Below are 112354 nucleotides of genomic sequence, written 5' to 3'. Positions count from 1 at the left end.
CAGGAGCTGAAGGACGCCGGCGTGGCCCGCATCAACGTCAGCCTCGACTCGCTCAAACCCGAGGTCTTCAAGGAGATCACCGGCGGCAAGCTGGAGAAGGTGCTGGACGGCCTGATGGCCTCCAAGGCCGCCGGGCTCGACCCAATCAAGATCAACATGGTGGTGATGGGCGGGATCAACGAGCCGGAGGTCGAGGACATGGTCGACTTCTGCATCGAACACGGCTTCACTCTGCGCTTCATCGAGACCATGCCGATGGGCGACACTGGCCGCGAGGCAAAAGAGGGTCACTACGTGAACCTGCAGGACGTGCGCGCCCGTCTGGAGCAGCGCTACAACCTCGTCCCCGGCGTGATGCCCGGCGGCGGCCCGGCGCGCTACATGCAGATCCCGGATACCGACGTGCGCATCGGCTTCATCACCCCGATCTCGCAGCACTTCTGCGACACCTGCAATCGCGTGCGCCTGTCGGTGGATGGCACCATCTACACCTGCCTGGGCAACGAACACAGCCTGAACCTGCGCCCCTACCTGCGCGAAGGCTGCAGCGACTCGGAGCTGGAAGACCTGGTAATCCAGGCGATCAACCTGAAACCCGAGCGTCACGAGTTCTCGGAACGCCCGGAGAAGGTCATGCGCTTCATGTCCATGACCGGCGGATGACACCACCGCAAGGCTTGCTAACAAGAAAGGCCCGTCCAGCGAGACGGGCCTTTCTTGTTAGGGGGGCCGCTTTATTAGGGCCAGGGCTTGCCGCCTCTGCAGCTAACCGAGCAACCCGCGCAGAATGAAGAAGAACACGATGGCCAGGATCGCCCCGGCCGGCAGGGTCACGATCCAGGACATGAAGATCATGCGCACCAGGCGCAGGTCGATCGCGGCGATCCCGCGCGCCATGCCGACACCCAGGATCGCCCCCACCAGCGTATGGGTGGTGGAGATTGGCAGCCCGGTACCGGAGGCCAGTACGACGGTCGCAGCCGCCGCCGCGGTGGCCGCGTAACCGCGGCTGGGCGTCAGCTGGGTGATGCCGGTGCCGACCGTGGCGATCACCTTGTGGCCATAGGTAAACAGCCCGAACACGATCCCGAAGCCGCCCAGCAGCAGGACCCACATCGGCACCACGGTCTCCGGGTCCACCTCGCCAGTCTGGATCACGTCCACCACCGCGGCCAGCGGCCCGACCGCGTTCGCGACATCGTTGGAGCCCAGCGCGAAGGCCATCGCACAACCGGTGACGACCATCATCACGCCGAAGACCTTCTCGACATCGCTGAAGTGCGAGCCGTGGGCTTGCAAGGAGGCCTCCTCGAAACGCAGGCGCCGGATCGCGAAGAGTCCGACCACCACCACCGCCACGCTGATCAGTACGGCGAAGCTGTAGGCCTGGGCGGTAGTGAGGTCCAGCCCGACGTGCGTCAGCCCCTTGAACATCGTGACCAGCGCAGTCACGAAGGCCGTCAGAAAGATATACAGCGGCGCCCAGCGCTTGGCGTTTTTCAACGGGTCGACGGTGTCGAGGATCAGCAACTGGATGCTGCGGAACAGCGCGAAGGCGATCATCCCGCCGATCATCGGGGACAGCACCCAGGAGATCGCGATGGTCCCGACGCGCTCCCAGCGCACCACTTCAAATCCGAGGCCCACCACCGCAAAGCCGATGATCGCGCCGATGATGGAGTGCGTGGTGGAGACCGGCCAGCCGAAATAGGAAGCGGTCAATAGCCAGGTGCCCGCCGCCGCCAGCGCCGCGAGCATGCCGTAGACCAGCAGCGAAGGACTGTCCGCGAGCAGTGCCGAGTCCACCATCCCGCTGCGGATGGTCTGCGTCACCTCGCCGCCCGCCAGCCACGCCCCGGCAAACACGAACACCGCGGCCACAAAGACCGCCTGGCGAATGTTGAGGGCCCGCGAGCCGACCGAGGTACCCATTGCGTTGGCGACATCGTTGGCGCCAATACCCCAGGCCATGAAGAGCCCGAAGATGACTGCAAGGCCGAGCAACAGGGTGCCGTATTCCATGCGGTCCTCGGTACGTGGTGCGAGTGGTTACTTGGCCAGCATCAGCTGCAGGCGGCTGCCCACGCGCTGGGCCAGATCGGCCAGCTCGCCTATGGAATCAATCACGCGATACATGAAGATCACATTCACCGGGGGCAGCTCCGCCTCCTGGGCAAACAGGATCTCGCGTACCTCGCGCTGGGCCTCGTCGGATTCGTGCTCGATCTGGTCCAGCTCGGTCAGGATGTCGTTGACCACCTCGACCTCGTGTCCGCGAAAGCCCGCCTCGACCAGCTCGTCCAGCTCGTTGACCGCGCGCCCGGCCTGATTGACCGCATCCACACTGCGATCCAGAAAGCGCTGCAATGGACCCTGCATATTGGCCGGAAACTGCATCTGGCGTCCGAGCATCAGCCCCGCGATGTCCTTGGCCATGTTTGCGATGCGGTCCTGGATCAGCAGGGTGTCGAGCACGTCGCGGCGCGACATCGCCAGCATCATCCCCTTGGGCAGGTGCAGCCGCAGGTCCTTCTTCAGGCGGTCGGCCTCGTGCTCGAGCTTGACGATCTTCTTCTGCTGAACGCGCGCAGTGTCCCAGTCATCCCGGGCCATGGCCTCGATGAACGGCGGGAGCTCGGCGATGCAGGCGCGCACCTTCTCCATGTGCGCCTGCAGGGGGCGCACCGGCGAACGGCCAAACAGTTCGAAGACGAAGTTCTTGGGGCTCATGGCGGCGCGAAGAATGTCACAAAGGCGCAATGTACCGCAAAACAACCCTCGATACCCTGTCGCCTGCAGGCGAATGTGTGCCGCGTGCGCTACAATCGTGGCCCAGAGCTGGGGGTGCCCGTACCACATGTCGGGCTGAGAGAGTCCCCTTGAACCTGAACCGGTTAACACCGGCGGAGGGAAGCTCGGTCAACGGTCTGCTGTACTTGGGGTTCCTGCCCCCGCGATCGCCCTGCCCGCGCTCCCTTCGCCCCACGCGTCAGCAGAGGTCCGATCATGAGCGCCATCCCCGAGTCGTTTGCCCGCAAGACCGCCGAGGTCTCCGCGGAGGTCACCCGCCCGTTCCCGAACTCCGAGAAGCGTTACGTCGAGGGTTCGCGCGCGGACATCCGCGTGCCGTATCGCGAGGTCGCGCAGACGCCGACGATGACCTCCGGCACCCCCGAAGAGAACCCGCCGATCCCGGTCTACGACACCTCCGGCCCCTACACCGACCCCGACGCAAGCATCGACCTACACCGGGGGCTGGCGGACCTGCGCGGCCCCTGGATCGACGAACGCGCGGACACCGAGTGGCTGGACGGCCCGAGCTCCGAGTACGGCCGCGCCCGCGCCGCCGATCCGGAACTGGCCCGCCTGCGCTTCGAGCACATCCGCCCGCCGCGCCGCGCGAAGGCCGGCGCGAACGTCTCGCAGATGCACTACGCTCGCCAGGGCATCATCACCCCGGAGATGGAGTACGTCGCGATCCGCGAGAACAACCGCCTGCAGGAGCTGCGCGCCGACCCGCGCTACCGGAAGCTGCTGCGGCAACACGCCGGCGAGTCGTTCGGCGCCGCGATCCCGGACGAGATCACGCCCGAGTTCGTGCGCGAGGAGATCGCCCGCGGCCGCGCGATCATCCCCGCCAACATCAACCACCCGGAACTCGAGCCGATGATCATCGGCCGCAACTTCCGGGTGAAGGTGAACACCAACATCGGCAACTCCGCGGTCACCTCCTCGATCGAGGAGGAGGTGGAGAAGCTCGTGTGGTCCGCGCGCTGGGGCGGCGACACCCTGATGGACCTGTCCACCGGCAAAAACATCCACGAGACCCGCGAGTGGATCCTGCGCAACTCGCCGGTGCCGATCGGCACCGTGCCGATCTACCAGGCGCTGGAGAAGGTCGACGGCAAACCCGAGGATCTGACCTGGGAGCTGTTCCGCGACACCCTGATCGAGCAGGCCGAGCAGGGCGTGGACTACTTCACCATCCACGCCGGCGTGCGCCTGCAGTACGTGCCGCTGACCGCCGACCGCGTGACCGGCATCGTCTCCCGCGGCGGCTCGATCATGGCCAAGTGGTGCCTGGCGCATCACCAGGAGAACTTCCTCTATACGCACTTCGACGAGATCTGCGAGATCATGCAGGCCTTCGACGTCTCGTTCTCGCTGGGCGACGGCCTGCGCCCCGGCTGCCTGGCCGACGCCAACGACGCCGCCCAGTTCGGCGAGCTGGAGACCCTGGGCGAGCTGACGCAGAAGGCCTGGAAACACGACGTGCAAGTGATGATCGAGGGCCCCGGCCATGTCCCGCTGCAGAAGGTGAAGGAGAACGTCGACAAGGAGCTGGAGGACTGCTTCGAGGCGCCGTTCTACACCCTTGGCCCGCTGGTGACCGACATTGCCCCGGCCTACGACCACATCACCTCCGGCATCGGCGCGGCCAACATCGGCTGGTACGGCACCGCGATGCTCTGCTACGTGACACCGAAAGAGCATTTGGGCCTGCCCAACAAGCAGGACGTGCGCGACGGCATCATCACCTACAAGATCGCCGCCCACGCCGCCGACCTGGCCAAGGGCTTCCCCGGCGCGCAGCTGCAGGACAATGCCCTGTCCAAGGCGCGCTTCGAGTTCCGCTGGGAGGACCAGTTCAACCTGGCACTGGACCCGGAGCGCGCGCGCGAATTCCACGACGAGACCCTGCCGAAGGAGGCGCACAAGGTCGCCCACTTCTGCTCCATGTGCGGCCCGAACTTCTGCTCCATGAAGATCACCCAGGACGTGCGCGACTATGCCGCGGCCCAGGGCATCAGCGCTGACGAGGCCCTGCAGAAGGGCATGCAGGAGAAGGCGGTGGAATTCGTCGAGAAGGGCGCGGAGATCTACCGGAAGACCTGAGGCCCCAACAACGAAACCCGGGTGGCAGCCCGGGACACGCTGATTCAATCGCAAGAGGCGATCATGGCGGCGTTATCGGCTGACGGGGAGGCGGGTTCTGTGACGAGCCACTAACCGATCGCTCGCCCCGCGCAGAATGGGCGTCTACGCTTGTTGTACTGCGCCCGGCACAAGTACCGCCAGGAGGACCACGGCATCGCGACCGCCAGCCGCTATCGCAGCGCCAGCGCCCTCGCCGCGTTGCTGGCCGCCTGTCAGATTGGGGCGGCCACAGCCCGAGACGACGGAGCGGCCGTGCAACAGCGGCCAGACATCTCGGTCTTCGCCTATGGCGCTCGCTGGACCGACACCCGCTTCGTCGAGATCCTCCAGTTCCAGACCGCGATGCAGGACTCGCACCTGGCGGCCGTGGGCATCTCTCGCCGCCTCCACCGCTTCAGTGACCATCTGCATCTCGAAGGCGAGATCAATGTCGCCCGGCACTGGGGTCAGCAGGATCACTTCGAACTAAACGCGGCCGCCAACCTGCGCTGGACCCGCTTCCCCTGGGACCACCTGGTGGACACCTCGGCCGCTTGGGGCATCGGCCCCTCGCGTGCCTTCGGCGATCCGGTCATCGAGGATCGCCGCCCCAGCCGCACCCAGGCGTTCATGATGGCCGAAGTCACCTTCGCGCCGTCCGCGTCACGAGACAGTTCCTGGGAGGCCTTCCTGCGTATCCATCACCGCTCCGGCGTCTTTGGTGTGGTCAGCGATGCCAGCGGTTCCAATTTCATCGGCACCGGTGTCCGCTTTCACTTCGGCCCTCGATAACACGCTAACCGGCCACACCAGCGGCCGTCGGAAATCCACTACTGTGCCCTTGTCCGGGCTCAACGCACCTCGATGCGGTTGCGTCCGTTCTTCTTGGCCGCGTACAGGGCCTGGTCGGCCCGGTCGAAGGTATCGACCCGGCGCTCGCCCGGGCGGTATTCGGTCACACCGAAGCTCGCGGTGCGCCGCCCGACGGCGTCAAAGTCAAAGGCGTTGATCCGGGCCTGCAGGTCGCGGGCCGCCGCCTGCGCCTGCTCGGCGTCGGTCTGTGGCAGCAGCACGAAGAATTCCTCGCCGCCAATACGCCCAATGGCATCCACCTTGCGCAGGTTCTGGCGCAGAAGCTCGGCGAACTGTTTGAGGACCGTGTCACCGGTCCTGTGGCCCCAGGTATCGTTCACGGCCTTGAAGTAGTCGATGTCGATCAGGATCACAGAAAATGGCTGGCCATAGCGCTCGGTGCGCGCACACTCCTCCTCGAACAACTGCTCGATATGCGCACGATTCGACAATGAGGTCAGCTCGTCGACCTGCGCCGAATGCGCCAGCTCCCGTTGCTGCAGGAAGGTAAGTTTCAGGGCCCGTTCCAGCACGAAGGCACTCAGGCAACCAAACGAAAACGCCGCCAGCACCCACAGCAGGTGCAGCTGTAGCAAGCCGGTCTCCAGGGTCTGGAGGAGACTGGCCGCCACGACCAGCACCACGATCCCGGTAGCGGCCAGTGCGGCCTGACGCAGGGCCAGGCCCGAGATCGCAAAGGTCCACATGATGCTCAGATAGATCTCGGGGGCGAACACCAGAAACTGTGGCGAACCGGCATTCAGGTAGAGGTTGGCGGCATTCGCGACCACTGGCGCGATAATCAGCAAGGCCCACATCGGACGCTGGAGCGACGCGCGGAAAGTCATCGCCGCCACGGCCAGCAACATGCCGGGCACCAGCAAGCCATGGGCCAGCAGCCGCTGGCCCGACGCATCGACGGCTACCGTCTGCTCGATGGCGGCATACAACAGATATAGCGCAGCGGTCAGAAACGCGATGTAGCGCACCTGCGGAATGCGCGTGGCACGCAGCCAGGCCGCAAACCCTCGCCGTGTGTCCTCGCCCTCCGCGTATAGCGGATCCATCCGTCCCCGCAGTCGCCTTGCTATATCCAAGATCCTGTTCCTTGCTTGCCAGGGTCGGCCGTTATGACCCCGGCTTGCGGAAGCCGTTCCGGGCGGGAGATGGCCCTGCGGTTACTGCATGTGTTCGCCCATGGCGCCGAGGCCCATCATGCCAGCGCCAATGCCGAACAGCATGCCGACGATCATCAGGGCCAGGTAGATCAGCAGCAGCACGCCGAAGATGGTGAAGTAGATGCGCAGTCGGCTCAGCGCGTATTAAATCTCTAACGGGTCCTTGCTGTCGAATGCGCAATGCCAGACACCCGCCGCCCGCATGAGCATCACACCGGCCCAGATCGGGGTCCAGGCGATGATGATGCCGACAATGGACAGGGCGGTGAGCACGTCCGAGCGGATCAGCCTTTCGCACCGTGCTACGGCTCGCCCACGCGTACGGGGGGTACCCCAACGAGCGGTCGCTGCGAAACCTAACGCCGGACTCACGCGTCACCTTTCACTCGAATACCTATTTATGGGACTTGTAGGCTCGAGAACCCGCCTCAAGCGGGCCGGGCCGACTGTCACAAATAGGGGGACCAGCATGCGCGTCATTTCCGAACAAGGGTTCGCATGTTGTCGGACATCATTTCAGCGAGTCCTTGGCGCTTACCCGCAGCCCCGGACGCTCGTGCTTGCGGTTGCTGCCGCGCTTGGTGCCAGTATCGCAGCCCCACTGCATGCCGATGACGAGACGATCGAGATGGTCCTCCAGATTAACGATGACCGGATGGAAGCCCGGATCGTCGAACAGTCGGAGGGGTGGCTGACCCGCCGCAACAGCCTGCCTCTCACCCGTGAAGCCACAGGCATCGAGCTCGTGCACGACTGGATCGAGTCGCAGGAGGACCACGAGCCCCAGCAAGAGAACGCGGCCTTCATGGTGGGGATGGCATCCACCGTGTCCGAGGTGGATGCGACGGCGCTGGTCATTCAGGACGTGGATCAGGAAAACCACATTGAACGCGACCTGATGGTCGTGCAAAGCCAAGCCGGCTGGACGTCCCTGGAAAACACCGGGCATGCCGTAGCGGGTGACGACGGCCTGCGGCTGATCTCCCGCGCACGGACCCTGCAGACGCAGGGCGCCGGTCAGGTCAACGTTGCGGAACTCGAAGCGCAGGCCGAGGCGGGCGAGAACAGCCTCTCTGCAGGCATTCAGTCCAGCCTGCAGCGAAATACCCTGAGGCAGCACCGGGTGGTGTCGGAAAGCACGGTCGGGCGCTCCCGCCTGGTGAATAAGGGCCGTATAACGGCCGGAGGTGCCGGACTGCGCGCCGACCATTCGGCGTCTCGGGTCCAGGTCTTCGACACGGACCAGGTCAATACTTCGGGGCAGGACTTCGTGGGAACGGGCACCGAAATCACCGGGGACGGCTCGGGAGTGATCCTGGGTGATGTCTCAGTCGAGCAGGCCAACGAGCTGGGCCAGACCCATGTGGCCGCGGATTCTCGGTTGGGCGAACTTGCGATCGAGAACCACGGCGATATAACCAGCGGCGATCACGGAGTCGCAGCAATCCTGACCACCCCCGACACTCAGATCATGGATGCCATCCAGGAAAATACCTGGCAGGGCACGGCCGAACTGAGCGCGCCCTCGGGCGAGGTGGATGATTCGGGCAGCACGGGCACGCCTGGCGGTCTTGCCCTTTCCACTCGGTATGTTGAGCAATCGAGCGAGGCCAGCCAGACCGACATCGCGACCGCGACCAGCGTGGGCCATGGAAGGATCCACAATACCGGAAGCGTATCCGCAGAAGGATACGGGCTGGCCCTAGAGGTCGATGCGAGCCGGGTCCAGGTGCAACAGGTCGAACAGATCAACGACGTGACAGGCGACGCCAGCTCGGTGGCCGGGTCGGGCGGTGACGGTGGTGCCGGCGATCCAGACACGGGTGCAGACGGTGGCGCCGGGGGCAATGCGCTGGCAGAGCTGCGCCTGAATCAGTCCAACGAGCTGGCTCAAACCCTTGTACTGACTGATTCGCGTATCGGCCAGGCCGAGGTACGCAACGCGGGATCGGTCCAGGCGGGAGGGGGCGGCATCGTCGCACGCGTCTCTACCGACATCGTACAGGTGCAGGAAGGGGAGCAGGCCAATCAGGCAATGGATGCGTTTGACGCGACCGCGGGCGATGCTGGTGCCGGAGGCGCCGGGGATGTCGACGGTGGCGCCGGTGCGGATGGTGGGGATGGTGGGGACACTCTGGCAGAGCTCATCTGGTCGCAATCCAACGAGGCAGGCCAGATCGTGTTGTTGTCGCATAGCCGTCTTGCCGAAGTCGAAGTGGAGAACTCCGGTCGCGTGTTTGCCGGCGGCCGCGGCATCACCGCCGAAAGTGGGGTGTCACTGGTACAGGTACAGATTCTCGATCAGACCAACTCGGCAGAAGTCGAAACCAGACTTGTGGGCGGAGACGGAGGCGAAGGAGGCATCGGGTCGGACGGCAACGATGGTGACGGAGGAGCCGGAGGCTCCGCCGAATACCACCATCGGTTGGGTCAAGAAAACGAAAGCGAGCAGATCCTCCTGATATCCGGGGGATCGCTGGCCAGCACGAAAGTTTCGAATCACGGGGACATCCGTGCCGGGGGTGACGGCATCGTGGCGCGTGCGAACGCCGAGGTCGCCCAGAAGGAGCATGTCAATCAGGCCAATACCGATGAGATGCAGGAAGCAGGAGACGGCGCAGGCGGCGAGCCCGATGGGGAGGCCATAAACGACATATCGGTCGATCAATCCAATCACCGGGCCGGGATCATGGTGATCGATGCAGTGGAGGTCGCGCGGGTCCGGGTGGAACACCACGGCGAGATTGACGCGGACGGCCGAGGTATCGTCGCCCATTCCTCGATCAGCGGGGTGTCGGATTCCGCGACTGCCGTGTCTGTCCTGAGCTCCGGCCACATCCGGGCCGGGCAACAGGCGATCCATGCCATCAGCGACGGCGGGTCGGCGCGCGATATCGAGGTACGGATCACGGATGGGTCGGTGATCGGGGGGCCGGGATACTATGGGCTACAACTCGAGGGGTCGGGCAGCAACACGGTCTGGAACGACGGGGTGCTGACCTCGATGTCGCGGCGCGCCGTACTCGGTGGTGATGGCGACGACACGATTTACAACACGGGGTTGCTGGCAGGGGACGTGGACCTCGGAACTGGCAGTAACGCCCTGTTCAATCAGGAGGCCGGCCGGTTCGAGAGCGAGGCCATCGTCGACCTAAACGGCGGCACGCTGGAGAACCGCGGTTGGCTCAACCCGGGTGGCACAAATCGGATCGTGACCACCCAGGTCGCCGGTGACTGGACCAACACCGCTACTGGGCGCTATCAGGTTTCCCTGGACATGGTTTCCGGCGATTCCGATTTCCTGGATATCTCCGGAACCGCCTCCCTGAATGGCGAGGTCGTCCCCCGAATCCTGGTTCCGGACGATTCCGGAAGCTTCACCATCGCCGCGGCAACGGGCGGGGTCACGGACGAGGGGATGAATGTTCAAGATACGCTCTTCGTGGACTACAAACTGGACTTCTCCTCGGCCAGCGAGCTGGGCCTGAGCGCGGAAATCGACATCCCCGAAACGGTAACCGGACTGAACTCCAACCAGCAGTCCGTGCACGGGGTTATCGAAGGGCTGTGGGCGACGGGGTCAACAGGAGACCTCGACACCGTGTTCGGCGCCCTGCTCTCTGTCTCGGATGTTGCCGAATTGGCACAGGCCTACGAACAGCTCAGCCCCGAGCCCCATATGAACAGCGCCGCCAGCGCGACCCACGCGGCCGGCGTGTTCGCCAGTGACCTGCTTAGCTGCAGCGTGGACTCCGGCGCACATGTCCATGTGCGCCAGGGCGAGTGCGCCTGGGTACGGCTCGGACGGCGGAATCTGGACCAGGATTCCACCTCGCGCCAGGCTGGATTCGAGGAAAACAGCATCTCGGTATCCACCGGCGTGCAACGCGCACTTGCCAACGACTGGCATCTCGGAGGCGGAGTGGGATTCGAACGCGGCGATGTACAGTCGGATTCCGGCGCGCAGACAGAAGTGGACCGCATGCATGCCGGCGCTGTACTCAAATATGCTCCAGGGCCGTGGATGGTTTCTGGGTCAGTGTCGGGCGGTTACGGCTGGCATGACAGCACGCGCGTCGTCGACTTCACCGGCGAACCATCCGAACTCACTGCCGACTATCGCGTACGCCACCTGGGGATCGACCTCCATGCGCAGTACGAGATCGATCTAGGTGGGTCCTACCTCAAGCCCTATGCCGGGCTTGGCTACCGGCAGGTCCGCCTGGGTGGATTCTCCGAAAGCGGTGGGCCCGAGGCACTGGACGTGGACAGCGAGCGCGACCGCGCCGGCAGTATCGCGCTGGGTACACGCTGGGGTACCGAATTCGAGACCGGAAATGACACACTTGTACGCCCCTATCTCTCGGCGGGCGCCACTCGGTATACCTCGGACGAGACCCAACTTACAGCCTCGTTCCAGGGGGGCGGCGATTCGTTTCGAATCAGCCGAAGCCGTGACCGCACAGTGGCGGACATGGGCGCTGGTCTGGAAATTCTCGCTGGGGACTCCGGTTCGGTTCGTGTGGACTACCGTGGCCGCTTCTCCAACAACATGACGGATCACGCCATCGGGATGCGGGTGCAGATCCCGTTCTAGCCGCCGACCAAATGACCGGGGGCCTGCTGCGCACCTACATGTGTTCGCCCATGGCGCCGAGGCCCATCATGCCAGCGCCAATGCCGAACAGCATGCCGACGATCATCAGGGCCAGGTAGATCAGCAGCAGCACGCCGAAGATGGTGAAGTAGATGCGCAGTCGGCTTAGTGCGTACTTGATCTCCAGCGGGTCGGCGCTGTCGAAGGCGCGCTGCGAGGCGCCCGCCGCCTGCATCAGCACCACCCCGGCCCAGATCGGGATCCAGGCAATCAGGATGCCGACAATGGACAGGGCAGTGAGCACGCCCGAGATGATCAGCATGATACCGATCAGCTGCATCCAGAACTTGCCGCGCACCAGTGGTTCGATCAGTTCGCGAAGCTGCGGGTTGCCTGTCGATTCTGCTTCCATGCGAATACTCCTGTCCGTTGGGTTGGGAACGGTTCCGAGCATAGCAGCCTGACCGGGGCACCGTGCATTGTTCGCCATTGGGGCGAAAGGCATACTCGGGCGGTACACCGCAGCTGCGCAATGGAGGCCGCATGAGCGATCAGGGACGAGACAGTGAACGCGAGCGTAGTGGGCCGCAAGGGACCATGCTGTTCCAGGGCGCGACTTTGCCCGAGACGGAAGCCACCGCAGAGCAGTCGCGAACGCCCCCCGGTGGACACCCCGTCCTGGTGGGCGTCGCCGAACCCTTCCGCCAGCAACGCCTGACCCTCAAACCCGGCAAGCAGTCCGTCGGCCGACAGGGCGACAATGACATCGTGCTGCAGGAAGGCAGTGTCTCGTCGCAACACGCCTGGCTGGTCAACGACGGCGGGGCCTGCCGCGTGGTCAACCTTCTCTCGACGAACGGCACCTGGGTGAACCAGCGCAAGGTGCACGAGGCCACGCTGAATGACGGCGACCATGTCCGTTTCGGGCGCGCGGAGTTCATCTTCCGGCGCCGGGATGACGGCTCCGAGGCCGTGCCCGTCGGTGGCGTCCGGCGGTCCTCCTGGCGCTGGATCGGCGTGGCAGTGGCGATTCTGGTGCTCGCCGCGGTCGCGCGCATCCTGCTCGAAAACACCTGAACGAGCCGTCCGGCGTGCAGCGCATCGGTCGCTATGGCGTAGGCGAGGAGATCGGTCGCGGGGCGATGGCCGTAATCTATCGCGGCTTCGACCCGGAGATTCGCCGCGAACTTGCGATCAAGTGCCTGCAGGATGACTACGCACGCCGGCCCGAGTATCGCCGCCGGTTTCTGGTGGAGGCGCGCGCAGCCGGCACACTGACCCACCCGGGGATCGTGACGATCTTCGACGTCGGCGAATCCGGGGACCGCCCGTTTATCGCGATGGAACTGCTGGACGGGATTACGCTCGCCGCCTTCGCCGAGCAGTTCCGCCCGCTGCTATTGCGCAACGTACTCAAGATCGCGATCCAGCTGACCGAGGCGCTCGATTACGCCCACCGCAATGGTGTGGTGCATCGCGATATCAAGCCGGAGAACATCATCGTCACCAGCGCCACGGTGAACATCAAGGTGATGGACTTCGGCATCGCCCAGACCCTGAATGATCCTGCCTGGCGGGCCGATTCGGATGGCTACGTCGCCGGCTCGCCCCACTACATGGCTCCGGAACAGATTCGTGGCCTGTCCACCGACGCCCGAGCGGACCTCTACTCGGTGGGGGTCGTCCTGTATGAACTGCTCACCGGCTCGACACCCTTTCGCGGGCACGAGGTCGAAGGGCTGCTGACCCGAGTGGTGCGCGACCCGCCACCGCCCTTGCGCCCGATCGTCCGGGATTGGCCCCCGGAGCTGATCGAGCTGGTCGAACGGCTGCTGGAGAAACAACCGGACCAGCGCTACCAGTCAGCCGGAGAGCTGCTAGTAGAGCTGCAACGGATCGACGAAGAGCGCATGGAACGCGAACGCGCCGGCGCCGGACGGCGGATCATCCCGCTGCGGTGGCGCTGGCCGGCAATCCTCGGAGCGACCGTGGCCATCACGCTGGCAGCCGCCGGCGCCCTGGTGCAGAAAAAACAGAACGAGGTGATCACGGACCTGGCCTTCGACTACGGGTCCACGCTGGCGCAGATCATCTCGGTGGAGAGCGCGGAGGACCTGCTGCTGGAGGACACCATCGCCGTACAGGGGCGGCTGCAGGACATGCAGGACAATCGCGAGATCGCGCTATTGAGCGTGGCGGACCACCAGGGGCGCGTGGTGGCGAGCAGCGATCGCGCATCGCTTGGCAGCCCATTTGAATCGCCCCCGGAGGAGCACCTGCTGACCCGTCGCGGGGGCCAGGCGATCTGGTCTCTGGAGGACCCGGACGGGCGCGAGATGTTCCTGTTCGAGGCACCCGTGCGCTTTCAGGAGATCGAGATCGGGCGGCTGCAGGTGGGCCTCTCGACCCGCTCGCTGCGTGCCGCCAATCAGACCACACTGCTGGCCCTGACGCTGCTCGCGTTGGTGACGTTGCTCGCCGTTTCGCTGGGTGCTTACGTACTCGCACGACGGCTGCAGGCGCCACTGGACACTCTGCGCGGGGCCCTCGATCAGATCGGACAAGGCCGGCTGGACACGCGCATCCGCGCCCGGCGACGCGATGATTTCGAACGGGTATATGCCGCCTACAACGCGATGGCGGACTCGCTGGAGGCGCGCATGAAGCAGCGCCCGGCACCCCAACAGCAAGCCCCGCAAGCGGAATCCGACAGCGAGCGGACGCTGATACTGGAGGAGGATACGGAGGCGGACCGCCCGGAACGGACGCCCCCCGCCTGAGCAAGCCGAGCCCCGGCTACAAGAGCTCGGTGTCGCCGTGCGAATAGGGTGGCGCGCAACTGCACAGGATATGCAGCGGCTCGGTCCCGGTATTGCGGATGTTATGCGGGGTACCGGGGTGGATGCAGACGGTATCCCCGACCGTCACCTCGAAGGTCTCCCCCCCGAGCCGCATCTCTCCGCGCCCGCGGGTGATGTGGTAGAGCTCCTCGGTCTGCGCATGGCGATGCAGGTGCGTGGTCGCGCCCGGGGCGACCACTGCCTCGGCGAGGCTCTGGGCCGCATTACCATGGGAATCCGGGTGCATCAGCTCGCGGATTTCGGAGCCGTCCTTGGTGTCATAGGCCGGGATGTCGTCGTAGCGCGTATACATGATCGGCCTCATGCCGGCTCGGGGACTTCCTCGAGCAACAGGCTGCAGCCACCCATTGCGGCGGGCTTGGGTACCCCCATCAATTCCAGCACCGTCGGGGCCACATCGGCCAGACCGCCGCCGGTACGCAGACGCCAGCGCTGCGAGTCGGTAATCATGCACATCACCGGGTAGATCGTGTGCTGGGTGTGCGGGTCGCCGGTCACCGGGTCGATGTACTCGTCGCAGTTGCCATGGTCAGCGGTCACGATCACGGAATAACCCGCATCCTTCGCGGCATCCAGCACGCGTCCGACCTCGCGATCCAGCACCTCGACCGCCTGGAGCAGGGCCTCGCGCTTGGCCGTGTGGCCCACCATGTCGCCATTGGCAAAGTTCACCAGGATGAACCCGTAGCGCCCGCCTTCCATGGCTTTGATGGTCTCGTCGGCCACCTCAACCGCGCTCATCTCCGGCTGTTCGTCGTAGGTATCCACTGGCGGCGAGGGCACCATCACGCGCTGTTCTCCGGCGTAGGGCTCTTCCTTCCCGCCATTGAAGAAAAAGGTGACGTGGGCGTACTTTTCGGTCTCCGCGCAGTGGAACTGCGGGATACCGGCAGAGGCGATCGTGCTCCCCAGGGTGGTCGAGGGGCGCTCGGGCGGGAAGGCGATCGGCGACAGGAAGCGCGGGTCGTACTCGGTCAGACAGGTCTCGGCCACCGGGCGGAATTCACCACGGTCAAAGCCGTCGAAGTCGTCCAGCCCCAGCGCGGCCGTCAGTTGACGCGGCCGGTCGTTGCGGAAGTTGAACAGCACGCAGACCGCGTCCTGCCCGAGCGGGGCACCGCCGTTGATGATGCGGGGATTGATGAACTCGTCGTCCTCGCCGGCGGCGTAGGCGGCCTCGATGGCCTCGCGCGCCGACCCTGCGGGCTCGCCCTCGGCGTAGGCAATCGCGCGGAAGGCCTTTTCGGTGCGGCTCCAGCGCTTGTCGCGATCCATGGCGTAATAACGACCGCATACCGTGGCAATGGCGCCGCCGGCGCTGGCCAGCTCCTCTTCCAGCGGGTCGAGGTAGTTGAGCGCGGAACGCGGGGCCGTGTCGCGACCGTCGGTGATCATGTGCACCATCGGCCGGGCGCCTTCGCGCTGGCAGATCTCGACCAGCGCGCGCAGGTGGCGGATATGCGAATGAACGCCACCATCGGACACCAGACCAATCAGGTGCAGCGGCAGGTCATTATTCGCGGCCGCGCGGGCGGCACTGACCAGGGCGTCGTTCTCGTAAAAACTGCCATCGGCGATGGAGTCGTCGATGCGCACCAGATCCTGGTTGATCACGGTCCCGGCACCCAGGGTCAAATGGCCCACCTCGGAGTTGCCCATCTGGCCATCCGGCAGGCCGACGGCGCGGCCACAGGCATCCAGCGTGGTATGCGCATGGGTAGACAGGTACTCGTCGAGGCGCGGCGTGTTGGCCTCGGCGTAGGCGTTGTTCACCTTGGAGGGGTTTACTCCGACCCCGTCCATAACGATCAGCAGGACGGGGCGGCGGGGGGTCGGACGCGGGTCGGCCATCGCGGGTTCATTACCTGGGTCAATGGGTTATCCGGGCATTTTAGCAAGTTCCAATGCGCAGATGGACACCGCGGGGATCCAGTAGACGCTGGCGTGTGAAACAGTCAGCGTCTACCGGGAAACACCGATCAATGTTTCCTAGCGGAAACGCCCCTCGTCATAGTCTTCCTGCGAGGGCCCCTCGTCGGCCCGGGCATCGTCACGGGCAGGTTCCTGAGGCGTGTCATCTTGCGACAGATCGGTGCCTGGAGTTTCGTCCGTCTGCGATTCCGAGGACTTGCGCGCCTCTTTCTGGCGCTGGAGCTCGGCCTGTTCCGCCTCGATGCGGTCGAGTTCGGCATCCATCTCCTCGTCGGTCATCGGGGTGTAGCCCGCGCGCGCGGAGGCCGGGGTCTCCCGAGCCCCGGCGCTGGAGCTGGAGCTGGCCGCTCCAGCCGTGGCCGTGGCGGCTGCGGCCTTGCGGCTAGAGGTGCCAGACGCACCCTTGCCGCCACCACCAGGCCCACCGTCCGGGTCGTCGGGCCCATCGCCGGAGTCATCGCTCAGGTCATCGGGCTCATCGCCCCCTTGCGCGCGACGCTTCTCGGCCTTCTTGCGCTCCATGATGCGCGAGAGGATCAGGCCAATCTCGAACAGCAGCCACATCGGCAAGGCCAGCAGCGTCTGCGAGATGATATCCGGCGGCGTGAGCACCATGCCGATCAGGAACACCCCCACGATTACGTAGGGGCGCTTCTTGGCCAGCTTGTCGGGTGTGGTCGCCCCCAGCGAGACCAGAAGAATCGTCGCCACCGGCACCTCGAATGCGATGCCGAACGCGATGAACAGCATGATCACGAACGAGAGATAGCGCGAGATGTCGGTCATCACCGAGACCCCCTCGGGGGCGGTCGCGGTGAAGAAGGCGAAGATCAGCGGAAAAACAACGAAATACGCGAAGGCCATCCCGAGGTAGAACAGGATGGTGGACGAGGCCACCAGCGGAAGGGCCATGTTCTTTTCGTGGCTGTACAGCCCCGGCGCAACAAACGACCAGACCTGATAGAGCAGGTACGGGATGCTGATCACCACCGCCAACAGCAGGACCAGCTTGAACGGGATCAGGAACGGCGCGGCGACGTCGATCGCGATCATGCTGGTGCCTTCCGGCAGGTGTTGCATCAGCGGATCCGCCAGCCACGTGTATATCGGGTTGGCGAACGGGAACAGCACCAGGAACACCACCAGAATGGCGATGAACATCCTGAGGACACGATCACGCAGCTCGATCAGGTGCGTGAGCAGGGTTTCGGTGGCCTCCGGACTCGGTTCGACCTCCGGCTTGGTCTTGCTCATGAGTGCTTGTCGGGGGCCTGGTCGTCGTGAGTGGAGTCGCTTGACTGGTCCGAGGCGGCATCCTGGCGGCCCCCGGACTCGGGGGTATCCGACTTCGCGGTGCGACGCGGGCGCACAGCCGGCTTCTTGCGCTTGGGTCGATCCGCCTCTTCAACGCGTGCCTTGCGTTCGGCTTCCAGCGCCGGGTCGTCGGTCATCAGGTTGCCGTCTATACCCGAGCGGGTCGGCACCCGACGCACTTCAGCCTGCTCGGGATCGGCCTCGTCCTGGGCGTCGTCCGCATCCGCCGGGCGGCGCTCACGCACGGCCGGCTTCTTCGTCTGTTTATCCGTTGCAGCGCGCTTGTCGTCCAGGGCCTTCAGGTGGTCCTGCGTCAGGCCCTTGCGGGCGGCGGGCTTCCCCTCGAGGTCCTCGCGCAGATCCTTTTCGGTTTCCTCGAGGTCCTCGCGGAGATCCTTCTCGGTCTCCTCCATGGTGCCCTTGAGCTGACGGATCTCGCGCTCCTGGCTCTGGAGCATCTTGCGCAGCTCGTCGGTCTGTAGTTCCTGCTCGAAATCCGAACGCACGCTGTGCACGAAACGCCGGGTCTTGCCCACCCAGCGGCCGATCTCGCGCGCAAGGCCGGGCAGCCGCTCCGGTCCGACGACCAGGAGCGCGACCAGCACGATGATGATGATCTCCCAGAAACCGATGTCGAACATGCGCTAGCGCCGCCCGAGTCCGGCCGTTCCGCGCGGGGCGCGGATCAGGATTTCTTGTCCGACTGCGAGGTCTCGGTTTCCTGCTCCGAGCTGTTCTTCACCTCGCCGTCGACCACACGCCCCTTGTCGCCGGTCTGGTCCTCGACCTCAGGGGTCTCGCCATCCTGGCCTTCCGCGTTGTCATCCTGCTTGTTCTGGCCGTCCGGGTCCTTGACCGCCTGACGGAAGTTCTTCAGCGCGGAGCCGACGTCACCGCCCATGTTGCGCAGTTTCTTCGTGCCGAACAGCAGCACGACGATGAGCAGGATAATAAGAAGTTGCCAGATGCTGATGCCACCAATACCCATGGACTCTCTCCAAGATCATTCAACTTTGGGATAAGCCTGAACGGCGCCAGGCCCATAATCAATACGCAGCGTTTTATTTATCGTTTTTATCAGAGCGCTGCCCACTGGCCCGGCGCGCGGCCTTTTCCGCGATACCGGACAACCCGAAGCGCCGAGCCAGCTCGTCGAGGACGTCGTCGGGGTGGCGGCCCCGGGCCGCGAGCACAATCAGGCTATGAAACCACAGGTCCGCCATCTCCGACACCAGCGCGTCGCTGTCGTCGTTCTTGCCGGCGATGATGGTCTCCGCCGACTCCTCGCCGAGCTTCTTCAGCATTTCGTCGAGCCCCCGGGCGTGCAGCTTCGCCACGTAGGACTGCTCCGGGTCGGCCTGGCGCCGCTGTTCGATCACCTCGGCCAGCGCGCTCAGGAGTTCGGCACCCGCCAGGGCATCTGACGCACGCCCGGCCATCAGGCGGCCACCCCGGCGTCGTTCGGCCGTACGGGCACACCTGCCGCGGCCATCGCGTCCTTGGCCTCGCCCACCGTGTGCTGACCGAAATGGAAGATGCTGGCCGCCAGCACTGCGTCGGCATGGCCTTCGGTCACGCCCTCGACCAGGTGCTGCAACTCGCCCACGCCGCCGGAGGCAATGACCGGGATACCCACCGCATCGCTGACCGCCCGGGTCAGTTCCAGATCGAACCCGATCCGGGTGCCATCACGGTCCATGCTGGTCAGCAGGATCTCGCCGGCCCCGAGGGACTCCATCCGCTGCGCCCACTCGACGACTTCCAGATCGGTCTCGCGGCGCCCACCGTGGGTGAACACCTCCCAGCGAGGGGACTCGCCTTCCGCGCTGACGCGCTTGGCGTCGATCGCCACCACGATGCACTGGCTGCCGACCCAGTCGGCCGCCTCGCGCACCAGCTCCGGGCGGTGCACGGCGGCGGTATTGATCGAGACCTTGTCGGCCCCGGCATTCAGCAGGCGGCGGATGTCCTCCACCGCACGCACGCCGCCACCCACGGTCAGCGGGATAAAGACCTCGCGCGCCACCTCCTCGACCACATGCAGGATGGTGTCGCGGTCGTCACTGGAGGCCGTGATATCGAGGAAGGTGATCTCGTCCGCGCCCTGCGCGTTGTAGCGCCGCGCGATCTCCACCGGGTCGCCGGCATCGCGGATGCCGACAAAGTTCACGCCCTTGACGACGCGGCCGGCATCGACATCCAGGCAGGGGATGATGCGCTTGGCCAGCATCTCAGCCCCCGGACGCCGCCTTGCGCGCCTCTTCGAGCGTGAACGCGCCCTCGTACAGCGCGCGTCCGACGATGGCCCCCGTGATGCCCTCTTCCTCGTTCTCGGCGAGCTGGCGCAGGTCATCCAGCGAGCTGATCCCGCCAGAGGCGATCACCGGCACGCGCACGTTGCTGGCCAGGCGGGCGGTGGCCTCGACATTGGGGCCCTTCATCATCCCGTCGCGGGCGATATCGGTATAGACGAAGGCCACCACACCATCGGCCTCGAAATGCTGGGCCAGATCAATCACATCGTGGTGCGACAGCTTCGACCAGCCATCCACCGCCAGCTTGCCGTCCTTCGCGTCCAGCCCGACGATGATGCGCCCGGGAAACTCCAGGCACAGGTCATTGACGAAGTGCGGCGCGCTCACCGCCCGGGTGCCAATGATCACGAACTCCACCCCGGCATCCAGATAGGCCTGCACGGTGTCCTCGTCGCGAATCCCGCCGCCGATCTGGATCGGCAGGTCGGGGAAGGCCTCGGCGATCGCATGTACGGCCTCGGCATTACGCGGATGGCCCGCGAAGGCGCCATCCAGGTCGACGATGTGCAGGCGCTCCGCCCCGGCATCTACCCAGCGCTTCGCCATCTCCACCGGGTCTTCGCCGAACACGGTGGAATCCTCCATCTTGCCCTGGCGCAGGCGCACGCATTTGCCTTCCTTCAGATCAATTGCAGGAATGACCAGCATCTTGGACTCCTCACGCAGCCCCGGGACCCTCACCGTCCCAGCGCAGAAAGTTATGCAACAGGCGCAGCCCGCAGGCGGCGCTCTTCTCCGGGTGGCACTGCATGGTGAACAGCGAGCCGCGCGCCAGTGCCGAGGCAAAGGTCTCGCCATAATCGGTGCGCCCGGCGATATCCGCCTCGTTCTCCGGCAACACGCGATAGCTGTGTACAAAATAGAACCACGGCGTCTCGGGCAGGCCGTGCCACAGGGGGTGCTCGCCCGTCGGCAGGACCCGGTTCCACCCCATGTGCGGGATCTTCAGGCGCCGGCCGTCCGGGCCATCGCATTCCGGGAAACGTGCGACCCGCCCCGGCAGTATGCCCAGAAGATCGACCCCGCCGCTCTCTTCGCTGTGCTGCATCAGGATCTGCTGCCCCAGGCACAGGCCAAGGAAGGGCCGATCCGCAGTCAGCTCGGGCAACAGGCGATCGAGCCCCCGCGAGGCCAGCGCGCGCATCGCATCACCGGCCGCCCCCTGCCCCGGAAAGACCAGGCGATCGGCCTCACGCAGGGTGTCGGGATCGTCCGTCAGCAGGATGCGCTGATCGGCACCGGACTCGTGTTCGAGCGCGCGAACCACCGAGTGCAGGTTACCCATGCCGTAGTCAATGACGGCAACTGTTTCCATGGCCGGGAAATCCCTTTAAAGACTGCCCTTGGTCGACGGGGTAATCCCCTGCGCGCGCGGGTCGGCCTCGGCCGCCATGCGCAGCGCGCGCCCAAAGGCCTTGAAGATGGTCTCGGCCACGTGGTGCGCGTTGTCTCCGCGAAGGCTGTCGATGTGCAGGGTCATCCAGGCATGGTTGACCAGCCCCTGGAAGAACTCGTGAAAGAGATCCACATCGAACTCGCCGATGTGCGAACGCCGAAAGTCCGCGTGCATCTCCAGCCCCGGGCGCCCTGAAAAATCGATCACTACCCGCGCCAGGGCCTCGTCCAGCGGGACGTAGGCATGGCCGTAGCGGCGGATGCCCTTCTTGTCCCCCAAGGCCTTGGCCAGCGCCTGCCCGAGCGTGATGCCGACATCCTCGACCGTGTGATGCGCGTCGATATGCAGGTCGCCCTGCGCACGCACCGAGAGATCGACCATGCCGTGGCGGGCCACCTGGTCGAGCATGTGATCGAGGAACGGGACACCGGTCTCCAGCTGGCTTGTGCCCTTGCCATCAAGGTTGAGCTCGACGGTGATCTGGGTCTCGAGGGTGTCGCGGCGGATGCTAGCAGTACGTTCAGTCATGATTCCGATTCAAGACGACAAAGGCTCAGTGTAGCAAGGCTGGCCACGGCCCGGTACGCACACCGGATCGGGGCACTCGCCTGCCATGCAATTGGCAAAAAAAAGCCGGGACCCGAGGGCCCCGGCTGGACGTCAGGAAGCGAGGCTTCCTTAGCCGACTTCGACTTCGGTCGAATCGGATTCGCCCTTGTTGTCCGTCCAGGAGACGGACACGGTGTCGCCGGCGGAACCGTCGAACTCGACCTGCAGGAACGGGTTACGAGAGACAGTGAAGTTCCAGTAGGCGGTAATGGCGTCTTCGCCGTTACGCTTGATTTCCACGGTTTCGATGAAGTGCGGACCACCATCATCATCCGGGACCAGCATGTCGTGGCTCATCAGAGCGCGGACGTTAACAACGCCGTTGCTTTCTTGGGCGCGAACTCGAATAGACATATCTTATTCCTCCAATAGGGTTCGATCAGCGATTGGGGCGCGCGGCTTAACCGCCGCAGCCACCGACCGTGACCTTCACTTCGCGGACCGTCTTGTACCAGCTGTCGCCAGACTTCACGGCGGCCACGACGTTCGAGGACTCACCCAGACGGATGCGGCTGGACACTTTCGGCTTGGTGCCGGAGGCCAGGATGTAGTGGGCGGTCGCGGCGAAGTCGTTTTCCTCGGCGAACAGGGCGATCTCGGTGACGTCGTCCAGGCTGGTTTCGATCGAAACCGGGACCACGGCGCCGTTCTCGGCGATTTCCGGGGCGCTCAGATCGATGTCGTCGCTATCCGGGATGTCGGTGGAGCCGAGCGCAGCTTCCATCGCGGCGTCCAGGCCCTCGGCCTCGAACGTGGAGGACGGCCAGGCGGCCAGCAGCTTGCTCGGAGCCAGCAGGCCAGCCCCAACGGCCACGCCGACGGTGCCGGCGGCGAGAGTGCCTTTCAGGAAGACACGACGCTTGGTGCTAATCATGGAGATCTCCTCTCATCTTTTTGGGTCAGTTCCGGGTTATCCGGCGGCGTTTTAGCGGTTGCCCGCGTTTACGCCTGTTGCTTTGGACGGCGACCCCCGGGGATCTATTCCTTGGGGTCGGGCTCCATCGCTGACCAGCTTCAGTGGTCTTCTGCTGGTCTGGCAGGTTCATCCTCCCAAAGTTCGCTGAATCGATGATGAACAGATCACCAAGGGTTCAAAATCGGGTGAATGACAACGGATGGACCTGAAGCCAGCGCCGTATCAATGGCACACTATTGCCCTTCATTGCAACGACACCCCGGAACGAACATGCGTTCATGCAAGGCCCAGTGGCTCCTGATTGCGGTCGTGGTCGTGCTCGGCACGATGCAGATGCTCGCCTCCTGCGGACAGAAGGGTGATCTCTACCTGCCCGATGACGACGAAACCGAGGAGCGCCGCTGAATGGACTACTTCGACTACCACGGCAACACGCTGTATGCCGAAGGCGTGGCGCTGGACCACCTCGCCCAGCTGGTGGGTACGCCCGCCTACGTGTATTCGCGCGCCACCCTTGAGCGCCACTACCGCGCGTTCAGCGAGGCCCTGATCGGCACGCCGCACCAGGTCTGCTTCGCGGTGAAGGCGAACTCCGCGCTGGGGGTGCTGAACGTGCTCGCGCGCCTGGGCGCCGGCTTCGACATCGTCTCCGGCGGCGAACTGGAACGTGTACTGCGCGCCGGCGGCGACCCGGCGAAGGTCGTGTTCTCGGGCGTCGGCAAGACTGCGGCCGAGATGCGCCGGGCACTCCAGGTCGGCATCCATTGCTTCAACGTCGAGTCCGCCCCGGAGCTGGAGCGGCTGGAGTCCGTTGCGGCCGAGATAGGCGTGACCGCACCGGTCTCGATCCGCGTGAATCCGGACGTCGATGCCGAGACCCATCCCTATATCGCCACCGGCCTGCGTGAGAACAAGTTCGGCGTCGCCATCGAGGAGGCGCCGGCGCTGTATGCCCGGGTACGCGACAGCCAGCACCTGGAGGCCACCGGCGTCGATTTCCACATCGGCTCGCAGCTGACCCGGATCGACCCATTCACCGATGCCCTGAAACGCGTGCTGACGCTGGTCGACCAGCTGGCGGCAGACGGCATCGAACTCGAACATATCGATGTCGGCGGCGGGCTCGGCGTGCGCTACCGCGACGAGACTCCGCCGGAGCCGGACGCCTGGGCCAGCGCCCTGCGCGAGGTGATGGGCGAGCGCACACTAAAGGTTCTGCTCGAACCGGGGCGCGCGATCGCGGCCAACGCCGGCGTGTTCCTGACCCGGGTGGAATACCTCAAGCACACCGAGGCCCACGACTTCGCGATCGTCGACGGGGCGATGAACGACCTGCTGCGCCCGGCCCTGTACGGCGCCTGGCAGGAGATCATCCCGGTCGTGCGGCGCAAGGACACCGAGCCCCGCACCTACGACATCGTCGGCCCGGTCTGCGAGACCGGCGACTTCCTCGGCCGCGAGCGCGAACTGGCGCTGGCCGCGGGCGACGTGCTCGCCGTGCGCTCGGCCGGGGCCTACGGCTATGTGATGGCGGGCAACTACAACTCGCGCCCGCGCCCTCCGGAAATCATGGTCGACGGCGACCATTTCCAGATCATCAACCGACGCGAGCAGGTCGATCACCTGATGATGCGCGAGAGCATGCTGCCCCAAGACCCAGAAGACACGGACCCGGACGATGACGATCCGCCCGGAAGCGTGGACCCATGATCCCGCGCCGCCCCGAACCGGAGCTTATGCTGGAGCCTGCGCAGGCCCGCGCCTATGCCGAGGCCGACTTCGCCGCGCCGCACGAGGGCTTCGTGGACGCCTTCGCCGAGGCCTTCCCCGGCCCGGTCAGCGGACCCGTGCTCGACCTCGGCTGCGGGCCGGGCGATGTCTCGCTGCGCTTCGCCGCACGCTACCCGGCCTGCGAGGTCGACGGGCTCGACGGCGCGCCCGCGATGCTGGCCGCCGGTGACGCGCTGATGGCCGGCCACCCGGCCGCGCCGCGCGTACACCTGGCCGAGGGCTGCCTGCCCGAAGCGCGCGGCCCGCGCGCCCCGTACGCCGCGATCATCAGCAATTCCCTGCTGCATCACCTGCATGAGCCCGCGGTGCTTTGGCAGGCCATCGTGCGCGATGGCGCGCCCGGCGCGGCCGTGTTCGTGATGGACCTGCGGCGCCCGGACTCGGAGCAAACGCTCAAGGCCCTGGTCGCGCAGTACGCGGCCAACGACCCGGACGTGCTGCGCCGCGACTTCGAACACTCCCTGCATGCCGCCTTCACACCCGACGAGGTGCGCGCGCAGCTGGCCGATGCCGGACTCGACGGCTTCACCGTCCGCGCCACCTCGGACCGGCACATGGTCATCTTCGGGCAGCTGCCGGAGGCCACCTGATGCGCCTGGAATTCACCAAGATGCACGGGCTGGGCAACGACTTCGTGGTCATCGACGGCACGCGCCAGACCGTCCGGCTCGACGAGGCGACGCTGCGCCATCTGGCGGATCGCCACTTCGGCATCGGCTGCGACCAGATCCTGCTGGTGGAGCCCCCGGGCGACCCGACGCAGGCCCTGTTCCGCTACCGCATCTTCAACGCCGATGGCTCCGAGGTGGAGCAGTGCGGCAACGGTGCGCGCTGCTTCGCCCGCTTCGTGCGGGAGCAGGGCCTGACCGAGGCCCGCGAGATCCCGGTCGAGACCCTGGGCGGACGCATCGTGCTGCATGTCGAGGACGACGAGCGCGTGCGGGTCAACATGGGGCGGCCGGTGTTCACGCCCGAACAGATCCCGCTGGTCGCCGAACACGAGGCCGACGCCTACACCCTGGACGTGCAGGGCCATGCGCTCACGCTGGGCGCGGTGTCCATGGGCAACCCGCATGCCGTGCTGCTGGTCGACGACGTCGCGAGTGCGCCCGTGGCCGAGGTCGGGCCGCTGATCGAGCGGCACGAGTGCTTCCCACGCCGCGTGAATGTCGGCTTTGCCGCGCTGCGCAACCGCGGCCATGTGAACCTGCGGGTCTTCGAGCGCGGGGTCGGCGAGACGCTGGCCTGTGGCAGCGGCGCGGCCGCCGCGATGGCCATTCTGCGCCGCCGCAACCTGGTCGACGACGAGGTTGAAGTCTCGCTGCCGGGCGGTACCCTTGTGCTAAGCTGGAACGCACAGGCCGAGGCCCCGGTTTGGCTAACCGGACCGGCCACCACGGTTTTCAACGGCTGGATCGATCTATGACTGGGCAATCCTCCAACGCCTCTGCTGCAAACACCCCCAAGCCGCAGGCGACGGACGACAAGAACAACAAAACGCTTACTGCGGCCGACGTCGAGGCCTATCTGCGCGATCACCCGGATTTCTTCCAGGACCACCTGCCGCTGCTGGACATCCTGCGCCTGCCACACCCGGCCGGCGGGGCGGTGTCGCTGCTGGAGCGCCAGGTCGCCCTGCTGCGCGAGAAACACCGCGCGATGGAGCAGCACATGGGCGAGCTGGTCGAACGCGCCCGCGACAACGAGCGCATGGGCCAGCACCTGCACGAACTGGCCAAAACCCTGATGCGCGCCGAAAACCTGGATGCCGTACTGGCGCTGACCCAGGACGCCCTGCGCAACGAGCTGGGTGCCGAGCGCGTCAGCATCCGCCTGGCCGACCGCGAGGTGGACGACCTGCACGCCCTGGAGTCCGGCGAGCTGAGCACGTTCGATCCGCTGTTCGCGCGCGGCAAGGCCCAGTGCGGCCGTGTGCCGGGCGAGATGCTGGACGTACTGTTCGATTCGGCCGACGACATCGGTTCCGCGATCCTGATGCCACTGGGTGACGAGTCCGACCGCATCGGGGTGCTGGGCCTGGCCAGCGACTCTCCGGACCGTTTCCAGCCCGACATGGGCATCTATTTCGTCACCCATATCGGCGACCTGCTGGCCGAATCGATCCGCTGCCATGTCGAGCGGACCCACGCCGCCGCCTGAGGCGGCGACTGATTCCAGCCCGCCGCAGGATGCGGATATCGCGGCCTTTCTCGGGCATTTAAGCGATGTTCGCGGCCATTCACCGCATACCGTCAACGCCTACCGGCGCGACCTGAACCGCCTGCGCGGCCTGCACACGGGCCCGTGGGCCGATCTCCGGGCCGCGGACATGCGCCGCATCGCCGGGCAGCTCGCCCGCCAGGGCCGCCACCCGCGCTCCATCCAGCGCTTTCTGTCCGCCGCGCGCGGCTTCTTCGCCTTTCAGGTCGAACACCGCCGCATGCCAGCCAACCCTGCCGCCGGCCTGCGCGGACCGCGCGCGGGGCGCGCCCTGCCACGCAATCTCGACGTCGACCAGACCCAGCAGGCCCTGACCCCGGCCGAGGACCTCGATCCGACCCTGGCCGCCCGCGACCAGGCCATGCTGGAGCTGCTGTACTCCTCCGGGCTGCGCCTGTCCGAGCTGACCGGGCTGGACCTGACGGATCTCGACCTCGATACCGGGCTGGTGCGGGTACTCGGCAAGGGCCGGCGCGAGCGCAGCGTCCCGGTGGGGCGGGTGGCGCGTGATGCGATCCGCAGCTGGCTCAAGCGCCGTGGCGACTGGGCCGTACCCGGCGAACGCGCCCTGTTCGTGACCCGCCGCGGCGCCCGCATCGGCAACCGCGCAGTCCAGCGCCGCGTGGCCGAGGCCGGCCGGCGCGCCGGGCTGGACGTGCGCCTGCATCCGCACCGGCTGCGCCATGCCTTCGCCAGTCACCTGCTGGAATCGAGTGGCGATTTGCGAGCCATTCAGGAACTTCTTGGTCACGCCAACCTTGAAACCACCCAGATCTATACCCATCTCGACTATCAGCACCTGGCACAGGTGTATGATGCCGCCCACCCGCGTGCCCGGAGAGACCGTTCGCCAGGCAAACGCTGAATCCAGCTTTCTCCGGGCGGGGAACCAACAGCAACGACCGGGACCCAACCGCTTCCGGACCGCAAAAACCTCGGACGTCGGCACAACCTGACCCCCTCGTGCCTGCGAGCAGCCCCTGGCGGTCTCGCAATGCAGCAAGGCGGGCGGCCGACCCCGACCGCAGCACAAAGGAGAGCGCCCGTGGAACAGTTTCGCGGCACCACCATCGTCTGCGTCCGCAAGGACGGCGCCGTCACCCTCGGAGGCGACGGCCAGGTATCGCTTGGCAACACCGTGATGAAGGGCAACGCGCGCAAGGTGCGCCGCGTCTACCACGACCGCATCCTGGCCGGCTTTGCCGGCGGGACGGCCGATGCCTTCACCCTGTTCGAGCGCTTCGAGGGCATGCTGGAGAAACACTCCGGCAACCTCACCCGCTCCGCGGTCGAGCTGGCCAAGGACTGGCGAACCGACCGCGCCCTGCGCCGGCTGGAGGCCCTGCTGGCCGTGTCCGACCGCGAGAACTCCTTCGTGATCTCCGGCAACGGCGACGTAATCGAACCGGAAAACGCGCTGATCGCGATCGGCTCCGGCGGCCCCTATGCCCAGGCCTCCGCCCAGGCCCTGCTGCAGAATACCGACCTGTCGGCCCGCGACATCGTGGAGAAGTCGCTGAACATCGCCGCCGACATCTGCGTGTACACCAATCACAACCTCACGCTGGAGAGCCTGGACGCGGAATAACGCGCCCGGCCCCGCACGAACGATTCGACCAAGGCCCCTTTTGCCATGACCGACATGACCCCCCGCGAGATCGTCCAGGAACTGGACCGTTACATCATCGGCCAGGACGAGGCCAAGCGCTCCGTCGCCATTGCCCTGCGCAACCGCTGGCGCCGCCGCCAGCTGCCACCGGAGCTGCAGCCGGAGGTCACCCCCAAGAACATCCTGATGATCGGCCCGACCGGCGTCGGCAAGACCGAGATCGCCCGACGCCTGGCCAAGCTCGCCCGCGCGCCGTTCATCAAGATCGAGGCGACCAAGTTCACCGAGGTCGGTTATGTCGGCCGCGATGTCGAATCGATCATCCGTGACCTCGCCGAGGCCGCGGTCAAGCAGCTGCGCGACGAGGCCATCAAGGAAAACCGCGTCAAGGCCGAAGACGCGGCGGAGGAGCGCATCCTCGATGCCCTGCTGCCGCGCCCGCGCAACGCCGGCTTCACCGAATCCGCGCAGGACGACTCCAACAGCGACACCCGCCAGAAACTGCGCAAGCGCCTGCGCGAGGGCGACCTGGACGAGCGCGAGATCGACATCGAGGTGCAGCAGAACCCGCACGGCGTAGAGATCATGACCCCGCCGGGCATGGAGGAGATGGCCAGCCAGCTGCAGTCGATGTTCCAGAACATTGGCGGCCAGAAGACCCGATCGCGCCGGCTGCAGATCGCCGAGGCACGCAAGCTGCTGATCGAGGAAGAGGCCGCGCGCCTGATCAACGAAGAAGAGCTGAAGCTCCAGGCGATCGACCGCGTCGAACAAAGCGGCATCGTCTTTCTCGACGAGATCGACAAGGTCGCCAAGGGCAGCGACAAGGGCAGCAGCGGCGAGGTCTCGCGCGAGGGCGTGCAGCGCGACCTGCTGCCTCTGATCGAGGGCACCACCGTCTCCACCAAGCTGGGCATGGTGCGCACCGACCACATCCTGTTCATCGCCTCCGGCGCCTTCCACCTGTCCAAGCCGTCCGACCTCGTGCCGGAGCTGCAGGGCCGACTCCCGATCCGCGTCGAACTGGGCCCGCTGTCGGTGGACGCCTTCGTGCGCATCCTGACCGAACCCACCGCCTCGCTGACCGAGCAGTACACCGAGTTGATGAAGACCGAAGGCGTGGAACTGCGCTTCGAGGAAGACGGCGTCCGCCGCCTCGCCGAGATCGCCCATGACGTGAACGCGCGCACCGAGAACATCGGCGCCCGCCGCCTGCACACCGTGCTGGAACGCCTGCTGCAGGACGTCGCCTACCGCGCCCCGGACGTCGACGGCGCCGTCGTAGTCGACCGCAGCTTCGTCGACGAACGCCTCGGCGACCTGGTCGAAAACGAAGACCTCTCCCGCTACATCCTCTAAAGCCGGCCCTGCCGCCTGCCACCCCGCGTACCGGTTGCAGAAGGCCCTCTTCAAGGAGCACGCGGGTGAACCGTGCGGCCGTTTGTCGGGGAATCCGGGTGCTTCAAGTGAGGCGACTGTTGGGAAATACCGTCCAGGTAACCAGATAGTCCAGGGCGAGGACGAAATACCGCGAGCCGAGCACCTCGGCAAAACGCACCTTCATCGCCTCGTAGTGATCGCGGATGGAGCGAGCCACGTGCATGCTGCTTTGGGCCTGTTCGCTTACGGCATCCAGGAAGAAACAGGACCATCCGTCCCAAGTGCCGTTGGCGTCAACAAATCGCCCCAAATGGTGGCACTTGTGTTCAAAAAATCCCCGCAAATTAACACCAAGGTTCCTTGCATTTGTTCCGTTAACATCAACCCAGCTTGTTTCCCATTCACCCGGAACTACGGGTAACAAGCAGCGCTGGCCTCAGTGTTCGTTCAGGCTTTCGCGCGCGACCGGCCGTTCCGTCAGGCCCGCGCTGCGCGTGGGAGATGCCACGCTAGCGTGCTGGGCTGGTATCCTCGCAGTCCTTTGACGATGGCCGCCTTGGGCGGTTGCGCAAGATCTTTCCGGGCTCGCCCCGACCGAGGATTCTGGAGGCCGCATGAGCAGTAAGCACCGACCCACCGATATCCAGTTGCATCAGAAGTCGCGCATCCTGGAGCTGACCTACTCCGATGGCTCGCATTTCGAGCTGCCCTGCGAGTTTCTGCGCGTGTACTCGCCCTCCGCCGAGGTGCGCGGGCACGGGCCGGGCCAGGAGGTGCTGCAGGTGGACAAGGAGGATGTGAACATCACCGGCATCGAGCCGGTCGGTAACTATGCAGTGAAGCTGGAGTTCTCCGACGGCCACGACACCGGCATCTACGACTGGGATTACCTGCACAAGCTCGGCACGGAGCAGGAAAGTCTGTGGCAGGATTACCTGGATCGGCTGAAAGAGGCCGGCCACGAGCGCAAGACGCACTGACAATGAAAGAAGAACCCGGCAAGACCCACTTCGGCTACCAGAGCGTCCCCGAGTCCGAAAAGGCCTCACGGGTCGGCGAGGTCTTCCACTCGGTCGCCTCGCGCTACGACGTGATGAACGACCTGATGTCGATGGGCGTCCATCGCATCTGGAAGCGCTACACGCTGGAGCGCACCGGCGTGCGCCCGGGCATGAAGATCCTGGACCTGGCCGGGGGTACCGGGGACCTGGCCGGGGCCTTTGCCCCACGCGTCGGGCCGAAGGGGCAGATCGTGGTCTGCGACATCAACGCCTCGATGCTGGAGGCCGGGCGCGACCGCATGCTGGACGAGGGCCACGTGGGCAACCTCGACTTCGTGCAGGCGGACGCGGAACAGCTCCCCTATCCGGATGACTACTTCGACCGCGTGACCATCGCCTTCGGCCTGCGCAACGTGACCCGCAAGGAACGCGCGCTGGCCGAGATGCGCCGGGTGATCAAGCCCGGCGGGCGCGTGCTGGTGCTGGAGTTCTCGCAGCCGATGGCACCGCTGCGCCCGATCTACGATATCTATTCGTTCAAGATGCTGCCGCTGATGGGCAAGCTGGTCGCCAACGATGCCGACAGCTACCGCTACCTGGCGGAGTCCATCCGCATGCACCCGGATCAGGAGACCCTGGCCGGCATGATGCGCGACGCCGGTCTGGAGCGCGTCGAGTACGACAACCTGACCGGCGGAATCGTCGCCCTGCATCGCGGCACAAAACTCTAGGGAGATGCGGGCCTCACCATGACCGAACCCCTCGCCCTGCCCAGCCCGCTCACGGCCTTGATCGAGGCCACGCTCAACGAGCACCTGGCGAGCGCGCCGGAGAAGGACCGCGCACGCCTGGCCGGGCGTGCAATCGCCATCGTGATCGAGCCCCCGGGGCTGGCCTTTTCGCTGGTCGGGGCCGCCGACCGGCTGCAGGTCATCGGCGGTGTCGAGGAACCGGTGGATGTGCAGCTGGCGGGATCGCCGCTGTCGCTCGCCGCGGCCATGGGCCGGGACGACCGCTCCGGGCTGACCATCACCGGTGAGGCCACCGTGCTCTCCGATCTGCAGCATGCGCTGCGCGACTCCGGGGTCGACTGGGAGGGGCTGTTCGAGCGCTTTGCCGGCGTCGGGGCCGCTGGGCCGCTGCGCCACCTGCTCGATCAGGCTCGTGGCAGTCTGCGTCACCTCGGCCGCCGCTCCGCCGAGGACACGGCCGACTATCTGCGTGACGAGCTCGAGTGGCTGCCAGCAGGCGGGGCCTTCGAGGCCTTTGCCGAGGACGTCTCCGACCTGCGCGACGGCGTCGCGCGACTGGATGCACGCCTGCACCGGCTGGAGGCCGGGGCCGCCTCCGATACCGACGACCGGCAGGCCTGATGCGCCGCGCGCTGTACCGGGGGCTGCGGCTGTGGACCATCGCGCGGGTCCTGGTGCGCTATCGCCTCGATGTCATCCTGTTTACGCTGAAGCCGCTGCGCCCGCTTAGCTTCCTGCTCTATCTCGCACCCTGGAATTGGTTTCGCCGCACCGAAGGCACACGCGGCGAGCGCATCCGCCGCGCGCTGGAAGACCTGGGGCCGATCTTCATCAAATTCGGGCAGATGCTCTCCACCCGGCGCGACCTGCTGCCGGACGACATCGCCATCGAACTGTCACGGCTGCAGGACCGGGTCCCGCCGTTCCCGAGCGACCAGGCGCGCGCACTGATCGAGTCCGAACTTGAGCGTCCGATCGAGATTGCCTTTGCCACGTTCGAGGACACCCCGATCGCCTCGGCCTCCATCGCCCAGGTGCACGCGGCCACGCTCCAGGACGGGCGCGAGGTGGTGGTCAAGGTCGTGCGCCCCGGCATCTTCAAGACCATCCGCGCGGATCTCGAGGTGATGCACCTGATCGCGGACCTGGCCGATCGCTACTGGTCCGAGGCCAAGCGCCTGCGCCCGCGCGAGGTGGTGGACGAATACGAAAAGACCGTCACCGACGAGTTGGACCTGATCCGCGAGGGCGCCAACGCCGCCGCGATCCACCGCAACTTTGAGGACAGCCACCTGCTGTACATCCCGGAGATCATCTGGGACTACACGCGCCGCAGCGTGCTGGTGATGGAGCGCATCGGCGGCATCCCGGTGGCGGATATCGCGGCACTGCGTGAACGCAACGTGGACCTGAGGCTGCTGGCCGAACGCGGAGTGGAGATCTTCTTCACCCAGGTGTTCCAGCACAACTTCTTCCACGCCGACATGCACCCGGGCAACATCTTTGTGGACGCCACCCACCCGGACAACCCGACTTATCTGGCGGTGGACTTCGGCATCGTCGGCTCGCTGCTCGACTCCGACCAGCGCTACCTGGCAGAGAATTTCCACGCCTTCTTCAACCGCGACTACCGCCGCGTGGCCGAGTTGCACGTGGAATCCGGCTGGGTGCCGAAGGACACCCGCGTGGACGAGTTCGAGGCGGCGATCCGCACTGTCTGCGAGCCGATCTTCCAGCGCCCGCTGGAGGAGATCTCCTTCGGCCAGGTGCTGCTGCGCCTGTTCCAGACCGCGCGACGCTTCAACATGGAGGTGCAGCCGCAGCTGGTGCTGCTGCAGAAGACCCTGCTGAACATCGAGGGTCTGGGCCGCCAGCTCTATCCGCAGCTGGACCTGTGGACAACCGCCAAGCCGTTCATCGAGGACTGGATGCACGAGCGCATGGGCGTGCGCGCATTCATCCGCAATGCGCAGCAGCACCTGCCGCGCCTGCTCGCCCAGCTGCCCGAAATGCCCATGCACCTGGAAAAGGCCCTCACGGTGGAGGAACAGCGCGCCGAGCGCGACGCCGCCCTGCGCCAGCAGATCCGCGATCTTGAAGAGGGGCTGCGCCGCCAGAACCGCAGGCGGCACGAGGCCTGGGGAGGCGCGGGTCTGCTCGCCCTGGCGGGGCTGGCCACCCAGCTCGACGTGTCCACCTGGCTCGGACTGGCCTGGCCGTCCTGGCCGCTCGGCCTGGTCGGCGCCGCCATGCTGCTATTCGGGCTGCGCCCGGGCCCGTACCGCCGCCCCGTCGATCGCACCTGAACACCACAGGCAGCGTCGCCCGTTCATTCATGGGCCGTGTCGCTGCAGACAGCAGGAGGCGGGGTTCGGGGCCGACGCGGGGTCAGACGTCGAGGAGCAGGCGTGCCGGGTCCTCGATTGCGTCCTTGATCGCGACGAGGAAGCGTACGGCATCGGCGCCGTCGACCAGGCGGTGGTCGTAGGAGAGGGCGATATACATCATCGGCCGGATCACCACCTCACCGTCCACCGCAACGGGGCGCTCCTTGATCGCGTGCATGCCGAGGATGGCGCTTTGTGGCGGGTTCACGATCGGGGTGGAAAACAGCGAGCCGAATACACCGCCGTTGGTGATCGTGAAGGTGCCGCCGCGCAGCTCGTCGATGTCCAGCTTGCCGTCGCTGGCGCGTTCCGCGAAGTCGCGGATGCGTCGCTCGATGTCGGCGACGCTGGCGTTGCCGGTATCACGGAGCACCGGCACCACCAGCCCGCGCGGCGAGGACACGGCGATGCCGATGTCGCTGAAATGGTGATAGACGATCTCCTCGCCATCCAGCGCGGCATTGATGATCGGGAAGCGCTCCAGCGCACGACTGGCAGCGGCCACGAACAAGCCCATGAAGCCCAACTTGATCGAGTGGCGCTTCTCGAAGGTCTCCTTGTAGCGCGCGCGCAGGTCCATCGCCGCGGACATGTCGATCTCGTTGAAGGTCGTCAGCATCGCGGTGGACTGCTTGGCCTCCAGCAGCCGCTCGGCGATGCGCGCACGCAGGCGCGTCATCGGGACGCGTTCGATACTGCCGGCGGACGGCGCCCGCTCGCGCTCCGGGGCACGCCCCTGAGGCGACGCCGAAGAAGGCGCCTCGCTGCGGCGCGATCGCTCCGTCTGCACTCGCTCAACGTCCTCGCGCAGGATACGGCCGTCCTCGCCCGTGCCCTCGACGTCCTCGGCCTTGAGCCCGGCCTCCTGCAACAAGCGCCGCACGGACGGGCTGGGGGGCGGGGCGGCGCCACCGGAGCCGCCTTCGGGCACAACGTTCGCGGTGTCCCGGGCCTTGCCCCTGTCCTCGGCACGGGGTGACGAGGTCTTGTCATCGGACGATTCCCGAGCAGCCGGCTGTGAAGGTATCGAGGCCTCCTCCCCTTCCGACTCGGAGTCTTCCTCGGCCGCTTCATCGGCCGCGCCCAGGTAGGCGATCACCGCGTCGGTCTTCACGGTATCGCCCTCGCTGACCTCCAGCGCTGTCAGGGCCCCCGCAGACGGGGCGGAGACCTCGAGCACGACCTTGTCGGTCTCGAGCTCGGCGATCAGTTCATCGCGCTTGACCGTGTCGCCTGCCTTTTTGTGCAGGGCGACCACGGTCGCATCGGCAACGGACTCCGGGAGTTCGGGGACCTTGATCGGGGTGGGGTCGGGTGCCATCTCGCTTCCTTGTGCTGTGCGTCAGTGTTCAGGGCGTGGGGTGCGGGGTGTCGCGCGAGCTGATCGGGCCGAATGCCCGCTCGAGCAGATCCTTCAACTGCGCCTTGTGGACCTCCGGGTAGCCGACCGCCGGCGCGGCGGCCGGGGGTCGTGCGACCGCGTGCAGCGTCTGACCACGCACCGTCAGCAGTGGATTGATGCGCGGCGCCAGGAATCCCAGATAGCCCTGATTCTCCGGCTCGTCCTGCACCCAGACGAACTCCTCCGCGTGTGGGTAGCGCCCCAGCAGTTCGGTCAGGCGCTCCTCGGGGAACGGGTAGCTCTGCTCCAGGCGCAGGATCGCGACACCCCAGTGCTGGCCCTCGGACTGGCTTGCAGCCAGGTCATAGTAGATGCGGCCACTGGTCAGCAGCACCCGCTTGACGGCCTTGGGATCCTCAATGCGCGCATCGTCGATCACCGTCTGGTACTGCCCGTGCGCCAGCGCCTCGAGATCGGAGACCGCATCCTGGTGCCGCAACAGGCTCTTCGGCGTCATCACGACGAGCGGCTTGCGATAGGGGCGCACCATCTGCCGACGCAGCAGATGGAAGATCTGCGCGGGCGTGGTCGGCACACAGACCTGCATGTTCTCCTGCGCCGCCAGTTGCAGGAAGCGCTCGGGCCGGGCCGAGGAATGCTCCGGGCCCTGACCCTCGTAACCATGCGGCAGCAGCAGCGTCAGCCCGCACAAACGGCCCCATTTCTGTTCGCCGGAGGAGATGAACTGGTCGATCACCACCTGCGCGCCGTTCACGAAGTCACCGAACTGCGCCTCCCAGACCACCAGGGCCTCCGGCGCGGCCGTTGCATAGCCGTACTCGAATGCGAGCACGCCTTCCTCGGACAGCAGCGAATCGATGACCAGGAAGCGCGGATGATCCGGGTCCAGCCGACGCAGCGGCACCAGCGCCTTCCCTGTCTCCTGGTCGTGCAACACCGCGTGGCGGTGGAAGAATGTGCCGCGCCCGGAGTCCTGGCCGGACAGGCGAATACGGTAGCCATCCTGGATCAGCGTGCCGTAGGCCAGCGTCTCGGCCGCGCCCCAGTCCAGCAGCTGATCGCCCGCGGCCATCGCCCGGCGGGCGTCGAGGATCTTCTGCACGCGCGGGTGGACCTGAAAGCCCTCCGGCGGTGTCGAGAGCTGGTCGAGCATACGCGACAGGCGCGCGCTCTCCACGCCCGTCTCCACGTCCTGATCCCAGGTCTGGTTCACATAGGGCGCCCAGTTGGTTGTGGTGCCATGCCCGTCGTCGTGCAGCGACAGGGCCACGGGCTCGCCGGCATCCAGGCGGGCGCGATAGGCCTCGACCGCCTCGTCCTGGGCCTTCTCTTCGGTCAGCCCGGCCTCGATCAGTGAGCGCGCGTATAGCTCGCGGGTGGTCGGCAGGTCGCGGATACGGCGGTACATGTGCGGCTGCGTGGCGGCCGGCTCGTCGGCCTCGTTGTGTCCTTGGCGGCGGTAGCAGACCAGGTCGATCACCACGTCCTTGCCGAAGCGCATGCGGTAATCCAGCGCGACCTGGGTGACAAACACCACAGCCTCGGGATCGTCGCCGTTCACGTGCAGGATCGGCGCGTTCACCATTTTGGCGACATCGGTCGCGTAATGCGTCGAGCGGGCGTCTTTCAGGGTCGATGTGGTAAACCCGACCTGGTTGTTCACCACCACGTGCACCGTGCCCTTGGTGGAAAACCCCCGGGTCTGGGACATGTTCAGGGTTTCCATGACCACGCCCTGGCCGGCGAACGCGGCATCGCCATGGATCACCACGGGCATCACCCGGTTGCCCTTCCGATCGGCTATGCGGACCTGGCGGGCGCGCACCGAGCCCTCGACGACGGGCGTCACGATCTCCAGATGCGAGGGGTTGAACGCCAGCGCCAGATGGACCGGACCGCCGGGCGTCTCGACATTCGAGGAGAAGCCCATGTGGTACTTGACGTCCCCGGTGCCACGATCGTCGCGCGGGCGGCCCTCGAACTCGCCGGCCAGATCCGCGGGGGCCTTGCCGAACAGGTTGACCAGCACGTTCAGGCGCCCGCGATGCGCCATGCCCAGCACGACCTCCTGCAGCCCGCGCGCACCGCCGCGCTGGACCAGGGCATTCAATAGCGGAATCAGGCTCTCCGCGCCTTCCAGGGAGAAGCGCTTCTGTCCGACATAGCGCCGGTGCAGATAGCGCTCCAGCCCCTCGGCCGCCGTCAGGCGCTCGAGGATGGCCAGCCGCGTCTCGTCGCCAAAGCCGAAGTGGCCATGGGCCGACTCCAGCCGCTCCTGCAGCCAGCGTTTTTCCTCGGTCGCCGCGATGTGCATGTATTCGGCACCGATGCTCGCGCAGTAGGTCTCGCGCAGCACCCGCTCGATCGTGTCCAGCGACACCGGGCCCTCGATGAACAGGGAACCGGGATCGAACAGGATCTCCGGGCCGACCCGGTCCAGCCCGTGATACCCCCGACTCAGCTCCACCGGCGGCTCGGGGGCCTCCCGCTCCAGCGGATCCAGACGCGCCCCGAAGTGGCCCAGGTAGCGATAGGAGTTGATGAACTGAAGCACCCGGATCTGCAACTGCTCATGGGCCAGATCCGGGCGATCGGTCGAACGACGCCGTTCCAGCCGCGGCGCACCCTCCAGCGAGCGGAAGTAGTCGGCCCAGGCCGGCGGCACCGACTCCGGGTCCTCGCGGTAGCGTTCCAGCAGGGTCTCGGCGAAAAGCAGGTTGTCCGGGTGCAGCTCCTGTCCGGAGACCGGCGTATCCAGCCGGTGCAGCGAGGGCATGTCATTCATTCGCGATGTTCCGATTGCGCGTGCGCGGTGTTGTTACTTGGGACCGTTCTCGGCTGCGAGGTTCCCCGCGCGGGGCCGATGAGGACTTTGCCCGAGAGTAGCGCGTTTGCGCGGCGGAAGGCACACGCCCCGCGTGCACAACGTGCGATTCCGGCCGGGTTTCCCTACCATTCGCGCATGGATGTCTCCCCCCTGCTCGATTCCCTGAACCCGGCCCAGCGCGAGGCCGTGGCGGCCCCGCCACAACCGCTGCTGGTGCTGGCCGGCGCCGGCTCCGGCAAGACCCGCGTGCTGGTGCACCGTATCGCCTGGCTGATCGGTGTGGAGGGCGTGGCCCCGCACAGCCTGCTGGCGGTTACCTTCACCAACAAGGCGGCGGCCGAGATGCGCGGGCGCATCGAGGCGCTGCTGGGGCACCCGGCGACCGGGCTGTGGGTCGGCACCTTCCACGGGCTGGCCCACCGTCTGCTGCGCCAGCACTGGCAGGACGCGCGGCTGCCGCAGGGCTTCCAGATCCTCGACTCCGACGACCAGCTGCGCATGGTCAAGCGTGTGCTGCGCGGCCTGGAGCTGGACGAGGCGCGCTGGCCGCCGAAACAGGCGCAGTGGTACATCAATGCGCGAAAGGACGAGGGCTCGCGCCCGGAACACCTGCCGGATACCGGCGACCCGGTCGCCCGCCAGTGGGTGCGCGTCTACACCACCTACCAGCAGGCCTGCGAGCGTGCCGGGGTGGTGGATTTCGCCGAACTGATGCTGCGCTCGCTGGAGTTGCTGCGCGACAACAAGGCGCTGCTGGAGCACTACCGCACGCGCTTTCGCCATGTGCTGGTCGACGAGTTCCAGGACACCAACGACATCCAGTACGCCTGGCTGCGCCTGCTGGCCGGCGACAGCCCCGTGTTTGCGGTCGGCGACGACGACCAGTCCATCTACGGCTGGCGCGGCGCGAAGATCGAGAACATCCAGCACTTCCAGCAGGACTACCCGGGCACCCAGGTCGTGCGCCTGGAGCAGAACTACCGCTCCAGCGCCAACATCCTGAACGCCGCCAACGCACTGATCCGCCACAACTCCGGGCGTCTCGGCAAGGAGCTTTGGACCGAGGACACCGAAGGCGCCCCGGTGCGCCTGTACACCGCGCTGAACGAGCAGGAAGAGGCGCGCTTCATCGCCGAGACCATCGCCCGCCATGTGGACCAGGGCGGGCTGCATCGCGAGTGCGCGGTGCTGTATCGCTCCAACGCCCAGTCGCGTGTGCTGGAGGAGACCTTCATCGGTCGGCGTATGCCCTACCGGGTCTACGGCGGCCTGCGCTTCTTCGAGCGCCAGGAGATCCGCGACGCCCTGGCCTACCTGCGCCTGGCCGGCAACGGCGATGACGACGCCGCCTTCCTGCGCGTGGTCAATCAGCCGCCGCGCGGGATCGGCGAAAAGACTCTGGAGGGCCTGCGCGGGGCGGCCCAGGCGGCGGACACCAGCCTGCTGAAGGCGGCTGTCCATGCGGTCGACGCCGACGCGCTACCCGGCCGCGCGCGCAACGCGGTCGCCGGCTTCATCCAGCTGATCCACAGCCTGCAGCAGGAGCTGCCGCGCCAGCCGCTGGCCGATCAGGTGGAACAGGCGATCGAGCGCGCGCAGCTGCGCGAGCACTACAAGAAGGAGAAGGGCGAGCGCGGCGAGGCCCGCCTGGAGAACCTGGACGAACTGGTAGGCGCGGCGCGCGCCTTCGACATGGAGCCCACCGCCGAGAGCGAGGAAGGCGAAGGCAACCGCCTGACCGAGTTCCTCGCCCACGCCGCGCTGGAGGCCGGCGAGGGCGCAGCCGACCCGCACGAGGACGCGGTGCAGATGATGACCTTGCACTCCGCCAAGGGCCTCGAGTTCCCGCTGGTCTTCCTGACCGGCCTGGAAGAGGGCCTGTTCCCCAACTCGCGCTCGCTGGAGGAGCCGGGGCGACTGGAGGAGGAGCGCCGCCTGGCCTACGTCGGCATGACCCGCGCGGAGCAGGAGCTGTACCTGATCCACGCCGAGACCCGGCGCCTGTACGGGCGCGAGTCCTACAACGTTGCCTCGCGCTTTATCAACGAGATCCCGGAAGAGGCCCTGGAGGTGCTGCGCCCGCAGGCCTCGCCGTTTGGTGCGGGGCGCTTTGCCGCCAGCCGCCAGCGCACCGCGGGCTTTGGGTCGCTGGATACCTCAGATGCCGCGGCCCGCGACAATGGTCTGTCGATCGGAGCCCGCGTGCACCATGCGAAATTCGGCGAGGGCCTGATCACCCAGTTCGAGGGCTCGGGCAACTCGGCACGGGTGCAGGTGAACTTCGCCCACGCGGGTTCCAAATGGCTGGTACTCGGATTCGCCAAGCTCGAGGTCCTGGGCCAGCACTAAAAAGCCCCGCCGAGGCGGGGCTTGAGACTGCCTTCAGCGGCGCCGGTTACTCGATCTTGATGTAGGCGAATCCCTTCTCGTTCTGCAGCTCGGCGATACGCACCACGCCCGAGGGCACCATCTCGACGTTGTCGTACACCAGGTCTTCGTCGAGATTGATCTGACTACGGGTGATCTCGCACAGCTCCAGTTTCACTCCGTGAGAACTGACCAGGCTGGACAGGCGACCACGCAGCTCATCGCGCTGCTCATGGAGCTCCTCATCAGCCTCGAAGGGCGAGCCGTCGAGGTCGTCATCGGTCAGGAAACGGATGCCGTGTGCGACGAACACGATGCGCACATCCACGTCCATGAACTCGTCCTGGTAGTGCGTCATCATATTGTTGATGCTGGTCAGCATCGCGGAGAAACGCCGGGGATCGGCGAAATCGGCGTGATATACCACCTTGGCCTCGGGCTCCATGGCCTCGGCACGGGGCGTGAACGCCAACGCGGCGAACAGCAGACCCGTCAGCATCAGGGCCATCGCAAAACCGGGCAGGCGTGCCATTCGAGCGGCGCGGGGGAGCGGAAACATCGTGGTTCTCCTTGTGGGGTTGTCGTGTCTTATACAGTAGACGCCACGACCCCGCGACGCCATCCAGAACCCCAGCGGCACAAGGTTGACGCGAACCGGGGCCAGCGGTATGCTCTGCCGCCTTTTCCAGAACCTAGCGCATCAACGCGAGGGAAGTACTTTGGCGAATATTGCTTCTGCCCGTAAACGGGCCCGTCAGGCGGTCAAAAATCGCGCTCACAACGTGGCGCTTCGCTCCCGTTTCCGTACGGCCATGAAGGCCGTACTGAAGCCGCTGCAGCAGGGCGATGCCCAGGCAGCCAGCGAGGCCTACAAGAAGGCCGTGCCGGTCATCGACGCGACCGTGAGCAAGGGGCTGATCCACCGGAACAAGGCGGCGCGCCACAAGAGCCGCCTGAACGCCCGCATCCGCGACCTGGCCCAGGGCTAAATGCCCCGGCCGTTCGGGGCCCAGCCCCGAACGGGATTGCCTGCCAAGCCGCGCCCGGACATGATCCGGGCGCGGCTTTTTGCGTGGCTCGCTTCAGGAAAACATGGCAGCTGGGCGCGAACCGCGAACTTGGTTACTCGGAGAGCACGCGGGCGCCGCCCTCGCCACGCGGGTCGGAGGCTGCCTCCAGCCGCCCTTCCCCGCGCTCCCACAGGATCGCCTGCATGTCGCCGAAGGGGCGCACCTGAGGCACCAGGCGGTGGCCGCGCGACACCAGTTGCCCGCGCGTTTCCATATCGAATGCACTGGTCTCGTGTTCCACGCGATCCGGCAGGTACTGGTGGTGATAGCGCGGCTGCTCCACGATCGCCTCCGCATCCAGGCCCTCCACCACACCCAGGATGCCGTGCAGCACCATGGTGATGATACGGCTGCCGCCCGGGGTGCCCAGGATCGCCACGCGATCATCGGTCTCGACAAAGGTCGGGCTCATGCTCGACAAGGGCCGCCGATACGGGGCAATCGCATTCGCATCAAAACCGATCAGCCCGTAGGCATTGGGCTCGCCCGGCTTGGCCGAGAAGTCGTCCATCTCGTTGTTCAGCAGGACCCCGGTGCCGGGCACCACATAGCCGGAGCCGAACGGGTAGTTCAACGTCAGCGTGGCGGCCACACGGTTACCGTCGGCGTCGATCACGGAGAAATGGGTCGTCTCCGGGCTCTCGGTGGCCTGCGCCGGGTCCGGGACATCCGCCTGCGGGTCCACCGATAGCGGCAGGTAGCGGCTGGGCGTGGCCTCGTCCGGGTGGATGGTCGCGCGCAACCCTGCCGCGTAGTCGCGCGACAACAACCGCTCCAGCGGCATGTCGACATGGTCCGGATCGCCCAGGTACTCGGCACGATCACGGTAGGCGCGGCGCATCGCCTCGATGGTCAGATGCGCGCGCAGGTCCGGGGCCAGCTCTTCGAGGTCGTAGAACGAGAGGATGTTCAGGATTTGCCCCAGGGCGACGCCGCCCGAGGACGGCGGCGAGGCCGTGGTAATCCGTGCACCCCGATATTCGATGTGGATCGGGTCGCGCTCGACGGCCTCGTAGCCCTCAAGGTCTTCCAGCGTCCAGATGCCGCCGGCCTCGCGCACCCCTTCGACCAGGCGCCCGGCCAGGGCGCCGGTATAGAAACCGTCGCGACCCTCTTCGGCCAAGAGACGCAGGGTGTCGGCCAGATCCGGCTGCACCAGGCGCATGCCCGCGTCGGGCACGCCGCCGTTGTCGAGGAAAATCTGCGCCGCATCGGCGCCGTCCCGCAGCGCCTGGTGGCGGAAGCTGGCCATCTGGTTGTAACGGCTGCCCACCTCGACCCCGTCCTCGGCCAGGCGGATGGCCGGCTCCAGCGCATCGCCAAGCGGGAGGCTGCCGTAGTGGCGGGACAGGTGGTCGATCCCGGCGGGCATGCCGGGGATCCCGGCGGCGAGGACCCCGTCGAGCGAAAGACCCTCGACCACCTCGCCATCGTCGTCCAGGTACATGTCGCGATGCGCCTCGCCCGGAGCGGTCTCGCGGGCGTCCAGCATCACGCTGCGATCATTCGCCGCGTCGTAGAGCAGAAAGAACCCACCGCCGCCGAGGCCGGAACCATAGGGCTCGGCCACACCCAGGGCCGCTGTTACAGCGACGGCGGCATCGAACGCGTTGCCCCCGGCGGCGAGGATACGCTCGCCCGCCGCAGTGGCCTCCGGGTGGGCGGAGGCCACTGCCCCCTGGCCGGGCCCCTCGGCCTGAACGGGTGCCGCCAGCAGGGTGGCAGCCAGGGCGGCGGGGAGCAGGCGCGCGAGCATCGTTACGCGCCCATCAGCTTCTCGTACTTCGCCTGTAGCTGCTCGCGTGTTTCCTTGCGGTCAGGGTCCAGCGGGATGCAATCGACCGGGCAGACATCCTGGCACTGCGGTTCGTCGTAATGCCCGACGCACTCGGTGCAGCGCTCCGGGTCGATCTCGTAGATCTCGTCACCGGGATAGATGGCCTCGTTCGGGCACTCGGGCTCGCAGACATCGCAGTTGATGCATTCGTCGGTGATCATCAGAGCCATGGGGTTGTCCTCGTATCCAGTCGCAGGGCCCGGCTAGCGGGTCTCGCCGTTTTGTTCGGCCAGCATGCGCGCCACGCCGGGGCTTACGAATTTTGAGACGTCACCGCCCAAACGGGCGATTTCCCGTACCAGACTGGAGGAGACAAAGCTGTATTCCTCCGCCGGCGTCAGGAACAGCGTTTCGACCTCGGGGGCCAGCTGACGGTTCATGGCCGCCAGCTGAAATTCGTGCTCGAAATCGGATACCGCGCGCAGGCCGCGCAGGATCACGTTGGCCCCCTGGGCATGAACGAACTTGGCCAGCAGCACGTTGAAGCCCTGAACCTCGACCCCGTCGATCCCCTTCACTGCCTCTTCGGCCAGCGCGACGCGCGTCTCCAGCGGAAAGGCTGGCCCCTTGTTCGGGTTGGCGGCCACCGCGATCACCACACGATCGAACAGACGCGCGGCTCGGCGCACGATATCCGTGTGCCCGTGGGTGATTGGGTCGAAGGTGCCGGGGTAGATCGCAGTGACTTGGGACATGCCAACAGCCAGCAGGGAACAAGGCCCGTATTAGACCGCAAGGGGTGGGGGCAAACCAAACACCCCCACCCGGGCATGTTCGGAAATCGCCGGGCCAGGCTTTACACTGCCCCGTCTCGTCCACCGCCGCCAAGGGCTACCGATGACCGATGACTACCGTCCGCCGCTCGCCGATTACTGGGACCAGCTCGAGGCCCGCTACGGGGGCGGGTTCAACTTCCACCAGATCTCGCGCGAGGAACTGGCGCAACTGGTCGAACACCTGCGCCACGCCGTGAAGGAAGACCCGCAAGTCACGGACGTCGAGAAACAGAACCTCGGGCTGGTCCTCAAGCACGCCGAACAGACCCTGGAGAAGCGCAAGGCCTGACGGGCCGCCCGCTACTCCTGCGGCGCGCGTGCTTCCAGCGCCGCGGGGCAGGGCGGAAGGGCGCGACACTGATCGCCGTCGTCAGGCGCCCCGGCCGCCGCCCCCAGGGTAGGCGCATAGCTCCCGGGACCGGCCAGTTCACCCGCGCAACTGGCAGCCTCGCGGGCCTGCTCGCCGCACTGGCGGGCAATCAGCACATGGGCCAGGTTGTTCCAGCCCTCGTGCCGTTGCGGGTCCCGTTCGATCAACTGGCGCAGCGTGTCCTCCGCCGTTAGCAGGTCGCCCTGGGCGAAGGCCACATTCGCCCGCCCGACATAGCCGATCGGGTGTTCCGGCCAGCGCTCCATCGCGGTCTGATATCCCGTGGCGGCCGGGCCCAGACGCCCCACCTGCTCCAGTTCGTTCACGGCACGCAGCCAGCGCAGCGGCTCGGCCGTGGCCGGCAGCTGATCCGGCTCGGTCACCAGGAAGGCCCAGCGATCGCCGCGCGCCCAGGTGCGCTCGAAGCGGGCGAACGAATTCACGTGGCGCTCGATAGGCCCGCTGCGCAGATACACCTCGCGCTCCTCCAGGTCGTAACCCATCACCACGGCAAAGTGCCATTCGGGGAACATCGCGACCCCGAGGTTCTGGAACACCACCACCGGGTTACCCTCGGCCACCTCGCGCAGGATGGACTCCAGCTGTGGCTCGACGCGGTAGGCGACCAGGTCACGGGCACGCGCGGCGGCACGCATCTCGGCCTGCAGACTGCCCTCGCGAGCCGGGATGTAGACCTCGTCGATCAGTTCTTCCAGCGAGGCGTCGATCCCGCGCGCACCCAGCACCGTGGCCAGCGCCGCCGGACCACACTGGTAATCCTCCTGCGGGAAGAACGGGGTGTCTTCCAGCTCCACGCGGGTCGGGATGTCTTCCGGGACCTGACTGGAGAGCTGCGCGCTCTGTGGCGCCGTGGCGCAGCCACTGAGCCAGAGCACGGCCAACAGGCCGCAAACGAGCGCGGCGAGCCCGGAGGCTCGCCGCCAGTACGCAGGTGTCATGAGAGACCTAGCGTTCGCGGGCGGGGCCAACGAACGAGAAGATGTCGGTCACGCCGACCGCGTCCAGAATCACGAGCACGACGAACACGATGGCAACCACGCCGACCACGCCGGCGGCACCGGCCGGATCGGTTTCCATGCGGGCCTCGAGGTGGGCCAGCTCTTCAGGGGTCAGGCGGGCGACGCGCTCTTGGGCCCGGTCGGGGTCCACGCCCATCTCGACCAGCTTCTCGCGAACGGCCTGATCATCCAGCTGTTTGAGCAGCTGAGCGCGGGTGTCATCCGCGCTGGCCTGCTGGATCATGGAGCCGGTGTCCAGCATTCCCGCACCGGCAAAGGCCGGGGTCGCGGGCAGCAGGGCCAGCGCCATTGCGATCAGGAAAGCGGCCGGGGCGGACAACCAACGACGATGCGGTGCGTGGGACATGGTCGAACTCCTTTTTCGATTGAACAGGGCCGGCAATCCGCCGGGGTGACACCACTTAAGTGTACCCGCCGGCACCTGCTCGCCAAGCCCCGGGCCGCTCATTTTTTCGCGCCCGGTCACGCTATCAAGCCCCGGTCAGGGAAACGCGGACCACGAAACGCGAGCTGGCTCAACTCTCTTCGGGCGGATCGACCTTTTCGATCTCGTACTCGAGCACTTCGACCGAACGCGCCCAGGCCCCGCCGCAGACGCTGTCGTCACGCGTGCGCTCACGCATGTCGCCCGGCGCAATCGTGCCGAAGCGACGCACCGTGGTGCGTACGTCATCGTCGAGCTCGCCGGGGCAGGTGTAGGCCGTCTTGGTCACGGTTACATCGACGTAGTCATCGCTCTCGTTCACGACGCGCCACTCACCGCGGACGTTGTCGCAGCCATGATCGCGCAGCCGGTATTCGACCTTGATATCGTCGGGCGAACCGTCGGCCGCCAGCCAGTAAGCACCTTGGGCCGACACCGTGCCCGGGGCGGCGAAAGCCCCCATCAAGGCGACGGCCGCAAAGCCCGCCAGCGTCCGGTTCAGGGTTTGGCTCTTCATGATCTCCTCCACAGTCTCTGGACTTCGGCTGGCCCTCTTGCGTGGCCTTTATCACAGATTAGACGCCCGGCTTGCACTGGCTACTCCGTTTCCGGGTAGCACACGGGGTTTTTCCGCCCACAGGCGCCTTGTACATTGCCCATCATGCCGCCTTCGCCTGAAACGCAGATGAATGAAGTCGTCCTGGAGTCGACCCTGACCTGCCCCGAATGCGGGCACGAGAAAGGGGAAATCATGCCTACCGATGCCTGCCAGTGGTTCTACGAGTGCACCGGCTGCGGTGCCCTGCTGAGGCCGTTGCCGGGCGATTGCTGCGTCTTCTGTTCCTACGGAACCGTGCCCTGCCCACCCATCCAGCAAGAAGGCCCCGGCGGCTGCTGCGGGCCGAACAAAGCACCCGAGCAGCAGGCAGGCGACACTAGTCGGTGTTGACCTCGTACGGCGGGCAGCGCTTGGGCAAGAGCTCACCGCGGATGCGCGGGTAGCAGGGCAGGCCGCGCTCGAACGGCGGAGCGTCCTCGCCCTGGATCAGCGGGCGCAGGTAGTCGCGTGCGTCCTGAGTAATGCCGTAGCCATCCGGGGTGATGTAGTTGCGCGGCATGCCCTGCTCGATATCGGCGACGGTCTCCAGCGGGGTAAAGCCGATGCTCCAGCGATAGGGCTTGCTGGAGTCACGCCGGATGATCGGCATGAAGGCATCCTCGCCGGCGACCACCCCCTCCACCGCCGCGCGGCCACAGGCATAGGCCTGCTCCACGTCCACCTTCGACGCGATATGGCGCGCGGCACGCTGGATGTAGTCCACCACCGCCCAGTGCAGCTTGTGCCCGGTCTTTTCGCGGATCAGCTCGGCAAGGCGCGGGGCGGCACCGCCGAGCTGGGTGTAGGCATAGACATCGTGGCTCTGCGCGACCGAGAACAAGCCACCGTCGGGATTCTTCAGCCCCTCGGAAACGACCACCACGCAATACCCGTGACGTTCGATGGTGCGGTTCAGATGATCCAGGAAGTCGTCCTGATCGAACGGGACCTCGGCGAACAGGATCAGCATCGGCGGCTGGCCGTCGAACTCCTGCGCCAGCGCCGCCGCGGCCGCCAGCCAGCCAGCATGGCGCCCCATCACCTCCATCACGAACACCTTGGTGGAACTGGTGTGCATGGACTCGACGTCCAGGCTGGCCTCGCGCACCACGGTGGCGATGAACTTGGCGGCGGAACCAAAGCCCGGGCTGGAGTCGGTCACGGCAAGGTCGTTGTCGATCGTCTTGGGCACGCCAATCGCCTTGATCGGAAAGCCCATGCGCTCGCCCATCTTCGCGATCTTCAAGGCGGTATCCATGGAGCCGCCACCGCCGTTGTAGAAGAAGGTGCCGATATCATGGGCGCGGAAGACTTCGACCAGGCGCTCGTATTGTTGCGGGTCCTTGTCGGGGTCACCCAGATCGAAGCGGCAGGAACCGAACGCACCGCCCGGCGTATGGCGCAGGGCGGCCAGGGTCAGCGGGTCCTCGTGGTCGAGGTCGATGATCTCTTCGCGCAGGACGCCCAGGATGCCGTCCCGCGCCGCATAGATCTTGCCGAAATGGGCCGGGTGGGCGCGGACCGCCTCGATTACCCCCCAGGCGCTGGCGTTAATGACAGCGGTGACCCCGCCCGACTGGGCGTACAGCGCGTTCTGGGGCATGCGAATCCTCCATGTTTTTGTTGGACCCCGAAGGCCGAGCAAGCACAGTGCCAGGCCGGTCACGCCACGATCAGTGCTGCGGATCGGCCCCTCCGGGTGCTTTTGCTACAATATGCCGCCTTTGACACCCGGCGCGCCGGGGCCGTTCGCCCCGCGACGGGGCTGCTGTGCCCCATTTCGCGCCGTGTCGCCCGATTCACAACAGCATCAGGATTGCATCATGCATATCGGCACCACTCTGACCAACTGCATCATCGAAACCCAGCGCGGCATCCAGGGCGCAACCGGCGAATTCACCGGTCTGCTGAACGACATCTCCGTGGCGTGCAAGAAGATCTCCGACCTCGTCGACAAGGGTGATCTGGTCGGCGTGCTCGGCTCCGCCGGCTCCGAGAACGTGCAGGGCGAGACGCAGAAGAAGCTCGACATCATCACCAACGAGGTGTTCATCGAGAGCCTGAGCCACAACGGCCACGCCGCCGGCCTGGCCTCCGAGGAGATGGACGAGATCTGCGAGATGCCGGCCAACGAGCCGCGCGGCCACTACCTGGTCCTGTTCGATCCGCTGGACGGCTCCTCGAACATCGACGTGAACGTCTCCGTCGGCACGATCTTCTCCATCCTGAAGGCCCCGGAAGGCGTCACCGATCCCAAGACCGAGGACTTCCTGCAGCCGGGCACCAAGCAGGTCGCCGCCGGCTACTGCCTGTACGGCCCGTCCACCATGATGGTGATGACCACCGGCCAGGGCGTGAAGATGTTCACCCTGGACAAGGACTTCGGCGAGTTCCTGCTGACCAAGGACAGCGTGCAGATCCCGGAAGACACCCAGGAGTTCGCGATCAACATGTCCAACAGCCGCTTCTGGGAGGCCCCGGTCAAGCGCTACATCGACGAATGCCTGGCCGGCAAGGAAGGCGAGCGCGGCAAGGACTTCAACATGCGTTGGGTAGCCTCCATGGTCGCCGAGGTGCACCGCATCCTGTGCCGCGGCGGGGTGTTCATGTACCCGATGGATACGAAGATGCAGGCCAAGGGCACGACCGGCAAGCTGCGCCTGATGTACGAGGCCAACCCGATGAGCTTCATCGTCGAACAGGCCGGCGGTGCCGCCACCACCGGGCGCGAGCGCATCATGGACATCAGCCCCGAGGGCATCCACCAGCGCGTGCCGGTGGTCCTGGGCGCGAAGAACGAAGTGGAGCGCATCACCGGCTACCACAACGAGGGCTGATCCCTACGCCCTTTGCAGTCAGGTAGACGCTGGCGCGAGCGCGGACGCGCGATCAAGTCAGCGCCTTCCAAGAGGCCCGGCCCCGCAAGGCGCCGGGCTTTCTTGTGCCCGGAAGCCATTGGTTGTAACGGACGTTACGTTACTGCTATACCTGTAACATGGATTTTCCGGATACCAACTGGCAACTGCTCATCCTCGCCTTTCAGAGTGGGCAGAACTCGACCCGGGTTCGGCTCTGGCGCGCGCTGAAGGCGCTGGGCGCCGCTACGCTGCGCGACGGGGTCTACTTGCTGCCCAATCGCTCGGATCTGCGCGACGCTCTGCTGGAACTGGCGGAATCCGCCCGGGCGGCGGGCAACCAGGCCTACCACCTGCCGGTGGCGGCCAGCGCCGAGGAGCAGGCGCATTACCGCAGCCTGTTCGACCGCGAGGCCGAGTACCGCACGCTGCAGACCAGCGCCGAAACCCTCCTGGGCCAGCTGCCTGGGCTGGGCGAGGCCGAACTGCTCAAGCGCCTGCGCCAGGTCCATCGCGAGGCGGAGCAGCTGCGCCGCACGGACTACTTCCCGGGCCCCGGGCGCGGGCCACTGGAGGCCCAGCTGGCCCGGCTCGAATCCGCGGCCCAGTCGATGCTTTCGCCGGACGAACCTTCACCCGCACCGGATTCCGGAATCCCCCGGCTGGACTTGGCGGACTACCGGGGCCGGCTGTGGGCCACGCGCGCGGCCATGTGGGTGGACCGGGTCGCCAGTGCCTGGCTGATCCGCGAATTCATCGACCCGGAAGCCCGCTTCGTCTGGATTCCCACCCCGGCCGACTGCCCGACCGAGGCCCTGGGCTTCGACTTCGACGGGGCCGCCTTCACCCACGTCGGCGACCGCGTCACGTTCGAGGTACTGCTGGCCGCCTTCGGCCTGGAGCGCGACAGCGGTCTGGCCGGGCTCGCCGAGATGGTGCATTTCCTGGATGTCGGGGGCCGCCCCATCCCCGAGGCGGCGGGCTTCGAAAGCATCCTGACCGGGGCCAAACAGCAGTGCACGGACGACGATGCCCTGCTGGCCCGGGTAACACCGGTGCTGCACGACCTCCGCCAGGCCTTTGAGCAACAATCCGGACGCGACCCCAGATGACCGATCCCCGACACTCCTCGACACAACGACCCGACCCGCCCACTCGGGCCGAGGCCTTTCGCTACTGGCTGAAGCTCGGCTTCATCAGTTTTGGCGGTGCCGCCGGGCAGATCGGGATGATGCACGAGGAACTGGTGGAGCGCCGACGCTGGGTCTCCGAGAACCGCTTTCTGCATGCGCTGAACTACACGATGGTGCTGCCGGGGCCCGAGGCGCAGCAGCTGGCGACCTATCTCGGCTGGCTGCTGCACGGCACCTTCGGCGGCCTGATGGCCGGGCTGCTGTTTATCCTGCCTTCGCTGTTCCTGATGATCGGTTTGTCCTGGGTGTACCTGGCCTTTGGCGATGTGCCGGCGGTGGAGGCCGTGTTCTATGGCATCAAGCCGGCGGTGGTCGCGATCATCGTCTACGCGGGCTGGCGCATCGGCGGACGGGTACTCAACAATGGCCTGCTGTGGTTGATGGCGATCGCGGCCTTCCTGGCCATCTTCGCGCTCAATATCCCGTTTCCGTACATCATCATTGCCGCCGGCATCCTCGGCTGGCTGGGCAGCCGTGTGTGGCCGGAGCGCTTTCGTGGCGGCGAATCCCACGGTGAGGGCGCCCACGAGGCCCGCGGCCCGGCGGTGGTGGACGACGACACGCCGCCCGCCCCCTGGATGCAGTTTCGCTGGCTGCGGGTCGTCCGATTTCTGGTGGTGGGTCTGGGCCTGTGGGCCGCCGTATTCGGCGCGTTGCTCGCGGTGTTCGGCTGGGACGCCACGCTGACCCGAATGGGGCAGTTCTTCACCCAGACCGCGCTGGTCACCTTCGGCGGGGCGTATGCGGTACTGCCCTATGTCTATCAGGGCGGGGTGGAGACCTATGGCTGGCTGAGCCCGACGCAGATGATCGACGGGATCGCGCTGGGCGAGGGCACGCCCGGGCCGCTCATCATGGTGGTCACCTTTGTTGGCTTCATCGGTGGCTGGACGCAGGCCTTTCTCGGGCCGGATCAAGTCGTTCTGGCCGCCCTGCTGGGTGCGCTGGTCGCGACCTTCTTTACCTTCCTGCCGTCGTTCCTGTTCATCCTGGTCGGCGCACCGCTGGTCGAGCGCACCCGCGGGGACCTGCACTTTACCGGGCCGCTGACGGGCATCACCGCTGCGGTGGTCGGGGTGATCGTCAATCTCGCGGTCTTCTTTACCTGGCACGTCTTGTGGCCGGACGGATTCGAGGGGGCCTTCGAATGGTTCTCCGCGCTGCTGGGCATCGCTGCCTTTATCGCCCTTGCCCGCTTTCGGGTCGGGATCATCCCGCTGATCGCTGTCTGTGCCGCCCTCGGTGCGGGGTATCAGCTTCTGCTCTAGGAGTACCTGACATGCTGAAACAAGGACGAAAAGGGGGCCTGTCGGTCCTGGCCCTGGCGGCATTCGCGCTGGGTCCGGCTCTTGCGGCCAGCGAGACCCCGATCCTGCCAGAACCCGAGGCCGTCTCGGATCATGCCCATGCCTGGATCGGGCCGTACGGCGGGCCGGACACCGAGAACCAGGGGTTTCGCATGAACCTCGGCTACGTGGTCGGCGAAGATGCTGTGGCCGTGATCGATTCCGGCCATACCCCGGAGATGGCCAAAGAGATGCTGGAGCATATCCGCGCCACGACGGACAAGCCGGTGCGCTACATGATCAACACCAACTCACAGCCGCACCGCTTCATGGGCAATGACGTCTTCCGCGAGGCGGGAGCCGACATCCTGGCCGCTCCCGAGGCCATCGACCGCATGCAGGGCAGCGCCTCGATGTTCGCCATGCAGCTCGAGAACGCGCTCGATCGACCGGAAGGCTCCGCCGAACATCCCGAACCACCGAACGTGATGGTCGAAGATCGCGAGGAACTGGACCTGGGCGGTGTCACGCTGACGGTTCGTCATGTGGGCAGCGCACACACCCACGGCAGCCTGATCGCGGTGGTCGAGCCCGACAACGTCGTGTTTGCCGGCGACGTTCTCTACGGCGGCCGTCTGCTGGCCATCCTGCCCGACGGCAGCATGGAGGGCTGGCTGGAGGCCTACGAACTCCTGCAGGATGAGTACGCAGATGCGAAATTCATCCCGGGCCACGGGAAACCGGGCGCACTGTCGACCTTCGACCACGCAACCCACGATTACCTGCGCGCGCTGTGGGACCACATGTTTGAGGCGGCGGACATGGGCACCGACATGCAATCGGCCATCCGCTCCTTCGATGCTTCGCCCTGGCAGGACCTGGCCGATTTCGACGACCTGGCGCCACGCAACGCGAATCTGGCCTACCAAGAGGCCGAAAGCGCGCTGTTCTAGTTGGGGCTGGATCTTGCCTTCCTCCGGGACCGAGTGCCCGGGGGAAGTCATGACGCTATCAGACGACGCGGCCTTCGAGTTGCGCGTCCGGATCCCGGTGCAGGGTGGTCAGGTTGGCCACGGTGGTGTCGGCGATGTTGGTAAGCGCCTCGTGGGTCAGGAATGCCTGGTGGCCGGTGACCAGCACATCGTCGCGCTGCATCAGCCGCGCCAGACGCCGGTCCGGCAGACCGGCCAGCGACCAGTCGTGGAAGAACAGCCCCGCCTCGGCCTCGTAGACGTCCAGCGCAAATCCGCCCAGCTGACCCGAGTCCAGCGCGACCTCGGCGGCATTGGTATCCACCAGCGCCCCGCGCGCGGTATTGATCAGAAAGGCCCCGCGCGGCATCCGCGCCAGGGTGTCGGCATTGATCATGTGCCGGTTCTCCGGCGTCATCGGACAGCTCAGGCTCAGCACCCAGGACTCGGCCAGCAGCGTATCCAGGTCCCGATACTCCACCCCCGCCGCCTGCAGTTCCGCATTCGGGTAGGGGTCGTGCGCGAGGACGCGGCAGCCAAAGCCGAGCATGATCCGCGCGAAGGCCTGGCCGATGCGTCCAGTGCCGACCACCCCCACGGTGCGCCCGACGAGATCGAAGCCTGTCAGGTGGTCAAGGCGAAAATCGCCGCGCCGAGTCCGGTCCCAGGCCCGGTGCACCTGACGGTTCAGGGTCATCAGCAGGGCGACCGCATGCTCCGCGATCGCGTTCGGCGAGTAGGCCGGCACCCGCCCCACGCGCACCCCGCGCTCGCGGGCCCGCGCGACATCCAGGTTGTCGTAGCCGGAGCAGCGCAGCGCCACCACATGGACACCCTGGTCCGCCAGCCCGTCGATCACCCGCCGGTGCAGGTCGTCGTTGGTGAACACGCAGACCGCATCCGCGCCCCGCGCCAGGTGCACCGTCTCCGCAGTCAGGCGCTCGGCGTACACCACCGGCACCATTCCGGCGGACACCAGAGCGGGTACCAGGGACTCGCGATCATGCTGCTGGATACTAAAGACGGCGACCTTCATCGGTTCTCCCGGGTGTTGTCTGGATTCCGTCCCAGCATAACCGGGAAGGGGCCCCTTCGGGATGGATCACGATCCAGGGTTGGCGCACTATAATTTCAGCCACGGTCGCCCATCGAACGAAGGTCGATGCAGGTTGCGGCGAGCGTTCGAGGATGACCCATGCACGTGATCGCACCACAAGTCGTGGATACGCTGATCCGCCTGCTGGCCGGCGACGGCTACGAGGTGGTGGGTCCGACGCGGCGCGACGGGGCGATCGTCTACGATCGCGTGCACGGTCTCGACGACCTGCCGGCGGGCTGGACCGACGAGCACGCCCCCGGCCACTACCGCCTGCGCGCGCGTGACGACGCGGCCCTGTTCGGCTATGTGGTCGGGCCGCACTCCTGGAAGAAGCACCTGTTCCCGCCCGAGGAGACCCTGTTCCGGCTGACCCGTCAGCCGGACGGCAGCTTCGTGACCGAGCCGGGCGAGCCGGCACCGCCCCGGCGCGCGTTCATCGGCATGCGTGCCTGCGAGCTGGCGGCGATCGGCGTGCAGGACCGGGTGTTCCTCGGCCAGGTGGTGCAGGATCGCGGCTATGCGGCGCGGCGTCGGGACGTGTTCATGGTCGCGGCCCACTGCGCCGAGCCCGGCGGCACCTGCTTCTGCGCCTCGATGGACACCGGGCCGCGCGCGCGGGAGGGCTTCGACCTGGCCCTGACCGAGGTGATCGACGGCGCCACGCACTTCCTGGTCGTCGAGGCCGGGAGCGAGGCGGGACGCGCGATGTTCGAGCGGCTGGAACCGCGCCCCGCCAGCGCTGCCGAACAGGCGGCGGCCGAACGCGTCTGGGCCGAGGCCCCAGACAAGATGGGCCGGCAGATGCCGGGCGACGCGCGCGAGGTGCTGAACCGGGCCTTCGAGCACCCGCGCTGGGAGGAGACGGCCGAGCGCTGCCTGTCCTGCTCCAACTGTACGCTGGTCTGCCCCACCTGCTTCTGCTCGCAGGTCGAGGAGGTGCCCGATCTGGAGGGCCAGCGCACCGAGCGCGTGCGGCGCTGGGATTCCTGTTTCAACCAGGAGCACTCGCACCTGGTCGGCGGGCCGCACCGCGACTCGGTGGCCGCGCGCTACCGCCAGTGGATCACCCACAAGCTGGCCACCTGGCACGACCAGTTCGGCACTTCCGGCTGCGTCGGCTGCGGACGCTGCATCACCTGGTGCCCGGTGGGGATCGACATCACCGAGGAGGTGACCGCGGTGCGCCGTGATGCGGGGGACTCGCCATGAAGGAACTGCTGGCCATCCTCGAACAGCAGCCGTTCTTCGAGGACTTCGACCCGATGCATCTGCGCCTGCTGGCGGCCTGCGCCGCGAAGCTCAGCTACCCGGCGGACACGCGGCTGATGCGCGACCACGAGCCGACGGAGACCTTCTGGCTGATCCGCGAGGGCCAGGTCGCGCTGGAGAGCCCGCTGCGCGAAGGCTGCGTGACCTTTCAGACCCTGGGGCCCGGGGACATCCTCGGCTGGTCGTGGCTGCTGCCGCCGTATCGTGCCAGTTACGACGCCCGCGCCCTGACCGAGCTGCATACCCTGCGCTTTGATGCCGGCGTGCTGCGCGAACACATGGAGGCCGATCCGGCCTTCGGCTACATGCTGATGAAACACTTCTCCGCGCTGATCGTGCAGCGGCTGCAGGCCGCGCGATTGCAGGCGCTGGACATCTACAGCCACGGAGGGCCCGGGCATGGCACCTGAGACCCTGCAGCCCCGCACCGACAGCGCCCTGCCGGAACAGGCGATGGCGCCGCAGCCCTGGCGCATCCGTTCGGTGCGGCCGGATGTCGCCAGCAACGAGGTGTTCAGCTGGACGCTGTACCCCGAACCGGGGGTGGAGCCGGGGCCGCTGCCGACCCCCGGGCAGTTCAACATGCTCTACCTGTTCGGCGTGGGCGAGGTGCCGATCTCGGTGTCCGCGATCACCGCGGACGGCGGCATCGTGCACACCACCCGCGCGGTGGGTAGCGTGACCCGCACGATGCAGGATCTGGGGCCTGGCGCGGTGGTCGGCCTGCGCGGCCCGTTCGGTACCGCGTGGCCGGTGGAGCAGGCCCGAGGCCGCGACCTGGTGCTGGTTGCCGGCGGCATCGGTCTGGCCCCGCTGCGGCCGGTGATCCATGCGGCGCTCGAACGGCGCGCGGACTTCGGCCGGGTGGTGGTCTGCTACGGCGCGCGTGCCCCGGGGGACATGATCTTCCGCGACGAGCTGGATGCCTGGGCCGCGCGCGACGATCTCGACCTGCGCATTACCGTAGACCGCGGCACCGCCGCATGGCGCGGCGATGTTGGCGTGGTCACCCAGCTCGTTGATCGCGGCGGCTTCGACCGCCGCAACACGCTGGCGATGACCTGCGGCCCGGAGGTGATGATGCGCTTCGCCGCCGCCGCGCTGGAGCGCCGCGGGCTGAAGCCGGAAGACATCTTTGTCTCCATGGAGCGCAACATGCGCTGTGCGGTGGGCTTTTGCGGGCACTGCCAGATCGGGTCGCAGTTCGTCTGCCGCGACGGACCCGTGTTTCCCTACCCGGTGATGGAGCCGGCCTTCCGGATACGCGAGCTATGAGACGGGAACAACCCACCCTGGCGGTGTTCAAGTTCGCCTCCTGCGATGGCTGCCAACTCTCGCTGCTCGACTGCGAGGACGAGCTGCTGGCGGTGACCGACCGGATTCAGCTCGCACACTTTCCCGAGGCCACGCGCACTCGCATCGACGGGCCCTGGGACCTGACGCTGGTGGAGGGCTCGATCACCACGCCGGAGGCGGCCAAGGAGATCCGCGAGATCCGCCGGGCCTCGAAGTTCCTGGTGACCATCGGCGCCTGCGCCACCACCGGCGGCATCCAGGCCCTGCGCAATTTCGCGGACGTCGAGGAATTTACCCGCCAGGTCTACGCCCACCCGGAATACATCGAGACCCTGGCCACCTCGGATGCGATCAGCCAGCACGTGCCGGTGGACTTCGAACTGCGCGGCTGCCCGATCGACAAGTACCAGCTGCTGGAGGTCATCAGCGCGTTCCTCTACGGCCGCCGCCCGCAGGTCTCCAGCGCCAGCGTCTGCGAGGAGTGCAAGCGGGCGGGGCAGGTCTGCGTGATGGTCGCCCACGGCACGCCGTGCCTCGGCCCGGTCACCCACGCCGGTTGCGGCGCGCTGTGCCCCGGCTGTCACCGCGGCTGCTACGGCTGCTTTGGCCCCAAGGAGACCCCGAACGCGCCCGGCCTGTCCGGGCAGCTGGAGGCCCTCGGCATGGAGCGCGCCACCCGCGTGCGCTTCTACCGCACCTTCAATGCCGGCGCCGACGCCTTCCGCGAGGAGAGCGAGCGCGAAGAATCAGGAAACGGACCATGAGCGAGACCCGCACCATCGAAGTCGACTACCTCGCCCGCGTGGAGGGCGAGGGCGCGATGTACGTGCGCACCGAGGGCGACCGCGTGGAGGAGGTGAAGCTGTCGATCTTCGAGGCCCCGCGCTTCTTCGAGGGCTTCCTGCGCGGGCGCGACTTCCGCGAGGCCCCGGACATCACCGCGCGCATCTGCGGCATCTGCCCGATCGCCTACCAGCTGGGCGCCTCGCTGGCGATGGAGGACGTCTGCGGCGTGACCGTGGACGGCGTGCTGCAGGACCTGCGCCGGCTGGCCTACTGCGGCGAATGGATCGAGAGCCACGCCCTGCATGTGTTCATGCTCCACCTGCCGGACTTCCTTGGCTATCCCGACGCGGTCACCGCCGCGAAGGACCACCCCGACATGGTGCGCAACGGCCTGCGCATCAAGAAGATCGGCAACTCCATCCTGCGCCTTTTGGGCGGGCGCGAGATCCACCCGGTCAACCTGCGGGTGGGCGGCTTTTACCGCACCCCGACCCCGGACGAGGTACGCGGCCTGCGCGACGAACTCGCCTGGGGCCTGGAGGCTGCCGGCGAGGTCGCCGAATTCCTCGCCACCCTCGACTACCCGAACCTGGAGCGCGACTACGAGTTCGTTTCGCTGGTACACCCGGACGAATACCCGATCACCCACGGCCGGTTCGGCTCGAGCAGTGGTCTGGACGCCGTCATCCGCGACTACGACGACGTCTTCACCGAGGAGCACGTGGCCCACTCCAACGCCCTGCACAGCCACCGCTCCGACAGTGGCGAACCGGTGTTCATGGGCCCGCTGGCGCGCTTCGCGCTGAACCGCGAACGTCTTACCCCGCGCGCCGCCGAACTGGCCGGGCGCGCCGGGCTGGGCGCGGCCTGCCGCAACCCGTTTCGCAGCATCCAGGTGCGCATGCTCGAGATCGTGCTCGCCTTCGAGGAGGCCCTGCGTCTGGTCGACGGCTACCGGGCCGCACCGGCCCAACCCGCGCTGCCGGTCACCCCGCGCGCCGGCACCGGCTTCGGCGCCACCGAGGCCCCGCGCGGCATCTGCTACCACCGCTACCGCATCGACGACGCAGGCATCATCACCGACGCCAAGATCGTCCCGCCCACCTCGGTCAACCAGCCCACCATCGAGGCCGACCTGCGCGAACTGGTGCAGACCCACCTCCACCTGCCGGACGACGAACTGCGCCACCACTGCGAGGTCGCCATCCGCAACTACGACCCCTGCATCTCCTGCGCCACCCACTTCCTCGACCTCACCGTCGAGCGCCAGTGAGCGGGGGCATGGATCGCGCGCACAAGGGGCCGCTGGTCATCGGCATCGGCAACCCCTGGCGCGGCGACGACGGCATCGGCCACGCGGTGGTGGACGCGCTGGTCGACACCCCGGGCCTCGCCACCGCGAAAAGCCACGGCGAACCCGCCGAACTGATGGAGCTGTGGCAGGGCCATGATCCGGTGATCCTCGTGGACGCCATCGTCACCGGCGCCGCCCCCGGCACACTCCACCGCCTGGACGCCCGCGAGCCGCTGCCGCGCGGCGCCCGCTACTCCTCCCACGGCATCGGCCTCGCCGAGGCCGTCGAATTGGCCCGCTCCCTGGGCGAGCTTCCGGACACCCTCATCGTCCACGGCATCGAACCGACGTACCTCAAGGACGCCGCCGATCTCTCGCACGAGGTCCGCGAGTCCATTGCCTCAGCCGTCTCCCGAATCACCGACGACCTCGCGGCGGCCATGCACGGGCAACCTCCGTGCACCAACAGAGCAGGGTCACAGCACTCGAACTGATTGAACGTGCTGGCGAAAGACGCGATATGGAGACCGCTCAGGACCTTGGAGGGCCGGCTATGGTGGCCAAATGGCGGGTCAAGGTGACCTGCCGGCGACAGTCTGGAGCCCGGGGCGCTGTCAGCGTCCCTCGAACGCGGCGAGGATTTCGGCCTCCAGCAGGGATTCATCGCCGCTGTGGCGAGGGGAGAAGTGGAACGGGATGACCCGCCGCGCACCGGCCTCGCGGGCCAGCTGACCCGCCTGACGCGCGGTCAGATGGGCCGTGGTGGCGGCACGCTGTCCCGCGGCGTGGAGGAACGGGGCCTCGATGTAGAACAGGTCCGCGTCCCGGGCCAGTTCCACAATGGCGCGGCGGTTGGCCTCGTGGAAGGCGACATCGGTCACGTAGGCGATCTTCTGCCCGCGAGTCTCTTGCAGTACCTCCCGGCGCAGGCGCCCGAGCGGGAGTTCGCGCCGGTGCTCGCCGTGGCGGTCGTGCCAGGCGACCTCCACCAGGGTGTCGTCCGCCGCCTCCTCCCGCACCAGGCGCTTCAGGTGCGCGAGCCACGGACCGGTCGGCAGGCCGAGGGCCTCGAGTCGGTTGCGCCAGACGTTGATGTGGGTCTTCTCCTCCAGCACAAAACCGAGACAGGGGATGCCGTGATCCAGGTATGCCGCACGGATGCGGAAGCCGGGTTCGTCGAGCAGTACGCCATCGTCGGGTGCCGGCGGAGTGGCATCCTCGCGGCGAAAGCTGTCGCCGGAACGAAACCGTGCGCGGGCATGGCGACCATCGGCGCCGAACTCGGTTACCTCGAACACCAGTTCGGTCGCGTAGTGGTGCAGCAGATTCCAGGTGTAACCCTGCAGGTGGTGGCCGGCACGTTCGATCAGACCCGGCGGTCCGTACAGCCGCAGGTGCGCATCGCGGCCCAGTAGCAGCCGTAACAGGGTGTCGAAGCCGATGAAATGGTCCATATGGGCATGCGAGACGAACACGTCCGACAGGCGCAGGACCCGGCGCGGAGGCAGGCGACTCATCTCGCCAAGGTCGAACAACAGCGCGCGGCGCTGGAACAGGCAGTCGATATAGAGCGCCGGGTCGCCGCAGGGTCCGTTGACCAGATGGGGGTGGAACAGTGGCGTCACCAGCGAACCCCCTCGCGAATGGCCCCGACATGGCCTTCGGGGCCTTTTGCTCCAGTGTCGCAGGAACCGCTAACCGGACGAACCGGGGTTGGAGTTCGGCAACCGGCTGAACGGGGACGAGAATGCACAGCCACGACGACGTTCAGGCGCTTGGAGGCGCGGTTTCGGCGTTGCAATGGGGCTCCACGATGCCCTGCGAACGAGAGGCCGGACCCGGGCTCACGGGCCTGGCAGGCGGTAGCCCAAGAGGATCCGCCAGCACAACGGAACCGCAGCATCGGGCGCGCCCGTTTTCGTCAACAACGGGCGGCCGGGCGCCTGCTGGCAATGGCTTGTGGGGTTGGCACCCCAGGTTTCCCTAATGGTGTGCGGAAACCGCAGCCGCAAACTCGCCGCAAAGCTCGTGGGTGGCCGAGTGGGAAATGTCTCCGAGGGACAGCATGCCCACCATCCGCTTGTCCTTGTTCATAACCGGCAGACGGCGGATCTGGCGCTCTTCCATAAGGTGTACGGCGTGTTCGAGGTCATCGTCCTCGAAGCAGTAGATGACCCCCGCTGTCATGACATCACGCGCCGTTAGGGACGCCATCTCTTTGCCCTCGGCGATGCCACGGCAGACGATGTCACGATCGGTCAGCATGCCGATCAGGCGATCGTTCTCGCCAATCGGGACTGCGCCAATATCCTTCTCGCGCAGGAGCTTTGCGATTTCGATGATGGACGTATCCGGAGCGCACCACTCCACTCCGCGGTGCATGGCTGATTTGATGTCCATGGCCCTGACCTCGCTGTATGAGTAATTACTCTTGTATAGCCAAGGCTTAGGGCACTGGCCAGGCGAATAATTTCATCATGCGGGCGAAGCGGAGGAATGGGCTCCGAACGACGAGGTCGATTGAGAAGCCCACAGCCATTCGACCGAGGACGGACCCGGGGGAGACACTGAATTAATCGCGCGTGCCCGCTCGGACGGCTCGGCGCACCCCTCACGACCGCACCAGGACTCCGCGGCGTGAAGCCCCGGGCGGTACTGGCATTCCCTGGCTCAGATGTGACCCAGCGCCTCCATGGCGCGCGCCACCTTGACGAAACCGGCAATGTTGGCACCCACCGTGTAGTTGCCGGGTGCGCCGTACTCCTCGGCCGTCTCGTGGCAGGTCCGGTGGATGTTGGACATGATCTCCTGCAGGCGGGCCTCGGTGTGTTCGAAGGTCCACGAATCCCGGCTGGCGTTTTGCTGCATCTCCAAGGCGCTGGTGGCCACACCGCCGGCGTTGGCCGCCTTGCCGGGCCCGAAGGCGATTCCGGCCTCGCGGAAGGTCTGGATGCCCTCCGGCGTGACCGGCATGTTGGCGCCCTCGGCCACCGCAATGCAGCCGTTCTCGACCAGCGTCTTGGCATTCTTGCCGGTCAGTTCGTTCTGCGTGGCACAGGGCAGGGCCACTTCGCAGGGGATATCCCAGATACAGCCGTTCTCGGTGTACTTCGCGCTCTTCTTGCGCTCGGCATAAGCACTGATCGGGCCACGCTCGCGTTCCTTGATCTGGCGGACCAGCTCCAGGTCCAGACCGTTCTCATCGAGCAGCACCCCACGCGAGTCGGAACAGGCAACCACCCGGGCGCCCAGTTGCTGGGCCTTCTGGGTCGCATAGATGGCCACGTTGCCGGCCCCGGAGATCACCATGCGTTTGCCGTCCAGCGAGTCATTGCGGGCCTTGAGCATGTCCTCGGTGAAGAATACGGCCCCGTAGCCGGTGGCCTCGGTGCGAGCACGGCTGCCGCCCCAGTCCAGACCCTTGCCGGTGAATACGCCGGACTCGAAGCGGTTGGTCAGGCGCTTGTACTGCCCGAACATGTAGCCAACCTCGCGCTGGCCCACACCGATGTCGCCCGCGGGGACGTCTGTGTATTCGCCCAGGTGGCGGTACATCTCGGTCATCAGGCTCTGGCAAAAGCGCATGATCTCCGCGTCGGAGCGGCCCTTGGGGTCGAAGTCGCTGCCACCCTTGCCGCCACCGATCGGCAGTCCGGACAGGGCATTCTTGAACACCTGCGAGAAGCCCAGAAACTTGATGATCCCCAGGTATACCGACGGGTGAAAACGAATGCCTCCCTTGTACGGCCCCAGGGCACTGTTGAACTGCACGCGGAACGCACGATTGATGTGCAGCTCGCCGCGGTCGTCCTGCCAGGGGACACGAAAGATGATCTGGCGCTCGGGCTCGCAGATCCGCTGAATGATCTTCAGCTCGGCGAATTCCGGGTACTTCACCAGGACCGGGCCCAGCGTATCCAGCACGCCGTGTACCGACTGGTGGAACTCCGTCTCGCCCGGGTTGCGGTGCAGGACTTCCTGATAAATGGGTTCAAGCTTCTCGTCGAGACTTCCGTTCATTGGGTCGTATCCTGATGGTCAGATTCACGCGAATTTAGGCGCGGAGCAGCAGGAAAACAATCCCGACCGCCCCATGCCGGGGCTGCGCGGCTGTCGCGCCACCCGCTTGACCGACTCTCGGGCCGATGGGCGTCTGCGGGAACCCTGGAGGCGCCCGTGGGGCGCGGAAGCGGACTCACTCCGAGACGCGGTCCCGTTCGGGCGCGGGCGGGGTCGCGCGGGAGGAGACGCTGAGGGCGGTGACCGTGACGAGGATGAGGGCCATCCCGATGATCTGAACGATTGCCAGGCTTTCGTGCAGGATCACGACCCCGAACAGCGTGGCGGTGACCGGCTCGATCATCGCCACGATAGAGGCCACGGCGGGCGCGGTCGTCCGGAGCCCGTTGATGTAGAACGCGAACGACAGGCCCGCTCCAAACACGCCCAGCGCGGCGAACAGCGGCCAGTCCGTGGTAGTCAGGACTGCGGCCATCTGCGTGTTGTCGCCCGGCAGCATCAGCAGGATCACCAGCACGCCGAAGGCAATCGTAAGGATCGCCTGCGGGCTGCCATGCTGGCCCGCGTACTTGAAGCCAAAAATGAAGATCGCGTAGGACAGGCCCGCCAGCAGGCCGGCACCGGCACCGATGAGCGTCACGCCGCCGGCTCCGGTGTCGTAGATCTGGGTGAGCAGGACGATGCCGACCATGACCATCGCGATGGCCACCAGCTTGAGTGTGGTGGGGGTCTCTAGCTTCAGGGCGAAGGAGATGATGTAGACAAACACAGGGGCGCAATACATCAGCGTGGCCGCGACCGCCACACTGCCATGCGCGATGCTGAGGAAGTAGAACGCGAAGTTGCCGGCCACGCCCAGCCCGGCCACGGCCGACCAGAACCACATCTTGCCGCTACCCAGCCCACTGCCACCCGGACGCCAGGCGAGCCAGATCAGCACGAACAGCAGGCCGATGGCGCCGCGGTAGAACGAGACCACGAAGGCGTCCCAGCCCTCGGCCATCAGGATGCCGCCGATCCCGCCGGACAGCCCCCAGAAGAAGGCTGCCAACACCACCAGTCCCACACCCAGGCCCATTAATCGTTTCCTTTCTTGTTGTACGCAACAGGCCATCAGCGCGTCGGGGCATGGCCGCGATTGATGAAGGACCGGGACGAAGGGATCGGTCCGCGGTTCACAAAGAACGTCCTATGTTGCAGGGCGTCTCGGCGTCTTCGCCAATCGCCCCGTCAGTCGCGGGGCGGGTGAGCCACGGGGAAATCGAACCAGGTCTCGGGGAAGGGCTCGTTGGCCAGCGTGAAATGCCACCACTCCTGGGCGTAGGGCTCGAAGCCCGCTTCCACCATCAGGCGCTGCAGCAGGACGCGGTTCGCGCGCTGCTGTGGTGTGACGTCGGCCGCGTCCGGCCAGGAGCGCGGGCTGAAGCGGTCGAACCCGGTCCCCATGTCCAGCTCGCTGCCGGTTTCGCGATCAACGAGGGTGACATCGACCGTGGAGCCGCGCGAATGGGTGGACTGCTCCGCGATATAGCCGCGCTCGAACAGCTCGTCCTTGGGCACGTTCGGGTAATAGCGCTCCTGCATCTCCGTTGCGTCCGGATCCGCCGCCCAGCGCACGAAATGGTCCACCGCCTGCTGGGGGCGATAACAGTCAAACACCTTGATCCCGAGGCCAAATGGTTCCAGGCGTTCCTGCACCCCGGCCAGCGCCTCGGCAGCGGGGACGGTTAGGATGCAAACCGGCGCCTCGTAGCCGTCAATGGGCTCGCCGACGAAGTTGTCTTCGCCGTAATAGCGGATCTCCTCGACCACCCCCGGCACCACGTCGCTGGCCGCCACGAATCCCGGCGGCCATGACTCATCCGCGCTGGCGGCGATCGGCAAGACCAGGGCCAGACCGGCCAGCCACAGACTCATTAAGCGCATGCACGCCCTCCCTTTTCCCCTAGGCCAGCATACGCCGCCCAGACCATGACACAACCGCCCCACGTGTCTAGCGCTCGCCCTGTCCTTACTCGGAGCGTGTACCGAGCCCGCTCAGACGGCGGCACCGTTACGACGACCCGGAGCCTTCGATTCGGCGGCTCACGCGATCGGCAACCTTGCCGCGAACGACGACCTCGTCGGCGCCCGCCTGGCGGGCGACCTTGAGCATCGCGCCTTCCACGTGCGGGCCGAAGGCCAGGATGGCGGCATCGGGACAGCGTTCGCGCCAGGTGGCCACGGTGTCCACGTCGCGGGCCGCCAGATCGATCACCACCAGATCGGGGCGCTCGGCCCCATCGCCACTGGTGACCGTGGCCCCGGCCGAACGCCAGCGGGATTCGAGGCGCACGCGGGTCATCAGGTCCGGGGTGTCAAGGTGGATATGCATGGTCGTCTCCGGCGGATGGGGTCTGTCACTTGGATGCACAGCCTCGCGCAGGACCGGCAACCGCACCAGAGACGCCATGCGGGGCAGCGAAAATCCAGGCCCAGGAAACATCCGCGCCTGTGCGGTTGAGCGCACCCCCGGGTTGGAGGAAGCTGGGAGACCGACACCGACTGCACTGGCGCACCAAATCCAAGGAGTCGAGATGCACGAGTTTTCGTTGATGGCCGACCTGATGCGCAAGATCGAACAGGTGGCGGCGGACAACAACGCCGAGCGGGTGACCCGGGTGCGGGTGTGGCTGGGCGCGCTGTCGCATATCACGCCGGAACACTTCCGCGAGCACTTCGAGGACGGCACCCGTGGCACGCTGGCCGAGGGCGCGGAGCTGGAGGTGGAGGCCTCCGACGACGAGACCCACCCCGAGGCGCAACAGATCCTGCTGCGGAGCCTGGACGTGGCGTGAACACGCCCGCGACACTTAGCCCAGCGCGGGAGCGCTGGCGCCTGGTCGTCACCGGCCGGGTGCAGGGCGTGGGGTTCCGGCCGTTCGTCGCGGCGCTGGCGCGGCGTCTGTCCCTGGCCGGCACGGTCGGCAACACGCCCGAGGGCGTGGTGATCGAGGCCGAGGGCGACGCGGCCAGCCTGGATGCGTTTCGCGCGGCGCTGGTGCAAGAGGCGCCGGCAGCCGCGCACGTCGATGGCATTTCCGTCGGCCCCGTAAGCCCCACCGGAGCGGCCGGCTTCCGGGTCACCGCAGGGCCGAGCCGGGGCGGTGCCCCCGCCCTGGCCCCGGACCGCGCCCCCTGTCCCGACTGCCTGGCCGAGATCCGCGATCCGACGGCGCGGCGCTATCGCTATCCGTTCACCGCCTGCACGGCCTGCGGCCCGCGCTGGAGCATCGCCACGGCACTGCCCTGGGATCGTGCTCGCACCACCCTTCGCAATTTCCCGCTGTGCCCGGCCTGTCGGGGGGAGTTCGGGAACCCCGGGGATCGGCGCTTCCATGCCGAGGCGATGGCCTGCCCGGACTGCGGGCCCCGGCTCGTGCTGCGCGCGCCGGACGGTACCGAACACGCCACCGGTGATGCGGCACTGGATGCCGCTGTGGCGGCCCTGCGCGCGGGGCAGATCCTGGCCCTGAAGGGCCCGGGCGGGTTCCAGTTGCTGGCAGACGCCACCCGCGAGGAGGCCATCGCCCGCCTGCGCGCGCGCAAGCAGCGCCCGGAAAAGCCGCTGGCGGTACTGCTGCCGGACGGCGACTGGCTGGAACATCTGGCCCATGTATCCGATGTGGAACGGGCGCTGCTGGACAGCCCGGAGGCCCCGATTGTGCTGGTGGATCGCAAGATTGGCGCGCCGCTGGCCGGCAACATTTCCCCGGGGCTGAACCGCCTCGGCCTGATGCGGGCCGCTACACCCCTCCATCAGCTGCTGCTGGACGCGCTGGGCACCCCGCTGGTCTGCACCTCCGGCAACCGCAGCGGCGAACCGCTTTGTATCGACGGCGAGGGGGCGGTGGCCCGGCTGGGCGCGATCGCGGATGCCATCCTCGACCACGACCGGCCGATTGCGCGGCCGCTGGACGACAGCGTGTTCCAGATCGCGGCCGGGCAGCCGCAGTGTCTGCGCCTGGGGCGTGGAGCCATGCCACTGCGCATCCCATTGTCGCTGCCCGGCCCGGTCACGCTGGCGCTGGGCGGCCATCTCAAGAGTGCACCGGCGCTGGCCCTGAACCGCGAGGTCGTGGTCGGCGCCCATGTCGGCGACCTCGACAGCGATTCGGCCCTGCGCCGCCTCGACACCGAGGCCCGCGCGTTGGCCGGGCTCTGCGGCGTGCAGATCGAGCGCATCACCTGCGACCGGCACCCGGACTATGCCTCTACCACACTCGCCGAGCGCCCGGGCGTGCCGGTCTTCCCCGTGCAGCACCACCACGCCCATGCCGCGGCCTGTCTGGCCGAGCACGGGGTGCAGGACCCGGTCCTGGCGCTGGTCTGGGACGGCGCGGGGCTGGGCACGGACGGGGCACTGTGGGGGGGCGAGTGCCTGACCGTGGACGCCGATGGTGACTGGCAGCGCCTGGGCCACCTGCGCCCGTTCCGCCTGCCGGGGGGCGAGGCCGCGATCCGCGAGCCGCGACGCGCGCTGCTGGGGCTGCTGCATGCACACTTCGCGGGCGATACGGCGGCCCTGGCGGCCAGCCCGGCCCGGGCGCTGTTTGGCGATGCCGAGTGGCCACCGCTGCTCCGCGCCCTGGATCGCGGGGTCAACGCGCCCTGGACCAGCAGCGTCGGGCGTCTGTTCGATGCGGTGGCGGCCCTGACCGGGCTGCGCACCGGTGCCGGCTTCGAGGGGCAGGCCGCGATGCTCGTGCAGCAGGCGGCGGAGGCCTCACCGAGAGCAGCGGATGCCCCGGATCTGGTGCTGGATAACGCCATGCCCTGGCAGGCGGACTGGGCCCCGCTGATCGCCGCCCTGCTGGCCGCGCAGGCGGCCGGTGCCACCCCCGGGGCGATCGCCGCACGGCTGCATAGCGCACTGGCGCGGTTCGCGGTCGCGGCTGCCCGGGCGGGCGGGCGCGAGACCGTGGCATTGACCGGCGGATGCTTCCAGAATCGGCATCTACTGCAATGCTGCGTGGCGGCCCTGTGCGACGCCGGCTTTCGCCCGCTGTGGCCACGGGCCGTGCCGCCCAACGATGGCGGACTGGCGCTGGGCCAGGCGGTGGTCGCGCGCCACGCCGCACACCCGGCCCGACCGGAAGGAGGAGACTGACCCATGTGCCTTGCGATCCCCGGCCTTATCGACGCGGTGGAGGGCGACGACCCGCTGTTCCGCCAGGCGCAGGTCCGATTCGGCGGGGTTGCGCGCACGGTGTCGCTCGCCTGCACCCCGGAGGCCGGGCCCGGCGACTACGTGCTGGTGCATGCCGGCATCGCGATCGCCACCATCGACGAGGCCGCGGCCGAACGCACCCTGGCGGCGCTGCGCGCGATCCCCGAACACGAGCCGCCCACCCCGGAGGGCCCGTGAGGCACCTGGACGAATACCGCGACCCGGCGCTGATCCTGCAGCAGGCGGAGGCGATCCGCGCGGCCTGCACCCGGCGCTGGACGCTGATGGAGGTCTGCGGCGGCCAGACCCACGCGATCCTGCGCCACGGGCTGGACGACCTGCTGGCGGGCTCGGTCGAGCTGCTCCACGGGCCCGGCTGCCCGGTCTGCGTGACCCCGACCGAGACCCTGGACCAGGCCGTACTGCTGACCCGCCGCCGGGAGGTGATGCTGTGCACCTTCGGCGATATGCTGCGCGTGCCCGGTGCGCTGGGCGACCTGAACGCCGCGCGCGCGGCCGGCGGGGACGTGCGCGTGATCTACTCGCCGCTGGATGCGGTCGCCCTGGCGCGCGAACACCCGCAGCGCGAGGTGGTGCTGCTGGCGGTGGGCTTCGAGACCACCGCCCCGGCCGCCGCGATCACGGTACTGCAGGCCGAGGCCCTGGGGCTGTCCAACCTGTCGCTGCTGGTCTCGCACTCGCTGGTGCCGCCGGCGATGGAGGCCCTGCTGACGGACCCGGCCCACCGCATCCAGGGCTTTCTGGCCGCCGGGCATGTCTGCACCGTGGAGGGGGCCGCGGCCTATCAGGCGATGGCCGAACGTTTCCGGGTGCCCATCGTGGTGACGGGCTTCGAGCCGGTGGACCTGCTGGCCGGGATCCGGGCCTGTGTGGAGCAGCTGGAACGCGACGAGGCCCGGGTCGAGAACCGCTACGACCGGGCCGCCCGCGATGACGGCAACGCGGCCGCCCGCGATGCGGTCGCCCGCGTATTCGAGCCGGTGGAACGCGAGTGGCGCGGCATGGGCCGCCTGCCCACCAGCGGGCTGGGCCTGCGCCCGGCCTACGCCCGCTTCGATGCCGTCGCGCGTTTCGGGATCGCCTCCCCCGCGACCGACGAGGACGGCCCCTGCATTGCTGGCGAGGTCCTGCGCGGGCTGCGTCGGCCGACCGACTGCCCCGCCTTCGGCCGCGAGTGCACCCCGGACACCCCGCTGGGCGCACCGATGGTGTCCTCCGAAGGGGCCTGCGCCGCCTATCTGCACTACCGGGGCGGGGCATGACCACGGAGGTGGTCCGCCTCGCGCATGGGGGCGGCGGCCGGCTGCAGTCGAAGTTGCTGGACGAGGTGATCCTGCCGGCGCTGGGCACCCCGGCCCGCGGCGCCCCCGATGCCGCCGTGCTCGATGCACCGGACGGACGCCTGGCCCTGACCACCGACAGCTTCGTGGTGCGGCCGCTGTTCTTCCCCGGCGGCAACATCGGCCGCCTCGCGGTACACGGCACGGTCAACGACCTGGCAATGGCCGGCGCACGGCCTTTGTGGCTGATGCTGGGCCTGGTCCTCGAGGAGGGGCTCCCAGTGGAGGATCTGCGGCGCATCCTCGCCTCCGTAAGCGCGGCTGCCGAAGAATGTGGTGTGCAGGTGGTGGCCGGCGACACCAAGGTAGTCGAGGCCGGACGCGGCGACGGGGCCTATCTCAACACCAGCGGCGTGGGCGTCGTGCCGGAGGGGGTGCGGATCGCACCGGATGCGATACGGCCGGGAGACGTGCTGCTGGCCAGCGGCGATCTGGGCCGGCATGGCGTCGCCATCCTGGCCGCGCGCGAGGATCTGGGGCTGGACCCGCCGATCCCCAGCGACAGCGCCCCGGTCGCCGGGGCAGTGGCCGCGCTGCTGGCAGCCGACGTGCCCGTGCATGCCCTGCGCGACCCCACCCGCGGCGGCACAGTGGCTGCGCTGCAGGAACTGGCGGACGCCTCCGGCTGCCGCCTGGTGCTGGACGACGCAGCCATCCCGGTGCGCGAGGACGTGCGCGGGGCCTGCGAGATCCTCGGGCTGGACCCGCTGCACAGCGCCTCGGAGGGCCGCTTCCTGGCCGCCGTGCCGGAACCCGCGGCCGAACACGCCCTGAGCGTACTGCGATCACGACCGGAGACGGCCGGTGCCGTCGCCATCGGCCAGGCCGAGGCGGGCGAGCCCGCGGTCATCCGACGCCTCGCGACCGGCGTGGAACGCCGGGTGATCCTGCCAGCCGGCGAGCAGTTGCCCCGCATCTGCTGAGGGACCACTGAAACCGCCCGATGGAGTCTGACAGAGACACGGGATGACGGGCATGACGGCGGCGCCCGCCGGACGTTATGGTGAAACTCACGGTTCAGTCAGGAGGAACCCACGATGTCGATGCGCCCGTTGATTCCCGCATTCCTCGCGCTCGCCAGCAGCCCCGCCCTCGCCCACCCGGGGCACGGCCATGGCGACGGCTCCTCTCTGCTGCACTACCTGAGCGCCCCGGAACATGTGGCAGGACTGGTATTGCTCGCTATGGTCGGCGGGGGCATTGTCGGCTGGTGGCTGCGCCGCCGAAGCCGTGACAACCGCCAGGACTGATCCAGGCGCCCCGCGCGTTCATGCGCCGGCTTCGAGCGGCCACCAGTAGCGCTGCTCGAAGTCCCGGTCCCGGTCCCGTACCGGCACCGACTGGAAGCCGACCCGGGCGAAAAAGCCGGCCGCCGACGTCTGCGCCTTGACCAGCACACCGTCTACATCCGCAGCGCGGGCGGCCTCCTGGCAGGCCACTACCAGTTGCCGTCCGACACCCGTACCACGGGCGGTGCGGGCCACGTACAGGCCGTGCAGCAACAGACCCGCCGTCACGCCCTCGGGCAGGTCGCGGGCACCTACCGATTCCCAGGTCGCCACACCGACCACCTGTCCGGCCTCCTCCCGCACGACGGCGTCCAGGAACATCAGATCGGCCTCGGTGTAGCGATAGGCCGGCAGTGCCAGCCGGCGTACCCGCTCCGGCAAGGGCCAGTCCTCGATCGCCTCGGCGACCAGCTGATTGATCGCCCCCAGGTCCTCACGGCAGGCGGGGCGCAGGCCCGAACTCTGGACAACGCTGGCGGCCATCGGACACCCCTTATTCGGCACGGTTCCTGCTGGGACCACGAGAGGGGTCAGGAGTGCCCCATGCCGAGGGCTTCACGACAGCGACATGTGCGATCAGAGATAATCACGCCGCACCGAAAAGAGACGACAGCGCACCATGACGGAACTGAAAAAAGCCATCGAGCACCAGCGCGAATATCTGGAAGCCCGGCTACAGGAGCCGCTGGCCGAAATCGCAGCCCGTATAAGCAAGGCCTGGCCGCGACGCGAGGCACTGGATTCGATCCTGGAAGAGGCGATCCGGCAGATCCCGGAAGCCACGTTTGTCTATGCCCTGAACACCGAGGGCATCCAGCTATCCGACAACATCTCGCGCAGCGGCGTGCTGCCGGAGCATTTCGGTCGCGACCGCTCGCAGCGCCCCTACATGAAGGAGGCGGTGCCAGCCGAGGGCTTCCTGCTGTCGGAGGCCTACATCAGCCTGCTCGGACGCCGCCCTTCGCTCACCTCGCTACAGCTGGTGCGCGACGAGAACGGCACGGCGCTCGGGTTCCTCGGCGCGGATTTCGACCTGCGCAACCTGCCGGATCTGTCGGAGGATCTCTACGAGGAACCGAACGAGTGGCGCCAGATCAAGGGCGACCCGTCCATCCGCGGTACCCTGTTCCTGCAGAGCCGCACCGAGAGCCTGATGGACCAGCACATCGACACCGCGCTGGCCATCCTGGAAGAGCTGTTCACCGAGCGCGGCGTATTCCAGGGCGTGTTCCACTTCTCCAGCTCGCGGGCGACGCTCTGGACTACGGAGGACCCCTACCGCTACCGCATCCTGACCCATGAATCCCTGGCCGACCCCGATGTCTGCCTCGCCTTTCCCCACGAGCCTTACCCGGAGGAAGCGCTGATCCCGAAAGAGTCCGTGGGCCGCGTGCTCGAAGGGCTCAAGGCCCTGCGCTTTGCCGACGAGACCATCTACCTGCGCTCGGCCTCGGTGAACCTGTTCAACGGCATGGTCAGCCTGACTTTCTCCTGCGACGGCTCCCACTACATGACCTGGGACGACTTCCTCGGCCGCTCCATCGACTTCTGGATCGGCGCCACCGGGTAGGAAACGCCCTCTCGCGCTGACAGCGACCCGTCGCCTGGGCCATGATGGTCTCGGAGCCAGGTGCGGGGACAGGGGATGGAGACCGCGGTAGCCAAGGAAATCGGCGGGCGGCGCGAGCAGCAGGACGCAGCCGGTGTATGGACCTGCCCGAATACCCGGTGCGCGTTGCTGGTCGTCGCGGACGGCATGGGCGGGCACGCGGACGGCGCTCAGGCAGCCCGGATGGCCATCGCCACCGCCGAGCGCCTGTGGCACGACTGCGACGGTCGCCCGGAGGACCCGGCGGCACTCCTGGAGCGCCTCTTTCGCGAGGCCCAGGCCGCCCTGCACAACCCCGGCGCGGCACCCGGCGAACAATCCGGGACCACGCTGGTGGCGCTGTATGTCGGGCCGGAGCGGGCCTGGTGGGCCCACTGCGGCGACAGCCGTCTGTATCACTTCGAGGGGGAGCGCCTGATCGCCCGCACGCGGGACCACACGCGGGTGCAGGCGCTGGCGGATGCCGGCGAGATCCGCGAAGAAGACATGGCAACCCACCCGGAACAGAACCAGCTCCTGCAGGCCCTGGGCGTGGTCGATCCGATCCGGGTGAAACATGGCGAGGCCTCGCTAACGCCCGATAGCCGCTTCCTGCTGTGCTCCGATGGGTACTGGGAACAGCTGGACCCCGAGGAAAGTGCTCAATGGATGAGTCAGCCGGATCTTCAGGCCGCCTGTACGCAGACGGCCGCCCGCGCGGCACAGCGCGGCGGCGTGCATGGCGACAATGTGGCCATCGCCGCCTGGCGTGCACAGGCCATGACCACCCCGGCTCGGCGCCACCTGCGTGCCGCCATCCGGCCGCTACTGCTGGGGGCCCTGCTCCTGCTCGCCGTCCTTGCAATCCTCTTCTGGCCTCTGGACTGAACATGACGCGTCTTGCTGTCGGGGCAGCATTGCCCCTCGTCGCCCTGCTGACCGGCTGTGCAATGCTGGGAGTCGAAGGAGATGAACCGGCCACCGAGGCGCCCGAGGTGTCCGAAGAGGCCTCTGCAGAAGGCCCCGTGGCGGCGGAAGACCTGACCATCGCGGAGATCATCGAGGCCCTGCAGGAAGGGGACATCGAACGGGCGGACCCGGCGCTGGACCGATTCCTGGAGGGCGAGTCCGGTCACCGGGTCGCGCGCAGCCTGCGCGCGCAGCTGGATGCGGACCCGCGCGAGGAACTGGGCTCGGCCTACTTTACGCATACGGTAGAGCCGGGCGAGACACTGGGCCAGCTGGCCCGGCAGTACCTGGGCGATGCCAATCGCTTCCTGATCCTCGCGCGTTACAACGACATCGAGCGCCCATCGCGGCTACTGGCCGGCCAGCGCCTGCGCATACCGGAGACCGCCGCGCGCGAGGCCCCCGCCGCCAATGCGGAGAGGCTCGACGAGCAATTGGCGGCCCTTGGGGGACGGGACGACGAAGAGGCCTACCTGCGCGCGATCGAGGCCGACCTGGAGGCGGGGCGTTACGGAGAGGCGCGCGACGGTGTCCGGCAGGCGCGCGCACAGGCCGGCAATGGCCTTCGGGGGCAACGACTCGACGAGCTGGAACGCGCGGTGGACGGCCGCTACTGGGAGCAGCGCGGGCACGCGGCACGGGATGCGGGTGACCCCGAGGCCGCGCTGGCCGCCTACGACCGGGCGTTGGAGGCCGACTCCGGGCGCGCCAAGGCCCGGGAGGCGCGCGAGGAACTGCGCGAACAGCGCAAGGACGAGCTGCATTCGGCCGCCATCCAGCGTTATCGCAACCAGGACCTGGACGAGGCGATTGCCCTGTGGGACAAGGCGCTGGAGCTGGACCCCGAGTTCGAGGCCGCTCGCGGATACCGCCTGCGGGCCCTGGAACTGCAGCGCCGCCTGGAACGGCTGGGACGCTCGGAAGAAGGCGCCTCCTGAGCCGGTCAGACCCCGTATTCGGCGCGGTAGGCGCGCAGGGCCTCGAGGTGTTCGGGGGCGCGGCCGGTCTGCTCCAGCATCTGCACCAAGTCTCCCAGCCGAGCCACGCGCACGACCTCCAGGCCCAGCTCGTTCTCGACCTCCTGGATTGCCGAACGCTCGCCGCGGCCGCGCTCTTCGCGATCCAGGGCAATGGCTACCGCCACCGGCGTGGCGCCCGCCGCGCGGATCAGCTCCACCGATTCACGGATGGCAGTGCCGGCGGTGATCACGTCGTCCACGATCAGAACGCGCCCGGCCAGCGGCGCCCCCACGATGTTGCCGCCCTCGCCATGGTCCTTGGCCTCCTTGCGGTTGAAGGCCCAGGGGCGATCCATCTCGTGGTCGCGGTACAGCGCCTCGGTGACGGCCGCGGCCAGCGGGATGCCCTTGTACGCCGGGCCAAACACCAGGTCGAAGGCGACACCGGAATCGACGATCGCCTGTGCATAGAACTCGCCCAGGCGTACGAGATCGGAGCCCCGATTGAACAGGCCGGCATTGAAGAAATACGGGCTTACCCGCCCCGACTTCAGTGTGAACTCGCCAAAGCGCAGGACATCGCGTTCCAGGGCATAGTCGAGAAAGGCATGGGCGGTCATCGTGGGGCTCCGGTCGGAAAACGCCGTATTCTGACACAGGCGGGGCTGGATTCATCATGCCAGCCCTTTCCTGCACGCGCGCGCGCCGGTATCGTTCCCGGCCATGCGCATACTCTCGATGAACGCCAACGGCATCCGTGCCGCCGCCCGAAAGGGCTTCTTCGACTGGCTCCCGACGACCGAGGCCGACGTGGTCTGCATCCAGGAGACCAAGGCCCAGATTCACCAGATTCAGGGCGAGCCTTTCCATCCCCCCGGCTACCACTGCGCCTATGTGGATGCGGTCAAGCCCGGCTACAGTGGCGTGGCCCTGTACAGCCGGCGTCAGCCGGACGAGGTGATCACGCGCATTGGCTTCGAGGAGGCGGACAACGAGGGCCGCTACGTGGAGATGCGCTTCGGGGACCTGTCCGTGGTGTCGCTCTACCTGCCCTCGGGTTCCTCGGGGGACCACCGGCAGGATTCGAAGTGGCGGTTTCTGGACTTCTTCCGGCCCTGGCTGGCGGAGCGCATGCAGGACGGGCGCGAGTGGGTGATCTGCGGCGACTGGAACATCGCCCACAAGGAGATCGACCTGCGCAACTGGAAATCCAATCAGAAGAACTCGGGCTTCCTGCCCGAGGAGCGGGCCTGGCTGGATCACCTGTTCGACGAGATCGGGATGGTGGATGTATTCCGGCGGCTGGACGACCGACCCGAGCAGTACACCTGGTGGTCCAATCGCGGCCAGGCCTGGGCGAAGAACGTGGGCTGGCGCATCGACTACCAGATTGCCACCCCCGGCATCGCGGAGACCGCGCGGGCCCCGTACATCCATACGGACGACCGCTACTCCGATCACGCCCCGTTCTGGATCGACTATGACTACACCCCCTGATCGTCGTTCGCGGGCCTCTTCGTGAGCACGGCTGCCGAGTCGCAGAACCGGCCAAACCGCGACTGGCGCGAGGCGCTGGCCGTCTACCGCCACCCGCGGGTGGTGGGCATGCTGTTCCTCGGTTTTGCCGCCGGACTCCCGCTACTGCTGACCGGCGGCACCTTCACCGCCTGGCTGCGCGACCTCGGGGTCGAACTGGCCTCCATCGGTTTCCTCTCCTGGGTGGGCATGGCCTACAGCATCAAGGTGCTGTGGGCTCCCATCGTGGACCGGATGCGGCTACCGCTGCTGACCCGGATCTTCGGGCGACGGCGGGCCTGGATGCTGGCGGCGCAGGCGACCATCATGCTGGGGCTGTTCGGAATCGCCTTTACCGACCCCACCGAACAGCTCTGGCTGGTCGCGGTCTGGGCGGTACTGACCGCCTTTGGTGCCGCGACCCAGGACATCGCGATCGACGCCTACCGCATCGAGGCGGTCAGCCAGGAGCGCCAGGGCGCGATGGCCGCAGCCTATGTCTTTGGCTATCGCGTGGCATTGCTGACGGCCGGGGCGGGGGCGCTGCATATTGCGGCCGCCGGCAGCTGGAGCCTGTCCTATATGGCGATGGCGGCGCTGATGCTGGTCGGGGTCGTATGCACCCTGATCGTGCGCGAACCCGAGGTGGCCACCCGCGACGCGCAGACCGCCCGGCTCGAAGAACGCGTGGTGCATTACATCAACAACACCGCCGACACCGGCCTCTGGCGGGACTTCAAGGCCTGGTTCATCGGCGCAGTGGTATGCCCGTTCGTGGAGTTCTGGCAGCGCTTCGGACGAATCGCCCTGCTGGTGATCGCGTTCATCGCGATCTTCCGCATCAGCGACATCTTCATGGGGGTGATGGCCAACCCGTTCTATCTCGACCTGGGCTTCACCAAGGACGAGATCGCCAACATCGCCGCGGCCTTCGGGCTGGCGATGACGCTGACGGGGGCCGCCCTGGGCGGACTGCTGGTCGTGCGTTTCGGGATCATGCGCATGCTGATCGCCACCGCCATCCTGGCGCCGGCTACCAACCTGACCTTCTCCTGGCTGGCGACCCTGGGCCCGGAAACCTACGGTCTGGTGTTCGCAATCATGGCCGACAATCTCTCCGGCGGGATGGCGATCTCGGTGTTCATCGCCTATCTCTCCAGCCTGACCAACTCGGCCTACACCGCGACCCAGTACGCCCTGTTCAGCTCGATCATGACCCTCCCGGGTCAGTTCCTGGCCGGATTTACCGGCGTATTCGCCGAGCACCTGGGCTGGTTCTGGTTCTTTGCCAGCTCCGCGCTCATTGGCATCCCCACCATCCTGCTGGCCCTCGCCCTGATGCGCTGGGCCAATCCGGACCGCATGGCCCAGCCGGGCCGACCGTCGGAGTTGCAGGCGCCGCCGGAGGGAGCGGAACGCGCCCCCTCGTAAGAGGCGGGCCCGGGTTCCGAACGTCGGCCCGTCCGTCCGGGGCCTACCAAAACAAAAACGTCCGCCGGCGATAAACATCGCGAGCGGACGGCAGGGCAGCGCCCCCGGTCTCGAAGGGGCGGCTATCGACTACTCCCGGCTTCAGGGGCGCTTCGGCGTCTGGTATTCCGCCTCTTTCTGGAAAGACTCCCAGATCGTCTCGTAACCGACGAAGCCCTTTTCGTTGGGCGGCATCTGGCGGGTCACCAGGTAACGGGACTTGCCGTCCGGGACCTGCGGGTGTTTCTTCTCGGTATCCTGGCTCATGGTTCATTCACCTCGCTTCGATGAAAAAGAGGGGATGGGACATTAACGTCTCGCTCCCCAGACATACTGAAAGGCCGGGCAAACCGGCCCCATCACTCGATGGGCACCGCTCGTCCGCTGTCGATTTCCGGGCCCGACTCCACCTTGCCACCATGCTCGATTTCGTCCGCAGTGGCATCACGCACCAACAACACATTCAGTTTGAAAATCACCTGCCGACCACACAGCGGGTTATTGCCATCAATGGTGATCGTCTTGTCGTCGAGCCGCGTAACCAGAAAATTCTTGGTCTGGCCACGATCGTTTTCCATCAGGATCGCCGTACCGAGCTCGCGGTACTCCTCCGGCACGTTTTCGATCGCTTCCGTGATCACCAGGGACTCGTCGCGCGGGCCGTACAGCGCATTGCAATCGATGGGGACCTCGATGGTTTCGCCCTGCGCCTTGCCCTCAAGCTCGCCCATCACCTTGGGCGACAGGACCTCATTGACGCCGTGCACGTATCCCAGGGGGAACTCCACCTCGGTCAGGACCTGGCCGGATTTCTCGTCGATGACCTGGTAATTCAGCTCGACGTACTTGTTGTCCTTGATTACATCTGTCATTCAAAGTCCCGCTGTCTTAGAAAATGGACGCACCGAAGATTCGCACTTCGCCTTCCTCGTAGCCGAGGACCATGCGGCCGAGCCACTCCCCTTCTTTCTTCGTGCTGCGCACCCGATACAGGACCGTGACATGTTCGCCGCGGCGAATGATGCCGAGGTAATCCCAGTCATCTTTCAGGTTGCGGGTCAGCTCGCTCTGGGCGAACTGCTTGCCCACCTCGACCTCGTTAAGGCCGAACAGCAGGTGGTAGGAGAACCGGCGGACGAACTTGCCGTACTGGCCCTTGTTCGAGTACTTGATCAGATCGCTCCACATGGGATGGGCGATCTCCAGGATCTCCTCGTCGGAGTGATCGATGATGTTCATCGAGGTCTCCGGCATTGGCTGTGCTTCAGCTGCACTGGTCATGTTGAAACCCCCGGGGGTGACGGTTGAAAGAGAAGACCAACGCGCGAACGCGTTGGCCATCGCTGCTTGCCAGCCGTGGTGACGGGGCCGCACCCGACCCCGTCACGTTAGCACCCTAGGCTTCCGCCTTCTCGGGTTCGGCCGGGGCCTCGTCCTTGTCGACCAGGTGATAGCACGGCGCCTTCTCCATGGTGTACTCGCCCGTCTTCGGGTCACGACGAGAGACGGTCAGGTGATGCCAGTTCTTGTCGTCGAGCTTCATGTAGTCGCCTCGGTAGTAGTAACCCGGCCAGCGGGTTTCCTTGCGGAACAGCGTGTGTTGGAAGACGCTCTCGGCCGTGCGCACGCGGTGCTTCAGCTCCCAGGCACGCAGCAGCTCGTGGATGTCCTCCGCCGCCAGCTTGTCCAGATCCTCTTCGAGGATGTGCATCTTCTTCAGGCCGATATTGAGCAGCTTCTCGTTGGTCATGTAGCTGACCGTCACGCCGCCGCAGTATTCGTCCATCAGCTTCTGCAGGCGGTCAAGACCCTGGCGCGGGTTGATGAAGTTCGGATTGACCGAACCGGCCACAACCTCGTTGCTATAGATCTTGTAGTGCTCGAGCGGCTTGTAGATCTCCTCTTTGCGCTTGTTGATCTGCGAATCGGAGACGCGGATGCCGTCGGCCTTGCCATCGTCGATGTACTTGCAGGCAGCCTTCGCGGCCAGCCGGCCCTCGGTGAAGGAACCGGAGGAGAACGCATGTGGCGTCCCGCCCACGGCGTCGCCGGCACCAAACAGGCCTTCGACGCTGGTCATGCGGTTGTAGCCCCAGAAGTACTCGGGCGGGGAAACATCTTCCGGACCGGAGCACCAGGCTCCACAGCCCGTGGCATGCGAGCCCATCACGTAGGGCTCCGAGGTGGTCAGCTCGGGGTTCTCGTTCTTGGGGTCCACGTCGGTGGCGGCCCAGAGCACGGCCTGGCCGACGGTCATACCCAGGAAGTTCTCCCAGCCCACCTCTTCAAGATGCGGATCCTGGAAGGCCTCCATGGTGACCATGTGGATCGGGCCACGGCCGGCATTCACCTCGTTGAGGAACGCGTGGTTGCGCAGGCACGTCGGGATCGGGCGATGGGTCCGGTGGGAGACCTCCGGATCCAGGTACTCCTTGCCGACCATCTCCTGCAGCTGCGGCCACCACTTGGACTCGTACTCTTCGCCGTTGCAGTTCTGCGTGCGGGTCTTCAGATGCAGGAAGTAGGCACCGACCGGGCCGTAACCATCCTTGAAGCGGGCCAGCACGATGCGGTTTTCCATCTGGGTCATCTTGGCACCGGCATTGATCAGCAGACCGTAGGCCGAGCCGGAAGACCAGGGCGCGTACCAGACACGGCCCGCCCCTTCACCGACCGAGCGCGGCTTGAAGATCATCGATGCGCCGCCGGCAGCAACGATTACCGTCTTCGACTTGAAGACGTGATAGTTGCCGGTGCGCACATTGAAGCCCACGGCGCCGGCCACCCGGTTCTCCTTGGACTCGTCCATCAGCAGATGGGTGACGCAGATGCGGTTGTAGATCGTATCGGCCGACTTCTTGGCGGCCTCGGCCACGATCGGCTTGTAGGACTCGCCGTGGATCATGATCTGCCAGCGGCCTTCCCGCTGGTAGGCGCCCGTCTTCGGGTCGCGCATCAGCGGGAGACCCCATTCCTCGAACTGGTGCACGGTGGAATCCACGTGGCGCGCCATGTCGAACAGCAGATCCTCGCGCACCATGCCCATCAGGTCGATACGCGCGTAGCGAACATGGTCCTCGGGGTTGTTCTCGCCCCAGCGGGTGCCCATGTAGCAGTTGATCGCGTACAGGCCCTGGGCCACGGCGCCGGAGCGGTCGATGTTGGCCTTCTCCGCAATCACGACCTTCTTGTCCTGGCCCCAGAACCGGGCTTCCCAGGCGGCGCCCGTGCCGCCCAGGCCGGCGCCACAAACCAAGATGTCGATGTTGTCTTCGACGATTGTCTTGTAGGCCATCAGTAGTACACCCCTTCTTTCAGTTTGAGACCGGCGGCCTCAAGCGTGTGCAGATCCCCCTCATCCATACGGATGTACTTGGGCTCGTTGAACAGCAGCTGGCTGTCCCTCATCGACTTGTCCGGCGCAGGAACGTCGGCCAGCTGCGGGATGTGCTTGCCCCAGGGTTTGGTGGTAATGGGCGACAGGAACTCCTTTTCGCGACCATCGCGGAACTTGATCTTCCAGGCGATAGTTCCCCGCTCTTCGTCGCGGTCGACGCGTACGCTGTGCCCAAGCGGCGCGAAGTCCGCATAGCCGCGCACGTCAATGGCGTGGTGCGGGCAGGCTTTCACGCAGGAGAAGCACTCCCAGCACATATTGGGCTCGATGTTGTAGGCACGACGGGTGGTTTCGTCGATATGCATGATGTCTGACGGGCAGATATCCACGCAGTATCCACAGCCATCGCAACGGGTCATGTATACGAAAGTTGGCATGGTAGTCCTCGATCGATGCTGATGCTCGGGTAAATGGCTTTAGTAGTGGTTGGGCGCTTCACGCTGGATACCCTTCCCCATCTCCATCGGCGCGTCGCGCAGCAACTCCATGGAATGGCGCTGCTGCTGCTCGGGGTCATCACGCGTAAGGGTCGGAAGGTTCTCGGCGGAGCCGTCGGCCCGGGTAAGGCGCTTCTGGTAGGCCGCGGCGGGCTTGAAGAACATGTGCGCGAATTTCGACCAGTAGACGGTTGCGAACAGGGTCGTGGTAGCCGCGAGGAAGAGCACGAAGAAGAGCCAGCCGAGGGCACCTGCGCCCTGGGTCAGCGACCACAGAATGGCGAACGTCGACATCGCCAGCAGCGACACGATGAACAGGTCCGCGCGGACCAGCTGGTACCAGCGACGGCCTTCGGAATTGACATCGACACGAATGAAAAACCAGAACCAGTAGCCGCCAAAGGCGAGCGACAAGGCGCCCAGGTGCCACAGGAGCGGCCACACGCCGGCGGCCGGCTCGGCCGCGTAGCCAAAGATCAGCACGGCGGAGGAGACGACGAAAACGATAAAGCCCCACATGGTGAAGAGGTGGGAGGCACGACGCGTCGGATTCTTGAATTCGCCGGAGGTGATGACCTCTTTCCCGATGGTCTGCATCGCCAGCGAGAATTTCTCGCCACCGCTCACGCTTCGGCTCGCATTCTTCTCGGCTTTCTTGGCGTTCTCGAAAAAGTACTTGGCACTCCTCTTGTGCATCATGTCGAGGATCGTGCCGCCGGCCACGAGAATGACCATGAGCACGACATACCACTGCATTGCGGCTGGTGGAATAAACGCAGCCAGTTCGGCAAAGGGATTACTAGTGATCACGGCGTCAGGCCTCCTCAGAGTGTCCAATTGGCCCACCGAGTCTGTGCCAACTCCATCTTGTGCTTCAAATCAAACTTGCTTGCCGAGACATAAGTTCAATGTATGGGGTCATATGCTTATTTAGGGAAACGCTAATCTATGGAGCTGCTTTCACGGGCTTTGCGCGCCACAAGCCGGTCGCGCGACTGGAAAGTAATGTGGCGACCAGCACAAGAACCTTTAATCAACCACGAAACCCGCATTGGGACCGAACGGCAGCCGATTGATGAACCGCGCCGCTCCAGACGCGGCCGACAAGGGGTCAAGTAACCCGGCGCTTTATGGACTATCTTGTGCTACGTTCAGGGTCGACTTGCAGCACGGCCGGCGACCAGACCGGCTGGCCACGTACGGCCCGAGCACGACACTCGGCGGGATAATCCGCCCAATCCATGCAGTCCACATCCAGCGTCGGCAGGAGATAAAGCCCCATGATCAAACCGCACGGTGCAGACACCCTGAAGCCCCTGTTTGTCTACGACCCCGAACAACACCATGCCTTGTTGAAAGAGGCCGAAAGCCTCCCCTCCGTGGTGATCAGCTCTGCGGCCGCCGGCAACGCCGTGATGATGGGAGGGGGCTATTTCACACCCCTGACCGGCTTCATGAATGTCGCAGACGCAATGGGCTGCGCGGAGAACATGCGGACCACCAGCGGCCTGTTTTTCCCGGTCCCGGTGGTAAACCTGTTGGAGAATGCCGACGCCATCCGCGGGGCCAAGCGAATTGCCCTGCGCGATCCCAACATGGAGGGGAACCCGGTACTCGCCATCCAGGAAGTCGAGGCCATCGAGGAGTTCACCCCCGAACAGATGGAGACCATGACGCAGAAGGTCTACGGCACGACCGACATGGAACACCCCGGGGTGGCCGCCTTCAACAGCGAGGGCCGCGTCTGCGTGTCGGGCCCTATCCAGGTGCTCCACTTCTCCTATTTCCAGGATGACTTCCCCGACACCTTCCGCACTGCGGTCGAGATCCGCAACGAGATCGCGGAACGCGGCTGGAACAAGGTGGTGGCCTTCCAGACCCGCAACCCGATGCACCGCGCTCACGAGGAGCTATGCCGCATGGCACTGGACCAGCTGGGCGCCGATGGCCTGGTGATCCACATGCTGCTGGGCAAGCTGAAGCCCGGCGATATCCCGGCCCCGGTGCGCGACGCCGCCATTCGCAAGATGGCCGAGATCTACTTCCCCCCGAACACCGTGATGATCACCGGGTACGGCTTCGACATGCTTTATGCCGGGCCGCGGGAGGCCGTGCTCCATGCGCTGTTCCGGCAGAACATGGGGGCGACCCACTTCATCATCGGGCGCGATCACGCCGGGGTTGGGGACTACTACGGACCGTTCGACGCCCAGACCATCTTCGACACGGAGGTCCCGAGCGACGCACTGGAGATCGAGATCTTCCGAGCGGACCACACCGCCTTCTCGAAGAAGCTCGGCCGCGTGGTCATGATGTGTGATGCGCCCGACCACACGAAGGAGGACTTCGTGCTCCTGTCCGGCACCAAGGTGCGCGAGATGCTGGGCCGCGGCGAGGCACCCCCGCCCGAGTTTTCCCGCCCGGAGGTGGCCGAGATCCTGATGGACTACTACCAGAGCATCAATCAGTAACCGGGCTCGACTGCGTCAAAGCCCGGAAACAGAAAAGGTGGCGGGAGATCCCGCCACCTTTTTGCGTTCTCAGTAGGTCTTCGACAATGCCGCCTGGATCTCGGCGAAGGTCCGCGCGACATCAAAGGTCTGCACCGACACGCCCAGTTGGCGGCCAATCTGCGTGGCCGAGAACATGCCCCGGATGCGGGTCTCGCCGGTCGCCGGATCCGTCTGGCCCACGAGCGCATGCTGACGCCCCCAGTCCTTCAGGGTTGCGATGATGTCGCCAACGTCCGCCTGCATCACCCGTTGCATGTCCAGAAGATCCACATCATCCAGGGGCGCCATCAGGTCACGGACCCGGAGGTCCTCATGCCGCAGACCACGCTCATTCACCATCTGGATCGGGCGCTCCCCCTGCGTATCGCGAGCCGTAATCAACCCGCGCACCTGCCGCGCGTCGTCGACCACGATCAGCAACCGCACACCCCTGGCAATCATCTGCTCCGTCGCCTGACCGAGGGTCGCGTCGGGACCAATTGTGGCCACCGGCACTCGGCGGAAGTCGGTCAGCACACACAACGCGGAGGAGGCCAGCGTAACCCGCGGTTCCTCGTCGGTTACCTGCTGAAGCCCGGTTCCGGGAGCTGCCTTGCTCGATGGCAGGGGCTTGTGCGGGAATTCTGCGGTCATCGCATTTCTCCATCCAGGGTGGGAACCTAGACGATGCCCTGAGATGGGCGCGCTGACAAGCGGGTCCCGTCTGACGAAACCGCGGGGCGGCGCAGCGCCGGGGAGGCGCCAGGGAACCCCGATGGGTCACTCGATTCCGGCTGCTGCCTCTTCCGGCGTTGGCCGGATCTCGAACGACATGCGGTCGAGATCCCCCAGCGCCCAGGTCGCCTCGGGCGCGCCGAGACCCGCGACCGTGCCGGGATTCACGACCCAAGTGGAGCCATCCTGCACATGCGGCTGCTGACGGATCTCGGTCTCGTGGCTGTGGCCGCAGCAGACCAGGTCGTAGTCACCCGTGCATGCCATCGCATGGGCGTAATGGGGGTAGTGCGTGACGAAGATGCGGCGCCCCCCCAGGGTGATCGTGGCATCCAGCCCGTAGTAGTGCAGCAGGCCGTTGGACTGATGGGCGATGCGCGAGATCGCGACCGGGTCCCCCAGGTTGTTGCCATGCACCGCGTGTATCGGCACACCCAGCTTCAGCGAGGCCCGCAGCGTATTGCCGCCGATCACGTCGCCACAGTGGATGACCGCCTCGGCGCCCTCGACAATACCGGCCTCGATCGCGCGGGCCAGCATCGGGCCGCGGTCATGGCTGTCGGAAACAATGCATACCTTCATGGGTTCGCAGGCCTCTGTTGCCAAATTCCAGTGCCGGGACGATAACACTGCCGCGCCCCGCCCTGCGCCCAGGCCCAATTCGAGGCATCCGAACGGGCACGCAGAATCCATCTTTGACTCCCTTGTGGTGGGCACCCCGGAACTGCATAGTGGGGGTAACCCCGACCGAAGTAAGGGGTATTGCAGTATATCGCGATTGTCTAACTTACAAGGCGTTGACGATTTATGGCACAGACCCCGTCGCACGAAATCAAGAACACCACCTGTTACATGTGCGCCTGCCGCTGCGGCATCCGGGTGCACCTGCGCGACGGGGAGGTACGGTACATCGACGGCAACCCCGAGCACCCAATCAACGAGGGCGTGATCTGCGCCAAGGGCGCCTCCGGGATCATGAAACAGCACTCCCCGGCGCGGCTGACCCAGCCCCTGCGGCGCAAGCCCGGCGCCGAGCGGGGCGACGGCGAGTTCGAGCCGATCTCCTGGGAGGAGACCTTCGAGATCCTCGCCGAGCGCCTCGGGCACATCCGCGAGACCGACCCGAAGCGCTTCGCGCTGTTCACCGGGCGTGACCAGATGCAGGCCCTGACCGGGCTGTTCGCCAAGCAGTTCGGCACCCCCAACTACGCCGCGCACGGCGGTTTCTGCTCGGTGAACATGGCCGCCGGCATGATCTACACGATCGGCGGCTCGTTCTGGGAGTTCGGCGGTCCCGACCTGGAACGCTCGAAGCTGTTCGTGATGATCGGCACCGCGGAGGACCACCACTCCAACCCGCTGAAGGTGGCGATCTCCAAGTTCAAGCGCCAGGGCGGGCGCTTTATCTCCATCAATCCGGTGCGCACCGGCTACTCCGCGATCGCCGACGAATGGGTCCCGATCCGTCCGGGGACCGACGGCGCCCTGCTGCTGGCCCTGATCCACGAGATCATCAACAAGGGCCTGTACGACCGCGACTTCCTGGTCCGCTACAGCAATGCCGGCCAGCTGGTGAACATGGACGAGGACCAGGACGAGTTCGGCATGTTCCTGCGCACCGAGGATCCGCCGGAAGAAGGCTGCTACGACGCGCAGAACCAGCTCTGGTGGGATCGCAAGACCGGGCGCCCGGTCGCCACCCACACCCCGGGCGCCGACCCCTACCTGCTCGGAGAATTCACACTCGACGACGGGACACGGGCGAAGCCCTCGTTCCAGCTGCTGCAGGACCGGGTCGCGGAGTACACCCCGGAATGGGCCGAGCGCGTCACCGGCATAGCGGCCAAGGATATCCGCCGCCTGGCCCACGAGATGGGCGTGACCGCGCGCGATCAGCGCATCGAGCTGCCGATCGCCTGGACCGATTCCTGGGGTGTGGAGCACGAGTCGGTGACCGGCAACCCGGTCTCCTTCCATGCGATGCGCGGGCTGGCCGCACACTCGAACGGCTTCCACACCATCCGTTCGCTGTCGATCCTGATGTCGCTGCTGGGCACGATCGATCGCCCCGGTGGCTTCCGCCACAAGGCCCCGTTCCCGCGTCCGATCCCGCCTTGCGCCCGCACGCCGAAGGGGCCGGAGGGCGTTCAGCCCGGCAAGCCGCTGGACGGCATGGTGCTCGGCTGGCCGGCCAGCCCGGACGACCTGTTCGTGGACGACAAGGGCGAGCCGGTGCGACTCGACAAGGCCTTCTCCTGGGAGTACCCGCTGGCCGTGCACGGCATGATGCACAACGCGATCACCAATGCCTGGCGCGGCGACCCCTACCCGATCGACACCCTGCTGATCTTCATGGCCAACATGGCGTGGAACTCGACCATGAACACGGAAGAGGTCCGCAAGATGTTGAACGACAAGGACGACAACGGGGAATACAAGATCCCGTTCCTGGTCGTGGCGGATGCCTTCCAGTCCGAGATGACCGCGTTTGCCGACCTGGTGCTGCCGGATACCACCTATCTGGAACGCCACGACGTAATGTCGATGCTGGATCGCCCGATCTCCGAGTTCACCGGCCCGGTGGACTCGGTGCGCATTCCGGTGGTGCCGCCCAAGGGCGAGTGCAAGCCCTTCCAGGATGTACTGATCGAGCTCGGGTCGCGCCTGAGGCTACCGGCCTTCGTGAACGAGAAGGGCGATCGCAAGTTCCGCGACTACCCGGACTTCGTGGTCAACTACGAGACCGAGCCGGGCTCCGGCATCGGTTTCCTGGCCGGCTGGCGCGGCAAGGGCGGCGAAAAGTCCCTGCGTGGCGAACCCAACCCCAACCAGTGGGAGATGTACGCGAAGAACAACTGCGTCTTCCAGTACGAACTGCCGCGCAGCTACCAGTACATGCGTAACTGGAACAAGGGCTATCTGGAGTGGTCGCAGCGCAACCGCATCACGCGCTATGGCGAGCCCGTGCTGATCCACCTCTACTCCGAGGTGCTGATGAAGTTCCGCGCCGCCGCCCAGGGCAAGGGGCCCACGCGCAAGGCGCCGGCGCACCTGGCCAAGCGCGTCGAGACCTTCTTCGACCCGCTGCCCTTCTACTATGACCCGCTGGAACACCAGTCCACGGACAAGCACACCTACCCGCTGGCGGCCGTCACCCAGCGGCCGATGGCGATGTACCACTCCTGGGACTCCCAGAACGCCTGGCTGCGCCAGATCCACGCCCACAACCTGCTGTACGTGAACGCGCGCACCGCGCGGGCCGCCGGCATCGAAGACGAGGACTGGATCTGGGCGGAAAGCCCCTGGGGCCGGGTGCGCTGCATGGCCAAGTACTCGGAGGCTGTCGAGCCCGGCACCGTCTGGACCTGGAATGCGATCGGCAAGGCCGCGGGGGCCTGGAACCTGACCCCGGGCGCCAACGAGTCACGCAAGGGCTTTCTGCTGAACCACCTGATCTCCGAGGAGCTGCCGGGGCAGAGCGGCCCGATCTCGAACTCCGATCCGGTGACTGGTCAGGCGGCCTGGTATGACGTCCGCGTACGAATCTACAAGGCCGAAGTAGGGGAGCCGCAGGAGACCTCTCCCCAGTTCAAGCCGCTCAAACCGTACCCCGGCCAGTCCACACGGGCACGTGTTTTGAACTTCTTTGCGGGCATAGGAGGCAAGAAATGACCCAACTCGCCCTCGTCATCGATCTCAACGTCTGCGTGGGTTGCCACGCCTGCGTGACCAGTTGCAAGGAATGGAACACCTCCGGCGATGCCGGCCCACTGGTCGACCAGAACCCCTACGACGCGGACCCCACCGGCACCTTCTTCAACCGGGTGCAGAGTTTCGAGGTGGGTGAATACCCGAACACCGAGACGGTGCACTTTCCCAAGTCCTGCCTGCACTGCGAAGAGCCGCCCTGCGTGCCGGTCTGCCCGACCGGGGCGTCCTACAAGCGCGAGTCGGACGGCATCGTGCTGGTCGACTACGACAAGTGCATCGGCTGCAAGTACTGCTCCTGGGCCTGCCCCTATGGCGTGCGCGAGGTGGATGCCGAACGCAAGGTGATGACCAAGTGCACCCTGTGCGTGGACCGCATCTACAACGAGGAGCTGCCGGAATGGGATCGCAAGCCGGCCTGCGTGCGGGCCTGCCCGACCAATGCGCGGCTCTACGGCGATATCCATGACCCCGAGTCGGTCGTCTCGAAGGCCATCCGCGAGGCCGGTGGTTACCAGCTGATGCCGGAATGGGGGTCCAAGCCGGCCAACCACTACCTGCCGCGGCGCAAGACCCAGCTCACCATCCGCGAAGACGAGGTCGAACGCGCGGACAACCCGCTGAAGATCGACAGTCAGTTGCCGAAGCCCGGGCAGGACGAACCCTCGCTCGACGACGTCACCAGCTGGTAAACAGGGACGAAGACACTATGCATCCAGCCTTCTCGGTCATTTTCCTCACCACCCTGATCGGCGCCGGCCAGGGCCTGTTTCTCGGCCTGTTCGGTGCCGAGGCACTGAGCCTGCTGGGCGTGCTGCCGCCCCCGGGTTCGGACTTCCTGGCCCTGGGCTCCGCGCTCGCGCTGGCCTTCCTGGTGCTTGGGCTGATCGCCTCATTCTTTCACCTGGGGCGGCCGGAACGCGCCTGGCGCACCGCCACCAAGTGGCGCACCTCTTGGCTCTCGCGCGAGGTGATCGTACTCCCGGCGTTCATGGGCGTCGTGTTCCTGTACGGCGCGGCCCATGCGTTCGGGTTCAACCCGGCCCTGGGTACGCTGGCCGGGGATGTCCCCGTCCTGCTGACCGTCGTGCTTGGCGCCATCGGGGCGCTGCTGGCCATCGTGCTGTATGTAACGACCGCGATGATCTACGCCTGCATCAAGTTCCTGCAGGAATGGCACTCCCCGCTGACCGTGGTCAACTACACCGTGCTGGGGGCCGCCAACGGCTTCACCCTGGCGGCCGCCTATGCGGCCTGGGCCGGTGTCCCGCTGGTCGCCTTCCTGGCGACGGTCGCGATCGTCCTGACGCTTCTGGGACTGGGTACCCGCAGCGCATCGCTGGTGCGCAACTCCCGTATCAAGTCGAAGTCCACGCTGCAGACCGCGATCGGGGTGAAGCACCCGAAGATCCAGCAGAAGTCCCAGGGCTTCATGGGCGGGTCATTCAATACGCGGGAATTCTTCCACCACATGTCGGCCGCGTTCCTGCGCGGGATGAAGTGGATCTTCCTGCTGGGTGCATTCGTGGTCCCGGCGATCCTGCTGCTGGTCGTGCTGGTCGCCCGCATCGACCCGGTCAACCTGCTGATCGCCGCGTTCGTGATCCAGTATCTGGGCATGGTCGCCGAGCGCTGGTTCTTCTTCGCCCAGGCCAACCACCCGCAGAACATCTACTACCAGTCGGTGGCCTGAGGACACAGCCGGGGGCGGCCTGACCGCTCCCGGCCCATCCAGGTTCGGGGCCCAGCCCCAAATCGCTCCGATCAGACCGCCGACCAGCCCTCGGTCGTGATCCCCTCACCCAGATCGAGCTCTACCAGGCGGCGGCGCACCTCCAGCAACTTCTCGACCAGGGCCGGTTCGACGTGCTCGTAGGCCTCCGCGTCCGGTACCCGGTTGACCACCACCCCCAGCAGCTCAGTGATCGCGTTGCCGATCGAATTCTGACTGATCGTGACGATCAAGCGGCCCTCGTCGTTGCGGTAAATCAGCTGCTTGAAGGCCGGCTGCCAACGGATCGCATGGGCGTACTTGGCGTCGGTGAAGCAGCGATCGCGCACCTTCTTGGCGGTCTTGAGGAAGTCGTTGTTGAACAGCAGGACCTCCTCCACCGCATCGGGGAAGTGCACGCCCTCGGGCATCGGGGCATTGCGGGTGGAGACCTGCGAGAAGAAGGTGCGGTAGAAGTCCAGAAAGCCCTGCAGGACCGCGTCGTATTCGCGCCAGAAGCGGATGTCCTTCAACGCCTCGACCCCACCCTGGATCTCCCAGCTCGGGAGGCCGTGCGGGTAGCCGGTCAGCGCGAGTCGAGCCTCGTGATCGGGCGCGGGCCGCAGGATCTGCAGGTCCAGGGCGCGGGTAAAGAAGGCCCGGTAGACATCGCGCATATAGGCCTGGAACAGGCTGTGCTGGCCGCCATCGGTCAGGTTGGGGTTACCGGGATCGGCCAGCGGCGCTTCAGCCAGCGTCGCCATCGGAAAGACGATGAAATGGTTGTGCAGCATGCGGATACTGGGCACCCCGGGCGCGGTCAGCGGCCAGGTCGCGTCCAGGCTGGCCTCGCCCGCCAGCACCAGGGCCTCGGCCGGGTCCGGGTACTGCTCCAGCATGTACTCGATGATCACTCCGTTCATCCGGTTCCAGACATGCCGCACCGGCTCCGGCACCTGGGTGCGCCGCACCGGGCGCCCCATCGGGTCGAGGATGGTCTGCGAGGTGTTGTAGATGATAGAGCAGTCGAACTCGTTGCTGTGCCCCAGCGCCTTGCGGTAGAGCAGGAGGTTTTCCGGATTGACCAGCAGCCCGTTGTTGTTCACCAGGTCGGCGAGGTTCTCGGTGCTGTTGAAGAACTCGTTGGGTTTCATGCCCTCCGGGATATCCAGGGGGATGGGCCGAAACGGCGTGGTGATCTCGCGGGGGCCGGCTTGCATAACGGTCGGTGACTCCTTGCAGGGGGCGGGTGTCACATAAGGAAGGGCAGGGTTGTACCGACAACCACAACCCCTGTACTGTAACTTGCGCGGATCGGGAGTGTCTGCAGCGACCATAGCACAACCACCCACTCCTCATAGGAGCGAGAGCATGCGACTGATTCTGTTGGGGGCGCCTGGCGCCGGCAAGGGCACCCAGGCCCAGTACATCTGCGAGAAGTACAACATCCCGCAGATCTCCACCGGCGATATGCTGCGTGCAGCCGTCAAGGCAGGCACCCCACTGGGTCTGAAGGCCAAAGAGGTCATGGATGCTGGCGGCCTGGTCTCCGACGACATCATCCTGGGCCTGGTGAAGGAACGCGTGGAGCAGCCCGATTGCTGCGACACCGGCTTCCTGTTCGATGGCTTCCCGCGCACCATCCCGCAGGCCGAGGCCCTGAAGGAGCAGAACGTGCCGCTCGACTTTGTCGTGGAGGTGGATGTCCCCGACGAAGAGGTGATCCGCCGCATGAGCGGACGGCGGGTACATCCGGGCTCCGGCCGCACCTATCACGTCGAATTCAATCCGCCGAAGGTCGAAGGCAAGGACGACGTCACCGGCGAGGACCTGATCCAGCGCGAAGACGACAACGAAGAAACGGTGCGCAAGCGCCTCGAGGCCTACCACAGCCAGACGCGCCCGCTGGTGGACTTCTACTCGAAGTGGGCGGACAGCGGCGAGCCCGACGCGCCGAAATATGTCCACATCAAGGGAACCGGGTCGGTGGAAGACATCCGCGACCAGATCTTCAAGGCCCTGGGCTAAAAAACGACCCGCCAGGTATTCCGGGCGGGTCGTCTTGATTGGGCCACGGCCCCGCGCCTGCCGCCCCTGGGCCCGGACACGGGACCAGGGGCTTTCTTGCTACTAGCGACCGAGCACCTTGGTCACCTTGTTCTGACGCAGGCGGTAGGCATCCGGCATGCCCGAGCCCAGCAGCGGACGCAGATACATCCGGAAGGCGTCGGTGACGTCGGTGCCCGAGGCATCGATGAACTCGTCCGGCATGACCTTGGTCTTGCCAGCGACGGCCTCCAGCGGCACGTACTCGTAGTCCACCGAATAAAAGCCGGTACGCTTGATCGCGACCGAGCCGTCGCGGCCCTGCCACATCGCAAACTGCACGGCCTTCTCGCCCACTTCCCGGGCCTCGCGCTGGTCGACGTCCGAGACACAGCCAATAAAGGCACGCTGCAGATAGCCGAAGGTGTCGCCGCGTACGCGCTTGACCCCCAGCTTGTCCCGGATCTCGCCACAGAGCATGTCGGCCAGGGCGCCGGTGCCCGAGAGCTGAACATTACCGTGGGCATCCTTCTCCACGTCCTTGGCGAGCTTGGTCGCGATCGGCTCACCGTCCGCGTCATGGATCCCCTCGCTGACCGCGATCACGCAGCGCCCGTAACGGTCCATGGTCGCCTTGACGTCCGACAGGAAGCGGTCGACTTCGAATACGCGTTCGGGCACGTAGATCAGGTGGGGCCCGTCGTCCGGGAATTTCTTCCCGAGGGCGGAGGCCGCGGTCAGGAACCCGGCATGGCGGCCCATGACCACCGCCAGATAGATTCCCGGCAGGGCATAGTTGTCGAGGTTGGCGCCGACGAAGGCCTGGGCCACGAAACGCGCTGCGGACGGGAAGCCCGGCGTATGGTCGTTCTCCACCAGGTCGTTGTCGATCGTCTTCGGGATATGCACGCAACGCATCGGATAGTTGGCCTTGCGCGCCTCCTCGCTGACGATACGCACCGTGTCGGAGGAGTCGTTGCCGCCGATATAGAAGAAGTAGGTGATCTCGTGGGCCTTCAGGACCTTGAAGATCTCCTTGCAGTAGTCGAGATCCGGCTTGTCACGCGTAGAGCCCAGCGCCGAGGAGGGCGTCCGCGCGACCATCTCCAGATTGTGGGTGGTCTCCTGGGTCAGGTCCAGGAACTCCTCGTCGATGATCCCGCGGACCCCGTGGAAGGCCCCGTATACCAGCTCGACGTCGGTAAATTTCCGGGCTTCCAGGACTGCGCCCACCATGGATTGATTGATTACCGCCGTCGGGCCTCCACCCTGGGCGATCAGAACCTTGGCCATCTTCGTCCTCCTTCTGCGACTTTAGTGCGTTCCAACCGTGAATCGGCCGCGCAACGACCGGGCATCTCAGTGACATAAGGCCCGAAGATAGCAAATTCCGCACTCTCCGCACGGAAACGTTTAATTGTATTATCAAAGACTTATTGACCTGCGAGGACCTGAAGGCACAACGGCACCACCAACCCGATGGGTCGGTGGTGCCGGCTCGCAGGCCAGGGGAGGAAGTCGAGGGAGAACTCAGTCGCGCAGATGCTGGTTCACAAAGCGGGTGACCCGGATCATCGCGTCACGAGAGGCGAGATCGTCGGCGAAGGTGCGGTTGCTGCCATTGCGAAAATCGAAGCCGCGGCCAACGCCTGGATATTCGATCCAGGTCACATCACCGCCGCGGCTTTCCAGACCGTCCGCGGCCATCTTCGCGGTCCGGTGGCGCTGATACTGCTCTTCGTCGCCGATCAGGATCATCATCGGGATCTCGAGCTGATTGACCTCGTTGGCGTAGCGATACACCTGGTGCGGCTCGCCGAGGTTCGGGTCCTGCAGGTGCGGGTAGTAGCCGGCCCAGCAGGCAACATCCTCGACCTGCCGCTCAAAGGTCACGGCCACCTTAAGCGTCTTGTAGCCCCCGCGCGTGATGGAGACCAGGCAGGCCCGGTCACCGACGATGTCGTCACGCTCGAGCAGGACATCCAATCCCTTGTTCAGGTCGCCCTCCAGCTCGTAGTCATGATCCAGCGGATGGCTTTCCATGAAACGGCCGGTGTACATGTCCGGCGCCATCACCACGAAGCCGCGCGCGGCCAGGCGCTTCACATGCATGATCGCCAGATCGTCCAGCCCGCGCCGGCCATGGGCCCAGAGGATCGCGGGATAGGCCTCGCCATCGGCGGGGCGCGCCACCAGCGCCGGGATGCCCACGCCGTCGCGCTCATACTCGAATCGCTCGATCTCGACCTCGTGATTCTCGAGATCGGAATACAGCACGCCGTCTTCCCACCAGTCGTCATCCCACCACCAGTTGTCAGAACCGGCGGGTTCATCCGCGGCGAGCGGCGAGACGAGGAGGCTGGTGGCGGCCAGCAGGCAGAACGATCGAAAAGCAGAAACCATGAATCCCGAACCCCTTCTTGTTGGAGCCGCGCAGAAGACCCAACTGGGGGTCCCGCAGCCGTGAGCCACGCCTTCGAGCTTAGAGCAAGTCACGGCGTCCTGCCCAGCACATCGGACCCTAGACCCCGCCCGGAAAACCGAGTTGGCGCCAGGCCTCGTAGACGACCACGGCCACCGCGTTGGAGAGGTTCAGGCTGCGGCTATCGGGCTGCATGGGCAGACGCAATCGCTGTTCGGGAGGCAGTGCGTCGAGTACCGCTTGGGGCAGTCCGCGGGTCTCCGGCCCAAACAACAGGGCATCACCGGACTGGTACCCGGCCTGGTCGTAACGGGCCTGCCCGCGCGTGGTCAGGGCGAACTCGCGCTGCGGCCGGATCGATTCCCGCCACCGTTCGAGGCTGTCATACTCTTGCACCCGGGCCAGCTCGTGATAGTCGAGCCCGGCGCGGCGCGCCCGGGCGCTATCCAGCTCGAAGCCGAGCGGATGGATCAGGTGCAACGCCGCCCCGGTGTTGGCCGCCAGACGAATAATATTGCCCGTGTTCGGCGGGATTTCCGGTTCATAAAGGACGATGTGAAGCATGAGTGATTCGCGCACCGATCCGCGGCTGGCCGTTGATTTCTGCGGGCTGCATTTGAACACGCCGCTGGTGCTGCTGTCCGGCTGTGTCGGCTTTGGCGAGGAATACACCCGGGTCGCCGGGTTCTCCAACCGCGACGCGGGTGCGATCTGCCTGAAGGGCACGACCGGCCAGGCACGACTGGGCAACCCGCCGCACCGCGTCTACGAGACGCCCGACGGCATGCTGAATGCGATCGGCCTGCAGAATCCGGGCGTGGACCGGGTGGTGGACGAGATCCTGCCCGCACTGGATTTCGAGGAGACGCGCTTTTTCGCCAACGTCTCGGGCTCCACGATCGAGGAGTACATCGAGGTCACCCGGCGTTTCGACGACTCGCCGATCGATGCCATCGAGATCAATATCTCCTGCCCCAACGTGAAAGAAGGCGGCGTGGCGTTCGGCAACGACCCGGAGATGTCGGCGCGCGTGGTCGAGGCCTGCCGCTCCGTGACCTCCAAGCCGTTGATCACCAAGCTGTCGCCCAACCAGACCGACATCGCCGAGAATGCCCGCCGCTGCATCGATGCCGGGACCGACGGGTTTGCCGTGATCAACACCCTGATGGGGATGGCCGTCGACGTGGAAAACCGCCGCGCGGTGATCGGCAACAACCAGGGCGGACTCTCCGGCCCGGCGATCAAGCCGATCGCGCTGTTGAAAGTACAGCAGGTCTATCAGGTGGCCGCACCGCATAATGTCCCGATCATCGGCCAGGGCGGCGTGATGAATGCGCGCGACGCGCTGGAATTCCTGATCGCGGGCGCCAGCACCGTGGGCGTGGGTACCGGGCTGTTCTACGATCCGCTGTGCCTGCCGAAGATCCTGGACGGCATCTGCGACTACATGGATCGCCACGGCATCCAGCAGGTCAGCGAGCTGACCGGGAGCCTGCAGCTCAACAGCGCGATCTCCGCCTGCGCCGCCCCGGCCCCGGAAGACCCCACGACCTGACCTGCCCTACTCGTCGTCGATGCCCAGCTCCTGAATCTTGCGAGTCAGGGTGTTGCGGCCCCAGCCCAGCAGGGCAGCGGCCTGCTGGCGATGCCCACCGGTCACATTCAGCGCCTCGCGAATCACCGTACGCTCCAGTTGTGGCAGAACCCGGCCGAGCAGGTCGCGCTCGCCCTGTTGCCAGTGCTGCCGAGCGACCTGGGCCAGCTCGCTGGTCCAGTCACGCGGCGTGGCCATCTGCGCGTCCGACAGGCCTCCGTGGGCCTCCATGGGCGGCGCATCCTGATGCAGCTCGGCCGGAAGGTCGTCCAGGTGCACCTCGCGTCCCGAGGCCATGACCGTCAGCCAGCGACAGGTGTTCTCCAGCTGGCGAACATTACCCGGCCAGGGCAGACGCTGCAGCTCGCGCACCACCTCCGGCCGCATGGTCTTCGCCTCGACCCCCAGTTCGCACGCCACCTCGGCCATGAAGTGCTGCACCAGCAGCGGGATGTCCTCCGGGCGCTCGCGCAACGACGGCACATGGATACGGATCACGTTCAGGCGATGGAACAGATCCTCGCGGAACAGCCCGGCGCGCACGCGCTCCTCGAGGTCCTGGTGAGTGGCGGCGATGATGCGCACATCCACCCGGATCGGGGTATGCCCACCGACGCGATAGAAGGTTCCGTCCGCCAGCACCCGCAGCAAACGCGTCTGCAGGTCGAACGGCATGTCGCCGATCTCGTCGAGGAACAGTGTGCCGCCATCGGCCTGCTCAAAGCGGCCCTTGCGGCTCTGGCTGGCGCCGGTAAAGGCGCCACGCTCATGGCCGAACAGCTCGCTCTCCAGCAGGTCTTTCGGGATCGCGGCGGTGTTCAACGCGATCAATGGCTGATCGGCCCGCGGGCTGTGCTGGTGCAGGGCCCTCGCGACCAGCTCCTTGCCAGTGCCGGACTCGCCGTTGATCAGTACGGTGATATTGCTGCGCGACAGACGCCCGATCGCGCGGAACATCTCCTGCATCGCCGGCGCCTCGCCGATGATGGGGGTGTCCTCGATCCTGGCGCCACCCTCGGCATTTTGCTGCGCAGTCGCCCGCGCCTCCAGCGCACGCTGAACAAGGGCCACGGCCTCGTCGACATCGAACGGCTTGGGCAGATACTCGAAAGCCCCGGTCTGGTAAGCGCCGACCGCGCTCTCGAGATCCGAAAACGCCGTCATGATGATGACCGGTGGCGGATCCGGGCGGGTCTGCATACGGGCGAGAAAATCGAGGCCGTTCAGCCCCGGCATGCGGATGTCGGCCACCACCGTATCCGGGGCCTCGTCAGTCTCCAGCGCAGCCCAGGCCGCGTCGGCCGTCTCGAACCCGCGCACATTGATACCGGCGCGCTGCAGGGCGCGATCCAGCACCCAGCGGATCGAGTCGTCGTCGTCAATGATCCAGACGATGGGGTCCATCAGTTGCCGGCCTCCTTGGCATTTTGGGGTTCGATCGGCAGCAGGATGTCGAACGAGGTGCTGCCCGGTCGCGAACGGCATTCAATGAGTCCGTTGTGCAACTGGATCAGGCTCTGGGCGATGGGCAGGCCCAGGCCGGTGCCCGCGGCGCGGCCGGTCACCATCGGGAAGAAGATGCGCTCGCGGATCTCCTCCGGGATGCCCGGGCCGTTGTCGCGCACGCTCAGGCGTGCCACCAGGCGGTGGCGGTGACCGGAAATGGTGTACTGGCGCAGTACGCGCGAGACCAGGGTGATCTCGCCGCCCTCGCTCAACGCCTGCACCGCGTTCTGCACCAGATTCAGGATGGCCTGCACCAGCATGTCGCGGTCGGCCTGCACATCCGGGATGCTCGGGTCGTAGTCGCCGCGGATCTTCAGACCCAGCGGCAGTTGCACACTGACCAGGCCGCGCACGTGCTCCAGCACCTCGTGGAGGTTTACGGCCTCGAGGCGGGGCAGGTTGTTCGGGCCCAGCATGCGATCCACCAGGCTGCGCAGCCGGTCCGCCTCGCGAATGATGATGCCGGTGTATTCCTTCAGCCCGTCGTCATCCAGCTCGCTGGCCAATAGTTGCGCCGCCCCGCGCAGGCCGCCCAGCGGGTTCTTGATCTCGTGGGCCAGCCCCCGGGTCACCGCACGCGTGATCGCCTGCTGCTTTTGCAGCTGTTCCTCGCGACTGATCCGTTCATGGCGATCAATGGCGTTAAGTTCAAACAAGAGTTGTGGCTCGCGGCCATCGTCACCGCGCAGAGGCGTGATGGTGATGTCCGCCAGGAAGGGCTCGGCGCGCAGTGGCTCCATCTGTCGGGCGCGCAGGGTAATCGGCTGATCGAGTGACAACACCGACCGCAGCCGATTGGACAGGCTGCGGTCGAGCCTGAGGCACTGCCCCAGTCCGTGGCCGACGATACGCTCGCGGCTAAGCCCCAGCAGGACCTCGGCCGCACTGTTCAGGCTGACCAGGCGCAGCTCGCCATCCGTCACCAGCACGGCAGTTGACAGGTCGTCCCACCAGGGCCATGGCGCTGGGGCGGGCTTGGCAACAGGATTGTTCATCAACGGGCCTCAAGCAGGAATCGCGCCAAACAGGGGCACAGCACAGGGTGGATCATCCGCGGGCAGGAAAGCGCCCAAGCACGGCGGCCGTGGCGGCAATCACCAAGCGCCGCCCCATTATAGTGCAAATACGGCACCATATTGGGGCAAAATGCGCACGGAGTTGGTGCGGCCGACTAGTTCTGCGGAATCTGCTGGACCTGGGGCTGGGGTGCGCGCGGGGCCTGGGGGGCCCGAGGGGCCTGCGGGGCGCCGCCCTGGGGGAATTGCTGCGGGCGCTGTTGTTGCTGCTGTTCGCGCGGGATCGCGATGCGCAGCACGTTGAACTGGATGGTGTCGCTGCTGGCGAGCTCCTGCCCGGCGTCGTCTTCTACTCGCGCCTGCAGGCTGTATTCGCCGCGGTTGAGCCCCTCGAAGGTGATACTGGAGCCGGTGCTGTCGCCAGCCTCCTCGCCGTTCAGCAGCCAGACGACGCGATGGCCGGCCTCGGTATCCAGGGCGGGCTCCAGCGCCACCTCGGCGGTGACATTGCCGTCATTGGCACGCACGCCGGCCCCGTCCTCCGGCTGCGTAATCGCGACGCGTTCGTAGCCACTGGCATCGGCCTCTTCTTGCTGAGGCCGCACCGGACGTTCAAGGATCTCGCGGGCACCCTCGAGCGGCACCCCGCGCATGGGCTCACGTACATCGACCGACTCGCTGGCGCTGCCCTCGGGAGGACGGTCGCCAAAGTGCACATTGCCCTGATCGTCAGTCCAGCGATAGACCTCGGCCTGGGTGAGCGCCGGCAGGCACATCGCGACTAGAAACAGCACCCAGACCTTGTTCATCGTCGATCTCCTTGGGCCGAAACCCCCGAGCCACCTACGCGGCACGTACCCACATGCCCTGCACACGGGCGGCGTGCCCCTGCAGCGCAACGAGCCGCTGGCGTTCGGCCTCGCCCGTCGCGCCGGATTCGCGACGACCGATCCAGTCGTCCAGTGCGGCCAGGCGCAGCAATGTCGGTGCGGCCCCGCGCTCGATCGCGGCCAACGGGCGTCTGGCATGGTAGCCCGCAAGCAACGCGCGGTAGGCATCGGCTCGAATCTCGCCGGCCTCGTCCACCGCAATCGCCAATGCGATGCGCGCGAGCTGCCAGAAAGCGGGCACCGGCGCCGGCGGCATCACCAGATCCGCGAGCCCGGCCCCTTCCGAATAGACCCGCACCGAGTGCCAGTAGCTCCCGGCCAGCGGCAGATCCTCGAAACGATAGAGGCTCTGGTGGTGGAGTTCGGCATCCAGCGTCTCCCGCTCGCCGGCCAACAGCGTCTGGCCCAGGGCATCGGCGCGTTCGCGCAATAGCTGCTGCAGCACCCCGCGGCGATAGCCCGTGGCCTCCGGCATCGCACTCGCCGGGTGCAGGGCCTGCCAGCTCGCGGCCCGCTCCCCCAGGGCGTTGAGGCTTCCGGGGCCCTCGGCCGACAGGGGTTCGCGCAATGCCTGACCTTGATCCAGGAAAAGAATCCGCGTCCCGTCGGCATCAGCGGTGGCCAGCGGGCTGATGCCTGCACCCTTCAGGGCCGCCTCGATACCGGAGGCGGCATCCGCCGACAGACGCAGGCACTGCACGGGCTGCCCCGCCAGCAAGGCCTCGCCCTCGCGAAACTCGATGCTCACCCCGCAGGCCTCGGCACAGGCCTGGCAGTCGTGTTCGTTCATTACCATTGGAAAATCACCCAGGACGGCGGTACGAAATCGGGTTCCAGCTCACGCTGACGGCGATCGAGCAGGCCGTCGCCGGTGCTGTCGATCAGGTAGTAGGAGGGACCGGCCGCGGGGATCACCTCCACCATCACCAGTTGCCCGCCCATGCGGTACTCGCGCCGGGTCTCCCCGTCGCGTTCGATGATCACAATGTCGGCCTCTTCCAGGCCCCGCTGCTCGCGCGCGCGTTCGTCGAGCACGGGCGGCGCGGGGTCGGCCTCGGCCTCGTCCGGCATCTCGGGCGGCGGCGGGGCATCGTCCCACTCGCGCTCCTGCTGGGCAATGGCCAGAGCCGGCGCGAGAAGCAGACCGACCAGGAGGGCGGCGGGATAATGGGTGCACTTAGCGGCCATGCTCACAGCTCCATCATGCGTTTCTTTTCTTCCGCGGAAGGCTCGAAGCTGCGCGCCTCGTAATGCTCGAAGATCACGTCCACCACGTCTTCCGGGGCATCCACCAACGAGTATAGCTTCAGGTCCTCGGCATCGATTGTGCCTTCGGACACAAGAGTGTCGTCGAACCAGTGCAGCAGCCCCTTCCAGAATTCGGAGCCGACCAGCACGATCGGGATGCGCCGGGTCTTGCCGGTCTGCACCAGCGTCAGAATCTCCGCCAGTTCGTCCAGCGTGCCAAAACCGCCCGGCAGGACCACATAGGCGGAGGCGTATTTCACGAACATCACCTTGCGCGAGAAGAAGTGGCGAAACCCAAGGCTGATGTCCTGATACGGGTTGGCGCTTTGCTCGTGGGGGAGCTGGATATTCAGGCCGATGCTGGGGGAGCGCCCGGCGAAGGCGCCCTTGTTGGCGGCCTCCATGATGCCCGGGCCGCCGCCACTCACCACCGCGAAGCCGGCATCCGACAGCTGGCGGGCGACTTCTTCGCCCAGTTGGTAATGCGGATGTCCGGGTGGAAAGCGCGCGGAGCCAAAGATGCTCACAGATGGCTTGATGTGCGCCAGGCGCTCGAAGCCCTCCACGAACTCCGCCATGATCTGGAAGATCTTCCAGCTTTCGCGGGTCAGAGCGGAGTCGTCAATCGGGCGCAGGCCGGGGTGTTCGGCGCGTTCGCGGTCGTTCATGCGGAGGGTTCCTCGTGTCGAAGGCCAAGCGTAACGGGCGCCCCGGGTCGGTACAAATGGTCGCGGCACAAAACGGGGCTGTAGAATGGCGCGCACCTTCCGCACGGATACCGCATTGATGTCACAAGCCCCCCTCGTTCTGGTCGACGGTTCGTCGTATCTGTTTCGGGCCTTCCATGCCCTGCCGCCGCTGACCGCACCGGATGGCGCCCCGACCGGGGCGATGATTGGTGTGGCGAACATGCTGCGCAAGCTGCGCGCGGACTACGGCCCGGAACACATGGCGGTGGTGTTCGACGCGAAGGGCAAGACCTTCCGCGACGACATCTACCCGGAATACAAGGCCACCCGCCCGCCGATGCCGGACGAGCTGGCCGCCCAGATCGAGCCGCTGCACGAACTCGTGCGGGCGATGGGCCTGCCACTTTTGTGCGTCGAGGGCGTGGAGGCCGACGACGTGATCGCGACCCTGGCCGATCAGGCCGCCGCAGCCGGGCATGACGTGGTGATCTCCACCGGCGACAAGGACCTCGCCCAGCTGGTGAATGACCGCATCACCCTGGTCAACACCATGAGCGGGGTCACGCTGGACCGCGAGGGCGTACAGGAAAAATTCGGCGTGGCCCCGGAGCAGATCGTCGACTACCTCGCGCTGATGGGCGACAGCGTCGACAACATCCCGGGCGTGGACAAGGTCGGCCCCAAGACCGCGGCCAAGTGGATCGCGAAGTACGGCGATCTCGACACCATCCTCGAGCAGGCCGACGACATCGGCGGCAAGATCGGCGAGAACCTGCGCGCCGCGGCCGAGCGCCTGCCCACCTCGCGCGAACTGATCACGGTCAAGCGCGATGTCGAGCTGGATGCCGGCCCCAACGACCTGAACATCCGCGAGCCGGATCACGAGCGCCTGCTGGAGATGGTGCGCCGCTACGGCTTCACCCGCTGGCGCGCGGAGCTGGAGGGTAGCGAGGACGAGGCCGCTGACGGCAATCCGGGCCCGTCGCAGGCGAAGGGCGACTACCGGACGCTGCGCGAGGAGGCCGAACTGGCCGAGCTGCTGGAGCGTCTGGACAAGGCCGACCGAGTCGCCTTCGACACCGAGACCACGAGCCTCGACGCGATGCGCGCCGAGATCGTCGGCATGTCCTTCGCCTTCGAGCCGGGCACCGCGTGGTATCTGCCGCTGGCCCACACCGGGCCGGACGCCGACCCGCAGCTGCCGCGCGCGGAGACGCTGGAACGTCTGAAGCCCTGGCTGGAATCCGAGGACCACGGCAAGCTGGGCCATCACCTGAAGTACGACCGCAACGTGCTGGGCAATCACGACATCACCCTGCGCGGGATCGTCGACGACACCCTGCTCGAGTCGTTCTGCCTGGACGCCGGGGCCAACCGCCACGACCTCGACTCCCTAGCCGAGCGCCACCTGGACTACAAGACCACGCACTACGAAGACGTGGCCGGCAAGGGGGCGAAGCAGATCCCGTTCGCCGAGGTGGATATCGGCATCGCCACCGATTACGCCGGCGAGGACGCTGATATCTGCCTGCAGCTGGATGCGGTGTTCCAGCCACGTCTGCAGGCGGCCGAAGGCCCCGCGTTTGTCTACCGCGAGATCGAGATGCCGCTGGTCCCGGTGCTGGCGGATATCGAACGCGTCGGCGTAAAGGTGGACCCGGATCGGCTCGGCGAGCAGAGCCAGGAGCTGCTGGCCGAGATGGAGCGCATCGAGCGCGAGGCCTTCGAGGAGGCCGGCGGCGAGTTCAACCTCGGCTCGCCCAAACAGATCCAGGAGATCCTGTTCGAACGCCTGGGCCTGCCGGTACTGCGGCGCACACCCAAGGGCCAGCCCTCCACCGCCGAGGACGTGCTGGAGCAGATGGCGGACGACTACGCCCTGCCGCGCCTGATCCTCGAGCACCGCGGCCTGTCCAAGCTGCGCAGCACCTACACCGAGACCCTGCCCCGGCGCATCCACCCGGAGACCGGTCGGGTGCACACTTCCTATCACCAGGCGGGGGCGGCCACTGGGCGGCTGTCATCCTCGGAGCCGAACCTGCAGAACATCCCGGTGCGCACCGAGGCCGGCCGGCGCATCCGCCGCGCGTTCATCGCGGATGAGGGCCACCAGCTACTGGCGGCAGACTACTCGCAGATCGAGCTGCGCATCATGGCTCACCTGTCGCAGGATGCCGGCCTGCTGAAGGCCTTTGCCGAGGGTCAGGACATCCACCGCGCAACCGCCGCCGAGGTCTTCGGGCTGGACCCGGGGCAGGTCTCCGGCGATCAGCGCCGCGCGGCCAAGGCGATCAACTTCGGCCTGATCTACGGCATGTCCGCCTGGGGCCTGGCGCGCAACCTCGGCATCGAGCAGGGCGAGGCGCGCGAGTACATCGACCGCTACTTCAGCCGCTATCCCGGCGTGCACGACTACATGGAACGGGCGCGCGCCTCCGGGCGCGAGAACGGCTACGTCGAGACCCTGTTCGGCCGCCGCCTGTACCTGCCGGAGATCAACAGCCGCAACGGGGCGCGGCGCCAGCAGTCCGAGCGTGTCGCGATCAACGCCCCGATGCAGGGCACGGCCGCCGACATCATCAAGCGCGCGATGGTACGGGTCGCGCACGACCTCGAGGACACCGGGATTGACGCGCGCATGATCATGCAGGTGCACGACGAACTGGTGTTCGAGGTGGCCGACGCGGCGGTGGAGGACCTGACCACGCTGGTGCGCAAGGCCATGAGCGGGGCCGCCGACCTGGACGTGGAACTGGTCGTAGACGTCGGCGTCGGCGCCAACTGGGACGACGCCCACTAGCCCCCATGCTGGCCCATCGCTTCAACCGAATCGCCGCCTGGCTGGTCGCGCTGCTGCTACTCGCGAGCGCCTGGATGCTGGCCGAACGCTACCTGGACAGTGGCGCCGCCGAGGTGCCGATCGTCCAGCCACAGGCCTGCGACCTGAATGCCGGCCCCTGCAGCACCGCCCTGGCACAGGGCGGCGAGGTGCGCCTGGAGATCACGCCGCGCCCGGTACCGATGCTGCGGGAGCTGACGCTGGACCTGCAGCTGGATGCCGCGGCGCAGACCGCGCTGAACAACCCTGAGGCCCTGGACCTGGACCTGGCCGGAGTCGAAATGTATATGGGCTACCAGCGCCCGCGCCTGGAACACACGGGTGATGGCCGCTACCGCGGCACGACCACGCTGCCGATCTGTACCACCGAATCCATGACCTGGGCAGCCACCGCGATGCCGGCAGGCAAATCCGAGGCCGCCTTCGTACAATTCCGCTTTGTCACTGCCCGCGATCACTGATGAACCCCTTATGAACCGTATCCCCGTCAGCAGTCTCTTCTGGGCCTTCGCGGTGGTCGCCGCAGGTGCTCTGCTGGTGTATGTCACTCTGGAGCCGGGCGAGCCGCCGCCGCGCGATCTTGCAGGTCATGCGCAACTGCCCATCGCCGACGAGGTACAGGGCGGACCGATCGAGCTGCCGGTCGCCACGCACGCGGAGCGCTTCGACCTGGGCGATTACACGGACCAGTACGTCTGGCTGTATTTCGGCTATACGAGCTGCCCGGATGCCTGCCCGACCAGCCTGGGGTGGATTGGCGGGGCGCTGAACCGCTTGCCGGAAGAGTTGCAGGGCCAGGTGAACGGTGTGTTTATCAGCGTCGATCCGGAACGAGATACCGAGGACCGCCTGGCCGATTACGTGGCCCATTTTCATGCCGACATTCACGCGGCCACCGGATCCGAAGAAGACTTGAAGCCCGCCGCTAAGCGCTATGGTGTCTTCTACGAACGCCGCGCAACGGATTCGGCGATGGGCGACATCATCGACCACAGTTCATCGACCTATCTGATCGGGCCCGAAGGCGACTTGCTGGAGATTCACCCTCACGGGACCAGCGCGGCCGATCTGGTCGAGACCCTGAGGGCACACGCCCAGTCCCAGGGAACCGATGACTGACGGGGCAACAGCCACAGGAGCGCTGCATTCAGGAGTGTGAAGCCAATCACGTTCATTTTCGGGAACGGATGGAACTCAAGGCAACTGACGCTTTCTTACGTTACAAGCGCTCTAGCCCAGCGCGAGCCCGCTTCTCTCCCTGAGCGGGCAGGCCTCGCTCCCCCCTGTCGAGGCCGAATCTTGCCCCGGCCCTCCCCAAGGCCGGGGCATTTTTTTGTCTGGGGTTCATGGTTCGCGCCCGGGGCGGGCCACGGTCAGTCTTCGACCGGCTGGAGCCACTCGGTCAACAGGCCGCGCAGGTCATCGACCCCCTGATTTTTCAATGAAGAAAAGGTCTGCAGGGTCGCCTCGATCCCCAAGCCTTCCAGCTCACGCTGGGTCGCGTGCAATTGCTTGTCGGCCGCCTGCCGCGAGAGCTTGTCGGCCTTGGTCAGCAGGCAGTGCAACTGGCAACGCTCCAGCGGCACCCACTCCAGCAGCTGACGGTCGAGCTCGGTCAGGGGACGACGGATGTCCATGATCAGCACCAGCCCTGCCAGGCACTCGCGCGACTGCAGGTAATCCCCCAGCAGCCGATCCCAATGCTGGCGCTGGCCGGCGGACACCTTCGCGTAACCATAGCCGGGCAGATCCACCAGCCGCCATGCCTCGTCCGGCGGCAGGGCGAACAGGTTGATTTCCTGGGTGCGCCCGGGCGTGCGGCCCACCCGGGCCAGGGCCTTGCGCCCGCAGAGGGCATTCAGGGCGCTGGATTTGCCGGCATTCGAGCGCCCGGCGAAGGCAATCTCGATGCCGTCATCCTCCGGGAGCTGCTCGACCTGGGCCACGCCCTTGATAAAGGCGGTCTCGCGAAAACGGGGTTCCATGGGGCGGGGGACGTCCTTGGCCGAGTGCGGAGCTCGGAATATTTTTGAGCGCAATTTAGCATTGTGCTATAAACTGCGCCGCTCAAGGAAACACTGGTCAATGTACACCCTCGCGTTGGTACCCCAGGTTTTCCGAGACAAGGCGCGCCGCTTGCGGGTAGTGGTTCTACCCGCAAGCGGCGCAACGCAGGATCGGGAAACTGGGGTACCAACCCCATAACCCATTACAATGCAGGGGCTCGGCCGCTTTTGCGCGCGAACGGCGTTGCGGCTCCCTTGTGCAGAGTGACTGCACGGCAGTCGCCGCGGCTTGTTCGCATGCAAAAGCGACTCGAGCGCAAGGGTGTACATTGACCAGTGTTTCCTTCATGTTGATCGCCCTGCCAAGGGGCACAAGGAACGCGGGTCCGACCCGGCACGCATTTACATGCAGGAGAATCTTCGATCATGAACCACAAGCTTTCCGCTCTCTTTGCTGCCCTGTCCGTCTCCCTGCTGCTCCCGCTGTCGGCGGCTCAGGCGGGCGATCCTCAGCGCGGCCAGGAAATCTCCCAGTCCTGCGCGGCCTGCCACCAGGCGGACGGCAACTCGACCAACCCGGAGTGGCCGAAGCTCGCGGGCCAGCACCCGAAATACACCGTCAAGCAGCTGCGTGACTTCAAGGAAGGCGAGACCCGCTATGATTCGCTGATGGCGGGCGAAGTCGCGGATCTGGACGAGCAGGATATGCGCGACCTGGCGGCTTACTTCGCCGAGCAGTCCATCACCACCGAAACCGCCGACGAAGACGTCGTCGAACGCGGCGAGCGCATCTACCGTGGCGGCATCCCCTCCCAGAACGTCGCCGCCTGCATCGCATGCCACGGCCCGAATGGCCAGGGCAACCCGGAGGCGATGTTCCCGAAGGTTGCGGGGCAGCACGCCACCTACAGCGCGGACCAGCTTTACAAATTCCGTGACGGAGAGCGTTCCAACGACGCGGGTCGGATGATGCGCAATGTGGTTCAGCGCATGTCCGACGAAGACATCGAGGCCGTGTCACAGTACATGGCCGGGCTGTCGTCCGACTGATCGTGCCGGAGCGCCGTGCAGTCCGGGCGGCGAACCTCCCAGGGAAGGGGCGGCCATAGGCCGCCCCTTTTTTGCTGTCCGGGGCAGACAAATTTTCCGCCACCGGGAATGGAGCGGGGGCTCGGCACGTCAGACAGGTCGGATCAGAGAAACTGGCCAGCTCCAATAACAGGGTTTGCACGAAACTTCCGTGCAGTTTGTCTAGGAAATTGAACCCCGACAGGGGTGCTTCGCATAGTCGCGAAGGTCAACGCAGGTTTCAGCATGTCGAATAACGAACAGGTGGCCGGGTCTGCTCCCGCGACCGGTGCCCGCAGCAAGTCCGCCCGCGCCCCGCGGCGCAGCCGCATCCTGGTCGAGTTCATGGGTTCCATGAGCCTGGCGATCACCCTGCTGGTGGCACTGGCCATCGCCTCCGTAATCGGTACAGTGCTCGTCCAGAACCAGCCCTATACCGACTACCTGATCGACTACGGTCCCTTCTGGCACGAGATCTTTGCCGGCATGGGTCTTTATCAGGTCTATTCCGCCACGTGGTTCCTGCTGATCGTCACCTTCCTGGTGGTCTCCACCTCGTTCTGCGTCTACCGTCAGAGCCCGGGCATCCTGAAGGACCTGCGGCGCTACAACCTGCAGGTGAAGGAAAAGTCCCTGCGCTCGTTCCACTCGAGCGCGACCGGGGAGCTGGACCAGTCGCAGCAAGAATTCATTGATCATGCCCGGCGTGTGCTGAAGGCCCAGGGCTTCAAGGCACGCGAGAAGGAATCCGAGGGCCAGACGGTGATCGCGGCCATGAAGGGCCGCTGGAACCGCCTCGGCTATCTGCTGACCCACGTCGGGATCGTGGTGATCTGCGTGGGCGCGCTGGCAGACGGCTCGACGCTGCTCAAGGCCAAAGAGTGGCTGGGCATCATCGAGATCGAGACCCGGGGCGTCCCGGTGTCCGAAGTACCGCGCTCGGCCTGGGTGCCGGTCTCCAATCCCTCGTTCCGCGGCATGGTCGAAATCCCGGAGGGCTCCTCCGCGGACGTGGTGTTCCTGCCGATGCGCGAGGGCTATTTCGTCCAGCAACTGCCGTTTCGTATCGAGCTGGAAGAGTTCCGAATCGAGCGCTTCTCGACCGGCGCGGAAAGCTCCTACGAGTCGGATCTCGTGATCCATGACCCCAACCGCGACGAGCCGCTGCGGCATACCATCTCGGTCAACCACCCGCTGATCTACAACGGGTACGCGATCTACCAGGCCAGCTTCGCCGATGGCGGCACCCGCCTCGATATCGAGGCGATCCCGCTCGGCGGCGAAGCCCTGCGCTCGCTGGAAGTCCCCGGGCGCGTATTCCAGGAGCAGGAAATCCCGACCCCGCAGGGTGACACGCGCATCATCGAGTTCATCGACTTCAAGGACCAGAATGTCGTACCGCTGCTGAATGAAGAAGGCCAGCGCGAGAACCGTCAGCTGGGCCCGAGCTTCGATTTCCGCCTGATGGATCGCACCGGGCACGGGCTTTACTACCGCAACTACATGCGGCCTGCACTGCAGGAAGGGGCGATGTACTTCCTCAGTGGCGTACGCGAGAGCCCGAGTGACGAGTTCGTGTACCTGTTCCTGCCGGCGGATGCCGATGACTCGCTGGACCGTTTCCGCACCTACCTGGCAATGCTGCACAACGCCGAGGTGCGCAACACCATCGCGCGCGAAGTCGCGGCCGACGATCCCTCCGGCACCGCGATCGCCCAGACGACCTCGGAGCTGATGCGCCTGTTCGCCGAGGGCGGATACGGCGCGGTGCACGCGGAGATTGACCGCCGCGTGCCGGAAGAACAGCGCGAGCAGGTCGGCCAGCTCCTGATGCGGGTGCTGCACGCCGGACTACAGGGCCTGTACATGGAGGTCCTGGAAGACGAGGGTGTGGTCTCGATCCAGGAAGAGGAGCAGCGCTGGCTGGAAGACGCTGTCTCCGCAATCAACGCGATCAGCCTCTACGAGTCACCGTTCTATTTCCACCTGAGCGACTTCGAGCACCGCGAGGCCTCCGGTCTCCAGATTGCGCGCGCCCCGGGGCAAAGCACGGTGTACACCGGCAGCGTGATGCTGATCATCGGGATTTTCCTGATGTTTTACGTGTCGTATCAGCGTCTGTGGATCATCGCCCGACGCCGTGAAGACGGCAGCGGGACGCAGGTGACCATGGCCGGAACCAGTAACCGGCACAAGGTAGAATTCGAGAACCGTTTCGCGCATCTTAAGCGTTGGATCATCGATCAGAAGCCGGCCAACGGCTCGGGCGATGGCCAGAAGTGAATCAACTAATAAGAACGACTAACCGGTAGCAGTCGGAGGAGCGATCCATGTCAGTACCCCATGAGGCCCTGGATTTTGAACGGCCCAGTATCTTCCGGCGCATCCGGCCGCTCGACTGGGCATACTTTGCGCTGGTGCTCGCCGTTGCGGTGATCGCTCACTGGCAGTATGGCCACCTGATGGATCGCTACGACACCGGCGGCCTGATCCTCGCCGCCGGCATGAGTGCCTGGTTGGGCTGGTTCTGGCGCCCCTGGCAGCTCTTTTCGATCATCGTCGCCGCGCTCTCGCTGTTCGGGGTCTGGTTGTACGGTGACGATCTGGCCCGGGGCAGCACCAACTTCTGGCTGAACTACATTGGCTCCGGCCAGGCCGGTGTGATGTGGATGAGCGTGATGCTCTACATGGCCACCGCGACCTACATCCTCGGCCTGTTCAGCAAATCCGACTTCCCGTCGCGCCTCGGGGCCGCTTTCGCCTGGATCGGCTCGGGCGCCGGCATGATGGCGCTGATGGTGCGCTGGCGCGAGATCTACCTGACCGACCCCAGCTGGGGCTACATCCCGGTGTCCAACCTCTACGAGGTATTCATCCTGCTGGCGGTAATGACCACGCTCATGTACCTGTACTACGAGCAGCGCACCGGTCAGCGCACCATGGGCGCCTTCGTGATGCTGGTGATCGCCGCCTCGGTGACTTTCCTGCTGTGGTACATGTGGGACCGCCAGGCGCACGAGATCGAACCGCTGGTGCCGGCCCTCAACTCCTGGTGGATGAAGATCCACGTACCGACCAACTTCGTCGGCTACGGCGGCTTTGCCATCGCGGCCATGCTGGGTGTGGCCTACCTGATCAAGCACCGTTTCGAGCGCACCCGGCCGGATGCCGCGATCACCCATCGGCTGCCCAGCAAGGATGCGCTGGACAGTGTGATGTACAAGGCCATCGCGATCGGTTTCGCCTTCTTCACCATCGCCACCGTACTGGGCGCGATGTGGGCGGCCGAGGCCTGGGGCGGCTACTGGACCTGGGATCCGAAGGAGACCTGGAGCCTGATTCTGTGGCTGACCTACGCGTCCTGGCTGCATATGCGCTTCACCAAGGGCTGGCGCGGCCCGGTCATGGCCTGGTGGGCCATCATCGGTCTGTTCGTGACCACCTTCACCTTCCTGGGCGTGAATATGTTCCTGTCCGGGCTGCATTCCTACGGAGAGCTGTAAATGAGGCGTCGTGATTTCCTGGGTGCCATGGGCGGTGCCGGATTGCTGCTGGCAACCGGCACCAGCCTGGCCCGCGAATACCGGGATGGTCAGAACTTCCGCACCATCCAGCCGCCGGTCGACACCGGCCTGGAGGATGGCAAGATCCAGGTGGTCGAGGTCTTCTGGTATGGCTGCCCGCACTGCTACTCGTTCGAGCCCTATGTGCAGGAGTGGCAGAAGGGGCTGGATGACGATGTCGAGTTCGTCTATCTGCCCGCGCCGATGAACGATGTCTGGGCCCTGCATGCGCGCGTCTTCTACACCGCACAGAAGCTGGAAGTGCTGAACGAGGTCCATCAACCGTTCTACGACGCCATCCATGACCAGGGTCGCGAGCTGCGCTCGGAAAGCGCCATCCTGCGCTTTATCAACCAGCGCGGCCTCGACGCCGACGAGTTCCGCGAGGTGATGCGCTCCGAGGAGATCCGCCGCAAGGTCACCGAGGCCGGCCAGGACGTTCAGGAGTACGGCGTCGAGGGTGTGCCCACCCTGGTCATCGACGGCGAGGCCGTGGTCTCGGCCAGCATGACGCGCAGCCACGAGGAGATGCTCGACGTCGCCGATTTCCTGATCGAACGGGCCCGGGGCTGACCCCGCCCATGTCCAGGGTCCAGCGTCGGGTGGCGTAACGCGTGAGCACAACCGTCACTACGGCCCAGCGACTGGTCGAATGCCTGGAACAGGAACAGGTCGAGCGCGTGTTCGGCCTGCCGGGCGAAGAGAACATGGCCGTTCTCGACGCCCTGGCCGATTCCCCCATCGAGTTCATCACTACGCGCCACGAGCAGGGCGCGGCCTTCATGGCCGACGTCCATGGTCGCCTGTCCGGCCGTGCCGGGGTCTGCCTGGCGACCCTTGGCCCGGGGGCGACCAACCTGATCACCGGTGTCGCCGATGCCAACATGGATCACGCCCCGCTGGTCGCGATCGCGGGCCAGGCCAGCACTCACCGGCTGCACAAGGAGTCGCACCAGGTCCTTGACCTGAAGGGCCTGTTCCAGCCGATCACCAAGTACAGCTCCAGCGTGGTCGAGCCCGAGATACTGCCGGAGGTTGTCCGCAAAGCCTTCAAGTGGGCCGAGGGCGGCAAGCCCGGCGCCAGCTTCATTGAACTTCCGGAAAACGTGGCCGCCCTGCCATGCCCCAACCCGCCACTCCCGGTCCATGCCGGACCCGAGGCGGTGCCGGCCGAGGCCTCCCTGGAGGCCGCGGCGAAGTTGCTCAACGAGGCCCAGCATCCGCTGATCCTGGCGGGCAACGGCGTCATCCGCTCGGGAGCCAGCGGAGCCCTTTCGCAGCTGGCCTCCGCGCTGAATATCCCGGTCGCGAACACCTTCATGGCCAAGGGCGTGTTGCCGTTCCGCCACCCGCTGGCCCTGGGCTCGGTGGGCCTGCAAAGCCAGGATTTCGTCAATTTCGGCTTTCACAAGGCCGACGTCATCGTCTGTATCGGCTACGACCTGGTGGAATATCCACCCAGGCTCTGGCACCCGACCGGCGACCGGACGCTGATCCACATCGACTCCGCCCCGGCCGAGGTCGATGGCCACTACAATGTCTCATCCGAGGTGATCGGCGACCTAAATACCTGCCTCGCCCGCCTCACGGATCTCGTGGACCCGCGCGAGGAGACCATCCTGCGCCCGCTGCGCCAGAACCTGATCGACGACATGAACGAGCATCGCGAGGACACCCAGTTCCCGCTGAAGCCGCAGAAGTTGATCTGGGACCTTCGCACCGCGGCCGAGCTCGACGCCGTGGTGATTACCGATGTCGGGGCGCACAAGCTCTGGATGGCGCGCATGTTCCGCTGCGAGCTCCCCAACACCTGCCTGATCTCGAACGGGTTCGCCAGCATGGGCATCGCGCTGCCGGGA

General features: G+C 66.3%; 111 protein-coding genes, 2 pseudogenes and 1 riboswitch (2 of these 114 running past the window's edge). Of the genes and pseudogenes, 57 read left to right on the top strand and 56 right to left on the bottom strand.

What is annotated here, in order from left to right; genetic code table 11:
• Window positions 1-663, top strand: partial view of a GTP 3',8-cyclase MoaA gene (gene moaA / locus C936_RS0102965; protein WP_018175140.1) — the 3' portion only. Its footprint begins 342 nt before the window's first position; only the last 663 of its 1005 coding nucleotides appear in the window; the start codon falls outside the window, past its left edge; it ends in the stop codon at window positions 661-663.
• Window positions 664-765: 102 nt separating this feature from the next.
• On the opposite strand, the gene C936_RS0102960 is transcribed toward moaA, so the two are convergent.
• Together C936_RS0102960 and C936_RS0102955 are read right to left on the bottom strand one after the other, a co-directional pair.
• Window positions 766-2022, bottom strand: coding sequence for an inorganic phosphate transporter (locus tag C936_RS0102960; protein WP_012981557.1), 1257 nt, complete (start codon window positions 2020-2022; stop codon window positions 766-768).
• A 27-nt stretch (window positions 2023-2049) separates the two neighbouring features.
• On the bottom strand, window positions 2050-2730 hold the full coding sequence (locus C936_RS0102955) for a TIGR00153 family protein (protein ID WP_012981556.1): 681 nt from the start codon (window positions 2728-2730) through the stop codon (window positions 2050-2052).
• Window positions 2731-2830: 100 nt separating this feature from the next.
• Window positions 2831-2929, top strand: a riboswitch (TPP riboswitch).
• 77 nt (window positions 2930-3006) lie between these two features.
• Here C936_RS0102955 and thiC point away from each other — a divergent pair.
• Together thiC and C936_RS0102940 are read left to right on the top strand one after the other, a co-directional pair.
• Entirely contained in the window at window positions 3007-4896 is a 1890-nt protein-coding gene (thiC, locus tag C936_RS0102950) for a phosphomethylpyrimidine synthase ThiC (protein WP_018138208.1), read from the top strand.
• Between the two features lie 153 nt (window positions 4897-5049).
• Window positions 5050-5709, top strand: a complete 660-nt coding sequence (locus C936_RS0102940) for a hypothetical protein (RefSeq protein ID WP_018138206.1) — start codon at window positions 5050-5052, stop codon at window positions 5707-5709.
• 59 nt (window positions 5710-5768) lie between these two features.
• Here the strand turns inward: C936_RS0102940 and C936_RS0102935 are convergent, their stop codons facing one another.
• The gene (locus C936_RS0102935; RefSeq protein WP_012981553.1) at window positions 5769-6836 is read right to left on the bottom strand and encodes a diguanylate cyclase; all 1068 of its coding nucleotides are present in this window, start codon (window positions 6834-6836) and stop codon (window positions 5769-5771) included.
• A 111-nt stretch (window positions 6837-6947) separates the two neighbouring features.
• Window positions 6948-7235, bottom strand: a pseudogene (locus C936_RS15075) (DUF5362 family protein); the annotation flags it as partial.
• Window positions 7236-7503: 268 nt separating this feature from the next.
• On the opposite strand from C936_RS15075, the gene C936_RS0102920 reads away from it, so the two are divergent.
• Window positions 7504-11544: an autotransporter domain-containing protein gene (locus C936_RS0102920; RefSeq protein WP_018649168.1), complete on the top strand. Its 4041-nt coding sequence runs from the start codon at window positions 7504-7506 to the stop codon at window positions 11542-11544.
• Window positions 11545-11578: 34 nt separating this feature from the next.
• Here the strand turns inward: C936_RS0102920 and C936_RS0102915 are convergent, their stop codons facing one another.
• Window positions 11579-11956 carry a DUF5362 family protein gene (locus C936_RS0102915; RefSeq protein WP_018139869.1) on the bottom strand — a complete coding sequence of 126 codons (378 nt, stop codon included), beginning with the start codon at window positions 11954-11956 and terminating at the stop codon, window positions 11579-11581.
• 131 nt (window positions 11957-12087) lie between these two features.
• On the opposite strand from C936_RS0102915, the gene C936_RS0102910 reads away from it, so the two are divergent.
• Window positions 12088-12621 (top strand): FHA domain-containing protein, encoded by a 534-nt coding sequence (locus tag C936_RS0102910; RefSeq protein ID WP_018175136.1) that lies wholly within the window; start codon window positions 12088-12090, stop codon window positions 12619-12621.
• A 14-nt stretch (window positions 12622-12635) separates the two neighbouring features.
• Window positions 12636-14324 carry a serine/threonine-protein kinase gene (locus tag C936_RS0102905; RefSeq protein WP_018175135.1) on the top strand — a complete coding sequence of 563 codons (1689 nt, stop codon included), beginning with the start codon at window positions 12636-12638 and terminating at the stop codon, window positions 14322-14324.
• Window positions 14325-14340: 16 nt separating this feature from the next.
• Here C936_RS0102905 and C936_RS0102900 read toward each other — a convergent pair whose 3' ends face one another.
• The 12 genes from C936_RS0102900 to soxY all read right to left on the bottom strand — a co-directional run bounded on the left by C936_RS0102900 (window position 14341) and on the right by soxY (window position 22845).
• Window positions 14341-14697: a cupin domain-containing protein gene (locus C936_RS0102900; protein WP_018139867.1), complete on the bottom strand. Its 357-nt coding sequence runs from the start codon at window positions 14695-14697 to the stop codon at window positions 14341-14343.
• 8 nt (window positions 14698-14705) lie between these two features.
• Window positions 14706-16256, bottom strand: a complete 1551-nt coding sequence (gene gpmI / locus C936_RS0102895) for a 2,3-bisphosphoglycerate-independent phosphoglycerate mutase (RefSeq protein ID WP_018139866.1) — start codon at window positions 16254-16256, stop codon at window positions 14706-14708.
• Window positions 16257-16394: 138 nt separating this feature from the next.
• Window positions 16395-17591: a twin-arginine translocase subunit TatC gene (tatC, locus tag C936_RS0102890; RefSeq protein WP_012981547.1), complete on the bottom strand. Its 1197-nt coding sequence runs from the start codon at window positions 17589-17591 to the stop codon at window positions 16395-16397.
• Window positions 17588-18292 carry a Sec-independent protein translocase protein TatB gene (gene tatB, locus C936_RS0102885; RefSeq protein ID WP_018175133.1) on the bottom strand — a complete coding sequence of 235 codons (705 nt, stop codon included), beginning with the start codon at window positions 18290-18292 and terminating at the stop codon, window positions 17588-17590. Before tatB ends, tatC begins: the two co-directional genes overlap by 4 nt.
• Window positions 18293-18336: 44 nt before the next feature.
• Complete coding sequence (gene tatA, locus C936_RS0102880; protein ID WP_012981545.1) at window positions 18337-18639, bottom strand: twin-arginine translocase TatA/TatE family subunit; 303 nt, start codon at window positions 18637-18639, stop codon at window positions 18337-18339.
• Between the two features lie 73 nt (window positions 18640-18712).
• A complete protein-coding gene (locus tag C936_RS0102875) occupies window positions 18713-19090 on the bottom strand; it encodes a phosphoribosyl-ATP diphosphatase (protein ID WP_018139864.1) in 378 nt (125 codons plus the stop codon).
• The gene (gene hisF / locus C936_RS0102870) at window positions 19090-19881 is read right to left on the bottom strand and encodes an imidazole glycerol phosphate synthase subunit HisF (protein ID WP_012981543.1); all 792 of its coding nucleotides are present in this window, start codon (window positions 19879-19881) and stop codon (window positions 19090-19092) included. The genes C936_RS0102875 and hisF overlap by 1 nt, the downstream gene beginning before the upstream one ends.
• Before the next feature lies 1 nt (window position 19882).
• Window positions 19883-20614, bottom strand: a complete 732-nt coding sequence (hisA, locus tag C936_RS0102865; RefSeq protein WP_012981542.1) for a 1-(5-phosphoribosyl)-5-[(5-phosphoribosylamino)methylideneamino]imidazole-4-carboxamide isomerase — start codon at window positions 20612-20614, stop codon at window positions 19883-19885.
• 10 nt (window positions 20615-20624) lie between these two features.
• Entirely contained in the window at window positions 20625-21281 is a 657-nt protein-coding gene (hisH, locus tag C936_RS0102860; protein ID WP_018175132.1) for an imidazole glycerol phosphate synthase subunit HisH, read from the bottom strand.
• 15 nt (window positions 21282-21296) lie between these two features.
• Window positions 21297-21890 carry an imidazoleglycerol-phosphate dehydratase HisB gene (hisB, locus tag C936_RS0102855; protein WP_018139861.1) on the bottom strand — a complete coding sequence of 198 codons (594 nt, stop codon included), beginning with the start codon at window positions 21888-21890 and terminating at the stop codon, window positions 21297-21299.
• 150 nt (window positions 21891-22040) lie between these two features.
• The gene (gene soxZ, locus C936_RS14205; RefSeq protein WP_012981539.1) at window positions 22041-22325 is read right to left on the bottom strand and encodes a thiosulfate oxidation carrier complex protein SoxZ; all 285 of its coding nucleotides are present in this window, start codon (window positions 22323-22325) and stop codon (window positions 22041-22043) included.
• Window positions 22326-22371: 46 nt separating this feature from the next.
• Window positions 22372-22845, bottom strand: coding sequence for a thiosulfate oxidation carrier protein SoxY (gene soxY / locus C936_RS0102845; protein WP_012981538.1), 474 nt, complete (start codon window positions 22843-22845; stop codon window positions 22372-22374).
• A gap of 312 nt (window positions 22846-23157) precedes the next feature.
• Between soxY and C936_RS14480 the strand changes: the two genes are divergently transcribed.
• From C936_RS14480 to hslU, 8 genes are all read left to right on the top strand, one after another.
• Window positions 23158-23292, top strand: a complete 135-nt coding sequence (locus C936_RS14480; RefSeq protein ID WP_012981537.1) for a lipoprotein — start codon at window positions 23158-23160, stop codon at window positions 23290-23292.
• A complete protein-coding gene (lysA, locus tag C936_RS0102835; protein WP_018175131.1) occupies window positions 23293-24597 on the top strand; it encodes a diaminopimelate decarboxylase in 1305 nt (434 codons plus the stop codon).
• Entirely contained in the window at window positions 24594-25268 is a 675-nt protein-coding gene (locus C936_RS0102830) for a trans-aconitate 2-methyltransferase (protein ID WP_018175130.1), read from the top strand. The genes lysA and C936_RS0102830 overlap by 4 nt, the downstream gene beginning before the upstream one ends.
• On the top strand, window positions 25268-26104 hold the full coding sequence (dapF, locus tag C936_RS0102825) for a diaminopimelate epimerase (RefSeq protein ID WP_018175129.1): 837 nt from the start codon (window positions 25268-25270) through the stop codon (window positions 26102-26104). The genes C936_RS0102830 and dapF overlap by 1 nt, the downstream gene beginning before the upstream one ends.
• A complete protein-coding gene (locus C936_RS0102820; RefSeq protein ID WP_018139856.1) occupies window positions 26101-26838 on the top strand; it encodes a DUF484 family protein in 738 nt (245 codons plus the stop codon). Before dapF ends, C936_RS0102820 begins: the two co-directional genes overlap by 4 nt.
• On the top strand, window positions 26810-27763 hold the full coding sequence (gene xerC / locus C936_RS0102815; RefSeq protein WP_018175128.1) for a tyrosine recombinase XerC: 954 nt from the start codon (window positions 26810-26812) through the stop codon (window positions 27761-27763). Before C936_RS0102820 ends, xerC begins: the two co-directional genes overlap by 29 nt.
• A gap of 180 nt (window positions 27764-27943) precedes the next feature.
• Complete coding sequence (hslV, locus tag C936_RS0102810) at window positions 27944-28486, top strand: ATP-dependent protease subunit HslV (protein WP_018139854.1); 543 nt, start codon at window positions 27944-27946, stop codon at window positions 28484-28486.
• 45 nt (window positions 28487-28531) lie between these two features.
• The gene (gene hslU / locus C936_RS0102805) at window positions 28532-29866 is read left to right on the top strand and encodes an ATP-dependent protease ATPase subunit HslU (RefSeq protein ID WP_018139853.1); all 1335 of its coding nucleotides are present in this window, start codon (window positions 28532-28534) and stop codon (window positions 29864-29866) included.
• Window positions 29867-29969: 103 nt separating this feature from the next.
• Here hslU and C936_RS15170 read toward each other — a convergent pair whose 3' ends face one another.
• Window positions 29970-30104, bottom strand: a complete 135-nt coding sequence (locus C936_RS15170; RefSeq protein WP_019592270.1) for a hypothetical protein — start codon at window positions 30102-30104, stop codon at window positions 29970-29972.
• A gap of 397 nt (window positions 30105-30501) precedes the next feature.
• Here C936_RS15170 and C936_RS0102795 point away from each other — a divergent pair, with 397 nt between their 5' ends.
• From C936_RS0102795 to ubiB, 4 genes are read left to right on the top strand one after another with little or no spacing between them, the layout of a single operon-like run.
• A complete protein-coding gene (locus tag C936_RS0102795; protein WP_018139842.1) occupies window positions 30502-30867 on the top strand; it encodes a gamma-butyrobetaine hydroxylase-like domain-containing protein in 366 nt (121 codons plus the stop codon).
• 2 nt (window positions 30868-30869) lie between these two features.
• Window positions 30870-31619 carry a bifunctional demethylmenaquinone methyltransferase/2-methoxy-6-polyprenyl-1,4-benzoquinol methylase UbiE gene (ubiE, locus tag C936_RS0102790; RefSeq protein WP_018139841.1) on the top strand — a complete coding sequence of 250 codons (750 nt, stop codon included), beginning with the start codon at window positions 30870-30872 and terminating at the stop codon, window positions 31617-31619.
• An 18-nt stretch (window positions 31620-31637) separates the two neighbouring features.
• Window positions 31638-32261 carry an SCP2 domain-containing protein gene (locus C936_RS0102785; RefSeq protein WP_018139840.1) on the top strand — a complete coding sequence of 208 codons (624 nt, stop codon included), beginning with the start codon at window positions 31638-31640 and terminating at the stop codon, window positions 32259-32261.
• Complete coding sequence (ubiB, locus tag C936_RS0102780; RefSeq protein ID WP_018139839.1) at window positions 32261-33946, top strand: ubiquinone biosynthesis regulatory protein kinase UbiB; 1686 nt, start codon at window positions 32261-32263, stop codon at window positions 33944-33946. Before C936_RS0102785 ends, ubiB begins: the two co-directional genes overlap by 1 nt.
• Window positions 33947-34028: 82 nt before the next feature.
• Here the strand turns inward: ubiB and odhB are convergent, their stop codons facing one another.
• Window positions 34029-35348 (bottom strand): 2-oxoglutarate dehydrogenase complex dihydrolipoyllysine-residue succinyltransferase, encoded by a 1320-nt coding sequence (odhB, locus tag C936_RS0102775; protein WP_018175126.1) that lies wholly within the window; start codon window positions 35346-35348, stop codon window positions 34029-34031.
• Between the two features lie 28 nt (window positions 35349-35376).
• Window positions 35377-38175, bottom strand: a complete 2799-nt coding sequence (locus C936_RS0102770) for a 2-oxoglutarate dehydrogenase E1 component (RefSeq protein WP_018175125.1) — start codon at window positions 38173-38175, stop codon at window positions 35377-35379.
• A 177-nt stretch (window positions 38176-38352) separates the two neighbouring features.
• Between C936_RS0102770 and uvrD the strand changes: the two genes are divergently transcribed.
• On the top strand, window positions 38353-40566 hold the full coding sequence (gene uvrD / locus C936_RS0102765) for a DNA helicase II (RefSeq protein WP_018175124.1): 2214 nt from the start codon (window positions 38353-38355) through the stop codon (window positions 40564-40566).
• 46 nt (window positions 40567-40612) lie between these two features.
• Here the strand turns inward: uvrD and C936_RS0102760 are convergent, their stop codons facing one another.
• Window positions 40613-41143 carry a DsrE family protein gene (locus C936_RS0102760; RefSeq protein WP_038038483.1) on the bottom strand — a complete coding sequence of 177 codons (531 nt, stop codon included), beginning with the start codon at window positions 41141-41143 and terminating at the stop codon, window positions 40613-40615.
• A gap of 160 nt (window positions 41144-41303) precedes the next feature.
• Here C936_RS0102760 and rpsT point away from each other — a divergent pair, with 160 nt between their 5' ends.
• Window positions 41304-41573, top strand: a complete 270-nt coding sequence (rpsT, locus tag C936_RS0102755) for a 30S ribosomal protein S20 (RefSeq protein WP_018863226.1) — start codon at window positions 41304-41306, stop codon at window positions 41571-41573.
• 133 nt (window positions 41574-41706) lie between these two features.
• On the opposite strand, the gene ggt is transcribed toward rpsT, so the two are convergent.
• From ggt to coaD, 3 genes are read right to left on the bottom strand one after another with little or no spacing between them, the layout of a single operon-like run.
• Complete coding sequence (ggt, locus tag C936_RS0102750) at window positions 41707-43410, bottom strand: gamma-glutamyltransferase (RefSeq protein ID WP_018175122.1); 1704 nt, start codon at window positions 43408-43410, stop codon at window positions 41707-41709.
• Between the two features lie 2 nt (window positions 43411-43412).
• Window positions 43413-43661: a YfhL family 4Fe-4S dicluster ferredoxin gene (locus C936_RS0102745; RefSeq protein ID WP_012981508.1), complete on the bottom strand. Its 249-nt coding sequence runs from the start codon at window positions 43659-43661 to the stop codon at window positions 43413-43415.
• Window positions 43662-43694: 33 nt separating this feature from the next.
• Window positions 43695-44186, bottom strand: a complete 492-nt coding sequence (gene coaD, locus C936_RS0102740) for a pantetheine-phosphate adenylyltransferase (protein WP_018139832.1) — start codon at window positions 44184-44186, stop codon at window positions 43695-43697.
• A gap of 142 nt (window positions 44187-44328) precedes the next feature.
• On the opposite strand from coaD, the gene C936_RS0102735 reads away from it, so the two are divergent.
• Window positions 44329-44556 (top strand): hypothetical protein, encoded by a 228-nt coding sequence (locus tag C936_RS0102735; protein ID WP_018139831.1) that lies wholly within the window; start codon window positions 44329-44331, stop codon window positions 44554-44556.
• An 11-nt stretch (window positions 44557-44567) separates the two neighbouring features.
• On the opposite strand, the gene C936_RS0102730 is transcribed toward C936_RS0102735, so the two are convergent.
• The 3 genes from C936_RS0102730 to C936_RS0102720 all read right to left on the bottom strand — a co-directional run bounded on the left by C936_RS0102730 (window position 44568) and on the right by C936_RS0102720 (window position 46630).
• Window positions 44568-45596: a PA2778 family cysteine peptidase gene (locus C936_RS0102730; RefSeq protein ID WP_038038486.1), complete on the bottom strand. Its 1029-nt coding sequence runs from the start codon at window positions 45594-45596 to the stop codon at window positions 44568-44570.
• A gap of 7 nt (window positions 45597-45603) precedes the next feature.
• Window positions 45604-46023: a PA2779 family protein gene (locus C936_RS0102725; RefSeq protein WP_018139829.1), complete on the bottom strand. Its 420-nt coding sequence runs from the start codon at window positions 46021-46023 to the stop codon at window positions 45604-45606.
• 169 nt (window positions 46024-46192) lie between these two features.
• The gene (locus C936_RS0102720) at window positions 46193-46630 is read right to left on the bottom strand and encodes a hypothetical protein (RefSeq protein WP_018139828.1); all 438 of its coding nucleotides are present in this window, start codon (window positions 46628-46630) and stop codon (window positions 46193-46195) included.
• Window positions 46631-46786: 156 nt separating this feature from the next.
• Here C936_RS0102720 and C936_RS14475 point away from each other — a divergent pair, with 156 nt between their 5' ends.
• The gene (locus tag C936_RS14475; protein ID WP_081616835.1) at window positions 46787-47050 is read left to right on the top strand and encodes a GDCCVxC domain-containing (seleno)protein; all 264 of its coding nucleotides are present in this window, start codon (window positions 46787-46789) and stop codon (window positions 47048-47050) included.
• Here the strand turns inward: C936_RS14475 and C936_RS0102715 are convergent.
• Entirely contained in the window at window positions 47037-48302 is a 1266-nt protein-coding gene (locus C936_RS0102715) for a 6-phosphofructokinase (RefSeq protein ID WP_018139827.1), read from the bottom strand. The genes C936_RS14475 and C936_RS0102715 overlap by 14 nt on opposite strands.
• A gap of 220 nt (window positions 48303-48522) precedes the next feature.
• Between C936_RS0102715 and C936_RS0102710 the strand changes: the two genes are divergently transcribed.
• The 4 genes from C936_RS0102710 (at window position 48523) to C936_RS0102695 (ending at window position 52986) form a co-directional block, all read left to right on the top strand.
• Window positions 48523-49536: a class 1 fructose-bisphosphatase gene (locus tag C936_RS0102710; protein ID WP_018139826.1), complete on the top strand. Its 1014-nt coding sequence runs from the start codon at window positions 48523-48525 to the stop codon at window positions 49534-49536.
• Between the two features lie 158 nt (window positions 49537-49694).
• Window positions 49695-50666 (top strand): chromate resistance protein ChrB domain-containing protein, encoded by a 972-nt coding sequence (locus C936_RS0102705; protein ID WP_018175121.1) that lies wholly within the window; start codon window positions 49695-49697, stop codon window positions 50664-50666.
• Window positions 50663-52015, top strand: coding sequence for a chromate efflux transporter (gene chrA / locus C936_RS0102700; protein ID WP_018175120.1), 1353 nt, complete (start codon window positions 50663-50665; stop codon window positions 52013-52015). Before C936_RS0102705 ends, chrA begins: the two co-directional genes overlap by 4 nt.
• Before the next feature lie 11 nt (window positions 52016-52026).
• Window positions 52027-52986, top strand: coding sequence for an MBL fold metallo-hydrolase (locus C936_RS0102695; protein WP_018175119.1), 960 nt, complete (start codon window positions 52027-52029; stop codon window positions 52984-52986).
• A 58-nt stretch (window positions 52987-53044) separates the two neighbouring features.
• Here the strand turns inward: C936_RS0102695 and C936_RS0102690 are convergent, their stop codons facing one another.
• A complete protein-coding gene (locus tag C936_RS0102690; protein ID WP_018649167.1) occupies window positions 53045-54040 on the bottom strand; it encodes a 2-hydroxyacid dehydrogenase in 996 nt (331 codons plus the stop codon).
• A 159-nt stretch (window positions 54041-54199) separates the two neighbouring features.
• Here C936_RS0102690 and C936_RS0102685 point away from each other — a divergent pair, with 159 nt between their 5' ends.
• From C936_RS0102685 to C936_RS0102660, 6 genes are read left to right on the top strand one after another with little or no spacing between them, the layout of a single operon-like run.
• The gene (locus tag C936_RS0102685; RefSeq protein WP_018649166.1) at window positions 54200-55312 is read left to right on the top strand and encodes a sulfite reductase subunit A; all 1113 of its coding nucleotides are present in this window, start codon (window positions 54200-54202) and stop codon (window positions 55310-55312) included.
• Window positions 55309-55782 (top strand): cyclic nucleotide-binding domain-containing protein, encoded by a 474-nt coding sequence (locus tag C936_RS0102680; protein ID WP_018139820.1) that lies wholly within the window; start codon window positions 55309-55311, stop codon window positions 55780-55782. The genes C936_RS0102685 and C936_RS0102680 overlap by 4 nt, the downstream gene beginning before the upstream one ends.
• Complete coding sequence (locus C936_RS0102675) at window positions 55772-56647, top strand: FAD/NAD(P)-binding protein (RefSeq protein ID WP_018649165.1); 876 nt, start codon at window positions 55772-55774, stop codon at window positions 56645-56647. Before C936_RS0102680 ends, C936_RS0102675 begins: the two co-directional genes overlap by 11 nt.
• Window positions 56644-57432, top strand: a complete 789-nt coding sequence (locus tag C936_RS0102670) for an oxidoreductase (RefSeq protein WP_018139818.1) — start codon at window positions 56644-56646, stop codon at window positions 57430-57432. The genes C936_RS0102675 and C936_RS0102670 overlap by 4 nt, the downstream gene beginning before the upstream one ends.
• Entirely contained in the window at window positions 57429-58727 is a 1299-nt protein-coding gene (locus C936_RS0102665; protein ID WP_018649164.1) for a Ni/Fe hydrogenase subunit alpha, read from the top strand. Before C936_RS0102670 ends, C936_RS0102665 begins: the two co-directional genes overlap by 4 nt.
• A gap of 8 nt (window positions 58728-58735) precedes the next feature.
• Entirely contained in the window at window positions 58736-59242 is a 507-nt protein-coding gene (locus C936_RS0102660) for a hydrogenase maturation protease (RefSeq protein ID WP_018139816.1), read from the top strand.
• 120 nt (window positions 59243-59362) lie between these two features.
• Here the strand turns inward: C936_RS0102660 and C936_RS0102655 are convergent, their stop codons facing one another.
• From C936_RS0102655 to C936_RS0102630, 6 genes are all read right to left on the bottom strand, one after another.
• Window positions 59363-60373 (bottom strand): MBL fold metallo-hydrolase, encoded by a 1011-nt coding sequence (locus tag C936_RS0102655; protein WP_018649163.1) that lies wholly within the window; start codon window positions 60371-60373, stop codon window positions 59363-59365.
• Between the two features lie 358 nt (window positions 60374-60731).
• The gene (locus C936_RS0102650) at window positions 60732-61148 is read right to left on the bottom strand and encodes a CBS domain-containing protein (RefSeq protein WP_018139814.1); all 417 of its coding nucleotides are present in this window, start codon (window positions 61146-61148) and stop codon (window positions 60732-60734) included.
• Window positions 61149-61418: 270 nt separating this feature from the next.
• Complete coding sequence (gdhA, locus tag C936_RS0102645) at window positions 61419-62768, bottom strand: NADP-specific glutamate dehydrogenase (RefSeq protein WP_018175114.1); 1350 nt, start codon at window positions 62766-62768, stop codon at window positions 61419-61421.
• 175 nt (window positions 62769-62943) lie between these two features.
• Window positions 62944-63846 (bottom strand): DMT family transporter, encoded by a 903-nt coding sequence (locus C936_RS0102640; protein ID WP_018649162.1) that lies wholly within the window; start codon window positions 63844-63846, stop codon window positions 62944-62946.
• Window positions 63847-63998: 152 nt separating this feature from the next.
• Window positions 63999-64685 carry a M15 family metallopeptidase gene (locus tag C936_RS0102635; RefSeq protein WP_018175112.1) on the bottom strand — a complete coding sequence of 229 codons (687 nt, stop codon included), beginning with the start codon at window positions 64683-64685 and terminating at the stop codon, window positions 63999-64001.
• A gap of 136 nt (window positions 64686-64821) precedes the next feature.
• The gene (locus C936_RS0102630; protein WP_018175111.1) at window positions 64822-65142 is read right to left on the bottom strand and encodes a hypothetical protein; all 321 of its coding nucleotides are present in this window, start codon (window positions 65140-65142) and stop codon (window positions 64822-64824) included.
• 202 nt (window positions 65143-65344) lie between these two features.
• Between C936_RS0102630 and C936_RS0102625 the strand changes: the two genes are divergently transcribed.
• The 6 genes from C936_RS0102625 to C936_RS0102600 all read left to right on the top strand — a co-directional run bounded on the left by C936_RS0102625 (window position 65345) and on the right by C936_RS0102600 (window position 70588).
• Window positions 65345-65605, top strand: a complete 261-nt coding sequence (locus C936_RS0102625) for a hydrogenase maturation nickel metallochaperone HypA (RefSeq protein ID WP_018175110.1) — start codon at window positions 65345-65347, stop codon at window positions 65603-65605.
• Window positions 65602-67917, top strand: coding sequence for a carbamoyltransferase HypF (hypF, locus tag C936_RS0102620; protein WP_018862863.1), 2316 nt, complete (start codon window positions 65602-65604; stop codon window positions 67915-67917). The genes C936_RS0102625 and hypF overlap by 4 nt, the downstream gene beginning before the upstream one ends.
• 3 nt (window positions 67918-67920) lie before the next feature.
• A complete protein-coding gene (locus C936_RS0102615) occupies window positions 67921-68175 on the top strand; it encodes a HypC/HybG/HupF family hydrogenase formation chaperone (RefSeq protein ID WP_018139808.1) in 255 nt (84 codons plus the stop codon).
• Window positions 68172-69260 (top strand): hydrogenase formation protein HypD, encoded by a 1089-nt coding sequence (gene hypD / locus C936_RS0102610; protein ID WP_018649160.1) that lies wholly within the window; start codon window positions 68172-68174, stop codon window positions 69258-69260. Before C936_RS0102615 ends, hypD begins: the two co-directional genes overlap by 4 nt.
• Window positions 69257-70261: a hydrogenase expression/formation protein HypE gene (hypE, locus tag C936_RS0102605; protein ID WP_018649159.1), complete on the top strand. Its 1005-nt coding sequence runs from the start codon at window positions 69257-69259 to the stop codon at window positions 70259-70261. The genes hypD and hypE overlap by 4 nt, the downstream gene beginning before the upstream one ends.
• Window positions 70262-70375: 114 nt before the next feature.
• Window positions 70376-70588, top strand: a complete 213-nt coding sequence (locus tag C936_RS0102600) for a hypothetical protein (protein ID WP_018649158.1) — start codon at window positions 70376-70378, stop codon at window positions 70586-70588.
• 18 nt (window positions 70589-70606) lie between these two features.
• Here the strand turns inward: C936_RS0102600 and C936_RS0102595 are convergent, their stop codons facing one another.
• Window positions 70607-71110, bottom strand: coding sequence for a GNAT family N-acetyltransferase (locus C936_RS0102595; protein WP_018175104.1), 504 nt, complete (start codon window positions 71108-71110; stop codon window positions 70607-70609).
• A 136-nt stretch (window positions 71111-71246) separates the two neighbouring features.
• Here C936_RS0102595 and C936_RS0102590 point away from each other — a divergent pair, with 136 nt between their 5' ends.
• The 3 genes from C936_RS0102590 (at window position 71247) to C936_RS0102580 (ending at window position 74122) form a co-directional block, all read left to right on the top strand.
• Complete coding sequence (locus tag C936_RS0102590; protein WP_018139803.1) at window positions 71247-72197, top strand: PDC sensor domain-containing protein; 951 nt, start codon at window positions 71247-71249, stop codon at window positions 72195-72197.
• Window positions 72198-72272: 75 nt separating this feature from the next.
• On the top strand, window positions 72273-73103 hold the full coding sequence (locus C936_RS0102585) for a PP2C family serine/threonine-protein phosphatase (RefSeq protein ID WP_018139802.1): 831 nt from the start codon (window positions 72273-72275) through the stop codon (window positions 73101-73103).
• A gap of 2 nt (window positions 73104-73105) precedes the next feature.
• Window positions 73106-74122 (top strand): LysM domain-containing protein, encoded by a 1017-nt coding sequence (locus C936_RS0102580; RefSeq protein ID WP_038038491.1) that lies wholly within the window; start codon window positions 73106-73108, stop codon window positions 74120-74122.
• A 5-nt stretch (window positions 74123-74127) separates the two neighbouring features.
• Here C936_RS0102580 and pyrE read toward each other — a convergent pair whose 3' ends face one another.
• The gene (pyrE, locus tag C936_RS0102575) at window positions 74128-74763 is read right to left on the bottom strand and encodes an orotate phosphoribosyltransferase (RefSeq protein WP_018649156.1); all 636 of its coding nucleotides are present in this window, start codon (window positions 74761-74763) and stop codon (window positions 74128-74130) included.
• A gap of 103 nt (window positions 74764-74866) precedes the next feature.
• Here pyrE and C936_RS0102570 point away from each other — a divergent pair, with 103 nt between their 5' ends.
• Both C936_RS0102570 and C936_RS0102565 read left to right on the top strand, forming a co-directional pair.
• Window positions 74867-75640 (top strand): exodeoxyribonuclease III, encoded by a 774-nt coding sequence (locus tag C936_RS0102570; RefSeq protein WP_018862862.1) that lies wholly within the window; start codon window positions 74867-74869, stop codon window positions 75638-75640.
• A 21-nt stretch (window positions 75641-75661) separates the two neighbouring features.
• Complete coding sequence (locus C936_RS0102565; protein WP_018649155.1) at window positions 75662-77089, top strand: AmpG family muropeptide MFS transporter; 1428 nt, start codon at window positions 75662-75664, stop codon at window positions 77087-77089.
• A gap of 141 nt (window positions 77090-77230) precedes the next feature.
• On the opposite strand, the gene C936_RS14990 is transcribed toward C936_RS0102565, so the two are convergent.
• From C936_RS14990 to C936_RS0102535, 6 genes are all read right to left on the bottom strand, one after another.
• The gene (locus tag C936_RS14990) at window positions 77231-77395 is read right to left on the bottom strand and encodes a hypothetical protein (RefSeq protein ID WP_018139797.1); all 165 of its coding nucleotides are present in this window, start codon (window positions 77393-77395) and stop codon (window positions 77231-77233) included.
• Window positions 77396-77487: 92 nt separating this feature from the next.
• Window positions 77488-78000 (bottom strand): peptidylprolyl isomerase, encoded by a 513-nt coding sequence (locus tag C936_RS0102555; protein ID WP_018139796.1) that lies wholly within the window; start codon window positions 77998-78000, stop codon window positions 77488-77490.
• A gap of 16 nt (window positions 78001-78016) precedes the next feature.
• Window positions 78017-78367 (bottom strand): hypothetical protein, encoded by a 351-nt coding sequence (locus C936_RS0102550; protein ID WP_018139795.1) that lies wholly within the window; start codon window positions 78365-78367, stop codon window positions 78017-78019.
• Window positions 78368-78524: 157 nt separating this feature from the next.
• Window positions 78525-80423 carry an adenylyl-sulfate reductase subunit alpha gene (aprA, locus tag C936_RS0102545; RefSeq protein WP_018139794.1) on the bottom strand — a complete coding sequence of 633 codons (1899 nt, stop codon included), beginning with the start codon at window positions 80421-80423 and terminating at the stop codon, window positions 78525-78527.
• Entirely contained in the window at window positions 80423-80902 is a 480-nt protein-coding gene (aprB, locus tag C936_RS0102540) for an adenylyl-sulfate reductase subunit beta (RefSeq protein WP_038038494.1), read from the bottom strand. Before aprB ends, aprA begins: the two co-directional genes overlap by 1 nt.
• A 39-nt stretch (window positions 80903-80941) precedes the next feature.
• Window positions 80942-81718, bottom strand: coding sequence for a hypothetical protein (locus tag C936_RS0102535; RefSeq protein WP_018139792.1), 777 nt, complete (start codon window positions 81716-81718; stop codon window positions 80942-80944).
• A gap of 524 nt (window positions 81719-82242) precedes the next feature.
• On the opposite strand from C936_RS0102535, the gene sat reads away from it, so the two are divergent.
• Complete coding sequence (sat, locus tag C936_RS0102530; RefSeq protein ID WP_018139791.1) at window positions 82243-83433, top strand: sulfate adenylyltransferase; 1191 nt, start codon at window positions 82243-82245, stop codon at window positions 83431-83433.
• A 69-nt stretch (window positions 83434-83502) separates the two neighbouring features.
• On the opposite strand, the gene C936_RS0102525 is transcribed toward sat, so the two are convergent.
• Both C936_RS0102525 and C936_RS0102520 read right to left on the bottom strand, forming a co-directional pair.
• Window positions 83503-84108 carry a CBS domain-containing protein gene (locus C936_RS0102525; RefSeq protein ID WP_012981477.1) on the bottom strand — a complete coding sequence of 202 codons (606 nt, stop codon included), beginning with the start codon at window positions 84106-84108 and terminating at the stop codon, window positions 83503-83505.
• Window positions 84109-84234: 126 nt separating this feature from the next.
• Entirely contained in the window at window positions 84235-84771 is a 537-nt protein-coding gene (locus tag C936_RS0102520) for a metallophosphoesterase family protein (protein ID WP_012981476.1), read from the bottom strand.
• Window positions 84772-84996: 225 nt separating this feature from the next.
• Here C936_RS0102520 and C936_RS0102515 point away from each other — a divergent pair, with 225 nt between their 5' ends.
• From C936_RS0102515 to C936_RS0102505, 3 genes are read left to right on the top strand one after another with little or no spacing between them, the layout of a single operon-like run.
• A complete protein-coding gene (locus tag C936_RS0102515) occupies window positions 84997-87861 on the top strand; it encodes a molybdopterin oxidoreductase family protein (protein ID WP_018649154.1) in 2865 nt (954 codons plus the stop codon).
• Window positions 87858-88589 carry a 4Fe-4S dicluster domain-containing protein gene (locus C936_RS0102510; protein WP_012981474.1) on the top strand — a complete coding sequence of 244 codons (732 nt, stop codon included), beginning with the start codon at window positions 87858-87860 and terminating at the stop codon, window positions 88587-88589. The genes C936_RS0102515 and C936_RS0102510 overlap by 4 nt, the downstream gene beginning before the upstream one ends.
• A gap of 17 nt (window positions 88590-88606) precedes the next feature.
• A complete protein-coding gene (locus C936_RS0102505; RefSeq protein WP_012981473.1) occupies window positions 88607-89590 on the top strand; it encodes a DmsC/YnfH family molybdoenzyme membrane anchor subunit in 984 nt (327 codons plus the stop codon).
• Between the two features lie 71 nt (window positions 89591-89661).
• Here C936_RS0102505 and C936_RS0102500 read toward each other — a convergent pair whose 3' ends face one another.
• The gene (locus tag C936_RS0102500) at window positions 89662-90828 is read right to left on the bottom strand and encodes a hypothetical protein (RefSeq protein WP_018139788.1); all 1167 of its coding nucleotides are present in this window, start codon (window positions 90826-90828) and stop codon (window positions 89662-89664) included.
• 151 nt (window positions 90829-90979) lie between these two features.
• Here C936_RS0102500 and adk point away from each other — a divergent pair, with 151 nt between their 5' ends.
• Complete coding sequence (adk, locus tag C936_RS0102495; RefSeq protein WP_018649153.1) at window positions 90980-91636, top strand: adenylate kinase; 657 nt, start codon at window positions 90980-90982, stop codon at window positions 91634-91636.
• 102 nt (window positions 91637-91738) lie between these two features.
• Here adk and C936_RS0102490 read toward each other — a convergent pair whose 3' ends face one another.
• The 3 genes from C936_RS0102490 to C936_RS0102480 all read right to left on the bottom strand — a co-directional run bounded on the left by C936_RS0102490 (window position 91739) and on the right by C936_RS0102480 (window position 94640).
• Window positions 91739-92947 carry a 6-phosphofructokinase gene (locus C936_RS0102490; protein WP_012981470.1) on the bottom strand — a complete coding sequence of 403 codons (1209 nt, stop codon included), beginning with the start codon at window positions 92945-92947 and terminating at the stop codon, window positions 91739-91741.
• A gap of 237 nt (window positions 92948-93184) precedes the next feature.
• Complete coding sequence (locus tag C936_RS0102485) at window positions 93185-94057, bottom strand: dienelactone hydrolase family protein (protein ID WP_018649152.1); 873 nt, start codon at window positions 94055-94057, stop codon at window positions 93185-93187.
• Between the two features lie 118 nt (window positions 94058-94175).
• On the bottom strand, window positions 94176-94640 hold the full coding sequence (locus C936_RS0102480) for a tRNA (cytidine(34)-2'-O)-methyltransferase (protein WP_018649151.1): 465 nt from the start codon (window positions 94638-94640) through the stop codon (window positions 94176-94178).
• On the opposite strand from C936_RS0102480, the gene C936_RS0102475 reads away from it, so the two are divergent.
• Window positions 94639-95631, top strand: a complete 993-nt coding sequence (locus tag C936_RS0102475) for a dihydroorotate dehydrogenase (RefSeq protein ID WP_018649150.1) — start codon at window positions 94639-94641, stop codon at window positions 95629-95631. The genes C936_RS0102480 and C936_RS0102475 overlap by 2 nt on opposite strands.
• Before the next feature lie 6 nt (window positions 95632-95637).
• Here C936_RS0102475 and ntrC read toward each other — a convergent pair whose 3' ends face one another.
• From ntrC to C936_RS0102445, 6 genes are all read right to left on the bottom strand, one after another.
• Window positions 95638-97074 carry a nitrogen regulation protein NR(I) gene (gene ntrC / locus C936_RS0102470; RefSeq protein ID WP_018649149.1) on the bottom strand — a complete coding sequence of 479 codons (1437 nt, stop codon included), beginning with the start codon at window positions 97072-97074 and terminating at the stop codon, window positions 95638-95640.
• Window positions 97074-98171, bottom strand: a complete 1098-nt coding sequence (gene glnL, locus C936_RS0102465) for a nitrogen regulation protein NR(II) (protein ID WP_012981465.1) — start codon at window positions 98169-98171, stop codon at window positions 97074-97076. The genes ntrC and glnL overlap by 1 nt, the downstream gene beginning before the upstream one ends.
• A gap of 176 nt (window positions 98172-98347) precedes the next feature.
• Window positions 98348-99001, bottom strand: a complete 654-nt coding sequence (locus tag C936_RS0102460) for a DUF4124 domain-containing protein (RefSeq protein WP_012981464.1) — start codon at window positions 98999-99001, stop codon at window positions 98348-98350.
• Between the two features lie 34 nt (window positions 99002-99035).
• Window positions 99036-99872: a hypothetical protein gene (locus tag C936_RS0102455; RefSeq protein ID WP_012981463.1), complete on the bottom strand. Its 837-nt coding sequence runs from the start codon at window positions 99870-99872 to the stop codon at window positions 99036-99038.
• Window positions 99872-100270, bottom strand: coding sequence for a DUF2782 domain-containing protein (locus tag C936_RS0102450; protein ID WP_012981462.1), 399 nt, complete (start codon window positions 100268-100270; stop codon window positions 99872-99874). Before C936_RS0102450 ends, C936_RS0102455 begins: the two co-directional genes overlap by 1 nt.
• Window positions 100271-100272: 2 nt before the next feature.
• The gene (locus C936_RS0102445; RefSeq protein WP_012981461.1) at window positions 100273-100998 is read right to left on the bottom strand and encodes a TIGR00730 family Rossman fold protein; all 726 of its coding nucleotides are present in this window, start codon (window positions 100996-100998) and stop codon (window positions 100273-100275) included.
• 118 nt (window positions 100999-101116) lie between these two features.
• Between C936_RS0102445 and polA the strand changes: the two genes are divergently transcribed.
• Genes polA through C936_RS0102430 form a run of 3 tightly spaced genes read left to right on the top strand, consistent with a single transcriptional unit; the run spans window position 101117 to window position 104977 of the window.
• On the top strand, window positions 101117-103819 hold the full coding sequence (gene polA, locus C936_RS0102440; RefSeq protein WP_026278801.1) for a DNA polymerase I: 2703 nt from the start codon (window positions 101117-101119) through the stop codon (window positions 103817-103819).
• A gap of 5 nt (window positions 103820-103824) precedes the next feature.
• The gene (locus C936_RS0102435) at window positions 103825-104319 is read left to right on the top strand and encodes a hypothetical protein (RefSeq protein WP_018175092.1); all 495 of its coding nucleotides are present in this window, start codon (window positions 103825-103827) and stop codon (window positions 104317-104319) included.
• A gap of 10 nt (window positions 104320-104329) precedes the next feature.
• Entirely contained in the window at window positions 104330-104977 is a 648-nt protein-coding gene (locus C936_RS0102430) for an SCO family protein (protein ID WP_018139782.1), read from the top strand.
• Window positions 104978-105231: 254 nt separating this feature from the next.
• On the opposite strand, the gene yihA is transcribed toward C936_RS0102430, so the two are convergent.
• Window positions 105232-105843: a ribosome biogenesis GTP-binding protein YihA/YsxC gene (yihA, locus tag C936_RS0102425; RefSeq protein WP_012981457.1), complete on the bottom strand. Its 612-nt coding sequence runs from the start codon at window positions 105841-105843 to the stop codon at window positions 105232-105234.
• A gap of 447 nt (window positions 105844-106290) precedes the next feature.
• On the opposite strand from yihA, the gene C936_RS0102420 reads away from it, so the two are divergent.
• From C936_RS0102420 to C936_RS0102400, 5 genes and pseudogenes are all read left to right on the top strand, one after another.
• Complete coding sequence (locus C936_RS0102420) at window positions 106291-106914, top strand: cytochrome c (protein WP_012981456.1); 624 nt, start codon at window positions 106291-106293, stop codon at window positions 106912-106914.
• A 264-nt stretch (window positions 106915-107178) separates the two neighbouring features.
• A pseudogene (locus tag C936_RS0102415) lies at window positions 107179-109237 on the top strand (cytochrome c biogenesis protein ResB).
• Window positions 109238-109262: 25 nt separating this feature from the next.
• Window positions 109263-110435 carry a c-type cytochrome biogenesis protein CcsB gene (gene ccsB / locus C936_RS0102410; RefSeq protein WP_012981454.1) on the top strand — a complete coding sequence of 391 codons (1173 nt, stop codon included), beginning with the start codon at window positions 109263-109265 and terminating at the stop codon, window positions 110433-110435.
• Complete coding sequence (locus C936_RS0102405) at window positions 110436-111068, top strand: thiol:disulfide interchange protein DsbA/DsbL (protein ID WP_018139781.1); 633 nt, start codon at window positions 110436-110438, stop codon at window positions 111066-111068.
• A gap of 41 nt (window positions 111069-111109) precedes the next feature.
• On the top strand, window positions 111110-112354 hold the 5' portion of the coding sequence (locus C936_RS0102400) for an acetolactate synthase large subunit (protein WP_012981452.1). Its footprint extends 399 nt past the window's final position; 1245 of the gene's 1644 nt are visible here — the first part of the coding sequence; it begins with the start codon at window positions 111110-111112; the stop codon falls past the right edge of the window.

This window comes from Thioalkalivibrio sp. ALJ4 (assembly GCF_000377225.1).
GTDB lineage: Bacteria > Pseudomonadota > Gammaproteobacteria > Ectothiorhodospirales > Ectothiorhodospiraceae > Thioalkalivibrio.
This window is presented reverse-complemented; position numbering and strand designations above follow the sequence as displayed.

Bases quoted from the DNA above. Each gene is read 5' to 3' on its own strand.
- C936_RS0102960 (WP_012981557.1), bottom strand. From the start codon at position 2,022: ATGGAATACGGCACCCTGTTGCTCGGCCTTGCAGTCATCTTCGGGCTC.
- C936_RS0102955 (WP_012981556.1), bottom strand. From the start codon at position 2,730: ATGAGCCCCAAGAACTTCGTCTTCGAACTGTTTGGCCGTTCGCCGGTG.
- thiC (WP_018138208.1), top strand. From the start codon at position 3,007: ATGAGCGCCATCCCCGAGTCGTTTGCCCGCAAGACCGCCGAGGTCTCC.
- C936_RS0102935 (WP_012981553.1), bottom strand. From the start codon at position 6,836: ATGGATCCGCTATACGCGGAGGGCGAGGACACACGGCGAGGGTTTGCG.
- C936_RS0102915 (WP_018139869.1), bottom strand. From the start codon at position 11,956: ATGGAAGCAGAATCGACAGGCAACCCGCAGCTTCGCGAACTGATCGAA.
- C936_RS0102910 (WP_018175136.1), top strand. From the start codon at position 12,088: ATGAGCGATCAGGGACGAGACAGTGAACGCGAGCGTAGTGGGCCGCAA.
- C936_RS0102900 (WP_018139867.1), bottom strand. From the start codon at position 14,697: ATGTATACGCGCTACGACGACATCCCGGCCTATGACACCAAGGACGGC.
- gpmI (WP_018139866.1), bottom strand. From the start codon at position 16,256: ATGGCCGACCCGCGTCCGACCCCCCGCCGCCCCGTCCTGCTGATCGTT.
- tatC (WP_012981547.1), bottom strand. From the start codon at position 17,591: ATGAGCAAGACCAAGCCGGAGGTCGAACCGAGTCCGGAGGCCACCGAA.
- tatB (WP_018175133.1), bottom strand. From the start codon at position 18,292: ATGTTCGACATCGGTTTCTGGGAGATCATCATCATCGTGCTGGTCGCG.
- tatA (WP_012981545.1), bottom strand. From the start codon at position 18,639: ATGGGTATTGGTGGCATCAGCATCTGGCAACTTCTTATTATCCTGCTC.
- C936_RS0102875 (WP_018139864.1), bottom strand. From the start codon at position 19,090: ATGGCCGGGCGTGCGTCAGATGCCCTGGCGGGTGCCGAACTCCTGAGC.
- hisF (WP_012981543.1), bottom strand. From the start codon at position 19,881: ATGCTGGCCAAGCGCATCATCCCCTGCCTGGATGTCGATGCCGGCCGC.
- hisA (WP_012981542.1), bottom strand. From the start codon at position 20,614: ATGCTGGTCATTCCTGCAATTGATCTGAAGGAAGGCAAATGCGTGCGC.
- hisH (WP_018175132.1), bottom strand. From the start codon at position 21,281: ATGGAAACAGTTGCCGTCATTGACTACGGCATGGGTAACCTGCACTCG.
- hisB (WP_018139861.1), bottom strand. From the start codon at position 21,890: ATGACTGAACGTACTGCTAGCATCCGCCGCGACACCCTCGAGACCCAG.
- soxZ (WP_012981539.1), bottom strand. From the start codon at position 22,325: ATGTCTATTCGAGTTCGCGCCCAAGAAAGCAACGGCGTTGTTAACGTC.
- soxY (WP_012981538.1), bottom strand. From the start codon at position 22,845: ATGATTAGCACCAAGCGTCGTGTCTTCCTGAAAGGCACTCTCGCCGCC.
- C936_RS14480 (WP_012981537.1), top strand. From the start codon at position 23,158: ATGCGTTCATGCAAGGCCCAGTGGCTCCTGATTGCGGTCGTGGTCGTG.
- lysA (WP_018175131.1), top strand. From the start codon at position 23,293: ATGGACTACTTCGACTACCACGGCAACACGCTGTATGCCGAAGGCGTG.
- C936_RS0102830 (WP_018175130.1), top strand. From the start codon at position 24,594: ATGATCCCGCGCCGCCCCGAACCGGAGCTTATGCTGGAGCCTGCGCAG.
- dapF (WP_018175129.1), top strand. From the start codon at position 25,268: ATGCGCCTGGAATTCACCAAGATGCACGGGCTGGGCAACGACTTCGTG.
- C936_RS0102820 (WP_018139856.1), top strand. From the start codon at position 26,101: ATGACTGGGCAATCCTCCAACGCCTCTGCTGCAAACACCCCCAAGCCG.
- xerC (WP_018175128.1), top strand. From the start codon at position 26,810: ATGTCGAGCGGACCCACGCCGCCGCCTGAGGCGGCGACTGATTCCAGC.
- hslU (WP_018139853.1), top strand. From the start codon at position 28,532: ATGACCGACATGACCCCCCGCGAGATCGTCCAGGAACTGGACCGTTAC.
- C936_RS0102795 (WP_018139842.1), top strand. From the start codon at position 30,502: ATGAGCAGTAAGCACCGACCCACCGATATCCAGTTGCATCAGAAGTCG.
- ubiE (WP_018139841.1), top strand. From the start codon at position 30,870: ATGAAAGAAGAACCCGGCAAGACCCACTTCGGCTACCAGAGCGTCCCC.
- C936_RS0102785 (WP_018139840.1), top strand. From the start codon at position 31,638: ATGACCGAACCCCTCGCCCTGCCCAGCCCGCTCACGGCCTTGATCGAG.
- ubiB (WP_018139839.1), top strand. From the start codon at position 32,261: ATGCGCCGCGCGCTGTACCGGGGGCTGCGGCTGTGGACCATCGCGCGG.
- odhB (WP_018175126.1), bottom strand. From the start codon at position 35,348: ATGGCACCCGACCCCACCCCGATCAAGGTCCCCGAACTCCCGGAGTCC.
- C936_RS0102770 (WP_018175125.1), bottom strand. From the start codon at position 38,175: ATGAATGACATGCCCTCGCTGCACCGGCTGGATACGCCGGTCTCCGGA.
- uvrD (WP_018175124.1), top strand. From the start codon at position 38,353: ATGGATGTCTCCCCCCTGCTCGATTCCCTGAACCCGGCCCAGCGCGAG.
- C936_RS0102760 (WP_038038483.1), bottom strand. From the start codon at position 41,143: ATGTTTCCGCTCCCCCGCGCCGCTCGAATGGCACGCCTGCCCGGTTTT.
- ggt (WP_018175122.1), bottom strand. From the start codon at position 43,410: ATGCTCGCGCGCCTGCTCCCCGCCGCCCTGGCTGCCACCCTGCTGGCG.
- C936_RS0102745 (WP_012981508.1), bottom strand. From the start codon at position 43,661: ATGGCTCTGATGATCACCGACGAATGCATCAACTGCGATGTCTGCGAG.
- coaD (WP_018139832.1), bottom strand. From the start codon at position 44,186: ATGTCCCAAGTCACTGCGATCTACCCCGGCACCTTCGACCCAATCACC.
- C936_RS0102735 (WP_018139831.1), top strand. From the start codon at position 44,329: ATGACCGATGACTACCGTCCGCCGCTCGCCGATTACTGGGACCAGCTC.
- C936_RS0102730 (WP_038038486.1), bottom strand. From the start codon at position 45,596: ATGACACCTGCGTACTGGCGGCGAGCCTCCGGGCTCGCCGCGCTCGTT.
- C936_RS0102725 (WP_018139829.1), bottom strand. From the start codon at position 46,023: ATGTCCCACGCACCGCATCGTCGTTGGTTGTCCGCCCCGGCCGCTTTC.
- C936_RS14475 (WP_081616835.1), top strand. From the start codon at position 46,787: ATGAATGAAGTCGTCCTGGAGTCGACCCTGACCTGCCCCGAATGCGGG.
- C936_RS0102715 (WP_018139827.1), bottom strand. From the start codon at position 48,302: ATGCCCCAGAACGCGCTGTACGCCCAGTCGGGCGGGGTCACCGCTGTC.
- C936_RS0102710 (WP_018139826.1), top strand. From the start codon at position 48,523: ATGCATATCGGCACCACTCTGACCAACTGCATCATCGAAACCCAGCGC.
- C936_RS0102705 (WP_018175121.1), top strand. From the start codon at position 49,695: ATGGATTTTCCGGATACCAACTGGCAACTGCTCATCCTCGCCTTTCAG.
- chrA (WP_018175120.1), top strand. From the start codon at position 50,663: ATGACCGATCCCCGACACTCCTCGACACAACGACCCGACCCGCCCACT.
- C936_RS0102695 (WP_018175119.1), top strand. From the start codon at position 52,027: ATGCTGAAACAAGGACGAAAAGGGGGCCTGTCGGTCCTGGCCCTGGCG.
- C936_RS0102690 (WP_018649167.1), bottom strand. From the start codon at position 54,040: ATGAAGGTCGCCGTCTTTAGTATCCAGCAGCATGATCGCGAGTCCCTG.
- C936_RS0102685 (WP_018649166.1), top strand. From the start codon at position 54,200: ATGCACGTGATCGCACCACAAGTCGTGGATACGCTGATCCGCCTGCTG.
- C936_RS0102680 (WP_018139820.1), top strand. From the start codon at position 55,309: ATGAAGGAACTGCTGGCCATCCTCGAACAGCAGCCGTTCTTCGAGGAC.
- C936_RS0102675 (WP_018649165.1), top strand. From the start codon at position 55,772: ATGGCACCTGAGACCCTGCAGCCCCGCACCGACAGCGCCCTGCCGGAA.
- C936_RS0102670 (WP_018139818.1), top strand. From the start codon at position 56,644: ATGAGACGGGAACAACCCACCCTGGCGGTGTTCAAGTTCGCCTCCTGC.
- C936_RS0102665 (WP_018649164.1), top strand. From the start codon at position 57,429: ATGAGCGAGACCCGCACCATCGAAGTCGACTACCTCGCCCGCGTGGAG.
- C936_RS0102660 (WP_018139816.1), top strand. From the start codon at position 58,736: ATGGATCGCGCGCACAAGGGGCCGCTGGTCATCGGCATCGGCAACCCC.
- C936_RS0102650 (WP_018139814.1), bottom strand. From the start codon at position 61,148: ATGGACATCAAATCAGCCATGCACCGCGGAGTGGAGTGGTGCGCTCCG.
- gdhA (WP_018175114.1), bottom strand. From the start codon at position 62,768: ATGAACGGAAGTCTCGACGAGAAGCTTGAACCCATTTATCAGGAAGTC.
- C936_RS0102640 (WP_018649162.1), bottom strand. From the start codon at position 63,846: ATGGGCCTGGGTGTGGGACTGGTGGTGTTGGCAGCCTTCTTCTGGGGG.
- C936_RS0102635 (WP_018175112.1), bottom strand. From the start codon at position 64,685: ATGAGTCTGTGGCTGGCCGGTCTGGCCCTGGTCTTGCCGATCGCCGCC.
- C936_RS0102630 (WP_018175111.1), bottom strand. From the start codon at position 65,142: ATGCATATCCACCTTGACACCCCGGACCTGATGACCCGCGTGCGCCTC.
- C936_RS0102625 (WP_018175110.1), top strand. From the start codon at position 65,345: ATGCACGAGTTTTCGTTGATGGCCGACCTGATGCGCAAGATCGAACAG.
- C936_RS0102615 (WP_018139808.1), top strand. From the start codon at position 67,921: ATGTGCCTTGCGATCCCCGGCCTTATCGACGCGGTGGAGGGCGACGAC.
- hypE (WP_018649159.1), top strand. From the start codon at position 69,257: ATGACCACGGAGGTGGTCCGCCTCGCGCATGGGGGCGGCGGCCGGCTG.
- C936_RS0102600 (WP_018649158.1), top strand. From the start codon at position 70,376: ATGTCGATGCGCCCGTTGATTCCCGCATTCCTCGCGCTCGCCAGCAGC.
- C936_RS0102595 (WP_018175104.1), bottom strand. From the start codon at position 71,110: ATGGCCGCCAGCGTTGTCCAGAGTTCGGGCCTGCGCCCCGCCTGCCGT.
- C936_RS0102590 (WP_018139803.1), top strand. From the start codon at position 71,247: ATGACGGAACTGAAAAAAGCCATCGAGCACCAGCGCGAATATCTGGAA.
- C936_RS0102585 (WP_018139802.1), top strand. From the start codon at position 72,273: ATGGAGACCGCGGTAGCCAAGGAAATCGGCGGGCGGCGCGAGCAGCAG.
- C936_RS0102580 (WP_038038491.1), top strand. From the start codon at position 73,106: ATGACGCGTCTTGCTGTCGGGGCAGCATTGCCCCTCGTCGCCCTGCTG.
- pyrE (WP_018649156.1), bottom strand. From the start codon at position 74,763: ATGACCGCCCATGCCTTTCTCGACTATGCCCTGGAACGCGATGTCCTG.
- C936_RS0102570 (WP_018862862.1), top strand. From the start codon at position 74,867: ATGCGCATACTCTCGATGAACGCCAACGGCATCCGTGCCGCCGCCCGA.
- C936_RS14990 (WP_018139797.1), bottom strand. From the start codon at position 77,395: ATGAGCCAGGATACCGAGAAGAAACACCCGCAGGTCCCGGACGGCAAG.
- C936_RS0102555 (WP_018139796.1), bottom strand. From the start codon at position 78,000: ATGACAGATGTAATCAAGGACAACAAGTACGTCGAGCTGAATTACCAG.
- C936_RS0102550 (WP_018139795.1), bottom strand. From the start codon at position 78,367: ATGAACATCATCGATCACTCCGACGAGGAGATCCTGGAGATCGCCCAT.
- aprA (WP_018139794.1), bottom strand. From the start codon at position 80,423: ATGGCCTACAAGACAATCGTCGAAGACAACATCGACATCTTGGTTTGT.
- aprB (WP_038038494.1), bottom strand. From the start codon at position 80,902: ATGCCAACTTTCGTATACATGACCCGTTGCGATGGCTGTGGATACTGC.
- C936_RS0102535 (WP_018139792.1), bottom strand. From the start codon at position 81,718: ATGCAGTGGTATGTCGTGCTCATGGTCATTCTCGTGGCCGGCGGCACG.
- sat (WP_018139791.1), top strand. From the start codon at position 82,243: ATGATCAAACCGCACGGTGCAGACACCCTGAAGCCCCTGTTTGTCTAC.
- C936_RS0102525 (WP_012981477.1), bottom strand. From the start codon at position 84,108: ATGACCGCAGAATTCCCGCACAAGCCCCTGCCATCGAGCAAGGCAGCT.
- C936_RS0102520 (WP_012981476.1), bottom strand. From the start codon at position 84,771: ATGAAGGTATGCATTGTTTCCGACAGCCATGACCGCGGCCCGATGCTG.
- C936_RS0102515 (WP_018649154.1), top strand. From the start codon at position 84,997: ATGGCACAGACCCCGTCGCACGAAATCAAGAACACCACCTGTTACATG.
- C936_RS0102510 (WP_012981474.1), top strand. From the start codon at position 87,858: ATGACCCAACTCGCCCTCGTCATCGATCTCAACGTCTGCGTGGGTTGC.
- C936_RS0102505 (WP_012981473.1), top strand. From the start codon at position 88,607: ATGCATCCAGCCTTCTCGGTCATTTTCCTCACCACCCTGATCGGCGCC.
- C936_RS0102500 (WP_018139788.1), bottom strand. From the start codon at position 90,828: ATGCAAGCCGGCCCCCGCGAGATCACCACGCCGTTTCGGCCCATCCCC.
- adk (WP_018649153.1), top strand. From the start codon at position 90,980: ATGCGACTGATTCTGTTGGGGGCGCCTGGCGCCGGCAAGGGCACCCAG.
- C936_RS0102490 (WP_012981470.1), bottom strand. From the start codon at position 92,947: ATGGCCAAGGTTCTGATCGCCCAGGGTGGAGGCCCGACGGCGGTAATC.
- C936_RS0102485 (WP_018649152.1), bottom strand. From the start codon at position 94,057: ATGGTTTCTGCTTTTCGATCGTTCTGCCTGCTGGCCGCCACCAGCCTC.
- C936_RS0102475 (WP_018649150.1), top strand. From the start codon at position 94,639: ATGAGTGATTCGCGCACCGATCCGCGGCTGGCCGTTGATTTCTGCGGG.
- C936_RS0102480 (WP_018649151.1), bottom strand. From the start codon at position 94,640: ATGCTTCACATCGTCCTTTATGAACCGGAAATCCCGCCGAACACGGGC.
- ntrC (WP_018649149.1), bottom strand. From the start codon at position 97,074: ATGGACCCCATCGTCTGGATCATTGACGACGACGACTCGATCCGCTGG.
- glnL (WP_012981465.1), bottom strand. From the start codon at position 98,171: ATGAACAATCCTGTTGCCAAGCCCGCCCCAGCGCCATGGCCCTGGTGG.
- C936_RS0102460 (WP_012981464.1), bottom strand. From the start codon at position 99,001: ATGAACAAGGTCTGGGTGCTGTTTCTAGTCGCGATGTGCCTGCCGGCG.
- C936_RS0102455 (WP_012981463.1), bottom strand. From the start codon at position 99,872: ATGAACGAACACGACTGCCAGGCCTGTGCCGAGGCCTGCGGGGTGAGC.
- C936_RS0102450 (WP_012981462.1), bottom strand. From the start codon at position 100,270: ATGGCCGCTAAGTGCACCCATTATCCCGCCGCCCTCCTGGTCGGTCTG.
- C936_RS0102445 (WP_012981461.1), bottom strand. From the start codon at position 100,998: ATGAACGACCGCGAACGCGCCGAACACCCCGGCCTGCGCCCGATTGAC.
- polA (WP_026278801.1), top strand. From the start codon at position 101,117: ATGTCACAAGCCCCCCTCGTTCTGGTCGACGGTTCGTCGTATCTGTTT.
- C936_RS0102435 (WP_018175092.1), top strand. From the start codon at position 103,825: ATGCTGGCCCATCGCTTCAACCGAATCGCCGCCTGGCTGGTCGCGCTG.
- C936_RS0102430 (WP_018139782.1), top strand. From the start codon at position 104,330: ATGAACCGTATCCCCGTCAGCAGTCTCTTCTGGGCCTTCGCGGTGGTC.
- yihA (WP_012981457.1), bottom strand. From the start codon at position 105,843: ATGGAACCCCGTTTTCGCGAGACCGCCTTTATCAAGGGCGTGGCCCAG.
- C936_RS0102420 (WP_012981456.1), top strand. From the start codon at position 106,291: ATGAACCACAAGCTTTCCGCTCTCTTTGCTGCCCTGTCCGTCTCCCTG.
- ccsB (WP_012981454.1), top strand. From the start codon at position 109,263: ATGTCAGTACCCCATGAGGCCCTGGATTTTGAACGGCCCAGTATCTTC.
- C936_RS0102405 (WP_018139781.1), top strand. From the start codon at position 110,436: ATGAGGCGTCGTGATTTCCTGGGTGCCATGGGCGGTGCCGGATTGCTG.